Below are 110,295 nucleotides of genomic sequence, written 5' to 3' on the forward strand. Positions count from 1 at the left end.
AAACGCCCGGTTACATTCCGAACCCGGAAGCTAAGCCTCACAGCGCCGATGGTACTGCAGGGGGGACCCTGTGGGAGAGTAGGACGCCGCCGAACTCCTTTTAGAGCTCTGGCTCTTGGGCATCACAGCCCAAGAGCCAGAGCTTTTTTGCGTTGAGGTAGGGTCGGGGAGCATCGTTGGCTCGTTTCCTACTGGAGGCCCCCGGGTGGAGGTCCAGGAGACCCGTGTTCAGACCGACCGGGTCCTCACCATCCCCAACATCCTCAGCATGGCGCGTCTCGTCGGCGTGCCCCTCTTCCTGTGGCTGATTCTCAGGCCCGAGTTCGGAGGGCCGCAGAGCGACGGCTGGGCTCTCCTCGTGCTGGCCCTGAGCGGGGTGAGTGACTACCTGGACGGCAAGCTGGCGAGGCGCTGGAACCAGATCAGCAGCCTGGGCCGGCTGCTCGACCCGGCCGCCGACCGGCTCTACATTCTCTCCACCCTGGTCGGCCTCACCTGGCGGGAGATTCTGCCCCTCTGGTTGACCGCTGTACTTCTCGCCCGGGAACTGGTTCTGCTGGTGATGGTGGGCATCCTCAGACGGCACGGCTATCCGCCACCCCAGGTGAACTTCCTGGGGAAGGCCGCCACGTTCAACCTGATGTACGCGTTCCCGCTTCTCCTGCTCAGCGACGGAAGCGGATGGCTGGCTTCGCTGGCGGCTGTTTTCGGATGGGCGTTCGCAGGTTGGGGTACAACCCTGTACTGGTGGGCAGGAGTCCTCTACGTGGTACAAGTCCGCCGCCTGGTCCGTGCGGACGTCATGGCCGACTGAGCCCACCGATTGCCGGTCAAGAGCGGCTCGATGGCCCGCGGGGGAAAAGTGCGGGACAATCTGGACGGGTGAAGTCGGCCAGACCGTCTCTTCAAGGAGGACGCTTCCGACATGAAGGCCGTCGTGATGGCCGGAGGCGAGGGCACTCGCCTTCGCCCTATGACCTCGAGCATGCCCAAGCCGCTCCTGCCGGTGGCCAACCGGCCGATCATGGAGCATGTTCTCAGGCTGCTCAAAAGGCATGGGCTCAACGAGACCGTCGTCACCGTGCAGTTCCTGGCCTCACTGGTCAAGAACTACTTCGGTGACGGCGAGGAGCTCGGAATGGAGCTCACATATGCCAACGAGGAGAAGCCACTCGGTACCGCCGGAAGCGTCAAGAACGCCGAGGAGGCGTTGAAGGACGACGCCTTCCTCGTCATCTCCGGCGATGCCCTGACCGACTTCGACCTCACCGATCTCATCAACTTCCACAAGGAAAAGGGCGCTCTGGTCACGGTCTGCCTGACGCGCGTGCCCAATCCGCTTGAATTCGGTATCACCATCGTCGACGAGGAAGGCAAGGTCGAACGCTTCCTGGAGAAGCCGACCTGGGGCCAGGTCTTCTCGGACACCGTGAACACGGGCATCTACGTGATGGAGCCCGAGGTCTTCGACTACGTGGAAGCCGACGTCCCCGTCGACTGGTCCGGCGATGTCTTCCCCCAGCTGATGAAGGAAGGCAAGCCGATCTACGGCTATGTCGCCGAGGGCTACTGGGAGGACGTCGGCACGCACGAGAGCTATGTGAAGGCCCAGGCCGACGTCCTGGAAGGCAAGGTCGACGTCGAGCTCGACGGCTTCGAGATCTCGCCGGGCGTGTGGGTGGCCGAGGGTGCCGAAGTGCACCCGGACGCCGTTCTGCGCGGTCCCCTCTACATCGGGGACTACGCGAAGGTGGAGGCCGGCGCGGAAATCCGCGAGCACACCGTCGTCGGCTCCAACGTCGTCGTCAAGAGCGGGGCCTTCCTGCACAAGGCCGTGGTGCACGACAACGTGTACATCGGGCAGCACAGCAATCTGCGCGGCTGTGTCGTCGGAAAGAACACCGACATCATGCGGGCCGCCCGCATCGAGGACGGCGCGGTCATCGGCGACGAATGCCTGATCGGTGAAGAATCGATCGTGCAGGGCAACGTGCGGGTCTACCCGTTCAAGACCATCGAAGCCGGCGCGTTCGTCAACACCTCCGTGATCTGGGAGTCCCGCGGACAGGCGCATCTCTTCGGCGCCCGCGGTGTCTCCGGCATCCTGAACGTCGAGATCACGCCCGAGCTGGCCGTACGCCTCGCCGGCGCCTACGCGACCACCCTGAAGAAGGGCTCGACCGTCACCACGGCCCGTGACCACTCCCGTGGCGCGCGGGCGCTGAAGCGGGCGGTGATCTCCGCGCTCCAGGCCAGCGCCATCGACGTACGGGACCTGGAGAACGTGCCGCTGCCTGTGGCGCGGCAGCAGACCGCGCGGGGCAGCGCCGGCGGCATCATGATCCGGACCTCGCCCGGCGTGCCGGACTCCGTGGACATCATGTTCTTCGACGGGCGGGGCGCCGACCTGTCGCAGGGCAGCCAGCGCAAGCTGGACCGGGTGTTCGCGCGGCAGGAGTACCGGCGGGCGTTCCCGGGCGAGATCGGCGACCTGCACTTCCCGGCGAGCGTCTTCGACTCGTACACCGGGTCGCTGCTGCGCAACGTGGACACCACCGGGATCGCCGAGTCCGGTCTGAAGGTCGTCGTGGACGCCTCCAACGGCAGTGCCGGTCTCGTCCTGCCGAGTCTGCTCGGCAAGCTCGGGGTGGACTCGCTGACCATCAACCCGGGCCTGAACGAGGCCAGGCCGACGGAGTCCGCCGACCAGCGGCGGTCCGGGCTGGTGCGCCTCGGGGAGATCGTGGCGTCCTCGCGTGCCGCGTTCGGCGTGCGGTTCGACCCGGTGGGTGAACGGATCTCGCTGGTCGACGAGAAGGGCCGGATCATCGAGGACGACCGGGCGCTGCTCGTCCTGCTCGACCTGGTGGCCGCCGAGCGGCGCAGCGGGCGGGTGGCCCTGCCGGTGACCACGACGAGGATCGCGGAGCAGGTGGCGGCCTACCACGGCACTCAGGTCGAATGGACGACGACCTCGCCCGACGACCTGACCCGGGTCGGGCGTGACGAATCGACCATCTTCGGCGGTGACGGCCGGGGCGGCTTCATCGTCCCCGAGTTCAGCAGCGTCTTCGACGGCACGGCGGCCTTCGTGCGGCTGATCGGCCTCGTGGCCCGGACGCAGCTCACGCTGAGCCAGATCGACGCGCGGATTCCGCGGGCGCACGTCCTGAAGCGGGATCTGGCGACCCCGTGGGCCGTCAAGGGGCTCGTGATGCGGCGGGTCGTCGAGGCGGCCGGAGACCGCTTCGTGGACACCACGGACGGCGTCCGCGTGGTCGAGGCGGACGGACGCTGGGTGATGGTCCTGCCGGACCCGGCGGAGGCGGTCACCCATCTGTGGGCGGAAGGGCCGGACGACGCCTCCGCGCAGGCCCTGCTGGACGAGTGGTCGGCGGTCGTGGACAGCGCCGGTCGCTGACCCGCGCACCCACGCGCACATGCCGGACGGGCCTCCGCGAGGGGGCCCGTCCGGCACGCCGGTGGGGCCATTCGGAGGTATCGGCGGCGACGTGCGACGATGTGCGGCATGCCGCAGCAGCCCCCCGTTCGGAGCACACCCGCGCTTGGGTCGCGCCCGGACGCGTCCATGTCGCTGCTCACCAACGTCATGGACCACAGCCTCGACGAAGGCTATGCCGAGGCCGCCGCCCGCAAGCGGGCCGAAGGCTCGGGCGGGATGCCCAGAACGGTGCGGGCGAAGCTCGGCCTCGCCGCCGGGCTGGTGCTCGCCGCCCTCGTGGTGACGGTGGGCGGGGTGCAGGCGCGCGTCGCCGCCCCCGCCGTCGCCAAGGAGCGCGAGGAACTGATCGACCGCATCGACCACGAGACCGAGGCGGCCGACAAGCTGGAGGACGACGTCGACGAGCTGCGCGACGACGTGAGCGCGCGGCAGCGGGAGGCGCTCCGCGACAGCGGTGGCGGCAAGGCGGTGCTGGCGGGGATGCTCGCGGGCGCCGTCGGGGTGCACGGGCCCGGCGTCAAGCTGGTCGTGGACGACGCCGAGGAGGCGTCCTCGGGAGGCGGGAGCAACCCGCGCGAGACGACGGGGTTCTCCGACACCGGCCGCGTGCGCGACCGTGACATGCAGCGGGTCGTCAACGGGCTGTGGGCGTCGGGCGCGGAGGCCGTCTCCATCAACGGGCAGCGGCTGACGGCGCTGTCGGCCATCAGGGCGGCGGGCGACGCGATACTGGTCGACAACCGTCCGCTGGTGCCGCCGTACACCGTGCTCGCGGTGGGCGACGGGAAGAACCTCAGCAGCGCGTTCCAGGACAGCTCCGACGGGTTGTATCTGAGCGCCCTCCAGGAGAACTTCGGCATCCGCACCGCCATCTCGGTGGAGAGCGACCTCAAGCTGCCCGCGGCGCCGAGTGTGATCGTACGTACAGCACAGCCGAGCACCGAGAAAACCGGGAAGGGCACATCGTGATCGCCGTACTGGGCCTCGTCGTGGGAGTCGTGGCCGGCCTCTTGGTCCAGCCCGAGATCCCTGCGGCCGTCGTGCCTTATCTGCCGATCGCCGTCGTGGCGGCGCTGGACGCCGTGTTCGGTGGTCTGCGGGCCATGCTGGACGGGATCTTCGACGACAAGGTGTTCGTCGTGTCGTTCCTCTCGAACGTCGTCGTGGCCGCGCTGATCGTCTTCCTTGGCGACGAGTTGGGCGTCGGGTCGCAGCTGTCCACGGGTGTCGTGGTCGTGCTGGGCATCCGCATCTTCTCCAACGCCGCGGCCATCCGCCGGCACGTCTTCAGGGCGTGAGGCCGATGAGCGACCAGGACAGGACTCCGCGACCGGACGAGACGGCGCGCCGGGGCGAGGCCCCCCGCAAGGAGGCTGCGCCGGGCAGCCAGGCCCCTCGCCGAGAGGCCGTGCCGCACAGCCAGACCCCTCGCCAGGGGCAGGGTTCGCCCCGTGATCAGGCCGCTCGGCAGGACGAGACGCCCACGACCCAGCTGCTGCGCAAGGAGCTGCCCGCCGAGGTCCCGGCGCAGGACACGCGCCCCGGAGCCGCCGAGGCGCCGCCCGCTGCGGCCGGCCCCGCTGCGGCGGCGCCCGACGCGAAGTCCCCGGCGCCGGACGAGGAACCCCGCGGATGGGTGCCGGCCGAGGACGCCGAGCCGTCGCTGACCGGGCGGCAGCGGCTGGTGGAGGGGCTGTGGCCGCCGCGTGTCACCCGGGCCCAACTCATCGTCGCGCTGCTGCTGTTCGGGCTCGGCTTCGGTCTGGCCGTGCAGGTCGCCTCCAACAGCGAGAGCGGCAACGCCCTGCGCGGTGCGCGCCAGGAGGACCTCGTGCGCATCCTGGATGAACTGGATGACCGCAGTCAGCGTCTAGAGGACGAGAAGCAGGGTCTCGAGAAGCAGCGGCAGGAACTGGAGAACAGTTCCGACCAGGCCGAGGAGGCCCGTCGGCAGACGGTCGAGAAGGAGAAGCAACTCGGCATCCTGGCGGGCACGGTGGCCGCCGAGGGGCCCGGCATCACTGTGACCATCGACGACAAGAAGGGGACGGTCGAGGCGGACATGCTGCTCGACGCGATCCAGGAGCTGCGCGCGGCGGGGGCGGAGGCGATCCAGGTGAACGACGTGCGGGTGGTCGCCGGCACGTACCTCACCGATTCGGACAACTCCGTGAGCGTCGACGGGAACAAGATCAACGCGCCCTATCGTTTCAAGGTCATCGGCAAGCCGCAGGACCTCGAACCGGCGCTCAACATCCCTGGAGGCGTGGTGCAGACCCTGGAGAAGGAGCAGGCCACCGTGACCGTCGAGCGATCCACCAAGATCGTCGTGGACGCCTTGCGAGCGCCGAAGCAGCCTGACTACGCTCGGTCGTCCTCGCAGTGAACCGGCGGTGCATGGCGGTCGTCGGGCAGGGGCATGAGGTTGCGGGGGGTCGGCGCACCGATCGGGTGGTGCGTGGTGGAAACTGTCTGGTGGCTACGGACGTTGTGAAGATGTCCGGGTCGGCCGGTGTATTCAGTCAGGGTTCGTCCTGCCCCACGGGCGGGTCTGTTTCGGTCAAGGGGAATCGCCCGTGAAGTTGTTTGCGAAGTTGTTCGGCAAGAGCGCGCGAGAAGGCAGCGACAACGCGACCGCGCGCCATCGTGCGCAGCCGGACGCGGAAGGCCAGCGGCCGCTGTTCCGGGACCAGGTGGGTGGTCCGGGCAGCGACATTCCCGGTGGTCAGGGCGCGGCGTCTGTTGACCCCGCCCAGTCCGGCGGCATAGGTTTCGGGCAACCGTCAACCTCAACTACGGGTGGAGGGTTTTCCCCTATGTCGGCCCTGGTGTGTACGAGGTGCGGTAACCGCAACGCGGAGAACAGCCGCTTCTGCTCCAACTGCGGCGCGCCGCTGAGGCCGGGCGTGACGCCGGAGCGGCCGTCGGAGACGACGTCGACGATCTCCATCTCGGGTCTGGAGGCGTACGACTCCGAGGTCACCGGTCAGACGCAGTTGCCGGCGCTCTCGCCCGAAGCTCAGGCCGCGGTCGACGCGCTGCCGTTGGGTTCGGCGCTGCTGGTCGTGCGCCGTGGTCCCAACTCGGGCAGTCGCTTCCTGCTGGACGGCGATCTGACGACGGCGGGGCGCCACCCGCAGAGCGACATCTTCCTGGACGACGTGACGGTCTCGCGCCGCCATGTGGAGTTCCGGCGCGGCCAGGACGGTTCGTTCACGGTGGCCGACGTCGGCAGCCTGAACGGCACGTACGTCAACCGCGAGCGGATCGACGAGGTTCCCCTGTCGAACGGCGACGAGGTGCAGATCGGCAAGTACCGGCTGGTCTTCTACGCGAGCCAGCGAGGCTACTGACCCTCCCCCGGGAGCGTCCCGGGGGCACGCCCCAAGGGAAGGTCCATGCTTCGAACACCGAGGGGCGGTGCCGGGCACGGCGCCGCCACCGCGGACGGTGGTCTGATGAGCATCGGCACGGTGCTGAACGTGCTGCGCGACGAGTTCCCCGAGGTGACGATCTCCAAGATCCGTTTCCTGGAGGCCGAAGGGCTCGTCGAGCCGCAGCGGACCCCGTCCGGGTACCGCAAGTTCAGCGCCGGCGACGTCGAGCGCCTCGGCCATGTCCTGCGGATGCAGCGTGACCACTATCTGCCGCTCAAGGTGATCCGCGAGCATCTGGACGCCATGGAGCGCGGCGAGGCCTCGCCGCTTCCCACGGTGGGCCGGCAGCGGGACGGCGAGGCCGTCCAGGAGGCGCCCGAGGCTCCCACCGCCGCGCGGATCGGCCGGGCCGAGCTGCTGGCCGCCGCGGGCATCGACGAGCGCGATCTGGACGAGTGGGAGTCGTACGGGCTGGTGGTGCCGCTGGGTGACGGGGTCTACGACGCCGAGGCGGCCACCGTGGCGGCACTGGTGGCCGAACTGGGCCGGTTCGGCATCGAGCCCCGGCATCTGCGGGTGATGAAGGCGGCCGCCGACCGTGAGGCGGGGCTTGTCGACCAGGTGGTCGCCCCGCTCAAGCTGCACCGCAACCCGCAGACCAGGGCGCATGCGCAGGCCCGTACGAAGGAGCTGGCGGACCTCACGGTCCGGTTGCACTCGGCGCTGGTGCAGACCGCGCTCGGAGTGCGGCTGCCCTGAGAGCGCTCAGGGGCTGTCCGGGTGTGGTGCGGTGCGGCCGGATCGGTCACCCGTTCCCGGCCCGACTACCCAAACGTCCCGGGCACGGCCTAGGGTTGCTGTGTGAACGAGCTCGATGTCGTAGGTGTCCGGGTCGAGATGCCCTCCAACCAACCGATCGTGCTGCTGCGTGAAGTGGGAGGCGACCGTTACCTCCCGATCTGGATCGGGCCGGGGGAGGCGACGGCCATCGCCTTCGCCCAGCAGGGCATGGCTCCGGCGCGGCCGCTGACCCACGATCTGTTCAAGGACGTGCTGGAGGCCGTCGGCCAGGAGCTCACGGAAGTGCGCATCACGGATCTGCGTGAGGGCGTCTTCTACGCCGAGCTGGTCTTCGCCAGCGGGGTCGAGGTGAGCGCCCGTCCCTCCGACGCCATAGCGCTGGCCCTGCGCACCGGGACGCCCATCTTCGGCAGCGACACGGTGCTGGACGACGCGGGCATCGCCATCCCGGACGAGCAGGAGGACGAGGTGGAGAAGTTCCGCGAGTTCCTCGACCAGATCTCCCCGGAGGACTTCGGCACCAGCAACCAGTAGGTCTCGCGGGCGCCGCCGGCGCTCGCGACGTGCCGTTGCGGCAGGGCCGGTGCCCGGCGATTGCCGGGGGCGACTGAGTGCGTCCTACGGCTCCTTCTCAGCGCATTCGGCTAGCCTTTCCCCGCGGCGGGGTGCGGGAAACCACTCTTAGGGTGATTATCACTCGGCGTGGCGAGTGTGGCGATCGTTGACGCACCCCTGGTGACTGCCTACCGTCGAGAGGCAGGTCAAGGACGGAGGTCGGCGTGAGAAGCAGCGGCGACGGTACGGCTGGGGGTGCCCCCGGATTCGGTGTCGGGGGTGGCGGTCCGTACCTGCCCCCAGGCTCTCGGCTGCGTGCGAGCGGGGGTCACCCCGGTCACGGCAGCGCGGCCCCGCAGGCTTCGCAGCGGCCGGCGGCCGTGCCGAGCGGCGGAGGGACGGCGTCCATGGCGTCCGAACAGATCGGCTACCGCGGTCCGACGGCCTGCGCGGCCGCGGGCATCACCTACCGGCAACTGGACTACTGGGCCCGCACCGGTCTCGTGGAGCCGAGCGTGCGGTCCGCCCACGGGTCGGGCACCCAGCGTCTGTACAGCTTCCGGGACGTCGTCGTCCTGAAGATCGTCAAGCGGTTCCTGGACACGGGGGTGTCGCTGCAGAACATCCGCAGCGCCGTCCAGCACCTGCGTGAGCGCGGGTTCCGTGATCTGGAGCGGCTGACGCTGATGAGCGACGGGGCCACGGTCTACGAGTGCACGTCCCCCGACGAGGTCCACGAGCTGCTCCAGGGCGGCCAGGGCGTCTTCGGCATCGCGGTGGGCGTGGTCTGGCAGGACGTCGAGAGCGCGCTGTCGCAGCTGCACGGGGAACGCGTCGACACCGGGGAGACGCTCGTGGGGCACAACCCGGCCGACGAACTGGCGCGGCGGCGCAACCGGGCGGTCTGACCTTTCGGGGGAGTCTGTCCGACGGCCCCTCAGCCGGTGGAGACCGCCGTGTGAGGCCGTTGTCAGTGGTGTGGTGCAGCATCGTAGATGTGAGAAACGCGCCCACCATCCTGCATCTCGACATGGATGCCTTCTTCGCGCAGGCGGAGCAGGCGTCCAAGCCGAGCCTGCGCGGGAAGGCCGTGATCGTGGGGGGCCTCGGGCCGCGCGGGGTGGTGGCCACCGCCTCGTACGAGGCGCGAGTGTTCGGGGTGCACTCGGCGATGCCCACGGCGCAGGCGCGCCGGCTGGCTCCGAACGCCGCCTATCTGGCGCCGCGGTTCATGTTCTACCGCGCGATCAGCGAGCAGGTGATGGCGCTGCTGCGGGCCCTGTCCCCGCTGGTGGAGCCGCTCAGCCTGGACGAGGCGTTCGTCGATCTGGAGGCCGGGGGGGCGGCCTGGGACGGTGTGTCGGCGCAGGCGGCCGGGGTTCGGCTGCGTGCGGACATCCGCGCCGTCACGGGGCTCACCGGGTCGGTGGGGCTGGCCGCGTCCAAGATGCTCGCGAAGATCGCCTCGGAGCGGGCGAAGCCGGACGGGCTGGTGCTGATCGAGCCGGGCACCGAGCGGGCGCTGCTCGGCCCGATGCCGGTGCGGACTCTGCCGGGCGTGGGACCCGCGACGGGCGACCACCTCAGACGGGCGGGGATCACCACGGTCGACGAACTCGCCGAGGCGGGCGAGGACGAACTCGTACGGCTGCTGGGCAAGGCGCACGGGCACGCGCTGTACGGCATGGCGCTGGCGCGCGACGAGCGGCCGGTGGTGGCCGAGCGGGAGACGAAGTCGGTGTCCGTGGAGGACACCTACGACGTGGACATCCACGACCGGCTGCGGGTGGGTCTGGAGGTCGGGCGGCTGGCCGACCGGTGCGTGCGCAGGCTGCGCGAGGCCGGGCTGTCGGGGCGGACGATCGTGTTGAAGGTGCGGCGCTACGACTTCTCCACGCTCACCCGGTCGGAGACCCTGCGCGGGCCCACGGACGATCCCGCCGTGGTGCGGGAGGCGGCGGCGAGGCTGCTGGACTCCGTGGACACCACGGGCGGGGTGCGGCTGCTCGGCGTGGGAGTCAGCGGCCTGGCGGACTACACGCAGGAGGACCTGTTCGCGCAGGCCGCGGGGGAGCGGCTGTCGGCGGCACCCGAGGAGGAGCCGGCGCGTGAGCCCGCCGAGCGGGAGGAGACGCCCGTGGAACACCGGTGGCGTCCGGGCCTCGACATACGCCACGCCGAGTTGGGGCACGGCTGGGTGCAGGGCAGCGGCCTCGGCCGGGTCACCGTGCGTTTCGAGACGCCCTGGTCGGACGTGGGCCGGGTGCGTACGTTCCGGGTCGACGACCCCGCCCTGGAACCGGCGGACCCGCTGCCCCTGGTGCCCGGCGCGCCCCCGGGGATGCCCGGCGCCGGACCGCAGCCGCAGGCGGAGGCAGCCGCGCGTACGACCGCGCCTGGGCCCGGCCCCCGCACCGTCCCGACCCGGTGACCTGCGGCGCGGCTCAGGTGTCGTCCGAGCCGGCGAGTCTGCCGAAGTCGTGATCGGGCAGCGGGGGAGGGGCGGCCACGTCGAGCCCGTAGTGGTGGTAGAGCTGGAGCTCCTGCTCCGGGGAGAGATGGCGGCCCACGCCGAAGTCGGGGGCCTCCTTGATCAGGGTCCGCTCGAACGGGACGTGCAGCACGCCCTCCACCAGTTCGCTGGGCTCCAGGGGGACGAAGGCGTCACGGGAGAAGAGACCGGTGCGTATGGCGGCCCATTCCGGCACGCCGGTCGCGTCGTCGAGGTACACCTCGTCCACCGTGCCGATCTTGGCGCCGTTGCGGTCGAATGCCTTGCGGCCGATCAGGTTGCGCGGATCGATGTCGGTCTGCACGGGCCCTCCACATGGTCGCATCTCATCCGTAAGCACTACAAAAGAGCACAACGGGACGGGCGGCCACTCGAAAGGAGGGGCGTTGACCCCGCTGGTAGTCTGGCAACGGCTGCTGACCCCGTGCGGGAGAGTCCTCCGAGAAGCCGTCGGAGGCGCCGAAGGAGCAAATCCTCCCCGGAATCTCTCAGGCCCACGTACCGCACGGACGAGGTCACTCTGGAAAGCAGAGCGGTGGCGCGAGTCCCCGCTCTCACCGACGGTGAAAACCGGACGCCCACGGGCGGCCGGTGAAACTCTCAGGTTGAGATGACAGAGGGGGAGGCCGTCCGGGTACCCGCGCCAGTGGTGCCCCTCGAAGGTCGCGTCAGACCAGGAGGCCTCCGCAATGACCGCCCATCGCATTCCGCTCTCCGACCTCGAACAGGGAATCCCCTTCGAGCAGCGCCACATCGGCCCTGACCAGGAGGCGCGGGCCAAGATGCTCGCGCACGTCGGATACGGCTCGTTGGACGAGCTGACCGCCGCCTCCGTCCCGGATGTCATCAAGAACGCCGACGCGCTGGACCTGCCCGGCGCGCGCACCGAGGCCGAGGTGCTGGCCGAGCTGCGGTCGCTCGCCGACCGCAACGAGGTCCTCGCCCCCATGATCGGCCTCGGGTACCACGGCACGTTCACGCCGCCCGTCATCCTGCGCAACGTCATGGAGAACCCGGCCTGGTACACGGCCTACACGCCCTACCAGCCGGAGATCTCCCAGGGCCGGCTGGAGGCCCTGCTGAACTTCCAGACGATGGTCGCCGACCTGACCGGGCTGCCCACCTCCGGCGCCTCGCTGCTCGACGAGGGGACGGCCGCCGCCGAGGCGATGGCGCTGACCCGCCGCATGGGCAAGAACAAGAAGGGCCTCTTCCTGATCGACGCGGACGTGCTGCCGCAGACGATCGCCGTGATCGAGACCCGCGCCGAGCCTACCGGTGTCGAGGTCGTCGTCGCCGATCTCGGCGACGGCATCCCCGCCGAGATCGCCGGCCGTGAGATCAACGGCGTGCTGCTCCAGTACCCGGGCGCCTCCGGCGTCGTACGGGACATCAAGCCCGTCATCGACCAGGCCCACGAGCTGGGCGCGCTCGTCGTCGTCGCCGCCGACCTGCTCGCGCTGACGCTGCTGACCTCGCCCGGGGAACTGGGCGCGGACATCGCCGTCGGCACCACACAGCGGTTCGGTGTCCCGATGGGCTTCGGCGGGCCGCACGCCGGCTACATGGCTGTCCAGGAGAAGTTCGCGCGCAGCCTGCCCGGGCGGCTCGTGGGCGTCTCCGTCGACGCCGACGGCGACAAGGCGTACCGGCTGGCGCTGCAGACGCGGGAGCAGCACATCCGGCGGGAGAAGGCGACCAGCAACATCTGCACGGCGCAGGTGCTGCTCGCCGTCATGGCCGGGATGTACGCCGTGTACCACGGCCCCGAGGGGCTGCGGGCGATCGCCCGGCGCACGCACCGGTACGCGACGATCCTGGCCGCGGGGCTCACGGCCGGCGGGGCCGAGGTCGTGCACGGCTCCTACTTCGACACGCTGACCGTGCGTGTGCCGGGCCGGGCCGCGGACGTCGTCGCCGCCGCACGGGAGAACGGCGTCAACCTGCGCCTCGTCGACGCCGACCACGTGTCGATCGCCTGTGACGAGACCACCGGGCGGGCCCAGGTCACCGCCGTGTGGGCCGCGTTCGGGACCGAGGGCGACATCGCGGCGCTGGACGCGGTCACCGAGGACACCCTGCCCACGGGGCTGCTGCGCGCCGACGAGGTCCTCACCCACCCCGTCTTCCACCAGCACCGCTCCGAGACGGCGATGCTGCGCTACCTGCGGCGGCTGTCCGACCGGGACTACGCGCTGGACCGGGGCATGATCCCGCTGGGCTCGTGCACCATGAAGCTCAACGCCACCACCGAGATGGAGCCGGTCACCTGGCCCGAGTTCGGGCAGCTGCACCCCTTCGCGCCCGCCGAGCAGGCGCAGGGCTACCTCACCCTCATCCGGGAACTGGAGGAGCGGCTCGCCGAGGTCACCGGCTACGACAAGGTGTCCCTCCAGCCCAACGCGGGCTCGCAGGGCGAGCTGGCCGGGCTGCTCGCGGTGCGCGGCTACCACCGGGCAAACGGGGACGAGCAGCGCACGGTGTGCCTGATCCCGTCGTCCGCGCACGGGACGAACGCCGCCAGCGCCGTGATGGCCGGCATGAAGGTCGTCGTCGTCGCCACCGCCGGGGACGGCGAGATCGACGTCGAGGACCTCAGGGCGAAGATCGACAAGCACCGGGACGAGCTCGCCGTGCTGATGATCACCTACCCGTCGACGCACGGCGTGTTCGAGGAGCATGTCGCCGACATCTGCGCCCAGGTGCACGACGCCGGCGGCCAGGTGTACGTGGACGGCGCCAACCTCAACGCACTCGTGGGGCTCGCCAAGCCGGGGCACTTCGGCGGTGACGTCTCCCACCTGAACCTGCACAAGACGTTCTGCATCCCGCACGGCGGCGGCGGTCCCGGCGTCGGCCCGGTGGCCGTGCGCTCGCACCTCGCTCCGTACCTGCCGAACCACCCGCTGCAGCCCGCCGCCGGGCCCGAGACGGGCGTCGGTCCGATCTCGGCCGCGCCCTGGGGCTCCGCGGGGATCCTGCCGATCTCGTGGGCGTACGTGCGGCTCATGGGCGGGGAGGGGCTGAAGCGGGCCACCCAGGTGGCGGTGCTCAGCGCCAACTACATCGCCAAGCGCCTCGAACCGCACTACCCCGTGCTGTACACCGGGCCCGGCGGGCTCGTCGCGCACGAGTGCATCATCGATCTGCGTCCGCTGACCAAGGCGACCGGGGTGAGCGTCGACGACGTGGCCAAGCGGCTCATCGACTACGGCTTCCACGCGCCGACGATGTCGTTCCCGGTGGCCGGGACACTGATGATCGAGCCCACCGAGTCCGAGGACATCATCGAGCTGGACCGGTTCTGCGAGGCGATGATCGCCATCCGTGCGGAGATCGAGAAGGTCGCCTCGGGCGCGTGGCCGGCCGACGACAACCCGCTGCGCAACGCACCGCACACCGCCGCCGCGCTCGGCGGGAAGTGGGAGCACGCGTACTCGCGGGAGGAGGCCGTCTTCCCGGCCGGGGTGTCGGCCGCCGACAAGTACTGGCCGCCGGTGCGCCGGATCGACCAGGCCTTCGGCGACCGCAACCTGGTGTGCTCCTGCCCGCCGCTGGACGCCTACGAGGACTGACGCCGGGCGGCCCGCCGGTCACACCCCCCCGTAAGACCGGCCCCGCGACACCGGTACCGAGGGCTCCCGTCCCCTGTGGGCGGGAGCCCTCGGGCGTCTCATCCCGTCGCCAGGGACACCTCGGTCGCCTTGATCAGTGCGACGGCGTCGGAGCCGACGGTGAGACCGAGGTCGTCGACCGCCTCCCGGGTGACGACGGCGACCAGTTCGCCGTCCTCGACGGAGAGCCTGACCGAGGCCATCGCGCCGCCGACGGCGATGCCGGTGACCGTGCCGGGGAGCTGGTTGCGGATGCTCAGGGTCATGGGCACCCACCGTAGGGCCCGGCCGGAGCTATGCCGGGTACGCGTGTGTCTGTGCCGCTTTGAGCGTGGCCCAGACCGTGGCGCCGGGGTGCAGCTCCAGCTCGGCGGCCGCGACCGTGGTGAGGTCGGCGGCCAGCGGGAGTTCACCGCCGAGGTCAGCACGGATCTGGTCGCCGTGGGTTTCCAGACCGGCCACCTCGCAGCGCCACAGGTTGCGGGCGCTGGAGCCGGCGGGACGAGCGCGGTGGAGGGTGACCGCGCTCGGCGGGAAGGCGACGAACACGGGACCGGACAGCTCCTCCGCCGTGGTCAGCGAGGGCCCCGCGTCCAGACGGACCGTGTGCCCGTCGGCCCGGCCCCGGTAGAGGTTGAGGCCGACCAGCTGCGCGATGTACTCCGTGCGGGGATGACGGGCGATGTCGGACGGGGCGCCCTCCTGGACGACCTGGCCGTGCTCGACGACGACCAGACGGTCCGCGAGGACCATGGCGTCCAGCGGGTCGTGGGTGACCAGGACGGCGACGGCCTCGAACGCAGCCAGATGGCGGCGCAGCCCCGCGCGCACCTCCAGCCGGGTGCGGGCGTCGAGCGCGGCGAGCGGCTCGTCGAGCAGGAGCAGCCGGGGGTGGGTGGCGAGGGCCCGGGCCAGGGCGACGCGCTGGGCCTGGCCGCCGGACAGCCGGCGGGGCTTGGCGGCTGCGTGTTCGGTGAGACCCATGCGCTCCAGCCATACGGCGGCTCGGGCGCGTGCCTGCGCCTTGGTCGCGCCTCGGCAGCGCGGGCCGAACGCCACGTTGTCCAGTGCGCTCAGGTGCGGGAAGAGCAGATAGTCCTGGAAGACCACGCCGACCGGGCGGGACTCCGGCGCGGTGCGCTCCAGCGCCTCACCGTCCAGGCGCAGATGGCCCTCGGCCAGCGGGACGAGCCCGGCCAGGGCGCGCAGGGCCGTCGTCTTGCCGGCGCCGTTGGGGCCGAGCAGGGCCACCACGTCGCCGGGTGCGGCACAGAGTGTCACGTCGAGGCGGAAGGAGCCGCGGTCGACGACGAGACGGCAGTCCAGTCCCGCGGTGGCGGGTGCGCCGACCGCGGTCATGGCGTGGTCATCCAGCGGTCGCGCAGGCCCGCCAGGACGGCGACCGACACGGCCAGAAGGACCAGGCTGAGGGCGATGGCGGCCTCCGGGTCGCTCTGCAGGGCGAGGTAGACGGCGAGGGGCATGGTCTGGGTGCGGCCGGGGAAGTTGCCCGCGAAGGTGATCGTGGCGCCGAACTCGCCGAGCGCCCGCGCCCAGGCCAGCACCGCGCCGGCCGCGACGCCCGGGGCGACCATCGGCAGGGTGACGCGGCGGAACGCGGTGAAGCGGGAGGCGCCGAGGGTGGCGGCGGCCTCCTCGTAGCGGGGGTCGGCGGCGCGCAGGGTGCCCTCGACGCTGATGACCAGGAACGGCATCGCCACGAAGGTCTCCGCGACGACGACGCCCGCCGTGGTGAAGGGGAGCGTGACGCCGAACCAGGCGTCCAGCCACTGTCCGACCACGCCGTTGCGGCCGAGGGCCAGCAGCAGCGCCACACCGCCCACCACCGGGGGCAGCACCAGCGGCAGGGTGACCAGGGCGCGGACCAGGCCGCGGCCGGGGAAGTCCGCACGCGCCAGCAGCCAGGCCAGGGGCACGCCGACGACCAGGCTCACCGCGGTCGCGGCGGTGGCGCAGACGAGGGAGAGCCGCAGCGCCTGCCAGACCGCGTCGCCGGTCAGCTGCTCGGGCAGGCTGTGCCAGGGGGCGCGCACCACGAGGGCGACCAGCGGCAGCAGCAGGAAGGCCAGGCCGAGGAGGGCGGGCAGGAGGAGTGCGATGGGAACGCCCGGGCGGACCCCGTGTTTCACGGCTTCAGGAACCCGGCCTCGGACAGCACGCGGGCACCCTGCGGGGACCTCACGAGGTCGACGAAGGCGCGGGCCGCCGCCGGGTTCGGGGCGTCTTCGAGGAGGGCGATGGGGTAGTCGTTGACGGCACCGGCCGACTCGGGGAAGTCCACGCCCTCCACCTTGTCACCCGCCGCGTGCACATCGGTCTTGTACACCAGCGCGGCGTCGGCCTCCTTCAGCTCGACCTTGGTCAGGGCGCTCTTGACGTCCTGCTCGTAGGAGACCGGGGTGACCTTCAGACCGCCGGCCGTCAGGGCCTTCTGGGCGGCGGAGCCGCACGGGACGCCCTTGTCGCACAGGACGACCTTCAGACCCGGCCTGGTGAGGTCCTTCAGGGAGGCGATCCTCTCGGGGTTGCCCGGTGCGGTGGCTATCTCCAGCCGGTTGCGGGCGAAGGTGACGGGGGCGGAGGTGTTGGCCTTCTCGTCCGTCACGATCGCCATGGTCTTGGCGCTGGCGGCGGCGAACACGTCGGCAGGGGCGCCGCCGGTGATGCTCGCGGCGAGGGAGTCGCTGCCGCCGAAGCTGAAAGTGACCTCGGTGCCCGGGTGGGCCTTCTCGAACTCCTCGCCGAGCGCGGTGAAGCTCTCCTTGAGGGAGGCGGCCGCGAAGACGGTCACCGTGCCAGACGGCTTCGCCGGGGACGCGGAGGCGTCGGACGCCGTCCCGCCCGAGTCGGAACAGCCGGCCAGGGCCAGCAGCGCGACCGCCGAGGCGGCCACTGCCCGCGAGGCCCGGCGGGCCCGGCGGCTGGTTCGGGTCATCACGGCGGTCTCCTCGGTGTCGTCGGTCCCTCGAACGGGTCCTGCTGTGATGATACCGCCGCAAGTGCGAGGCGTATGGGTGTCATAAGACCGCACCAGCGCCCGGAAACACTGTCTGAGGCGCGCATGTGCGTGTCGTCTGATTCAGACGCGGTCGATGTGGACGTTGGTCGACTTCACGCGCGCGGTGGCCTCCATGCCGACCTCCAGGCCGAGTTCCTCCACGGCCTCCCGGGTGAGCAGGGAGACCAGGCGGTGCGGGCCGGCCTGGATCTCCACCTGGGCGGCGACGTCGCCGAGTTTGATCGCGGTGACGATGCCGGGGAAGGCGTTGCGGGCCGAGGTGTAGGAGGCGGCGCCCTCCTCCGGGCTGCCGGCCTGGGCGAGTTCGACGGAGAACGCGGCGAGGTCCGCGCCGTCGATGAGACGTCGCCCGGTGTCGTCGCGGTAGGTCGCCACCCGGCCCGCGTCGGCCCAGCGGCGCGCGGTGTCGGGGCTCACGCCGAGCAGACGCGCGGCCTGGCCGATGGTGTAGGACTGCATGCCGTCACGATAGGGGCACTGGTCTGCCTGGCCTGCCTGGCCTGCGTCAGCCGGCGTGGACGCGGGGGCGGCGGCTGCGGTCCGGCTCCGCCCCGCGCAGGACCTCCCGGGTCACCGGGGCGACCTCGCCCTGGCCGAAGAGGAAGAAGCGCAGGAAGTTGGCGAACGGATTGCCCTCGGTCCACTCGAAGTAGATGTGCGGCGTGCAGCCGGTCGCGTCGCGGACGTGGAGCAGCAGCGCGGCCAGGGCGTTGGGGATGGAGGAGGACTCCAGGGTCATGACCCGGTAGCGGTTGTGCAGGACCTCGCCGCGCACGGTCAGGCCCGCCTCGAACTCGGACGGGTCCAGGACGGTGACCTCGACGAAGACGAAGTCCTCCCCGGGGAGGTCGTTGTCCTGCCGGATCTGCTCGAGCTTGTCGCGGTACTCCGCCTTGTCGCGCTGGTCGGGCTCGTTGGCGATGAACCGGATCTTCCGGCTGGCCATGTCCCGGATGAAACGTTCCGCCATGGGGTCGAGCGTCACGCCGGTGACGCGGAGTTCGAAGGCGCGCGCCAGCCGGGACAGGAGCGAGACGAGGATGATGGCTGCGATGAAACAGGCGCCGATCTTCACGCCGTCGGGCCGCTCGATGACGTTGACGACCGTCGTGTAGAGGAACACCACCGCAATGACCGCGAAGGCGATCGTCCACTTGCGCTGGCCGGCCTTGCGGGCGGCGATGGTCACGGCGATCGCCGCCGAGCTGATCAGCACCAGAACGCCGGTGGCGTACGCGCCGCCCTGGGCGTCGACGTCGGCGTCGAAGATCCAGGTGACGAGGAAGGCGACGAGGGTGAAGACGATGACCATCGGGCGCACGGCGCGGGCCCAGTGCGGGGCCATGCCGTAGCGGGGGAGGTAGCGCGGCATCAGGTTGAGCAGGCCGGCCATCGCGGAGGCGCCGGCGAACCACAGGATGGCGATCGTCGAGACGTCGTAGACCGTGCCGAAGGCGTTGCCCAGGTAGTCGTGCGCCAGATAGGCGAGCGCGCGGCCGTTGGCGTCGCCGCCGGGCTCGAACTCCTTCTCCGGGATGAGCAGCGTGGTGATGAAGCTGGTGGTGATCAGGAAGCAGCTCATGATCAGGGCGGCGGTGGTGAGCAGCTTCTTGGTGTCCCGGATGCGCCCGGTCGGGCGTGCGTCGGTGTCGCCGGGGTCGCCCTGGACGTGCGGCATGACGGCGACGCCGGTCTCGAAGCCGGAGAGGCCGAGCGCGAGCTTGGGGAAGACGATCAGGGCCAAGCCGATCATGACGAAGACATTGCCGTGCTCGGCGGTCAGAGCGTTCGACCAGTCGGTGACGACGTGCTCCTGCGTGACCACGTGCCACAGTCCGACGACCACGACGACCGCGTTCAGCGTGAGGTAGACGCCCACCAGGACGACGGCGAACCCGATCGCCTCCAGGAAGCCCTTGAGGAAGACCGCGCCGAGCAGCGCCACGAGGACGAGCGTGATCAGCAGCTGCTTGTCGTGCAGAGCGCTGTTCAGGTGGGGGTTCTCCACGAGGTGGGTGGAGGCGTCCGCCGCGGACAGGGTGATGGTGATCAGGAAGTCGGTGGCGGCGAAGCCGAGCAGGGTCAGGACGAACAGCTTGCCCTTCCAGAACGACAGCAGCCGCTCCAGCATGGCGATCGAGCCCTCGCCGCGCGGGCTCTCCTCGGCGACCCGCCGGTAGACCGGCAGTGCCCCGGCGAGCGTGACGATCACCAGCACGATCGTCGCGATGGGCGACAGCAGTCCGGCCGCGAGGGCGGCGATACCCGGCTGGTAGCCGAGGGTGGAGAAGTAGTCGACGCCGGTCAGGCACATCACCCGGTACCAGCGCTGGCCCTGGTGGGCGGGTTTCGGCACCGCGTGCGGGCCCTGGTGGCCGCCCCCCTTGCCCATGTCGGACAGGCCCTCCAGCATCCAGGCGCGCAGGCGGCCGGGTGCGGGGTGCTCGGTGGTGGCCATCGGGGTGCTCCTGAGGTGCGGCCGGGCCCGTGGCACGGCGTGCTGTTTCCGGCCATCACGCGGACGGCCGCATCAGCGTAAGCGGAGAGTGACGTGTGGGCCCATGCGTGAAGGGGGTCCGCGGCGTCAAGCTTGCGTTAAGACTCGCCGGGCGGACCTGCGAAGAGGGTCCGGCGCCGCATTCGGGACGGGTCAGCGGGCGACTGCGCCGTACGGGGGAGGGGGCGCGGCTGACGGGGCCGTCAGGGGCCTGCGGACACCCAGCGTCACGTGCGTAAGGGCCCCGGCAAGGGCGGGTGGAGCGGCGTATGGGAGCCGTCTCGCTCCGGGCCGCCGGGGTTGTTTCCTCGACATCGACAGCGGCCTGCTGGTGGGCGCGATCCTGATCATCGCCGGTCTCACCTGCTTCCCGGCGCTGGCCCTGGGCCCGCTGGCCGAGGGGCTGGCGTCATGACCACCCGTACCGAGAGCCAAGAGGACTCGATGTCCGCAGCCGCCCCGACCCGGGTGCCGCACAGCGACGTGCCCACCGGGCACAGGAGCCCGGAGGGCCGCGTCGGCACGGGCCTGTTCGACCCCGGGCAGCTGGTCCGGTCGCTGCCGGACGCCGTGCGCAAGCTGGACCCGCGGGTGATGGTCAAGTCGCCCGTCATGTTCGTGGTCTGGATCGGCTCCCTGCTGACCACCGCGTTCTCCCTCAAGGACCCGGGCGACTGGTTCGGCTGGACCATCAGCGCCTGGCTGTGGCTGACCGTCGTCTTCGCCGACCTGGCGGAGGCGGTCGCCGAGGGCCGTGGCAAGGCGCAGGCCGACACCCTGCGCAAGGCCACGCGAACTCCGGGCGCCCCGGGTGGCCGTGCGCAACGGCCTTCCCGTCGCGCGGGTCGAGAAGCCGGTGAAGGGCCACACGCAGGGCCGCACCCTCGGCTTCATCGGCGAGCTCCGGGTCGACGTCCTCGAACTCGACGTCGCGCTCAGGGAGCTGACCGCAGGCCGCTGACGACACGGGGCGCTCCCCGCCGGCCAGGAAGGCACGGCATCCGTGCGTCGTGCGCGCCCGAGCCGGGCATCGGAAAGTTCGCCGCATAGAGCGAATGTTTCGCCCGTTTCACGCACCGCACTTCACGGCTCGAATCCCGTCCTCTGGAGGCGGGATCAGCGAGATGATCCGCCGTACGGTCACGACCGTGGGCGGATTCGCTGTGTTCAAGGGGTTGCCACCCGTCGGAGCCTGTCTCTAGGGTGCGGCAGCAGCGAACCTTTCTGGATCAGCTTCGAAACTTTCGATCTCGCTGGGCGGTCGTGGGGGCCGTCCCGTACCCAAGGAGCGCACCATGGGCGACCCGGCACTCTCCCGCCGAGGCTTCCTGGCGGCCTCCGCCGCGGCCGGTGTGGGCATGACGGCACTGAGCGCCTGCGGCGGCGGCTCGGACTCAGGGTCGTCGGGGACGACCACGATCGAGTGGTGGAACATCTCCACCACCCAGCCCGCCAAGGACGTCTGGGCCGGCCTCGCCCGGCAGTTCGAGAAGCAGAATCCCCAAGTTAAAGTCAAAATAGTCCAGTTGGAGAACGACGCCTACAAATCGAAGATGACGGCGCTGACCGCCTCGGGCAAGCTCCCCGACATCTTCCACACCTGGGGCGGCGGCGTCCTCAAGCAGCAGGTCGACGCCGGACTCGTCGAAGACCTGACCGACCGCACCAAGGACTGGTCGCAGGGGCTGCTCCCGGTGGCCACCAAGCCCTATCTGGTCGACGAGAAGGTCTACGGCATCCCGTTCGACATCGGCATGATCGGCTTCTGGTACAACAAGGCCCTCTTCCGGCGGGCCGGCATCGCGGCGCCCCCCACCACCTGGAGCGGATTCCTCGACGCCATACGGAAGTTGAAGGCCGCCGGCATCACTCCGCTCGCCCTGGCGGGCAAGGAGAAGTGGCCCGGCATGTACTACTGGGCCTACCTCGCGATGCGCACCGCCGGGATCGACGCCCTCCAGAAGGCCAACGACAGCAAGGACTTCACCGGGGAAGGGTTCGTCCAGGCCGGGCAGCACCTCCAGGAACTCGTCGACCTCCAGCCGTTCCAGAAGGGCTTCCTCGGCGCCGCCTACTCCACCCCCGCAGGCCAGGCCGCCGCCGTCGGCAACGGCAAGGCCGCGATGGAACTCATGGGTCAGTGGGCGCCCCAGGTGCAGGCCGACGCGGGCAAGGGACTCGGCGCCGACCTCGGCTTCTTCCCGTTCCCGGAGGTCGACGGAGGCAAGGGCGCGCTCACCGAGGTCTTCGGCGGGGGCGGCGGCCACGCCCTGCGCGCGGGCGCGCCGCAAGCGGCCGTCGACTTCCTGAAGTTCTTCGCCTCCGCCGCCACCGACACCGAACTGGTCAAGAAGACCGGCGCGCTGCCCGTCGTCCCCGCCGCTGAGAGCGCCCTCACCGACCCCAACCTCAAAGCCGTACAGGCCCAGTTGAAGGCAGCCACCGGTTTCCAGCTCTACCTGGACCAGGCGTACGCGCCCGCCGTCGGCCAGGAGGTCAACGACAGCGTCGCCGCCCTCATCGCGGGGTCCCGCTCAGCGCAGCAGGTCACGGAGTCGATCACCAAGGTCGCGAAGGAAGAGCAGTAGGCCGCGATGACCTCGACCTTCCTCCCGGACGAGCGCAAGGGCCCCGGCGAGCGCAACGGCCCCGACGGCGGCCCGGCGGCCGCCGCCTCCGATGCGGCGGCCCGGGGCCGGGCACGTCGGCGGACGTCGAACTGGCTGACGGCCGTCGGCCTCCAGGTTCCCGCTCTGGTGCTGTTCGGCGTGCTGGTGCTGCTGCCGATGCTGTTCGCGCTGTACGCCGCGTTCTTCCGCTGGGGCGGCTTCGGCATGCCCGAGGACTTCGTCGGCGCCGACAACTTCACCCGGCTCTTCAAGGACCCGGTGTTCCTGGGCGACCTGTGGCGCTGCCTGGTGCTGGTGCTGCTCTCCCTCGCCCTGCAACTGCCGTTCGCGCTCGCCCTGGCCGTCGCCCTCAACCAGCGCATCCGCGGCCGGGCCGTGTACCGGATGCTGTTCTTCGCGCCCTACATCCTCTCCGAGGCGATCACCGGTGTGCTGTTCGGCATGATCTTCGCCCCGGACGACGGCCTCGCCGACCAGGTGCTCGACGCGGTCGGCCTGGACGGCGCCGGCGGCCAGTGGTTCGCCGACCCGTCCACCGTCATGGCCACCCTGTTCCTCGTCATGACATGGAAGTACTTCGGCTTCCACATGATGCTCTACCTGGCCGGACTCCAGTCCATCCCGGCCGAGTTGACCGAGGCGGCCCTCATCGACGGGGCCGGGCCCTGGCAGCGGTTCCGGCACATCACCCTGCCGCTGCTCGGCCCGACCCTGCGCATCAGCGTCTTCCTGTCCGTCATCGGCGCGATCCAGCTGTTCGATCTGGTCTGGGTCACCACCGCGGGCGGCCCCGACCATCACTCCGAGACGATGGCCGTGACCATGTTCCAGTACGGCTTCAAGCGCTACCAGGTCGGCTACGCCAGCGCGATCAGCGTGGCGATGTTCGCCGTCTGCCTCGTCTTCGCCCTCGCCTATCAGCGGTTCGTGCTCCGCCGGGACCTCGAGGGCGCCACCACGACCCTGCGAGGAGGCGGCTCGTGAGCGCCCGCAAGTCCGGACGTACGCTTCCGCTGCACGTCGCCCTCGTCGCCGTCGCGGCGGTGATGGTCGTGCCCCTTCTCTACGCCGTCCTGTCCGGCTTCAAGTCCACCGACGAGCTCTCCCGCAACCCCGTCGGACTGCCCGACACCTGGGTCACCTCCAACTACACCGACATCCTGGGCGGCGGCGACTTCTGGCGGCTGCTCGGCAGCAGCACCCTGATCGCCGTCGGCACGACCCTCGTCGTGGTCGCGGTGTCCGCGCTCGCGGCGTTCTCCTTCGCCCGCTTCGCCTTCCGCGGCCGGGAGGCGCTGTTCACCCTGTTCACGATGGGGCTGATGTTCCCCTTCGCGGTCGCCGCGCTGCCCCTCTTCCTGCTTCTGCGCTCGCTGGACCTGCTCGACAACCCCCTCGGCGTGATCCTGCCGCAGGCCGCGTTCGGGCTGCCGATGACCATCGTCATCCTGCGCGGCTTCTTCCGGGAGATCCCGGCCGAGCTGGAGGAGGCGGCCACCATCGACGGCTGCGGCCCGCTCGGCTTCTTCTGGCGCATCCTGCTGCCCATGGCCCGCCCCGCCCTCGGCACGGTCTCCGTCCTCGCCGTGGTCGGCAGCTGGAACAACTTCCTCCTGCCGCTGCTGGTGTTCACCGACTCCACCTGGTGGACGATCCCGATCGGCGTCCAGCAGTTCCAGGGCCAGTACTCGGCGGAGTACGCCCGTGTCTTCGCCTATCTGGTCCTCGCCATGGTCCCGGCCCTGGCCCTCTACTCCGTCGCCGAGCGCCAGCTCGTCGGCGGGCTCACCGCCGGCGCCAGCAAGGGATGACGGCCGCCCGCGCACGCACGGCACCAGCACCGTCGTACGGCTCACCCACACCCCGCACCGTGAGGAGTCGCACCATGCCCGGCACCACCCGCCCCTCCCGTCTCCGGCTCGGATTCGCCGGAGCCCTCGCCGCTCTGCTCGTCGCCGCCGGAACCGCCGGCGGCCCCGCCGCCCAGGCGGGCGAGCAGCACCGCACGAAGACCCTCGGCGACCTGGCGCAGCGCCACGGCCGCTACTTCGGCAGCGCCACCGACAACCCCGTGCTCACCGACACCGCCTACACGAAGATCCTCGGCCACGAGTTCGGCATGATCACCCCCGGCAACAGCATGAAGTGGGACGCCATCGAACCCCGGCAGAGCGTCTTCGACTTCTCCAAGGGGGACGAGGTCGTGGAGTTCGCCCGCGCCAACCGGCAGAAGGTGCGCGGCCACACTCTCGTCTGGCACAACCAGCTGCCCGGCTGGCTGACGAGCCGGCAGTGGACGGCCGACGAGCTGCGGGCCGTGCTGAAGAACCACATCCAGACCGAGGTGCGTCACTACCGGGGCAAGGTCTACGCCTGGGACGTCGTGAACGAGGCCTTCAACGAGGACGGCACCTGGCGCGAGTCGCTCTTCTACAAGACGCTCGGCCCCGGTTACATCGCCGACGCGCTGCGCTGGGCCCACGAGGCCGACCCGAAGGCCAAGCTCTACGTCAACGACTACAACGTCGAGGCCGTCGGCCCGAAGAGCGACGCCTACTACGCCCTCGCCAAGCAGCTCAAGGCCCAGCGCATCCCGCTCCACGGCTTCGGCCTCCAGGCGCATCTGGCGCTCCAGTACGGCTATCCGACCACCCTGGAGGACAACCTCCGCCGCTTCGCCCGGCTCGGCCTGGACACCGCGCTCACCGAGGTCGACGTACGGATGCTGCTGCCCGCGACGGAGGAGAAGCTGACCCAACAGGCCGACTGGTACCGGGACTTGACGAATGGGTGCCTCGCGGTGCGGCGGTGCGTCGGCATCACCGTCTGGGACTGGACCGACAAGTACTCGTGGATCCCGGAGTTCTTCCCCGGTGAGGGGGCGGCCCTGCCGTGGGACGAGCAGTTCGCCCCGAAGCCGGCGTACCACGCGATCCGGGAGGCGTTGAAGCGGCGCTGAGGCCCCTTCAAAGGGTTTGCCCGAACCGGGCTTTCACTGTGTCGTAGCCGGCGGTGCGGTGCTGGAGCGCACCACCAGCTCCGTGCCCAGCTCCACCCGCGGCGAGTCCGGGTGCTCGCCGCGGGCCAGGCGCAGCACCGTGCGCACGGCCAGCGTGCCCATGTCGGCCAGGGGCTGCCGCACGGTGGTCAACGGCGGTGCGGACCAGCGCACTTCGGGCAGGTCGTCGAAACCGACCACGCTCATGTCCTCCGGCACCCGCAGTCCGCGCCGGCGCAGCGCTTCGATCGCGCCGAGGGCCATCTGGTCGCTGGCCGCGAACAGCGCCGTCGGCGGCTCGGGCAGGTCGAGCAGGGCCGTGCATCCGGTGCACCCCGACTCGGGGCGGAAGTCGCCCGGCACGACCAGGGACTCGTCGACGCCGAGTCCCGCCGCCTCCAGGGCCGCCCGGTAGCCGTCGAACCGGGCGCGGGAGCACAGCAGTCGGGGCGGACCGGCGATCAGGCCGATCCTGCGGTGGCCGAGGGAGAGCAGGTGCTCGGTCGCGGCCAGGCCGCCCGACCAGTTGGCGGCGCCGATGGTGGGGGTGTCGAAGGCCGGGGAGCCGGTCGGGTCGACCACGACGAGCGGCACCCCCAGGATGCGCAACTGCTCGTGCAGAGTGGGCTCCAGGGCCGAGGTGACGAGGATGACGCCGTCGGAGGCGCGGGCGCGCAGATTGCGCAGCCACTCCCGGGCGTCGCCCGAACGCCCGTGGATCGCCGACACCACGGTGCCCGCGCCGGCCGCGTGCGCGGCCTCCTCCACACCGCGGATGATCTCCACCGCCCAAGGGCTGTCGAGGTCGTTGAAGACCAGGTCGAGCAGTGTGGCGCGGGCCGGGGTGGAGGGGGCGGGACGCTTGCGGTGACCGTGCAGGCGCAGCAGGTCCTCGACCCGGGCCCGGGTCTCGGGTGCCACGTCGGAGCGGCCGTTGACCACTCGGGACACCGTCGGCACGGAGACGCCGGCCCGCCGGGCGATTTCCGTGATGGTGACCTTGCCCCGGGGCGCGGGCGCCGTCTCGTCCGTCGTCACTTCCCCCACCTCCGTCGCGCCGCTGCGGTCGCCGCCGCGAAACTTCCAGAAGTCTTCCGGAAAGTGGGCGGTCGGGGGAAGGCAGGCAGAAGGGGGAATCGGTCGGCTACGGCCCGTGACCGGCCCCGGACGCGCGTCGGGGCCGGTGCGCAGCGGCGGCTGCGGTCCGGCCCCTCAGTACACCGGCCGACGTCGCTCGACAGACGCCGCCCGGACAGGCTCCGGGGACCAGCCCCGGGGGTTCGTCCGCCTGACAGGCCTCAGGCGGCGGTGACCACGCGGGCGACGTCCAGCGGGCGGTGCGGCGCGATGATCCGGCCGTCGGGCAGGAGCTCACCGGTGTCCTCGAAGAGCAGGACGCCGTTGCACAGCAGGCTCCAGCCCTGCTCCGGGTGGTGCGCCAGGAGGCGGGCGGATTCCCGGTCGGCGGAGTCGGCTGGCGGGCACGGTGGCTTGTGCTGGCACATGGCGGAGATCTTTCGCTCTGTCGTGAGATGTGAGGTGTCTGTCGCGTGTATCGCGTCGGTCCAGTGTGTCGCGTCTGTCCCGCGGCGTGAAATGTCGTTCAAGGCCGCCCCCCGTTGTGATAAGTCGGTCGGAACCCAGTGTTGCCCCACGGGCGTCGATCCGCAGCTGTTTCGCTGCACCGCCTCTCACAGGTTCATGACGCATCACCCACGCGTGCGGTTCATCCCCACCGCACCGTCCTTTCGGGTGGTTTCCGGTGGCCTGATGGGGCTAGGTGCGTGATCACGAGCAGGGCAGTGCCCCGCCCCCCCCGGGGCGTGGGGGCGGGGCACGGCGAGGTGGTCGGGGTCAGGCCGGGGCGGGGGAGCCGAGCAGGGGGGTCGGCGGGGTCACCCGCAGGGTCAGCACCGGCAGCAACTCGGCGACCCGGTGCGGTCGGTGGGCGGCGATCCCGGGCGGCGCGGGGGCCAGCGGCACCAGCAGATCGGTCGCCGCGGGGTGCCCGGTTACGCCGTCGGAGGCGCAGTCGCCGTGCAGCCACAAGGTGAGCATGTACAGGCCGGGCACGGACAGCAGTCTCGCCTGGTACGGCTGGGGCGTCGACTCGGCCTGCCGCAGGGCCCGTTCCGTGGAGGCGATGTACGGGCCCTCGAAGAAGTGCGAGAACGCCCAGCCGTCCGCCGTGAGCCGGGTCTCGGCCGCGGCCACCGCCCGGTCGCCGCAGCGGATCAGGAACCGCCAGCCGGCCAGCCGGGTCGCTGACACGCCCTCGGGGGTGATCCGGTCCAGCACATGCAGGGGCAGGGGGAGTTCGGGAACGGCCGGCCCCTCGGCGTCGCGCAGGGAGGGGGTCCTCGCCTCACTGACCGCGGTGGGCGAGGCAAGGGCTGTGAGGACGGAGCGCAGGGCGGGCGCGGGAGCCGGGGGGACATGCAGCGGCATGGTGGGTCGCCTCTCATTCGACAGGCACGGTGGCGCGAGGGCGGGGGCGGACGGCGCTGTCAGCTCTCAGGGAAGGTCACAGAGGTGGTGGCCGGGGTGAGGGAACCGGAGACACGTGCGGCCTGCCGTCCGTCGCCACGACGGAACGACAGGCTCCTTCGACCGAGGGCGCCCACCTTCTCTGCCTTGTTCGCGGAGTTTATACGACACGTGTTCAGGCTGTGTTTCGACTAGCCGGTCCCGGGGCACCCGGCAAGGGTCTATTCGGTCGACGGTACGCGTGAATCATCCCGATTCAGAGCGGGGCGCAGGGCTGTGACCTCGGGATATGGCGACGGCGCGGTCGGCCTATTCGTGTCGTCGTTTTTCACGAGTTCTTCATCCGGGGGACCAGTGCTGAAACGGCGCTGAAACAGCGTTCTGCCGCATGCCCCGTGAATGTGCCTCCGGTCACCTCCGCTCAGGTTAGCGGTCGGCGCGGCCCGACGGGGACGTTATCGATCGGGAAGGCTGGGCATCATCCCACGTGACCCCGGGACATCCGGCGGGCCGGACCACCGGCCCGCCACGCGAGGAGGGAAGCTTCGATGGGGGAGAAGGTCGTGGCAGGCGGGTTCGACCTGTCCGATCGGCAGCGCTACCGCGACAAGCTGCGGCAGTGCCTCACGGGGCTGGAGCGGCTCCTGGCTCAGCAGCGCTTCGACCGCCCCAAGAACCTCATGGGGCTCGAGATCGAACTGAATCTCGCGGGTGCCGACGGGCTGCCGAAAATGCTGAATGGAGAAGTGCTGGAGAGGATCGCCAGCCGCGATTTCCAAACAGAGCTCGCCATGTTCAACCTGGAAGTGAACATAGCTCCACACCGGTTGGGCGGGCGGGTATTCGACCGGCTTGCCGAGGAACTCCGTACGTCGCTGGCATATGCCCACCGAAAGGCGGGAGAGGTCGACGCGGGAATCGTGATGATCGGCATTCTGCCGACTCTGGACCGTGACGACATCGTCACCTCCAATCTTTCCGACGTCGACCGCTACACGCTTCTCAACGACCAGATCGTCGCGGCCCGCGGTGAGGAGTTCGCCCTCGACATCGACGGCGTCGAGCGGTTGTCGTGCACGTCGAAGTCGATCGTCCCCGAGGCGGCCTGCACCTCCGTGCAGTTGCACCTCCAGGTGACGCCGTCCCGGTTCCCCGACGTGTGGAACGCGGCCCAGGCCGTCGCCGCCGTCCAGGTGGCCGTCGGCGCCAACTCACCGTTCCTCTTCGGCCGCGAACTGTGGCGCGAGTCCCGCCCGCCGGTCTTCCAGCAGGCCACCGACACCCGCCCGCCGGAGCTCCAGGCGCAGGGCGTGCGACCGCGGACCTGGTTCGGGGAGCGGTGGATCAGCTCGGCGTACGAACTGTTCGAGGAGAACCTGCGCTACTTCCCGGCGCTGCTGCCGATCTGCGACGACGAGGACCCGCTGGAGGTCCTGGACGCCGGCGGCGTACCCAAGCTCGCCGAGCTCGTCCTGCACAACGGCACCGTCTACCGCTGGAACCGGCCTGTCTACGGCGTCGCCGACGGCCACCCGCACCTGCGGGTGGAGAACCGGGTACTGCCCGCCGGGCCCACCGTCTCCGACGTCGTCGCCAACGCGGCCTTCTACTACGGCCTCGTCCGCGCCCTCGCCGAGGACTCCCGGCCGGTGTGGACGCGTATGCCGTTCGAGACCGCCGCCGCCAACTTCGACACCGCCTGCCGGTACGGCATCGACGCCCGGCTCCAGTGGCCGCGGCGCGGGCGGCTCGGCGGCACGGCCGAGGTCGACGTGGTGAGCCTCGTCCGCGAGGAGCTGCTGCCGCTGGCCGAGGCCGGACTGGACGCGTGGGGAGTGGAGCCCGCCGACCGCGACCACTACCTCGGCGTCATCGAGGAGCGGTGCCGACGGCGCACCAACGGGGCGAGCTGGCAGGTGGAGACGTTCCACCGGGCGCTCGAGGCCGGTATGTCCCGCGAGGCTGCCCTCGCGGCCACCACCTGCCGCTACGCCGAACTCTCCCACCAGGGCGAGCCGGCGCACACCTGGCCGGTGGGCTTGCCGGAGCCGGTGCCGGCGGGATGACGGGCTGACGTCCCCCGGGGCGGGGCCGTCGGGCGGGGTGCGGCTGCATGGAAGGCCGTCCGCGCCGTCCCCACGCCCCTGGGTGGAGCGCGGTCTCCGCGCGGCTGTGGGCTGCGGGGGCTCGCACGGTCGGCCTTCCGTCTCCGGCGGGGCGCGCCGCCCGGCGCCCCTGTGGTCCGCGTCGTCCGCGTGGGGCGACGGCGCGTCGAGCACGTCAGCGCCGGCAGCCCGCTCGTGTTGCGCGCCTGATGCGCCATGGCCGGCCGGGACCCGTCGTCCCGCGTCGCCGCGCTCGCCGACTCCACCCAGGTGTACGTCCTCGCCGGCCCGCCCGGCGCCTTCGCGACCGTGCGCGCGATACACGGGGGTCGCTGCCGCTCGCCCCGTGCTGATCGGGCAAGCTGTGACGTCCCATGGCGGTGGTGCCCCTCCCTGTCGACCTGAGCGCCGGTCCCATCCGGCGGCATGGCGTGCGAGGCGGTGATGCGCCCCCGTACGCAACTGGAGGCAGGTGTGCAGGTGGAGACGGGCGCGGTGGCCGGTTCCTTTCCCCAACAGCCGCTCACACGACGGATCCTCCGGGACGAGACGCTGCTCGTCCTGGGGCTTTCTCTCGGTGCGAGCGGAGTGTCCGCATTGATCAGCTTTGTCGGATCGGTCACGAAACCCGGAGGCCTGAAGGACCAGGCCGCGACCCTCAACGCCTCGGCCGCGCCCGGCCGTCCCTGGCTCGATCTCGCCTGGCAGCTCTTCGGGATCACCACGGCGCTGATCCCCGTGGCCCTCGTCGCGCACTTCCTGATGCGCGAGGGCCAGGGACTGCGCGCCCTCGGCTTCGACCGTACCCGGCCGTGGCCGGACCTCGGCCGGGGCGCCGCCGTCGCGGCAGGGATCGGCAGCACCGGCATCGCGTTCTACCTCGCGGCGCGGCAACTCGGCTTCAACCTCACGGTGGTGCCGGAGGCGCTGCCGGACGTGTGGTGGAAGTTCCCGGTGCTGATCCTTTCCGCCATGCAGAACGCCATCCTGGAAGAGGTCATCGTGGTCGGCTATCTGCTGCGCCGGCTCGACCAGTTGGGCTGGAGCCCGACGGGGTCGCTGGCGGCCAGTTCCGTACTGCGCGGCTCGTACCACCTCTACCAGGGCATCGGCGGCTTCGTCGGCAACATGGTGATGGGCGTGGTGTTCGTGTTCCTGTACCGGCGGTGGGGCCGCGTCGGCCCCCTGGTGGTGGCGCACTCACTGCTCGACATCGGTGCGTTCGTCGGCTACGCGCTGCTGGCGGGGAAGGTGTCGTGGCTGCCGGTGGCGTGAGGCGCGCCCGATGTCGTGCGGCGCCGCGGTGGGCGCGGGGCGCGGTCAGCGGGTGGGTTCGGGGGCCAGCAGGTCGCCCTCGATGACGGTGACCGCGCGGCCGCTCAGCAAGGTGCGCTCGCCGCGCAGGCTCGTGCGTACGAGTCCGGAGCGGCGTGAGGCCTGAAGGCCGGTGAGCTCCGGGCGGCCCAGCCGTTCGGACCAGTAGGGCGCCAGGGCGGTGTGGGCGCTGCCGGTGACCGGATCCTCGTCGATGCCGACGTTCGGGAAGAAGCAGCGGGAGACGAAGTCGTAACCGCGCTCGGGATCCTCGGCTCGGGCGGTGGCGATCACCCCGCGCGCGGAGTGTGCGCCGAGCGACCTGAGGTCGGGGGCGAGCGCGTGGACCGTCTTCTCGTCGGCGAGTTCGACCAGCAGGTCCCCTACGTTCGGCCCCGTGTCGAACGCGACGAGTGGTCGTGCGCCGAGAGCCTCGCTCACGCCGTCCGCGATCTCCACGCGCGTGAGCGGCGCGGTCGGGAAGTCCAGGATGATCGAGCCGTCCTCGGCGGGCGTCGCGGCGAGGACGCCGCTGCGCGTCGCGAACCGCACCGGGCCCTCGTGCGCGTGCGTGGAGTGCAGGACGTGCGCGGTGGCGAGCGTGGCGTGGCCGCACATCGCCACCTCGGCGACGGGCGTGAACCAGCGCAGCGCCCAGTCCGCCTCACCGCCTGCGGGTAGCGGATGTGCGAACGCCGTCTCGGCGTGGTTGACCTCCATGGCCACGTCCTGGAGCCAGTCGTCGCCCGGGAAGGCGTCGAGCAGGAGGACCCCGGCGGGGTTCCCGGTGAAGGGGCGGTCGGCGAAGGCGTCAACGATTCGAATGCGCATGCGGCTGACGGTAGGGGGCGGGACGAGCGGTGGACCAAGGCCAATCGGCGACGCCTGGACCGTTTTCACCCGATCGCATGACCCGGCTGCGGAACCATCCGGTTGAGCCGGGACGTTCGAGCGGAAGACGGCCGGAGATGGAGACGGCTGGAGACGGGGAACGGAGACGGGGCGGCACGAGCGTACGTCGGCGGTACGACCGTAACGGCGCCGGTACGACCGTACGGCGGGGTGGCGGGACGGCGAGGGGGAGCGGCATGGGGGCGGCAGTGAACGGCATGACGGGCGGGGACACCGGCGGGACAGCCGGAGCGGCCGGGACCGGGGCAGGCGGGACGGAGGCGGCCGGCGCCGCCGGAGGCGACGGCGGGGTCGGCACCGTCGTGCTGACCGGCGCGACCGGTTTCATCGGCTCGCACACGCTGCGGGCGCTGTCCGCGCTGCCGGCCGGCCCAGGTCGGCCCCGCGTGAGAGCGCTGGTGCGCCGGCTCCCCGAGGGCGGGGCGGCCCTGCCCGTCGACTGGTTCCACGGGGACGTGACCGACCCGGCCGGGCTGAGCGGGCTGTGCGAGGGAGTGCGGACGCTGGTCCACCTCGCCTCGTACATCGGCGGGGACGAGCGGCGGTGTGAGGCGGTCAACGTGGACGGCACCCGCGCCCTGATGGCGGAGGCCGCGCGCGCCGGCGTCCGCCGGACGGTGCACCTGTCGACGGCCGCGGTCTACGGCGCCGGCCCGCACCGGGGCGTCGCTGTGGACGAGGTGCCCGCCGAGCCGGTCTCCGCGGCGAGCAGGAGCAGACTGGCCGGGGAGGCCTACGCCCGGGCGGCGGGCGCCGTGGTGCTGCGGCCCGGGATCGTGCTGGGCGAGGGGGACCGCTGGGTCGTCCCCGGGCTGCGGGAACTCGTCGAGCGGGTGCCCGCCGAGTGGGACGGCGGGCGTGCGCTGCTGTCCGTGGTGGACGTCGGCGACCTCGCCCGGCTGATCGCCGCTATCGCCGTCGGCCCACACGAGGTGCCGCCCGGCGTGTACCACGTGGGCCACCCGGAGCCCGTCCGCACCGGCGACCTGCTGGCGCGGCTGGCCGCCTACGACGTCCTGCCGCCACGCCCGTCCGCCGACTGGCCGTGGCCCAGGTGCCTGGAACATCTGCGGACCACCCCCGGCCGCGCCTCGGAACGCCAGTTCGCGCTGGTCGGCCGGGACCACTGGTACTTGTCCGACGACATATGGAAGCTGACCCGGGAAACGCCGGGCCCCGGCCCGCTGGCCAGGCTCGCGGGGTCGGCGAGGTGGTACCGGGAGCATCTGACTGCCCTCGGGGTGGCACCCGCAGAATCCGGACCGGCCTGATCTCACCCGGTCTGACCTGCGCCGTTGCCCGCGGTAGCGCGGTGTCGGCCGGATGCTGGGATCCTGGGAGCACCGCTGCCCAAGACCTGACGACCAGGGGCGGTGAGCGCCATGGCTGAGCTGGAGGAGAGCGGTGAGAGCGGTACGCGGTCGACGCCGCCGTACGCCGACCCGCTGGGAGACCCCTATCTGCGCACACGTTTCGCCGTCCCGGCACGGCCGCTGACCTTCCTGCGGCGCGAGCGGCTGGTCAAGCATCTCGACCAGGCGCTGGACACACCGCTGACCATGGTCAACGGCGCCGCGGGGGCGGGCAAGACCCTGCTGGTCGCCGACTGGGCCGCGGCGCGGCCGGAGTGCCTCGCCTGGCTCACCACCGACGGGGCGGACCAGGGCCCGGGCATGTTCTGGGCGTACCTCCTCCAGGCGCTGCGCTCCTCCCTGCCGGAGATGCCCGCCGACGTCGGCTGCCCGGCGGACCCGAGCCGCGTGCCCCACACGCTGCTGACGCGGCTCGCCGCCGGACTCAGCGCCCGGGAGCGGCCGGTGACCGTGGTGCTCGACGAGTACGACCGGGTCACCGACCCGCAGATCGCGGAGCAACTGGAGTTCGTCCTGCACCACGCGGGGCGCGGCCTGCGGCTCGTCCTCGTCACGCGCAACGAACCACTGCTGCCGTTGCACCGCTACCGGGCGGCGGGCCAACTGACCGAGATCAGGGGCGGGGAGCTGGCGTTCACCCCGCAGGAGACGGCCGAGATGCTGGCCCTGCACGGGTTGCGGCTGCCGGAGCACGCGGCGCGCACGCTGGTGGAGCGGACCGGCGGCTGGGCGGCGGGGCTGAGACTGTGCGCCATGGCGGCGCTGGAGAGCCCGGATCCGCACACCTACCTCAAGGAGTTCGAGGCGGACCGCAGCCCCGTCGCGGACTTCCTGCTCGCGGAGGTGCTCAAGCGGCAGAGCGCCGAGACCCAGGACCTGCTGCTACGGGTGAGCGTGCTCGACCGTTTCGATCCGCAGCTCGCGAACGCGCTGACGAACCGCGGCGACGCCGAGCCCATCCTGAGCGCGCTGGAGCGGGAGAACGCGTTCGTGGAGCATCTCGGACACGCCTCGTACCGTCTCCACCCCCTGTTCGGGGAGATCCTCCGTGCCCATCTGCGGGTGCGCTCCCCAGGCCTGGAGCCCGTGCTCCATCAGCGGGCCGCGCGATGGCTCCGCCGCTCCGGACACCTCACCGAGACCCTCATCCACGGTGCGGCCGCGGGGGACTGGGAGTTCAGCGCGCGGGCCCTGGTCGACGACCTCGCCCTGGGCCAGTTCTTCACCGGCCTGCGCTCCGACGACCTGGCCGAGTTGTTCTCCCGGATGGACCCCGGGGTCAGGAGCACGGCCACCGACCTCGTCCGGGCGGCCCGCGAGCTCGCCCGCGGCGACCTCGACGCCGGCCTGCCCCCCCTCGACCGCGCCCGGCGCGGCCTCACGCGGGAGGCCCCGCCTGCGGAACACCGGGCCGCCGGAGCGCCGTACGAGGCGGAACACCCCGCGCTCGACCCGTCCGAGTCGGCGGCCGCTCGGCTCGGCTGCGCCCTGCTCGAAGCGCTGGCCGCCCGGCTGACCGGCTCGCCCGACAGGGCCGAGGCGGCCGGGGAGGAAGCAGGGGAACTGCGGACGAAGGTCCGCGGCCCGCACCTGGACAGGCACCCCGAACTCTTCGCGCTCCTGCTGACCCACCTGGGCTCGGCCCGGCTGTGGGCCGGCGACTACGACGCCGCCCGCGACGCCCTCGCCGCGGCGGCCGGCGCGCCCGGCGGCGCCTCGACGGCGCTCCCACGTGAGGACGCCCTCGGCCGCCTCGCCCTGATCGACCACCTGAACGGCTGGCCCGGCAGGGCCGAACGCAGGGCCAGGGCGGCACTGGCCGAGACGGAGCGCTTCGGCCTGCCCCAGCCGTCCGGCTCCGGCATGGGGCGACTGGTCCTCGCCGCCGTCGCCGTGGAGCGCGGCGAACCCGCCCGCGCTCAGGCCCTGCTCGACGCGACGGGCGAGGCGCACCCCGCACTGCGGGATCCCGTCATGACGTCCTGCCGCGCCGTCCTCACCGCCCGTCTGCGTCTCGCGCGCGGCGACGCCCGGGCCGCGCTCCAGGCGGTGGAGTCAGCCGTCCGGGCCGAAGCGGCATCCCCTTGGGCGGAAGCGCAGCGGGCGCTCGTCGTCGCCGCCGCGCACCTGGCCGAGGGCCGGCCGGACACCGCCGCCGAACTGCTGCTCGCGGTCTGCGACGACCAGCCGGCCTGCACGGTGCTGGCGGCACGGTCCCTGCTCGCCGCGGGTCGGCCCGCGGCCGCGGCGGACCTGCTCGACGGACTGCGCCCCGACGACGGCTTCGGCCCCGCCGTGACCGTACGGGCCACCCTGGTCAGAGCTCAGGCCGGCGACGCGGCCGGCGACCCCGCGAGAGCGTGCAAGCTCGTGGCCCAGGCCCTCCGCGAGGCCCGCCGTGAACTGCTGCGCCGCCCCTTCCTGGAGGCCGGGCCGTGGATCCGGCCCCATCTCAACTCGTCCACCCTGCGGCCGTACGCGGCGGGCTGGCTCCTCCCCGCGAGCGCGAGCACACCCCCGGACGACGCCGACCGGCCGCCCGTCGTGGAGGAACTCAGCGGCAGGGAACGCGACGTGCTGGCGCGGCTCGCGCAGATGATGTCCACGGAGGAGATCGCCGGCGACCTGTACGTCTCGGTGAACACGGTCAAGACCCACCTCAAGAGCGCCTACCGCAAGCTGTCGGTGAACCGCCGCAACGACGCCGTCCGCCGCGCCCGAGAACTGGGTCTCTTGTGACACGGGGCCTCTTGTGACCGGCCCGACCACGGGCCGTCGGCGGTGAGGACAGACTTCCTTGTGGCAGCCGAGGCGCCCGGCGGGACCGGACCACCGGACAGGCGTACGACTACCAGCCGTGGGCAGCTCGAGGGCAGGGTGCCCGCCGGCATCTTCGGGGCCTCACCCGTCCTGAGCCGTGCCGGGATGCGACGTGGCTCCCCCCGTTGGACAGTGGAGTCATGAACCATCACCACCAGTCCCAGCGGACGGTCGAGATCAACACCCGGCTCGTCACTACCGGTGTCGTGGTCACCGCAGCCGGTGCCGCGGTGGCGTGCGCCGGCATGGCCATCGCGGCCTCCGCCGTGATCGCAGCAGGTCGGCGCCTGATCCGCGACATGGACGTGCCCCCGGCCCAGCAGGCGGCCATGAAGTGGCGGCAGGCCAAGGAGGCGTCCCGAGCCGGCGTGCAGGCCTGGCAGTCCACGTCTGACGCCCGGGGCTGAAGCCCGACATGCCTCGGCGACCAGCCGGCTCCGCAGGCCGTTGGCCCCGTCGGCGCCGCGCAGCTCGAGAGCGTAGATCGTGGATCGGACGTTCTTGATGGCTCGTCGAGGCCGTCCAGGACCCGTTGCCGGGGCGGACCCTGTACGAGGTGCTCGGTCATGAGATCTGCGCAGTGGATGAGCCAGGGCCGGACAGCGCCGTCGGTGGTGTGCAGGACGGATCGACGCAGGGCCTGGACACACATGGCGAGTTCGGCGGGATCGTCGCCGTCCTGGAGGAAGGCGGTGACGATATCGGGTGGTCGGGGGTTGTGCACGGACCAGGTGGCGTCCCGGGGGCGTGCGGGTCGAGTTCGGTGACATCGAGCGGGGTCTGGTTTTCGGCGGGGCGGGGGTCGAGTCCGTGGAAGACGGTGTTGCTGTGCTGCTGGACGAGGCCGCTGAAGCGTGCTGGGCATGGCACTGCTCGCCTCGCGACTCGGGAACGTCGTCCGGTCCAGCGTCGGCGAAGCGGAACGCAGTGAGGTCGGCGGGCTGCAGTTCACCGCGCAGAACCTGGGCTCGGCCCTGGGCACCGCGCTCATCGGATCGATACTCATCGGCACCCTGGCCCACGCCTTCACCGCCCACGTGGAGGACGACCCGCGCCTGTCGGAGGAGGCCCGCCGGCAGACCGGCGTAGCCCTGGACGCGGCATCAGCTTCGTGCCGACCGAGCAGGTCCGCTCGGCCGCCGAGCGGGCCGGGCTGCCCCCGGCCGAGGTGGACGCCGTCGCCGACTCCTGCGCCGCCGCGCAGCTCGACGGCCTCAAGGCGGCGATCCTCGCGGCCGGCGGCATCACCTTGGCGAGCTTCCTCGTGACCTCGCACCCGCCGACCCGGGGGCCGGCCGCCCGTGACCGTTCCGCCGCGGCCGGTGACCGGGCCACCGATCAGGTGTTCCTGCTCCACCGACCCCAAGGAGGCCGGGATGTCCGAGGCCGGACCCGCCGCGGCGCGCACGCGCCGCGTCGAACGCCGGGCCCACGCCGACTACACGGGCGGCGTGTACGGATCCATGCTGGCCGCTTCGGTGATCGTCGGGGCCGGCAGCCTGGGATCGTTCCCCCGCCTGGAACTCGTGCTCCTGCTCCTGCTCACCGGTCTGTCCTTCTGGGTCGCGCACGTCCACGCCCAGCTGTTCGGGGCGCGCCTGGCCCAGCGGAACCCCGGACGGCACGTCGTGCTGCGGGTGTGCCGCGAGGAGTGGCCCATCGTCAAGGCCGCGGTGCCGCCGGCCGTCGCCGTGGCGGTCAGTCCGCTGCTGGGCCTCGGCCTGCCGGGCACGCTCTGGCTGGCGCTCTCCGTGGCCGTGGCCGGGCAGGTGGGCTGGTCGTCGGCGGCGGCGCGCCGAGCCGGAGCGCCGTGGCGCATGGTGGCTCTCTCCGCGTCGGTCAACCTGCTGCTGGGACTGCTGATCATCGCGTTCAAGCTGATCGTGACGCACTGAGGTGCCGAGCGCGGCGGCCAATCACCTGTACGGGGTGAGGTCCAGCCGGCCCACTTTGGCGGACCATCGCAGGGTAAGGGCGCAGTTCGCCTGTCCCAGGCCATCCGGGGGAGCAGCAGATGCGCTATGAGATCCGCGTCGAAGGGCATATGTCCGAGACGCTGACCAGGGCCTTCCCCGAGCTGGACCATGTGGTGATGTCCGGTCAGACGGTCCTGTTCGGTCACGTGATCGACGAAGCGCACCTTTACGGGCTGCTCGCCCGCTGCCAGTCGCTCGGTCTGAGGGTGCTGGAGATGAGGCAGCTGCCGGAGTCGGGGGCGTGAGGGTGCTGGAGATGAGACAGCTGCCGGAGTCGGGGGCGTGAGGGTCCCCTGCGGGGCGGGTGGGGGTGAGGGCTGGGGTAAAAAGGGGGCTTGCGGAGCTTCCGGAGCGGTCCGAGCGGCCGGGCGGGGCACGGGGACTCAAGCGGCGGCTCTGTGCGGACTGGCGGCGGGCTCGGCCTGCGCCTCGCGGCGGGGCCGGTGCGGCCAGGGGGGCCCGGTGGCCCTCGCGGGCGGGTGGGTTGCCCAGCGAGTCGGGGCGCGCGGCTGGTCGGCGTGCGCGTGCGCTCGGCGGCGTCGCGGCAGGGGCCTGCGCGCAGGGTCTTCCCTTACGCGAGCACGTGCGCGAGCAGGTCCCCGCCGGCGTCTCAGGTCTCTCAGAGGCTCTCGGCGCGTACCCTGCCGGCGCTGACAGCGGCCCCCAGTGCCTCGAAGTCCCGGTCGTTCTGGTCCGCGTAGGCCTGGCCGAACCCGGCGAGGGCCCGGTCGAAACGGTCGCTGCCGCCCAGGTAGGCGGCGATCGCGATCGGGTCGCCGGACCGGGCGTGGGCCCGTGCCAGACAGGACCCGCACAACCGCGCGAACAGCCGGAGCAGGCCCGGGTCCATCGTCTCCGGCCGGGCGATGCCCTTCCAGTCCCGCAGCTGCCGTACGTAGAAGTCCCGGTCGTGTCCGTCCAGGCCCGCGGCGCTGGTCCAGCCCAGGAATATGTCACTGGACGTCTGGATCAGCCGCTGCCCCGACACCACCCGGCGGCCCTGGTTGTCGTACCGCTCACCGCTCGTGTGGGCGGCGAGGACCGACTCCTGCGCTTCCTTCGCCTGCAGCAGCAGTGGGTCCTCCTCGTCGCGGCCGAGCATCAGCACGATCCAGCAGCGGGTGCCGACGCTGCCGACGCCGACCACCTTGCGGGCCACGTCGACCAGGCGGTAGCGGCGCAGCAGGTGGCGGCGCTCCGACGACAGCGTCCGCGCGTACCCGTCCAGCACGGCCAGCAGGTTCTTCTCCTCCTCGGCGGGGTCGCTCGTCAGATCCCGCAGCGGGGTGATCAGCGGCGGGTCCGGGGTGATGCGTCGGCCTTCGGCGGTCACCCGGGTGAGCTTCTCGTACGCCTGGAGATAGGTGCGCGTCCGGGCGCGCGCCGTCGCCTCGTCGGAGCGCTTCTTGGCCTTCCGGTCCATCGACGAGGCCAGCAGGTCGCGTATCCGGTCGGCGTCGTCCTGCGCGTACCAGATGTCCAGGGTGCGCATGCCGGCGAACTCCCGCATCCGCTGCCGGTACGCCTTCACGCACGTGTGTACCGCGGCGTTCTGCTCCGCCTCGGAGAAGCCGTTGGCCCTGGCGGCGATCACGAAGCTCGCCGCCAGCCGCTTGACGTCCCACTCGAAGGGGCCGCTGTGGGTCTCGTCGAAGTCGTTGATGTCGAAGACGAGATGCCGCTCGGGTGAGGCCAACAGCCGGAAGTTGAGCAGGTGGGCGTCTCCGCAGAGCTGCACGGTCAGTCCGGTGTTCGGCACCGGTCCCAGGTCCGTCGCCATGATCGCCGCGGCGCCGCGGTAGAAGCGGAACGGGGACTCGAGCATGCGGCCGTAGCGCACCGGGACCAACTCCGGTACCCGAGAGGCAGACTGACGCTCCAGCACCTCCACGGGGTCGGGTCGGTCCGGTTGCGCCTCGAACCAGCCGTGGCACGAGCGCGGCGCCCGCGCGCGGGCGTTCCTGCCGTACGCGGCTCGCTCGTCCGGTGACAGAGAGGTGGTGAACACACTCGGTAGGGCCATGACCGCAACCTCCTGGACGCGTCCCCGGGCCTCCACCTCACCGCCGCCGGGCCGCGCGCGGATCACCCGCGGCGGGTGACCCGGCGGCGAACGGCGGGCGGGACGCTGGCGAGGCACAGGTCACCGCCGCACAGCGCCCCGCCGGGGTGCATGAACGCTCACCGCCCACGCGAGGAGGAGCCATGACCGAGCCGCGTGAACCGGCCCCGCAGTACCCGACCGGCGGGGTGCCCGTCGGAGGGTCGCAAGGGGCGACGCCGCCGGGGGCAGCGGGGACCGGTGCGATGGGGGCGGGCGGTGAGGCGTGGGATGCCGGGGGAGGGGCGGCGGGGGATCCCGCTCAGTTTCTGGCCGTCCTCGGGCGCTCGTGGCTGTGGGTCCTCGGTTCCGCGATCGCCACGCTCGTGCCGGGCGTCATCGTCCTCGTCTGGCCGGAAGAGACCCTCCACGTCCTGGCCGTCCTCATCGGGCTCTACCTTCTGGCCGCGGGGGTGTTCCGGTTCGTCGGGGCCTTCGCGCGGGACGATCACGGCGAACGGCTGCCGGGGCTCCTCCTCGCCGTGCTGTACGTGCTCGGCGGGGTGCTGTGTCTGCGCAATCCGTTGCAGACCATCGCCGCGCTGTCGCTGATCGTCGGCGCGGTCTGGCTGGTGTCGGGCATCGTCACCCTCTTCACGGCCGTCGGCGCCAAGAACCTGCCCCACCGCGGCATCGTCATCGGCGCCGCCGCGCTCGCCGTCGTCGCGGGCGTCGTCGTACTGGCGCTGCCCACCGAGTCGGCCCGGGCACTGACCCGGCTGCTCGGCCTGTGGCTCGTCCTGCTGGGGCTGGTCGAGGTCGTGATCGCCTTCGCGTGGCGCGCTGCCGTACGCCGGTCGGGTGCCACGGGGTGACACGGTTCGCCGGGGCCGGCGTGAGCGCGCGTCGCGTGCTCGACCTGCCTGCGCTCTGCCCGTCCGGAGCCCGATCTGTTCGCTGTGCGGCACGCTGTTGCACGGCCGAGCCGCGGACTGCCTGTTCCTGCCGGGAGCGCCTCCGTCCGGGCACCAGCGCCGCGGGCTTCCTGGGGCTGGCTTTGACCGTGACGGTCCCGTCCCCCGGCCACTGGATACGGCCCACCGTCCGATCTGCCCTCGCAGGGCTGCACCGCCTCACCTCCGGCCCAAAGGCGTCGGCTGCCAGGCACCGGTCGGCATGCCGCCGCTCGTGTAGGTGCTGCCCTGGGGAACCGCCGTCCGGCATGCTGTCCGCGCCGACCGGCGGTCGCGAACCGCCCGCCTGCCGGGCCGCCGGCCGACTCGGCATGTACCTCCCGCCGACTCAGGTACCCGACCGGGCTCGACGGTCGGAGCGCCGTGCCCTGCCGTGTCGCACCGGGGCGAGCGGCACCGAACCGCACCGCGCCCGGGCGAGCGGCACCGCATCGCGCCCCCACCCGGTGCACCGCAGGCGGGTGCATCATCACCCGTCCCGGGTGAGGCGGCCGTCGCTTGCCGTGCGCACGCTGAGAACCAGACGCACCCCGCACGGGGCCCCGCCCGCGTACGGGCCGAGGCCCGGAACGGAGAACGGACATGAGTGCGCAGACGTACCTCGCCTACGACTATCCACTGCTGAGCGCCTTCTGGACCATGCTGGTGTTCTTCCTGTGGATCATGTGGTTCGTGCTGCTCTTCCGGGTCGTCATGGACATCTTCCGCGACGACAATCTGAGCGGCGGCGCCAAGGCCGGCTGGCTGATCTTCACGATCCTCCTGCCGTTCCTCGGCGTGTTCGTCTACGTGATCGTCCGCGGCAAGAACATGGGCCGCCGTGAGGCGGAGCAGGCCCGCGCCCAGCAGCAGGCGTTCGACAGCTACATCCGCGAGACCGCCAAGGGCACCGACGCAGGTACGAGCAGCGTCGACGAACTCGCCCGGCTCTCCGAGATCCGCGCGCGCGGCGACATCACGGACGAGGAGTTCCGCAAGGCCAAGCAACTGGTCCTGAGCGGCTCACACAACTGACCGAAGACCCACCGGCACCGAACCGACCTGCACCGATCCAGACCGATCACCGATCGAGACCGACCACCGGTCGAGACCGACCTGCACCGATCCGCACGACCGTCACCGAATCGAGGCACCGGCATGACCACACACACCCGTCACACGACGTCGGCCAAGCACCAGTGGGCCCAGGGCATGACGATGTTCGCCGCCGTCCTGCTCATGCTCGCGGGAGTCCTGAACATCTTCCGCGGCATCATGGGGATCGCCGAGGACGACGTCTTCGTCACGACAGGGAACTACGTCTTCCAGTTCGACCTCACCGGCTGGGGCTGGACCCACCTGATCCTGGGCGCGATCGCGGTCGTCGTCAGCATGGGCCTCTTCCAGGGAACCATGTGGGCCCGAGTCGCCGGCATCACCATCGCCGGGCTCATCGTCATCGCCAACTTCCTGTCCCTGCCGTACTACCCGGTCTGGTCCGTCGTGATGATCGCGTTCTCCGGGTTCATCATCTGGGCGCTGTGCGTGGGCGGCCGCGACGAGTCGGATGCGTTCGATCGCGCGCCGGGCAACGGGTGACGGACCATGTGCCGGTGGCTCGCCTACTCGGGCACCCCCGTCCTGCTCGACACCATCCTCTACAAACCCCACCACTCGCTGATCGACCAGAGCCTGCACGCCCGCATGGGCGTCGAGACGACCAACGGCGACGGCTTCGGCATCGGCTGGTACGAGCGACACGTCGACACCCCCGCGATCGTCCGGGAGGTCGGTCCGGCCTGGAACAACCGGAACCTGCGGGAGATCTCGGGGCACGTCAGCTCGCCGCTCTTCTTCGCCCACATCCGCGCCTCCACGGGCACCGCGGTGCAGGAGACCAACTGTCACCCGTTCCGCCACGGCCGCTGGATGTGGATGCACAACGGAGCGATCGCCGAGTTCCACCGGATGCGGCGCGAACTGGCCCTGGCCGTCGACCCTGGCCTGTTCCTCGACATCGAGGGCTCGACCGACTCCGAGATGATGTTCTTCCTGGCGCTCACCTTCGGCCTGGAGGAGGATCCACCGGCCGGGGTCGCCCGGATGGCGGACTTCGTCGAGCGGATCGGCCATGACCACGGGGTGGAGTTCCCGCTGCAGATGACGGTCGCCGTGACCGACGGGGAGCGGCTGTGGGCCTTCCGCTACTCCAGCCAGAAGGCGTCACGCTCCCTCTTCTACAGCACCCGGGTGGACACGCTGCGCGCCCTCCACCCGGACGTGGAGTTCCTCCGCGAAGTATCCGACGAGACCCGTCTGATCGTGTCGGAGCCCCTGGGCGGTCTGCCCGGGGCCTGGCAGGAGGTGCCCGAGAGCACCTACGGCGTGGTGCAGGCGGGGGGTGACGAGATCCAGCCGTTCGTCCCGCAGGCGGCGTAGGCCACGACCCGTGCGGCCTGCACGCCTGCACCCGCCCGGGCGCTTGCGGCGACCGGCACCGGGCAGCCGACGGACGTCACCGGGACGGCCGGCTCAGTGGACCGAGAAGCCGCCGTCCACGAAGACCGACTGCCCGGTGACGTACGCGGAGCCCGGGCCGGCCAGGAACACGGCCGCTCCGGCGAAGTCCTCCGCCAGCCCGTTGCGCCCCACCAGCGTGCGCGCGGCGAGCGCCGCGACCCGCTCCGGGTCGGACGACAACCGCGCGTTCAACGGGGTCATGACGAAGCCCGGCACCAGGGTGTTGCAGGTGACTCCGTACGGCGACCAGGCCTCGGCCTGCGACCGGGCCAGCGACTCCAGCGCCCCCTTGGACACCCCGTAGGCGCCGCTCTGGACGAAGGCCCGGTGCGCCTGCTGGGACGAGACGTGGATGATCCGACCGTAACCGCGCTCGGCCATGCCGGGCCCGAAGCGCCGGCCCAGCAGAAAGGGCGCCTCCAGGTTCACGGCCATGGTGGCGTCCCACACCTCGTCGTCGAGTTCGCCCATCGGCGGCCGCAAGTTGATGCCGGCGGAGTTGACGAGGATGTCGGGCTCGCCGAACGGCTTCACCGCACGATCCGCCGCCGCGCGCACCCCGTCGCGGTCGGCGAGATCACCGCTCACCCAGGCTGCCCGGCAGCCCTCGGCTGTCAACTCGTCCACGGTGGCGACGAGTTCTGACTCCCGGCGGGCCACGACCACCACGCTCGCGCCCGCCCGCGCGAGGGCGCCGGCGATGGCCCGGCCGATGCCGGAACTGCCTCCGGTCACTACGGCGACCCGCCCGTCCAGCGAGAACAGTTCGGTGAGATAGCTGTGGGAGATCATTCCCGAACCCTAAAGGTCCCGGCCGCGCGGACGGCGGCTAGGCTCCCCACATGGACAGCCGCTTGGACATCCGTGTGGACATCGTCAGGCAGGCGAGTCCCGAACTCGTCGCCGCCTTCGGCCGGTTGCTGCCGCAGCTGTCCTCGACGGCGAAGCCGCTCGACGGTGAGGCGGTCGAGCGGACGGTGATGTGCGATGCCAACACGGTGCTCGTGGCCCGGGTGTCCGGGACCATCGTCGGCACCTTGACGTTGGTACTGCTGCCACTGCCGTCCGGTGTGCGGGCACGCGTCGAGGACGTGATCGTCGACGCCGAGGCGCGAGGCCGGGGAGTCGCGGCCCTCCTGACCCAGGAGGCCCTGCGCATCGCCCGTGAAGCGGGCGCCAGAACGGTCGACCTCACCTCCCGCCCCGACCGCCCGGCGGCGAACCGCCTCTACGAACGCCTCGGCTTCCGCCCCAGGAACTCCACGGTCTACCGCGTCCCGCTCGACGGATGAACCCACCCTCCGGGTGAGACGCCGGGGCGAGGATGCGAGCATCCTCGGATGCGAGAGATCGACGAACTGGTCCACGTGGACGACCCGGCGTGGCCGGAACTCGAGGAAGCGCTCGGTGCGAGCATCGTGCCGGTTCGCACACTGCCCGCCGATGGCGAAGACGGCCGGCGGGGCATCCTGCAGATGCAGGTCACCGCACGCTCGGTGCTGGGAGCTCTGGCGCTGCACACCGGCGGAGTGCTCTTGGACGACGGGTGGGTGCGCGTGTTCGGCGGCGGCTCGGCCCGAGAGGGAGGACTCCCGAGTCTGGCGCAGGTCAACCGTTTCCCCGCCGACTTCGATCCGGCGTGGCATCCCGGGACCGGTCTCGTCGTCGGTCATGACGCCGTGGGCGGGGTCTTCGCGCTGAACGGCAGCGATCCCGCGGCTGCGGGCCGGCCGGGAGCACCCGGACAGATGACGTACTTCGCTCCCGACACCCTGGCGTGGGAAGCGATGGAGACGGGCTACTCGGGCTGGTTCCTCTGGCTGCTCTCAGGCCGGTTGGAGACGTTCTACGACGGCCTGCGCTGGCCAGGCTGGCGCGAGGAAGCCGCGGCTCTTTCCTTCGCGGAGGGCATCTCGGTCTACCCGTTCCTGTGGACCAAGGAGGCGCACGCCGACCTCACGGCGACAATCCGACGGCCCGTACCGATGCGCGAGATCCTGGGAGTCGCCGCGGACTTCGCCCGTAGCATGGGGCCGGCTGACCCGGGGTTCCTGGGCGACGTGTGACACCACGAGGCGCCACACCCTCTCATCGGTGTCCAACTCGAAGCAGAACCAGACGGTTTCCTCGTCCCAGAGGCAGCGCAGCCGGTGTGTCACCGGTTCACCGCGTCGACTCCACTATGCGGTCCAGTGTCCGACGGCCCATGCTGCTCATCGTCGGGTTGCTCTCGGTGTAGTACCAGACGGCACCCATCGCCTGTTCGAACGCCCAGGCCTTGCCGCGCTCCCACTCCAGGTCGTCACAGGCCAGTGTCCGTCGGAATACCTCCCGCGGGCCCGGCTGCAACAGGTGCCAGGCGCTGATCAGATCCAGCGCGGGGTCGGCGGGGCCGAAGCCGCCGGTGTCGAGTACGCCGGCGAGCCGGCCTTCCGCGACCAGCACATTGCCGGGGATCAGGTCACCATGGCTCATCACGTCGGCACCTGTTCGCGGCAACTCCCGGAAACGGCTCCACAACTGGCGGAGCCGGGGCACGTCCAGCAGCCCTTCGCTCTCCTCGAAGCACTGCGCCATCCAGTCGTCGTGGTGGGCGAGTACGCCGCCCCGGTTGTCGCCGTCGAAAAGCCGCCCACGAGTCTCGGTGTGCCGCAGGGCCGCGATGAAGGCCGCGAGGTCCTCGGCGAAAGCATTCGACCCACTCGGGTCGGCATCGAAAGCGACCGTTCCCGGCAGCCAGGTCTGGACCGACCACGGCATGGGGTATCCCGCTCCGGGCTTTCCCAGGGCGACGGGTTCCGGGACGGGGAACCGGGACACCTGAGCCAGCTCCGCACTCGCCTCGGCTTCCCGCTCCAGAACCGCCAGCGCCTCGGCGGCATCGACCGGACGCAGTGGGAAACGCGCGGAAAGGTTTTGGCCGATACGGAAGATGGCGTTGACCGTCCCGCTCGACGGCACGAGTCGGACGTCCTCGCCGCTCCACTGAGGGAACTGTTCTCGGATCAAGGCCGCAACGATGTCGAGGGTGACGTCCACCTGGTCATCGTGCATGGTCATGCGCGCAGGCCCTTCCGCCGGTTCGGTCCGAAACGCAGGAAGCAGACCTGAACAACTGAGATGACAGTCAGTATTCACACGCCAGGGTCCGGATCAACTGGGATTTCCGCCCACTCACGGCGCTCTGACGGCGTGGTTGATCGCGGAGGCGACGTCCTCAGGGATGTGGTTGGGCATGCCGCAGTAGAACGCGGCGTGGTTACGGGCCTTCGCGGCCGGCTGCTCCGGATTGCGCGGCGGCCGCCGCCTCCAGTAGGAGCCAGCCGTCGACCTCCACCGCCCGCCGCTCCTCCGGTCGCCACCCACGGGCCAGCGCCACGTCGAGCAGCGCCCGGACGGCGCCCGGCTCGTGCAGGTTCAGGCCTGCGCCCTGGACGAAGCCCACGTCCCCGGAGCCCAAGGGGGCCCCGCCCGGGACGTACCGGCCGGTCCCCTCGGCGAAGACGATGCGCAGCGGCCCGCCGGTGCCGGCAGGCTGAGGGGAGAGGGTGAGGGTCTGGCGGCAGTCCACGGACCGCCCGTCGTGGCCCCTTCGGTGGCTGTGGCGCATCGTCCACATGTACACGCGCCCCTCGGCGACCAGCCGGCGGGGCTTCTTCGCATGGCGAGGCACACAGGCGATGCTACGCGGCCAGATCCACAGGACACCCCGTGACCTGTGACAGTGATCGTTGATCGATTGCCAGTGAAGGATGATCAACGCTAGTTTGCGCCACCGCAGATTGATCATTCGGCGTACAGGTGGGCGGGGGACGTGGTGGGGGCACCTCTTGGCGTGTTCGAAGAGGCTGCCCTCGCGTCCTTTGACCTGGCCTTTCCGTCAATGGGACGCTCGTACGTCGATCGCTTGGGTCTAGCTGGGATACGCCGTTCGAGGCTGTGGACCCGGTGCGGGAGTTCAGCTGGCACAAAGGCGGTCACGGGTTCGCCGGCTGGTACTACTCGGCGACGCTACGGGATCACGTGGGCTACGAGTCGTGGCTGGAGCGGGACCGGCTGATCTTGCTGGACCGTGATCCGCAGGTAGTTGCGATCGCCTCGCAGCCGTTCTGGCTGCACTGGCACGACGGCACACGCAAGCGCCGGCATGCCCCTGACTACTTCGTCCGGCTGTCCGACGGACGCGCTCGTGTCGTTGACGTCCGTGCTGCGGACGATATGGACGGGGCGACGCGAGAGGCGTTCGAGGCGACCGAGCATGCCTGCAGGGCCGTGGGATGGGAGTTCGAATGGGTCGGGCGGCCCGAGCCGGTGTTCATGGCGAACATCCGCTGGCTGTCCCGATACCGGCGGGCCCGCTGCGGCCGACCGGTGGCGGTGAGGAACGGCACCCGCGAGAGTGGTGTGACCACGAGTGGCCGGAATGGGAGGAGCTCGACTATGTGGCCCAGGAGGTATTCGACGAGCTGACGGGCCAGGAGGGCGACTGCGAGGAGGCGTTCTACGAGGCCCTGGCAGCCGTTCAGGAGACATTGGCGAAGCCAGAAGAAGAGATCGACACCGTAGAGGCCACGGTGAGAACTGGGACACCCCGGCTCGACGCCCTCTTCCCCGCAAGCGCCAGCTCTAACCAGTGACGCGACGCTGGCGTCCATGACCGTGGGTGGAGAGTGAGTCTGGGATTTGACGTACCAGAGCGGCGCAGGGCTCTGCCCTACTCGTAGAGGGTGGCGGCGCGGAGGGCTCGGGCCATGAAGGTCCAATCGCCATCGGGCGGGATCTGCTCACCTGCGTTCTTGTACGCGCCCGGGGAGTCGTGCACCCATGCGGCAAGCGCTTCCAGGAAGTCGTCCAGCGTGCTGTTCTCCCACTCGTGGCCCCGGGCACGGAACTCCTTGTGCAGGTCACGCAGCAAGGCGAACAGCTCTTCACGGCTACGCGGTTCGGGAGACATGAACGACAACGTACCCCGTACGACCGCGCGGGGATCTACCCCGGTCGCAGGAGCAGCGACAGAGCCGGTTCACCCCTACAGGCCTGGTCACCGCAGTGAGATACGTCCATGCCGCCCATCCCGAGCGCACCGGGAAGTCGTTGCGTTGAGCAGCGGCTCTGTGTCGCCGCGGTCAGGTGATCAGTCCCAGTCTGACGCCGGCTGGTCGACGTTGCCGCCCGTGTGCGGGAACTGCACGTAGCCCTCGGCTCCTTGGGGAAGGGCGTCTACACAGGTCGCCGAGCAGGCGTTGACCAGGAGGGGTAGCACATCGGTGGCTACCCTCAGGGAGATCCACACTTGGTGGAGGCCGTGCTGCTTGATCGGCCGGTCGCAGACGCTGCAGCTGCGGATGGCCGTTGTCCCCCAGCGGCTGGCATCGAGCGCCGTCAGGTCGAGGTCCGCGACAGAGTCCTGAGGCGGCCGGAGACGGGGAAAGGGGGGACGGAGCTTGTAGTTCCCGAACAGCGCGCGTGTGCTCACCGTGCTTCGGGCCAGCTTGGAGCACCTGGTGATCTCGTAGGGGAACCAGTGCAGTCGGTAGGAGGTGTACGGGGTGAACTCCTCCAGGCTGGTCATCGCCCCGATTTCGGGCGGGATCCGGACCAGGTTGCTGCCGTAGAGCACGAAACGCTTGACCGCAGTCAGCTTGGCGATGCTCGGAGGCAAGGTCACGATCTGCCGCCGTTCAACCGGGCTGAGCTCAACCAAGGGACGGAACTCCTCCCGTCCGTCGGCCGCGGCCTCGTCAACGAGCTGCAGCAGTCGTTTCCACCCAGGGGCCGAAGTGTCCTGAGATTTGGCGTGGAAGCCAACGCGCGCTCGCGAATGCGGCCTGGCCTGGTCGAAGCATCTGCACTCATGCCGATAGGACTCGCCGCCGACCGACGCCGGGTCCGATGTGTCGCCCCACCGGTTCACAAAGAGTCTCGGCTCTCCCTCATTCGCCATGGGGTCAAGATACGGATCTTCATCGGAACGACCCAGCGGTTAATCCCGGTCGAACCCGTCTGCAAGGCAGCTTTCGACGGAGGCCGATACACGGGTTCACCGGCTCACGGCTCCCGGAATCCACGAGCCTGCGCGCTTCACCATCAGTAGGGCAACACCACACAACGGTCGGCCTCTGCTGACACAGACGGCCAAGTGGTCACTCTTAGCTGACACAAAGCAGCTTTGATCAACCATGCCTGTCAATCGATCAACGATCACTGTCACAGGTCACCCCGCGCGTGCGTCAAGACCTTGTCATGCGAACGTTATCGATATATCGTCGAAGCATCACGACAGATCAACGATGGAATGAATGGAGTGGTGGCGATGCGTTCGCACGGGTTCGAGCGAGGTCATGGGCGGGACGAAGGCTTTCGGCGGGGGCGCGGTGGGTTCGAGGGGCGGCGTGCGGCGTTCGGGCCGTTCGGGCCTGGGGGGCCCGGGGGTTTCGGGCCCGGGTTCGGGCCGGGCCCCTGGGGCGGGCGCGGGCGTGGTGGGCCCAGGGGCAGGGCGCGGCGGGGGGATGTGCGGGCCTCGATCCTGGCGTTGCTCAAGGAGCGGGCCATGCACGGCTACGAGATGATCCAGGAGATCGCCGAGCGCAGCGGCGGCGCCTGGAAGCCGAGCCCCGGCTCGGTGTACCCCACCCTGCAACTGCTGGAGGACGAGGGGTTGATCAGCAGTGAGTCGGAGGGTGGCAAGAAGCTGTTCTCGCTCACCGACGCCGGCCGCGCGGCGGCGGAGGAAGGGCCCGACGCACCCTGGGAGGAAGCCTCCCGCGGGGTCGACTGGGAGGCGCTCGGTGAGATCCGGCAGGCCGGCTTCGGGCTGATGGAGGCCTTCGGGCAGGTCTGGAAGACCGGCAGCAAGGAACAGCGCGACAAGGCGCTCGCCGTCGTCAACGAGGCCCGCAAGAAGCTGTATCTCATCCTCGCCGACGAGGATTGACGGGGGGTCGGGACGCGGGTTGAGGGCGCCCCGCGCGGCACCCTGTGCGACACGCCGCGGGGCGCCCTCGTGCGCCCGGCCTCAGCGGGCCGGCTCAGGTCACCAGACCGCCGAGCTTGCGCAGGGACTCGTTCAGCGCCGCCGTCCCCGAGTCCTTGAGTCTGCCCGCCATGATCGACACGGCGGCGCCCGTGAACTCGCCGTCGATGCGGACGGTCGTCGCGTCGCCGTCGGGAGTGAGGGTGTAACGCGTGGCGACGTTCACCGCCATCGGGCCCTTGCCGCGAATGGCCAGCACCCGGGCCGGCGTCAGCTCCGCCACCGTCCACTCCACCTCGGCCGGGAAGCCCATCAGCTTCATGTTCTCCTGGAAGATCGCGCCCACCTCCAGGGTGCGCGGGCCGCCCCCGGGGAAGCTGGTGTGGGTCGCGTTCCACTCCCCGTATCCCGACCAGTCCGTGAGCCGGGCCCACACCCTCTCGGCCGGCGCCTCGATACGGGCCTCCGCGCTGACTTCGGCCATGCGACCACCTCTTCGTGTCCGGCGACTCGGGCTTGGCTGCTGCGGTGTCGCGGAACGTAGCCGCCGCACCGCCAACATTCAATACTGACGAACCGTCAGGAAGTGCGGCGTACAGGCGACGCGCCTCCACGGTGACAAAGCGGCTGAATCTCATCCCTGAGGAGGAGATGCCGCGCGCTCTGATCCGCTCAGCGCGGCACCCGAAAATGCTTCCCTCAGAGGATGCCCGGCTCCGCCGGGACTGGTGAGGTGGACAGGTGCCATCCCGTACTCCCCGGCAGCCGTCCCCCGACCGGACGGCGCGCGCCATGGACGACGACGCCGGGTTCAGCGCGGAGCTGACGTCGGCTCTGGACGGCGCGCGCCGCCGCGCGGTCCGTGACGGCGACCGGCAGATCGACACCGCGCACCTCCTGCACTCCCTGCTGGAACACGACCCCCAGGTCCGCGCCGCGTTCGTCGAGGGCTCCCAGCTCGCCCGGATCCTCGGCTACCTCGTCCAGCGCAGCATCGGCTACGGCCTGCGCTGGCAGAGCGGCATTGAGGACTCCGGGGCCCTGCCCGTCGTCACCGCCGCAGTCACCGACCCCCGACCCGCGCCCGATGCCCCGGCCACCGCCGCTCAGGTCCCGGCCACTGCTGCCGATGCCCCGGCCACCGCCGCTCAGGTCCCGGCCGCCGCGCGCCCCCTCGCCGAGGGGTTCTCCCCTCTCGCCTCCGCCGCGCTCGACCACGCGCGCGAACGGGCCGCCGCCCGGCGTGCCGAGGGTCGCGCGCGCCCGGGGGAGCCGGCGCGCGGCGTGGACCTCCTCGCGGCGATCGTCGCCGATCCCGGGGCTCGCGCCGTGGAGGTCCTCACCCGCGCCGGCGTCGACACGCTCGCCCTGTGCGCCCGCGTCGAGGCCGGTCTCGACGTTCGGCTCCCCGGCGGCGGAAGCACCTGCTGAGGAGGCGCGCACACGACGAGGCGTCCGGCCGGTGAGACAGGTGTCAACGGGGGTGACGCTCATGTCGTCGCCTGTCATCATGTGCCGGTGCATACCTCTGTGAGCAGTCAGGGCAATCGCGGAAAGGGCCTCGGGCTCGGTCTGGCGATCGGGTCGGCCATCGCGTTCGGCGGTTCCGGGGTCGCGGCCAAGCCGCTGATCGAGGCGGGACTCGACCCGCTGCACGTGGTGTGGCTGCGCGTGGCCGGCGCGGCCCTGGTGATGCTGCCGCTCGCCGTCCGCCACCGCGCGCTCGTGCGCCGTCGCCCCGCGCTGCTCGCCGGGTTCGGACTGCTCGGCGTGGCCGGCGTCCAGGCCTTCTACTTCGCGGCGCTCTCCCGCATCCCCGTCGGTGTGGCGCTGCTCGTCGAGTACCTCGCGCCCGCGCTCGTGCTCGGCTGGGTGCGGTTCGTGCAGCGGCGGCCCGTCACGCGTGCCGCCGCGTTCGGCGTGGTGCTCGCGGTGGGCGGGCTCGCCTGCGTCGTGGAAGTGTGGGCGGGGCTGAGCTTCGACGCCCTCGGCCTCCTCCTCGCGCTCGGCGCCGCCGGTTGCCAGGTCGGCTACTTCGTCCTCTCCGACCAGGGCAGCGACTCCGCCGACGGCGCCCCGGACCCGCTCGGCGTCATCGCCTACGGCCTCCTGGTCGGCGCCGCCGTGCTGACGGTCGTCGCCCGCCCCTGGGGCATGGACTGGTCGGTGCTCGCGCACTCCGCCGCCATGGACGGCACCCACGTCCCGGCCTGGCTCCTGCTCGCGTGGATCGTGCTGATCGCCACGGTCGTCGCCTACGTCACCGGTGTGGTCTCCGTGCGTCGGCTGTCCCCGCAGATCGCGGGCGTCGTGGCCTGCCTGGAGGCGGTCATCGCGACCGTCCTGGCCTGGGTCCTGCTCGGCGAGCACCTCTCGGCGCCGCAGATCGCGGGCGGCGCGGTGGTCCTGCTGGGCGCGTTCATCGCCCAGTCGTCCGCCCCGGCCAAGAACTCCGGCGAACCCGTGACCGGCGGCAGCCCCGAACGGCAGCTGGCCGCCCGGGGGACGGCAGCCTAGGGCCCGTCGTCACAGCCGGCTCAGGTAGCCGGGCAGTTCCGTGTCCGGGTGGAGGCCGGCGTCGGGCAGGGGGGTGTCGTAGCCCTTGCGGAGGGGCAGTACGCCTGCCCAGTGGGGGAGGGCGAGGTCCTCGGGCTCGTCGTTCACGCCGCCGGTGCGGATCTTGGCCGAGACCTCGGCGAGGTCGATGCGGATCACCGCCGTCGCGGCCAGTTCCTTCTTGTCGGCCGGCCGGGAGTCGGCGGCCCGGCCGGGGACGATGTGGTCGACCAGGGCGTCGAGCGCGGTCCGCTTCTCCTCCGGGTCGGTGACGTCGTGCGCCACGCCGTGCACCACCACGCTGCGGTAGTTGATCGAGTGGTGGAAGGCGGAACGGGCCAGGACCAGGCCGTCCACATGCGTCACCGTGAGACACACGGGCAGCCCCGTGTCGGCCCGCCCCGTCATCCGCAGCGGGCGCGAGCCCGTCGAACCGTGCACATAGAGGGTCTCGCCGACCCGCCCGTACAGCGTCGGCAGCACCACCGGTGCGCCGTCGCGGACGAATCCGAGGTGGCAGACGTAGCCCTCGTCGAGCAGCGCGTGGACCAAGTCCTTGTCGTACGACGCCCGCTGCGGGGCCCGGGTGGGGACCGTGCGGTCGGTCGGGGCGTAGGCGGCGGGCTCGGACGTCGCGCTCGTCGCCCCCGTCGGCTGAGTGGACCCCTGCATGGTGCTCTCCTTGCGATCCGTATTGCACTAGTACATAATGTGGTTTGTGCTAGGAGAGTATCGGTTCGCCGGGCGTCGCGCAGCGGAGATTTCCGCGAACATCGAGCAGGCGGTCGGGACGGGTGAACTGGAGCCAGGTCAACTGCTGCCTCCCATGCGGGAGTTGGCGGATCTGCTCGGGGTGAACCCGAACACCGTCGCGGCCGCCTATCGCACGCTGCGCGAACGCGGCGTGATCGAGACCGACGGCCGGCGGGGCAGTCGGGTGCGCTCGAAGCCGGCGACGACCGGACGTGAGTTCATCCGCGTCGAGGTGCCCGAGGGCGTGCGGGACCTGTCCACCGGCAACCCCGACCCGGCCCTGCTGCCGGCGCTCGCACCGGCCTTCGCGTGGGCCGCCGAGCGGGGCGACCGGGAGCCGGTCCTGTACGGGGGCGAGCCCGTGGATCCCGAACTGGCCGGCCTGGCCCGGGCCGACTGGGCGGCGGACGGTGTGCCGACGGGTCCCGTCGCCGTCACCTCCGGGTCGCTCGACGCCATCGAGCGCGTCCTCGCCGCCCACCTCAGGCCCGGTGACACGGTCGCCGTCGAGGACCCCGGCTGGGGCTCGCTGCTCGACCTCGTCCCGGCGCTCGGGCTGCGCACGGCGCCCGTCGGTGTCGACGACGAAGGGCCGCTGCCCGAGGACGTGGCCCGCGCGCTGGCGGGCGGCGCCCGCGCCCTGATCGTCACCGACCGGGCGCAGAACCCGACCGGCGCCGCGGTGAGCGCCGCACGCGCGCGTGCGCTGCGCGAGGTGCTGCGGGGGCATCCGGGGACCCTGCTCGTCGAGGACGACCACGGTCACCGGATCGTCGACCTGCCCCTGTATCCCCTCGCCGGCGCCACCCGGCACTGGGCCTTCGTCCGGTCCGCCGCCAAGGCCTACGGTCCTGACCTGCGGCTCGCCGTCCTCACCGGGGACGAGGTCACCCTCGACCGCGTCCGTGGACGCCAGCGGCTCGGGCCCGGCTGGGTCAGCCGGATCACCCAGCGGGCGGTGGCGCGGCTGTGGGCGGACGGCGCGGTGGACGCGGGGGAGGTCGCGGCGGCGTACGGGCGGCGGCGTGACGCGCTGATCGCGGCGCTGGCCGAGCGGGGGGTGGCCGCACGGGGCCGCAGCGGGATGAACGTGTGGGTCCCCGTGCCGGACGAGACGGGGGCGGTGGCCCGGTTGTTGCAGGCCGGGTGGGCTGTCGCACCGGGCGCGCGGTTTCGGCTGGCGTCACCCGCGGGGGTGCGGGTGACCGTGTCCGCGGTGGGGGAGGGGGAGGTGGGGGAGTTGGCGGACGCGGTGGCGTCCGTGGTGCGCGTGTCACCGGGGCGGGGGTATGTGTAGGGCGGGGCGCGTCGTCCGATGCGGGGCGCGAATCACAGCGGGGCGCATCGAGGGTGCGTCGTGGCCGGGGCGCGCAGTTTCCCGCGCCCCTTCACGCCGGACCGTTCGCCCCCGTTCCCCCGGCCGGCCCCGCGCGGGCGCCTGCCCCCCGGCCCACACCCGGCGATACCGGGTGTGGGCCCGGTGGCGTTACCTGTCGGCCAGCTTGCGGAAGTCCCAGGAGACGATCTTCTCCGGGCGCAGCCGAACCCACGCGTGCCGTCCGTCGTGGGGCATCGCGTCCAGGCCGAAGTTCTTGCGGGCGAACAGCGTCTCCACGGCGTCGAGTTCGGCGCACAGCTCACCGGTGCGCGGGACCTCGCCCACGAACTCTGCGGTGCCGGACAGCTCCACGCCCCGCAGCGAGTCGTACTCCTCGCCGGAGTCGATCACGATCGCGACCCGGGGGTCACGGCGCAGGTCGGCCCACCGCTTGCTGCGCACCACCGAGTACAGCCACAGTGCCGAGCCGTCCCACAGGAACCACAGGGCACTCACGTGCGGGGCGCCGTCGGCGGAGACGGTCGCGACCCGGCAGGTGCGCTGGAACGTGAGGAACGCGTCCAGCTCTCCCGGGGTCATCATGATCTTTCGGCCCCGGCGCTGAGTCACGGTCATCCGGCCCTCTTTTCTGTTCTCTTCTCTCACGTCGCGCCAGAGCCGGGCTCTGACGGCACGTCAAAAAAGGATGCTTCCCCAAAGGATGAGTCTTCTTCCCTGCTCACGCAACGGTGGCTATTCTCACCCGACTTCACCCGCCGGCCGCCCCGGAGGAGCCATGCCGTCGTACGGATCACTCGGTGACCTCCTCGTCCCCGAGCACACCGTCCTGCTGACCGTCGAGTGCCAGCAGGGCGTCGTCGGCCCCACCGCCGCGCTGCCCGAACTCGCCCGCCACGCACGGGAGTCGGGCGCGCTCGCCAACGTCGCCCGGCTCGTGGCCGGGGCGCACGCGAGCGGCGTCCAGGTGCTGCACGCCGTCGCCGAACGCCGCCCGGACGGCCGGGGATCCAACCGCAACGCCCGGCTGTTCCGCGCAGCCGAACGCCTCCCCGTGCGGCAACTCCCCGGTACGGACGCGGTCCGCGTGGCGCCCCCCATCGAGGTCGCCGCACAGGATCTCGTCGTACGGCGTCTGCACGGGCTGTCGCCGATCCAGGGCACCGACGTCGACGCCCTGCTGCGCAACCTGGGCTGCCGCACCCTGGTCGTCGCCGGCGTCTCGGCCAACGTGGCGGTCCCCAACGCCGTCTTCGACGCCGTCAACCGGGGCTACACCGCCGTCGTGCCGGCCGACGCCATCGCGGGGGTGCCTTCGGAGTACACCCCCGCGATGATCCGCCACACCCTCGCGTTGGTCGCCACGGTCGCGACCACGGACGAGGTGCTGGCCTGCTTCGAGCGGGCGGACGGCGGCGTCAGGCCAGGGTGATGGAGTCCCCGCTGACCTTGATCTGCACCTCGGGCAGCGGCTTCGTCGCCGGACCGCTCTTCACGCTGCCGTCCGTGATCGAGAAGTTGCTGTTGTGGCAGGGGCAGTTGATGACGCCGTCGGCGATGCTCTTCACCGCGCAGCCCTGGTGGGTGCACACGGACGAGAACGCCTTGAACTGACCCGCCGACGGCTGCACGACGACGACCTTCTTGTCCTCGAAGACCTTTCCGCCGCCCTGCGGGATCTCGGCGGTCGTCGTGAGCGCCGCGCCGCCCGCGGCGCCGCCGGTGTTCGCCGACGAATCGCCGGTCGAACCGGCGGAGCCCGCCGCTCCGGCGGTGCCCGCGCCGGCCGACGAGTTCGACGAGCCCGACGCGTCGTCGTAGGAGCCACCGCACGCGGTCAGCGCGACGGCGAGCCCGGCGGCTCCGGCGGCGGCCACCACGGCACGACGGGCGGGTCCGGACGCGGGATTCAGGGATGCGCTGGTCATGCTGGGGTTTCCCTTCGGGGGACGATCGGTGATCTGCCGAGATGTACGGGCCACGGACGCTCCGTGTTCAGCGCCCGCGCAACTGCGGACCGTGCCAAGAGACTGACCCCGTCGAGGTCAGCGGGGCGTAAGCCGGAGCTGTCACCGGTGCGAGGGCGACCGCGGGGGATGCGGACAGCGGCCCCCGCGTCCACGGTCCTACCGCCCCACGCCCCCTCGTGCGGTCATCCTGCGGACAGCATGTCCGCCACCGTGGACGCCGCCGTACGGTGCCAGGTCCCGCTGTGGCGGAGCATGGCGTGGTCCCCATCCGGCATCACTACGGCGTCGGCCCTGGCCCCCGCCGCACGGGCCCGCTCGACGAACGCCAGGGACGCGCCGGGGTCGGTGACCCGGTCCCGGTCCCCGTGGAGCACGACGATCCGCTTGCCGCCGAGATGCTCCACGGGCTCCCCCGGCGGGCACCACGGAGCCAGGGCCAGCACGCCCCGCACCTGGGCCGCTGCCGCGGCGCGCAGGGCAGCGCGCCCGCCCATCGAGTGCCCCACCAGCACCACCGGAACGTCCCCCGCGAGCCGGGTCAGTTCGCTCAGCGCCCTGTGGACGTCCTTCAGCGTGTCGGCCGCGGAGCCGTTCCACCCCCGCAGCCGGTAGCGCACCTCGCCCAGCAGGACGTCGTCGGGCACCTCCCGGGCGACGGAGCGCACGAAGGGCCTCATGCGGACCGCGGCGAGTTGCCAGGGCCGGGAGCGGGCACGGCTGTCGGCCCGGCCACCGTGCAGGAACAGCACGGCCGCACGCGCCGCGGGCGTGGCCCGGCGCGTCACCAGCGCGGACGCCGGGTCCTGCACCGTGCCCTCCCCGGCCTGCCGGGTCCGCTCGTGCTCGGTCATCCGTCCTCCTTGCAGGTCGTCCCGCCCCCCGCCGTCCGGTGATCCCGACCGGGGCCCGGCGCGCGGCCGCCCGAGCAGTCTGACGTCGTTCCGTATTTCATGGGAGAGGGACCAATCCGCGACCGCCCCGGTACCGGAATACGTTCGGAGATGTCCCGAGCTCGGAGGACCACGTGAGACACGCCGTACACATCGGCACGGACCCATCGGCGTCACCGGACCTTCGGAGGCTGACGAACCGGGTGGCCCTCGGGGCGACGGCGTGACGTCCGCCGATCTTCACATGCTGACGGGCGCATACGCCCTGCACGCCCTGTCCGACGACGAACGCGAGGAGTTCGAGCGGCACCTCGCCGAGTGCGCGAGCTGCGCGCGGGAGACCGCCGAGCTGACGGCCATCGCGGCCCGGCTGGGGATGGCGGTGTCCCGGACGCCACGCCCGGCGCTGCGCGAGGAGGTGCTGCGCCGGGTCGCCGCCGTACGGCAGCAGACGCCCGGTCCGCCGCCCTGAGCCCGGGGTGCGCACCGGCTCAGCGGCGCGCACCGGTCCTCGGACGGGACACCGTCCTCTTGGGCGGCCGCGGGAAGAACCCACTCGTCCGGGCCGCGTACTCGGCGAAGCCCGGACGGTCCGCCATCCGGCGTTCCAGCAGCCGCTGCCCGCTGCCCTTGGTCAGCAGCAGGCTCATCACCACCGGGGAGACCAGGGAGACGGCGGCCGCCGCGCCCGAGTCGCAGGTGATCAGGTACAGCCCCCACCACACGCAGAAGTCGCCGAAGTAGTTGGGATGGCGCGTGTAGCGCCACAGGCCCCGGTCCATGATCCGGCCCTTGTGCGCCGGATCCGCCTTGAAACGGGCGAGCTGGGCGTCCCCCACCGCCTCGAAGAACACACCGACCGCCCACAGCAGCGTCCCGGCGACGGCCCACGCCGACATGGGCCCGGTGACGTACTGCGCGGCCTGCACGGGGAGCGACACGAGCCACACCAGCGCGCCCTGGAGCAGGTACACCTTCCGCAGGGCGTACAGGTTCCGGTCGCCGGGCGCCTTGGCGAGCAGGTCGTCGTAGCGGGGGTCCTCGCCGTGCCCGCGTCCCCGCCGGGCGATGTGCACCGCCAGCCGCACCCCCCACACCGCGGTCAGCGCGGTCACCAGGAGCCGCCGGCCCGGGTCGCCGTGGTCGGCGGACGCCACGAAGGTCACCAGCGCCACCGCCGTGAAGGCGAGACCCCAGGCGCAGTCGACGATCCGGTGGACGCCCTTGCGCACGGCGACGGCGAAGGTGACCAGCATGACGGCGAGAGCCGCGCCCGCCGCCCAGGCCAGGTTGACGGCGAACGCCGCCCAGGGGAAGGTCATCGGAGGGCCTCCTTGGTCAACAGGTACTGCTGCACGTCGAGGTATCCGGAGCGGAAACCCGCCTCGGAGTAGGCCAGGTAGAAGGTCCACATACGGCGGAACGTGGTGTCGAAGCCGAGCGCGGCCACCTCGTCCGCCCGCTCGGCGAACCGCTCCCGCCACAGCCGCAGCGTCTCGGCGTAGTGCTCGCCGTAGGCGTCGCGGCGGGCCACGCGCAGCGCGGTGTGGTCGCGGACCGTCTCGGCCACCGCCTCCACGGAGGGCAGCAGCCCGCCGGGGAAGACGTACTTCTGGATCCAGGTGAAGGTGTCGCGGGAGGCCAGCATGCGGTCGTGCGGCATGGTGATGGCCTGGAGGGCGACCTTGCCGCCGGGGACCAGCAGGTCGTCCAGCGCGCGGAAGTAGACCGGCCAGAACTCCGCGCCCACGGCCTCCACCATCTCGACGCTCACGACGGCGTCGTACGCGCCGCGCGCCTCCCGGTAGTCGCGCAGTTCGACGCCGACCCGGTCGCTGAGACCCGCCGCGGCGACGCGCTCCAGCGCCAGGTCGCGCTGTTCCCGGGACAGGGTGAGCGAGGTGACGTGCGCGCCGCGCGCGGCGGCGCGGATCGCCAGTTCCCCCCAGCCGGTGCCGATCTCCAGCAGCCGTGTCCCCTCGCGCACGCCCGCCAGGTCGAGCAGCCGGTCGATCTTGCGGTGCTGGGCGGCGGGCAGCAGGTCCCAGGCGGCGGGGAAGCCGTCGAAGAGGGCCGCCGAGTAGGTGAGCGTGCCGTCCAGGAAGAGGGCGAAGAGGTCGTTGGACAGGTCGTAGTGGCGGCTGATGTTGTCGCGGGCCCCACCGGGGGTGTTGCGCTCGGAGTCCGGCCGGCGCAGCGCCCACAGACCGCGCAGCCGTTGCAGCGGGCGGGGGATCAGCCGGGCCGCGTTCCCGGCGAGCACCGTGAGGACGGCGACGAGGTCGGGCGTGTCCCACTCGCCGGCCATGTACGACTCGCCGAAGCCGACCAGGCCCTGGCTGCCGATCCGGGCGTGGAAGGCCTTCGGGTCGCGGACGTCCATCACCGGGCCGCCCGCGCCGACCGAGGAGCCGTCCGGGAAGCGCACGTGCAGGGGCAGATCGCGCAGGGCACGGCGTACGACGGCCGCGGTGACCGCGGTCCGGGCCCACGAGGCGTCCGGCGGCACGGCCACGTCGGGCCAGCGCGTCCGGTCGACGGCGAAGTCGCGCGGGCGCGTGGTCACGGTCCGCCCCGCGTGGGCGGGTCGGGGGTCGGCGGTCCTCATGCGGCGTTCTCCGGGTTCTCGCGGCGGTCTCGCTGGTCGGGATCGGTGTCTTCGAGTGCGGATACGGGAGCGGGGCGGGGCTGCACCGGCAGTCCCCGCAGGTACAGGCGGACGCCGTGCAGCCGGATGGCGGCCGACACGGCGAGCGTCGACCAGGGCCGGCGCACCGCCAGACGCAGCACGGCGCCCGCGGACACCTCGCGCCGCACCCCGCGCACGGTGGCCGTGAAGGGTCTGCCGCCCTCCCGCTCCAGGTGCACGGTCAGGTCGAGCCGGTCCTGCGGGCGGGGCAGACGCATGCGGTAGCGGCCGTCGACCGGGAAGAAGGGGGAGACGTAGAACTCCTTGTCGGCGAGGGCCGTCCCCGACGCGTCCGGGCGCAGCAGATAACAGTGGCGCCCGCCGTAGGTGTTGTGGACCTCGGCGACCACACAGCGCGCGGAGCCGTCGGGGCCGTGGCACCAGTACAGGGTGAGCGGGTTGAAGACATGGCCGAGCACGCGCGCGTGGGTGAGCATGACGACCGGGCCGCCGTCGAGGCGCACCCCGCGGGAAGCGAGGAACGCGTCCAGCCCCGCGCGCAGGGAGGGTTGGTCGCCGGTGAAGTGGTCGCGCGGGTCGAAGCGCGCCAACGGCCTGATCAGGCGGGGGAGTCGAGGCGGGTGGTCGGGGTCGATCAGCCACATGTAGGTGCGGTGCCGCAGCGCGTACCGCAGGGGCGCGGAGCGCACGTGGGTGATCGTGCACGGGTACAGGGCGGACGCGAAGCTCACCACCGCACCCCCAGTGCCGCGGCGGCCGTCACACCGGAGCGGCAGCCGTCCTCGTGGAAGCCCCAGCCGTGGTAGGCGCCCGCGAACGCGGTGACGGAGCTGTTCAGTTCGGGCAGCCGCTGCTGTGCGGTGACCGACTCGGGCGTGTAGACGGGGTGTTCGTACACCATGCGGGCGAGCACCCGCTGCGGGTCCACCCGGTCCTGCGCGCCCAGGGAGACCACGTAGCGTTCGGGCGCGTCGAGCCGTTGCAGGCGGTTCATGTCGTAGCTGACCCGCACCCGGTCGGCGCCCGCCTCGCACGACGGCATCAGGTAGTTCCACGAGGCGCGGGCGCCCCGGGAGCGGGGCAGCACAGCGGTGTCGGTGTGCAGGAGCGTCGTGTTGCGCGAGTAGCGGAACGCGCCGAGCACGTCCTTCTCCAGCGGGGTGGCGTCGGCCAGCAGGCTCAGCGCCTGGTCGGGGTGGGTGGCGACCACCACGGCGTCGTACGACTCCGTGACGCCGGCGTGGGTCGTGACGTCGACGCCGTCGGGGCGCCGCCGTACCGCCCGGACCGGCGTCGCCGTGCGCACCGCGTCCAGCCGGTCCGCCACCCGCTCGACATAGGCGCGCGAACCGCCTGTGACGGTGCGCCAGGTCGGGGAGCCGCTCACGGAGAGCATCCCGTGGTGCTCCAGGAAGCGGAACAGATAGGCGGCCGGGTAGCGTTGGGCGGTGGCGGCGTCGCAGGACCAGACCGCCGACACGACCGGAGTCATGAAGTGGGCGCGGAAGTAAGGCGAGAAGCCGTGCCGGTCGAGGAACTCGCCCAGTGTCGTGGCGCTTTCGTCCGGCCGGGCGAGGTGCCGACGGGCCGCCCGGTGGAAGGCGGGGACCTCGGCGAGCATCCGCAGATACGCGCCGCGCAGGGCGTTGCCCGGACGGGCGAACAGACCCGCGGGGCCGCGGGCGCCGGCGTACTCCAGACCGCACCCCTCACACCGCACCGACATGCTCATCTCCGACTCCTGGGTGGCGACGCCGAGCTCGCCGAACAGGCGCAGGAGCTTGGGATAGGTGCGGCGGTTGTGCACGATGAAGCCGGAGTCGACGTGCCGCCGTGTGCCGTCCCGTGAGGTCAGCTCGTGCGTGTGGGCGTGACCGCCGAGCCGGCCGTCGGCCTCGTACAGAGTGACGTGGTGGGCGCGGGCGAGGACGTATGCGGCGATCAGGCCGGCGACCCCGCTGCCGACGACGGCCGTACGCCGCCGCCCCCGCCGGACGTCACCGTCCGACGCGTCCCGTGACACCCCTGACATCGCTGCTCCCTCCGGCCGGCCGCACACTCCCTCTCGGGTGTATTCCGGACCTGGGGGGCGTTCGGATTCAGCAGGTCGCCGAACTCAGCCGGTCCAGTTCGCCGCCGATCGCCTCGCGCAGCACGTCCTGCCGCGGGCCGAGCCTGAACCGCTCGTCACTCCACCGCTCACGCGGGTAGAGCCACACCGGAGCACCCACGAGACCGTCCGGCTCCCAGTCGAACCGCGGCCAGACATGCGCGTGCAGGAACGGGTCCGTGTTCCCGAGAATCTCCAGATTGACCCGCCTGAAAGCCGGATCCAGCCGCCGGCAGGCGAGCTCCACGGCCTCACCGAGCCGCTCCATGTCCGACAGGAACGACAGCCGCTTCGGCCTCGGCAGGTCCGAGAGCCGCTGCGCTCCCGGTTCGTCCACGAGCAGAACCGAGTAGCCCGGCAGGAACTGGACGTCCCCGATCACCGCGAACCCCGCCGACAGCCGCCGCAGCACGGTCGGATTCTCCCCGCGCAGCGCGGCCCCGATCCGGTCCTCGCGCCAGTCGCCGTTCATGGCGGGAAACCTACATCGCGGTCCGCGACGCCCCTCCGGCCGGTCACGCTCGGTTACTATGCTCATTCGACTCCGGACGCCGGAGGCCACATGGGTGGGGAGCCTGAGGGACATGCTGAGAGAGGTCACCGCGACCCGCTACATCACGCCGTTGCGTGAGGGCGGCTCGCTTCCGGGGCTCGTCGAGACCGACGACCACGGGACCTACGTCATCAAGTTCCGCGGAGCCGGCCAGGGCCGCAAGACGCTCGTCGCGGAGGTCGTCTGCGGCGAACTCGCCCGCCGGCTGGGCCTGCGCGTCCCCCCGCTGGCCGCCGTCACCCTCGACCCCGTGCTCGGACTCGGCGAACCCGACCAGCAGGTACAGGAGTTGCTGCGCTCCAGCGGCGGCGCCAACCTCGGCATGGAGTTCCTCTCCGGGGCCCTCGGCTTCGATCCGCTCGCCTTCCCGGTGAGCCGCGAGGAGGCGGGCCGGATCGTCTGGTTCGACGCGCTGACCAACAACGTCGACCGCTCATGGCGCAACCCCAACCTGCTGTTCCACCGCGGCGAGCTGTGGCTCATCGACCACGGCGCCACCATGATCTGGCACCACAACTGGCCCTCCGCCGAGGCGTCCGCGGCCCGCCCCTACGACGCCTCCGACCACGCGCTCACCGCCTTCCGGCCGGATGTCGCCGCCGCGGCCGCCGAACTCGCCCCGCGCGTCACCGCCGGACTGCTCGCCGAGGTCACCGCCGAGATCCCCGACGCCTGGCTCGCCGACGAGCCCGGCTTCGACTCCCCGGACGCGCTCCGCGACGCCTATGCGGCGCCCCTGCTCGCGCGCGCCGCCGTCATCCACGAACGCATCAAGGGGACCGAGTGAGCGACGACCGCCACTTCATCAGGCCCGGACAGGCGAGCGACCGGGACGTCTACGAGTACGCCCTGCTGCGCGTCGTCCCCCGTGTGGAGCGCGGCGAGTGCATCAACGCCGGGGTGCTCCTCTACTGCCGCGCCCGGTCCTACGTCGGCGCGCTCACCCACCTCGACGAGGCGCGGCTGCTGGCCCTCGACCCGGACGCCGACGTAGCCGGCGTCCGGGCTGCGCTGCGCGCCGTGGAAGGCGTCTGCGCCGGCGGCGAGGCGGCGGGGCAGGCGGCGGGCGACGACGCGGGACGGCGCTTCCGCTGGCTGATCGCGCCCCGCTCGACGGTCGTCCAGCCGGGCCCCGTGCACACCGGGCTCACCGCCGACCCGGCGGCCGAGACCGAACGGTTGCTGAATCTGCTCGTCAGGTAATGGATCACACGCACGCGGATGCCGTTGACACCGCGTGCCAGGGCTTCTAGCGTCACGTCGTACTGAAGGTACTAAGCGGTCGCTCACCCGAGGAGTAGCAGCAATGTCCACCACTGAGCAGCGGGTCGCAGTAGTCACCGGCGCGGCGCGCGGCATCGGCGCGGCCACCGCCGTCCGACTGGCCGCCGAGGGCCGCGCCGTCGCGGTGATCGACCTCGACGAAGCCGCCTGCAAGGACACCGTCGAGAAGATCACCGCCGCGGGCGGCAAGGCCGTCGCGATCGGCGCCGACGTCTCCGACGAGGCCCAGGTCGAGGCCGCCGTCGCCCGCGTGGTCGAGGAGCTCGGCGCGCCGACGATCCTCGTCAACAACGCGGGCGTGCTCCGCGACAACCTGCTGTTCAAGATGAGCGTCTCCGACTGGGACACCGTCCTCGGAGTGCACCTGCGCGGCTCGTTCCTGATGACCAAGGCCGTCCAGAAGCACATGGTCGACGCCGGCTTCGGCCGGGTCGTCAACCTGTCCTCCTCCTCGGCGCTCGGCAACCGCGGCCAGGCCAACTACTCCGCCGCCAAGGCCGGTCTGCAGGGCTTCACCAAGACCCTCGCCATCGAGCTGGGCAAGTTCGGCATCACCGCGAACGCCGTCGCCCCCGGCTTCATCGCCACCGACATGACCGCGGCGACCGCCGCCCGCGTCGGCATGGGCTTCGAGGAGTTCAAGGCCGCCGCCGCCACCCAGATCCCCGTGGCCCGCGTCGGCGAGCCCGACGACATCGCCAACGCGATCGCCTTCTTCACGAACGAGGCCGCGGGCTTCGTCTCCGGCCAGGTGCTGTACGTCGCCGGCGGACCGCTCGACTAAGAGGGCCACCGAGGCCACCAGGGAGCACCAGAAAGCACTGGGGATCACGAAATGACTGAACTGCCCGCACTCTCCGGCCAGGTCGCCCTCGTCACGGGCGCCAGCCGCGGCATCGGCTACGGCGTCGCCGAGGCCCTCGTCGCCCGCGGCGACCGCGTCTGCATCACCGGACGCAACGAGGAGGCGCTCAAGGAAGCCGTCGACAAGCTCGGCGCGGACCGGGTCATCGGCGTCGCCGGCAAGGCCCACGACCTGGAGCACCAGGCCGCCGCCGTCGAACGCACCATGGAGGCCTTCGGCCGCGTCGACCATCTCGTCAACAACGCCGGCACCAACCCGGTCTTCGGCCCGATCGCCGACCTCGACCTGGACGTGGCGCGCAAGGTCTTCGAGACCAACGTGGTCTCCGCCCTCGGCTTCGCCCAGCGCACGTGGCACGCCTGGCAGAAGGACAACGGCGGCACGATCGTCAACATCGCCTCCGTGGCCGGTCTTTCGGCCTCGCCCTTCATCGGCGCGTACGGCGTCAGCAAGGCCGCGATGATCAACCTGACCGTGCAGCTGGCGCACGAGTTCGCGCCGAAGGTACGGGTCAACGCGATCGCCCCGGCCGTCGTGAAGACCAAGTTCGCCCAGGCCCTGTACGAGGGCCGGGAGGCGGAGGCGGCCGCCGCCTACCCGCTGGCCCGGCTCGGCGTGCCCTCCGACATCGGAGGCACCACCGCGTTCCTGACCTCCGAGCAGTCCGCCTGGATCACCGGCCAGACCCTCGTCGTCGACGGAGGCATCTTCCTCAACGCCGGCGTCGGCTGACCCGCACCGCGCGTCCGGGCGCCCTCGCGGCGCCCGGACCGCCGCGCGCACCCTGACAACGTCGTCATCGTCGGCCTCAGCAGTACCGCCCCACCTCCGCCGCCCACGCGGCGGAGGCCTGCGGTATGGTCTGCCAACCCTTGGCATGGCAGATCGAGGAGCGTGCGCGTGTTCAACCGGAACCGATCCTTGCAGCGATTCGCGGCGATCGTGTCCATATCCCTGGTGGCCGGATGCAGTCTCCTGGGAGAGGAAAGCTCCGACGACGCAGGACCGATCGTCGTGGGCACCACCAGTGCCCCCAGCACACTGGACCCCGCCGCCGCCTGGGACGGCTCCTGGGAGCTGTTCCGCAACGTCTACCAGACGCTGCTCGCCTACCCCTACGGCTCGACCACGCCGCAGCCCGACGCCGCCAAGAGCTGCAGCTTCACCGACGCCTCCAGCCGCACCTACCGCTGCGAACTGCGCGAAGGCCTCACCTTCTCCAACGGCGACAAGCTCGACGCCAAGGCCGTCAAGCACTCGATCGACCGGATCAAGGCCATCAACGCCCCCACCGGCCCCGCCGGTCTGCTGGGCAGCCTCGACCGGATCACCGTCAGCGGCGACAACGTGATCGTCTTCGAGCTCAACAAGGCCGACGCCACCTTCCCGTTCGTGCTCGCCACCCCGGCCGGCTCGATCGTCGACCCCGACGACTACCCCGCGAACGCCCTGCGCAAGGAGAACGGCATCGTCGGCTCCGGGCCGTACCGGCTGGAGGGTTACGAGGGCGGAAGACAGGCCGAACTCGTCCGCAACGACAGCTACAAGGGCTACGCCGAGCTCAAGAACGACGCGGTGAACATCCGCTACTTCCAGGACTCCGGCGACATGGTGGCGGCTCTGCGCAAGAAGCAGATCGACATCACCTACCAGGGGCTCGCCGCCGACGACATCGTCGCCCTGGAGGGCGAGGGCGACAAGGGCGACCTCCAGCTCGTCGAGGGCGCCGCCAGCAACATCAACTACCTGGTGTTCAACCCCAAGGACGAGTGGGCCGACCGGCTGCCGGTGCGCCGGGCCGTCGCCCAGCTCATCGACCGGCCCGCCATCGCCCACAAGGTCTACAAGGACACCGTGGACCCGCTGTACTCCATGGTCCCCAAGGGCCTGACCGGGCACACCACCGGCTTCTTCGACGACTTCGGCAAACCCGACGCGGCCAAGGCCCGGAGGATCCTGGCGGACGCCGACATCAGCACGCCCGTCCCGCTCACCCTCTGGTACACCACCGACCGCTACGGCTCCGACACCGCCCTGGAGTTCAAGGAGATCAAGGCGCAGCTGGAGGCCTCCGGACTGTTCCGCATCACCCTCAAGAGCCGCCCCTGGAACACCTACGTCCTCGGCTACCAGAACGGCGAGTACCCCGTCTTCGGCCGCGGCTGGTCCCCGGACTTCCCCGACGCGGACAACTTCATCGCCCCGTTCGTCGGCGAGCAGAACGCCCTCGGCACGCCGTACCCGGAGAAGGAGATCACCCAGGTGCTGCTGCCGCGGTCCCGCCAGTCCAGCGACCGCGCCAACGTGGTCAAGGACTTCGAGAGGGCGCAGCAGATCCTCGTCGACGAGGCCCGGCTGCTCCCGCTCTGGCAGGGCAAGCAGTACCTCGCGGCGAACGAGGACATCTCCGGCGGCGAACGGTCCCTGGACCCGTCGACGATCATGATGGTGGGCGAGCTGTACCGCAAGACCAGCTGGTGAGCGCACCGGGCAGCCGCCTTGTCAGTGGTCGCCTGTAGGTTCTGAGGCCTGGAAGCGACCGCACAACGGAGGACGTTGACGTGACCGACATCGCCATGCTGCCCGAGTCCTGGCGCGGAGTGCTGGGCGACGAGCTTCAGCAGCCCTACTTCAAGGAGCTGACGGAGTTCGTCGAGGAGGAGCGAGCGAAGGGCCCCGTCTACCCTCCGCGCGAGGAGGTCTTCGCCGCGCTCGACGCGACGCCGTACGACCGGGTGAAGGTGCTGGTCCTCGGTCAGGACCCCTACCACGGCGAGGGCCAGGGGCACGGCCTGTGCTTCTCGGTGCGGCCGGGCGTCAAGATTCCCCCGTCGCTGCGCAACATCTACAAGGAGATGCACGAGGAGCTGGGCACGCCGATCCCCGACAACGGCTACCTGATGCCGTGGGCGGAGCAGGGCGTGCTGCTGCTCAACGCGGTGCTCACCGTCCGCTCCGGCGAGGCGAACTCCCACAAGGGCAAGGGGTGGGAGAAGTTCACCGACGCGGTGATCCGCGCCGTGGCCGGCCGGCCCGACCCGGCCGTCTTCGTCCTGTGGGGCAACTACGCGCAGAAGAAGCTGCCGTTGATCGACGAGAGCCGGCACATCGTGGTCAAGGGCGCGCACCCCTCCCCGCTGTCGGCGAAGAAGTTCTTCGGCTCCCGCCCGTTCACCCAGATCAACGAGGCGGTGGCCCGGCAGGGTCACGAGCCGATCGACTGGACCGTCCCGAACCTGGGCTGACCGCCGCCGGGCCGGTTCCACCCGGGCCGGCCCGGTGCCGCCTGACCGGTATTGCCGCCGCAGGCGGCTAGATTCGTCGCGTCGTGGAGCAGGCGGACGGTCGCACCGGCCCCGACGTCCTCGCAACAGGTCCAGGGAGGCGCGGTGGCGGAGCATCGACAGGGGCAGGCGACGCCGGACGCCGTGCTCACACGGATCGGCCAGGTCGTGATGCTGCACCACGGCGGAGACCGCGAGGAGGCCCGGCGCCGCCTCCTCGACCTGTGGACCGAGCTCGGCGACGGCGGCGACCCGCTGCACCGCTGCACCCTCGCCCACTACCTGGCCGACACCCAGGACGACCCCTTCGACGAACTCGCCTGGGACCTACGGGCGCTGTCGGCGGCGGAGGACCAGGACGCCTCGGTGGAGGTGCGGGCGCTGTTCCCCTCCCTGCACCTCAACCTGGCGGCGGACTACGCCAGGCTGGGCCGCTCCGAGGCCGCCCGCAGCCACCTCCGCCGGGCCCGCCGCACGGCCGGCGTCCTCGGCGACGACAGCTACGGCGACGGCGTGCGCGCGGCGATCAGCCGCATGGAACTGCGCCTGGGCGAGGGCGCCTCGGACGACCTTCTCTAGAGCGTGTCGGGAAAGGCCCTCGGTCAGTCGCCGGTCGCGCCGTCGATGCGCTCGCGCAGCAGGTCGGCGTGACCGTTGTGCCGGGCGTACTCCTCGATCATGTGCGTGTAGATCCAGCGCAGGTTGAACGGCTCGCCGCTGTGCCGGCTCTTGCCGTGGGAGAGGTCGTCCAGCTCGAAGCCGGCCGCGTTGCGCCGGGCGATCTCGATCTCGGCCTGCCAGGTGGCGTGGGCCTCCTCCCAGCCGTCCGCGTCGGTGAGATGGAACTCGCCGTCGCGGTCCTCGTCGCTGAAGTAGATCGGCTCGGCGTCCTCACCCACGAGCACCTCGCGGAACCAGCCGCGCTCCACCTCCGCCATGTGCCGCACCAGCCCCAGCAGGGACAGCTCGGACGGCGGCGCGGAAGCGGTGCGCAACTGGGCGTCGGTGAGCCCCTCGCACTTCCAGGCCAGGGTCTGCCGGTGGTACTCCAACCAGCCTTCCAGCATGGTGCGTTCATCGGCGTTCTGGGCGGGTTCGGTGCGCTGCGTCGTCGTCATGACCGCATGATCGCGCAGTCGGCCCCCGACCACCACGCCTTTTCAGCCCCCGCACTCACCCTCGCGCCCTCCCCTCAGTCGCCCAGCATCCCCGCCAGCAGCTCCGAAAGCCCCGCCCGCACCTCCTCCGGGCTCGGGGTCCGCGCCCCGAACGACCCGGCCACGCAGGAGAACATCAGCCCGTCCGCCCAAGCGACCAGCGAGAGCACATGCCGCTCGGGGGACGTCGATCCCAGCGCCGTGACGAGGGCGGCGAGCTGCTCGCGGAAGCGGGCCCCCGCCGCGTCGAAATGGACCCGCAGCTCAGGGCGGCGCGTGGCCTCCAAGGCCAGTTCGTAGCGGGCCAGCGTCAGCTCGCGGTCGCGGGTGAGCGCCCGGTGGGTCGCCAGCGCGAGCGCGTCCACCACGGGGCGCCGGCCGGCCCGCGGATCCGGCAGCTCGTGCAGGGCGAGCGTCCGGGCCTCACGGTCGGCGAGCCGGCGTACCGCCAGCTCCAGCAACGCCTGGCGGGTGCGGGCGACGTTGGAGGTGGAGCCCTGGGGGAGCCCGGCCGCCTCGTCGACGGCCCGATGGGTGAGGCCGCGCGTGCCGCGCTCGGCGAGCAGAGCGAGGGCGGTGTCGGCGACGAGTTCGGCGCGCGAGGCGTCTGGGGCGGGACGTACGGACATGAAGCCAACCTACCCCGCTCACTACACCCGTAGTACAGTCGAGGCGTGGGCGCACTACGGATGTAGTGTGCAGGGGTCGAGCCCAGGAGGAGTCATGGCGCACAGCCAGGAGCGGCCGAGGCGGGCGGTCGTCATAGGAGGCGGCATCGGCGGGCTCACCGCCGCCGCGGCCCTGCACAGCGGCGGCTGGCGGGTCACGGTCCTGGAGAGGGCCTCCTCCCTCGCCCCCGTCGGCGCCGCCATCTCCCTCGCGCCCAACGCCCTGCGCGCCCTCGACGTCATCGGTGTCGGCGACCGGATCCGCGACCTCGCCGCCTGGCAGGGCGACGGAGGGCTGCGCGCCCCGAGCGGGCGCTGGCTGTCCCGCTCCGACGCGGACGCGGCGGCCGCCCGCTTCGGCGGCCCCCTGGTCCTGCTGCACCGCGCCACGCTCATCGACACCCTCGCCGCCCTGCTCCCGACGGACGCCGTCCGCACCGGCACGCCCGGCGCCCTCGCCGATCCCGGCGATATGGGCCCCTCCGGCCGCCCCGCCCGCGTGACCACTCCCGACGGCGATCTGGAAGCCGACCTGGTGGTCGCCGCCGACGGCATCCACTCCGCCGTACGCCGCGCCCTCTTCCCCGGCCACCCCGGCCCCGTCTACTCCGGATTCACCACCTGGCGGGTGGTGATCCCCGTGCCCGGCGCACGGTTCGCCTCGCACGAGACCTGGGGGAGGGGCCGCATCTGGGGCACCCACCCCCTCAAGGACGGCCGCGTCTACGCCTACGCCGCCGCCATGACACCCGCCGGCGGACACGCGCCCGACGACGAGAAGGCCGAACTCCTGCGCCTCTTCGGCGACTGGCACCACCCGGTGCCCGCCGTCCTGGCGGCCGCCCGACCCGAGGACGTCCTGCGCCACGACGTCCACCACCTGGCGCGACCGCTGCCCGCCCACCACCGCGGCCGGGTCGCCCTCCTCGGCGACGCCGCCCACGCCATGCCGCCGACGCTCGGCCAGGGCGGCAACCAGGCCGTCGAGGACGCGATCGTCCTCGCCCATCACGGCGACGACCTCGCCGCCTACACGGCCGCCCGGCTGCCCCGGACGACGTCGATCAGCCGCCAGGCCGTGCGGATCGCCCGCCTCAACATGGCGCGCGGCCGCGCGGTGACGGCCGTCCGCGACGGCGTGCTCGCCGTGGCGTCGAAGGCCGCCCCCGGCCTCGTCCTGCGAGGCTTCGACGGGATCGCCGACTGGCGGCCCCCGCAGGCCCCGTATGCTGCCGTGGAGGCAGGCACGCCAGGACACGCAGGGCGCGGACGAGCAGTGAAGGAGTCCCCGTGAAGGTCGGCTGCATCGGACTCGGTGACATCGCGCGCAAGGCCTACCTGCCGGTGCTCGGCACGCTGCCGGGGATCGAACTCCACCTCCAGACCCGCACCCCGGCCACCCTGGCGCAGGTCGCCGACACCCTGCGACTCCCCGCCGGACAACGGCACCGGGACCTCGACGCGCTCCTCGCCCAGGGCCTCGACGCCGCCTTCGTGCACGCGCCGACCGCGGTCCACCCCGAGATCGTCGCCCGGTTGCTGGACGCGGGCGTCCCCACTTACGTCGACAAGCCGCTGGCGTACGGACTGGCCGACTCCGAGCGGCTCGTGACCCTCGCGGAAGAGCGCGGCACGAGCCTCGCCGTCGGCTTCAACCGGCGCTACGCCCCCGGCTACGCGCAGTGCGCCGACCACCCGCGCGAGCTGATCATCCTGCAGAAGAACCGGGCCGGACTGCCCGAGGAACCGCGCACGATGATCCTCGACGACTTCATCCACGTCGTCGACACGCTCCGCTTCCTCGTGCCGGGGCCGGTCGACGACGTGACCGTGCGGGCCCGCGTCCGGGACGGCCTGCTGCACCACGTCGTCCTCCAGCTCGCCGGCGACGGCTTCACCGCGCTCGGGGTGATGAACCGGCTCAGCGGGTCCAACGAGGAGATCCTGGAGGTGTCCGGGCAGGACACCAAGCGGCAGGTCGTCAACCTCGCCGAGGTGATCGACCACAAGGGCCAGCCGACCCTGCGCCGGCGCGGCGACTGGGTGCCCGTCGCCCGGCAGCGCGGCATCGAACAGGCCGCGCTGGCCTTCCTCGACGCCGTCCGCGCCGGCAAGCTGCTCAGCGCCCGGGACGCACTGGCGACTCACGAACTGTGCGAGCGGGTGGTGCGAGCGGTGCGGGAGACTTCCGGCGCCGCCTGACCGCCCGGGTCCCCTCCCAGGCGGCCGCTGCCGCGAGGATCAGCAGCGCCGCGTGGGCCGGCCAGTCGCCGAAGCGGACGTACGGGGTGACACCGTCGGTGAGCGGCACCTCGTGGACGGCCGTCGAACTCGCGTCCGTCCCCAGCCACGACCCCACCGGTCGGCCGCTCGCGTCGTACACGGCGGACACGCCCGTCAGCGTCGCGTGCACGAACGGCCGCCCCGTCTCCGCGGCGCGCAGGGCGCCCAGCGAAGCGTGCTGCGCGGGCGCCCAGCTCTCCTGGAACGTCGACGTCGACGACTGGGCGACCAGCACGTCCGAGCCGTCCCCGGCCAGATGCCGGCTCATGTCGGGGAACGCCGTCTCGAAGCACACCATCGGCCCGATCCGCAGCCCCCGCCCCGCGTCCATCACGACCTGCTTCGAGCCCCGCCTACGGTCCTCACCGGCCGCCTTGCCCACCGAGGAAGCCCAGCCGAGCAGCGAACGGGCCGGGATGTACTCCCCGAAGGGAACCAGCCGCATCTTGTCGTACCGGTCGCCGGTCGGGCCGTCCGGGCCGATCAGGAGCGAACTCTTGTAGATGCCGGGCACGTCCGAGCGGCGGGCGTCCACGTTGACCAGGATGTCGGCGCCGGTAGCACGGGACAGCTCCGCCAGCCGGCGCGCCAGGTCGGGCCGGTCGTCGAGGTCGTAGCCGACGCTGCTCTCACCCCAGACCACCAGGTCCACGTCCTGCCCGGCGAGCCCCCGCGTCAGCTGTTCCTCCCGGTCGAAACGGCGGTCCGGGCCGTCGATCACACCCGGCTGCACCACGGCGATCCGGGCCACCCGCCCGGTGGGGTCCGGCCTCGGCGACCACACCCACGCGGCGGACGCCGCGGCGGCCGTCGCCGCGAGCCCCGCCACGGCGGGCAGCCGGTGCGCCGGCACCGCGACGAGCACGGCCACCGCCACGTTCACGGCCACCACCAGGAAGCTGAGCAGCCACACCCCGCCCACGGACGCCAGCCGCAACGCGGGCTCCACCTGCCACTGACTCGACCCGAGCACGCCCCACGGCCCGCCCAGCGCCTGCCAGGACCGGACCAGCTCCACGGCGAGCCAGCCCGAGGGCAGCACGGCGAGCGCGGCCGCAGCCCGCCCCCGCGAGGGCGCACCGCCGAGGAACCGGCGCACCAGCCAGCCCCACGGCGCCCACAACGCACCGAGCAGCGCGGCCAGCACGAAGATGAAGACGTGCAGGAACGGCAGCAGCCACAGATGCATGGCCAGCATGAACCCGAACCCGGCGCACCAGCCGTCGTACGCCGCCCGTTTGCCCGTCGGGGCCGACCGGACGAGCAGCAGCAGCGGGACCAGCGCGAACCACGCCCACCACCACAGGGCGGGCGCCGGGAACGCCGGCACGGGCAGCGCGCCGGCCAGCGCCGCGAGAGCGGAACGCCGCCAGGGGGAGGTGAGCCAGGGACCGAACGTCTTCATACGGCACCTCCCTACCCACTGACGGCTCCAGTGTGCGCGCCCCGGACGATCTCCGACCAGATGGCGTCGGTCACTCCCGGGGCATCGGGCCCGGCCGGCTCCCGGACGGCCGCGGAGTGCGGCGCCACTTCTCCGCCACGACCACCTCGCGCAGCCGCCAGCCGTCGTCAGTCCGCAGCAGGGCGAAGGAGTAGCGGCCGCCGCAGACGAAGTCGGGCGGCCCGGCCGAAGCACCGGAACCCGTGTCGTCGAAGCGGGCGGCGTCCCCCGCCAGCCGCATCGGGTTGAGGTAGTCGGCCAGGACGTGCGCCGTGTCGCCCCGGTCCCGCTCCAGGACCCCGAAGCGGAGACGGCGGTTCACGATCAGGTGCTGCCGCATGGAGAACGGCCGCATGCTCTCGGCGAGCCACGCGGCCACCTTCCCGGCGTCCCCCTCGATCCCGCCGGCGGAACGGTAGTCCGCCCGGCCGTCCGAGGTGAACAACTCCCGGTACGCTGCCCAGTCACCGTCGTCGACCGCGACCGCGTACTCCGTGATCAATCCGTCGACGGCCAGCCGGTCCATCACGGTGGCGAGCTCCACACGCTGCGTCATGACCCGAGTGTTGGGCATGGACCTCGCGGAGCCAAGGGCCGTGCGGGGATGGCCCTCGGCAAGGCCGCACACGGCTGCACAATAGGGTGACCCCATGCCTGCCACCCTGAGCCCCACGAAGACGCGCGCCGCGCTCCGCGCGTCCGCGCGCATATCCGTCGACCTGCTGCTGGTCCTCGTGATGCTCGCGGTCGCCCTGTGGCTGCTCGGACGGACCTGGTCCGTGGTGTGGCCGCTCGTCGTCGGCCTGCTCCTGACGACGCTGACCTGGCCGCCGACCCGCTTCCTGCGCCGGCGCGGCTGGCCGCCCGCCCTGGCCGCGGCCACCGTGACGGTGCTGTTCCTGCTGGTCGCCATGGGCGTCGTGGCGCTGATCGCGGTGCCGGTGGCGTCGCAGTCCGGCGACCTGACCGACGGCGTGGTGGAAGGCATGCAGAGGCTGCGCGAGTGGGCGGCCGGACCGCCGTTGAAGATCGACGACGCCCAGATCACCAAGGGTCTCGACAGCGCGGTCGCCCGGGCCCAGGACGGAATGGGCAGCGCGGTCACCGCCGTCGTCACCGGGGTGAGCACCGTCGTCAACGGGGTCATCACGGCCGTGCTGGCGCTGTTCCTGATGTTCTTCTTCCTCAAGGACGGCCCGCGCTTCCTGCCGTGGCTGGCCCGTCAGCTCCCCGGCCGGCTCGCCACCGACGTCCCGACCGTGGCCGAACGCGGTTGGGACACCCTGGGCGCGTTCGTGCGCTCCCAGGCGGTCGTCGGGCTGCTGGACGCCGTCCTCATCGGCCTCGGCCTGTGGATCCTCAAGGTGCCGCTGGTGCTGCCGCTGGCAGTGCTGACCTTCGTCTCGGCGTTCGTGCCCATCGTGGGCGCCCTGTTCGCCGGCTTCGTCGCGGTGCTCATCGCTCTGGTCTCCAACGGCCTGACGGACGCGCTGATCGTGCTGGCGATCATCGTCGTGGTGCAGCAGCTGGAGGGCAACGTCTTCCAGCCCATGATCCAGAGCCGTGGCCTCGGCCTCCACGCCGCGGTGGTCCTCCTCGCGGTGACGCTGGGCGGCAGCCTGGCCGGCATTGTGGGCAGCTTCCTCGCGGTACCGGTCGCCGCACTGGTCGCGGTGGCCTGGAACTACGTCCGCGAACAGCTCACGGATCCCCCGCAGGAACCGGAGCCGGACGCCTCGCCCGAGGGCGCGGTCGTCCCGTCGTGACGTCCGCCGGCGACCGTGCGGGTGCCGTGCGGGTGCCGTGCGTGCCGCTCAGGGCCGCAGGTGGGCGAGCAGTTCGTCACCGGCGGGGTAGGGCCGCTCCCGGGGAAGCAGCTCCCGCGCGGCATCCTGATCGCCGCGGCCGACGAGTGCGCGGATCTCCCGGGCGAGCGGGGTCACATCGCTGATGGACACGGTCCACTCGTCGGCGTAGCGCGCTGACGCCTCGCCGGAAAGCCCGAGTTGCAGCGAACGGTACGGCAGGGGACGTGAGTTCAGGTCGCGTTCGGGATCCCACTGGACACGGGCCGGCGCCCGCTTGAGTTCCCGCTGCCAGGCGCCGCGATCGGGGTACAGGGAGCGAACGTGGCTCGACAGACAGGCATGGCGCAGCGCCCAGTCGAAACCGGCGCGAGTGATCTCGACGGCGAGAACGGTCTCCTGCCCGGCACTGGCGCCCCAGTCGGAGCGGTACATCATCCACAGGAAGCTGGGCTTGATCCACGTCATGCGGTTCCGCCGCCACGTGGACGGGAAGCGGCCGTGGCGGGCGGCGGGCACTCCGATCGCGGGGTCGTAGGCCTGGTAGACGGTGATCGTGGACGCCGTGTGGAGCGCGCGGATCTCGCGGATCTCTTGGTTCGGGTGTTCCATGGCGCACAGTTTTCGGCCCCGACGGATCGGCGGGCCAGCGATTTTCGATCACCGTGCGGCCCGTGCGGCCCGTGCGGCCCGTGCGGCCCGTGCGGCTCGAACGAACGCTCGCCTCGCTCTTCGAAAAGAACCACAAGCGCGGCCTGCCCGCCCTACGATCGCTCGCATGCTGATTCGCCGGACATTACGGATGATCGTCATGCTCGCGGTGGCCCTCTCCGGAGCGATCGGGGGCGGCGTGGGGACGGCACAGGCCGAGGAACAAAGCCCCTCGTACGAACGTCAGTTGTTGTTCTACAACCACTCCTACGGGGTCCTCGACCGGGAGACCGCCGACGCCATCGAACACTCCGCGTACCTGCGGGACTTCGCTCACTTCCAGGTCCGCACCACGAGCGGCACGGACGGACAGACCTGGACCGGCCGCTACCTGATGGGCCGTGAGACCTACCTGGAGTTGTTCGGAGTCGGTGACATCGCCGGCCAGGACGGCACCCTCGGCTCCGCAGGGCTCGGCCTGTCGACCGAGCGGGCGGGAGACATGGCGACGGTCACCCAGCGGCTGAAGGGCGAGGGGGGCCCCGAACCCGTCACCTTCCTCCAGACCCGGGACTTCGGTGACGGTGTGCCCGTGCCATGGTTCGACGCCGTCCTCACCACCACCGCGTACGACGCCTTCGGGGCCTGGGCGATGGAGTACCGGCCGGAGTACTTCGCCGACCCCCGCGGCAACACCGAGCCGGCGAGCTTCCCCGGTGACGTCGGCAGGGAGCGCTACCTCTCGGACGACTACCGCACCCATCTGATGCGTGACGTGACCGCCGTGCACCTCGCGGTCACCGAGGGCGACCTGGCCGACACCGTGCCGCTGCTGCGGGCAGGCGGGTTCGCCGTCCGGACCCTGCCGGACGGGGGCGTCGTCGCGGAGCACGGCGGTACCACGATCCGCCTCGACGTCGTCCCGCGCGAACAAGCGGGACTGCGGCGGGTCGACATGTCCCTCAACGGCCCCGCGAAGACCCGGCACGTGCAGCAGCTCGGCCACTCCACCCTGACCGTCGGCCCCGGCAGCCACGCCGTCTGGACGTTCGCCCCCAACGGCGTTCGCTAGAGCTGGGGTGGGCCGGGGACGCCGTTCGGATCAGCCGAGGCGGCCCTTCAGGTGATTGCCGCGCGCCTCCTGGGCGGGCCGGCCGTCGCAGGGGTACGGCGTCTCAGCAGAGGACGAACGCTGATTGCCGTGAGGAGCGTGGAAATGTACGCAGCAGTGCGGCGGTACGAAGGGGTGACCGATGCCGCCGAGGCGGCTCGGCTCGTGAACGAGGGGTTCGTGCCGCTCATGCAGCAGGTCTCCGGATTCGTGGCCTACTACTGGATCGACGCCGGTGACGGGGTGATGGTCTCCACCAGTGTCTTCCGGGACCGGGCCGGCGCCGAGGAATCGATCACCAAGGCCGCGGACTTCGTACGGGAGAACCTCACGGCGCTGCTCCCCAACCCGCCGCAGGTCGTGGCCGGCGAGGTGGTGGCCTCCGCGTGACGGCCGCCCCGGCCGAATCCACTGGGGCGAAACCCTCGTGAGCTGGGATCGTGGCTGTGTGTCGAAGTGGATGAAGAGGAAAGCCCCGGCCGGTCCGCAGGACCCTGAGCCGGGGCTTTCCTCGTACCAGCGGGAGATACGGGACCGGCTCCTCGCGGCCCCTGTGCTGCCGGCGCCCGAGCCGTGGCGCCGGGTCGTGTGCCCGCCGGTGGGCGGACTTCTCGGGATCGGGTTCGCCTCGCACCCCGGCACCGGCCACGACATGGTGATGGTCGTCTCGCACGACGGCCACGGTCTGTTCGACGCCGCCACGGGGGAGAGGATCGCCCGGGACCGGAACCCCGCCCCCGAGGACAGCACCCCTGACGCGGCGCCCGACCTGTCGTGCCCTGGCCTGGGCCCCGTAGCCGGAAGCAGGGTGCACATCGCCGGGCTCTACGGGGGCGGGCTGCACACCACGACCGCGGACGGCTGGACCGTAGAGGCCGTCGTCCCGGCCTGGCCGCACGAACGTGTCCTGCTCTCCCGCGACGGCGGCCTGCCGCACGCCGGCCGGCACGGCGGCGACTGGTGGCACGTCCACCACTGCAACCACTCCGAGCTGCGAGCCGTCGGCTTCTCACCGACGGGGCAGACCCTCGCCGTCGCGACGAGCAGCGGCCTCTCGCTGTGGACCCGCAGGACGGACCGCGGTCTCTGAGGCGAGGGAATTCACTCCACCTCGACGCCGAAGTCCCGCACGAGTTCCTCCAAGCCGCCCGGGTAGCCCTTGCCGCCCAGGACGAAGTCCCAGTCGCCGTTCGCCCTGCGGCGGAAGGAGCCGAGGACCAGGGCCGTTTCGCCTGGCCGGCCGTCGGAGACCTCCAACTGCCCCAGTTCCGTCAGAGCGGGGTCGAGGAGGCGGATGCGCGCGTCGGTGAAGCCGGAGAGGTCGGCGTCCGGGTTGACCTCCGGGTCGACGGCGGCCACGAGCACGAACCGGTCGGCCTCGGCCGGCAACCCCTCGAAGGAGACGCAGATCGCGGCCTTGTCGGGCGCCGTGGCCGGCAGGGCGCGCACCGAACCGTCCGGTGTCGCCGGGTTGTTGAAGAAGACGAAGTGATCGTCGCTGAGAACGCTGTTGCCGCGGCAGACGAGGGCGCACACGTCCAGGGCGACGCGTCCGGTCCACGACATGCCCAGGACGTTGTAGTCCGGCGGCAGTTGGGCGTCCGGCGGCGAAGGGAGCGGCTGCACGTCGGCCTGCCGGCCCCCGTCGCCCAGCCGCCCGCTCAGTCCATGACGATGCAGCAGGTCGACGAGCTCCGCTCCCGAGACCAGTTCCAGCGGCTTGCCGTTGGCGAAGGTGTGCGAGCCGGGGCCGAAACCCGAAGTCGTCACCAGGACACCCTTGTTGGCGCCGGTGTCCTGCACCGTCCCGTACAGGTCGCGCACGGCGGTTGGCGGCACCGTGTTGCGGTAGCGCTTCACCTGGACGATGATCTTGCCGCCCCGTATCGGCGCCGGATCCAGCGCGTCGACGTCCACGCCGCCGTCGTTGGAGCGCTGGGTGGTCACCGCCTGCATGCCCATCGCTCGGAAGAGGTCGGCCACCAGGCCCTCGAAGGCGACCGGATCCATCGCGAACAGGTCCGGTTCCTCGCCGCCGCCGTGGGCGACGACGGGGTTGCCGACCTCCTGCGGCCGACGGCCCGGCCGCACGGGCGTGAGCTGGTCCGGCCGGGCCGACAGCTGCCCGCGCAGCGCGTCGGCCAGGCAGCTGCCGGCGTCCACCTGGGCCAGATGCAGGTCGCGGAAGGAGGAGCGCGCGGCCATGACGGTCGCGACGAAGATGTGGCCCGGGCGGCCAGTCGTCGGATCGTGTCCGTCGACGAACCCGTTCAGGGCCACCGACTCGAGCGCGCCCTGGTCGTCGGCCGCGAACAGCTCGTGCAGGACGAGCAGCACGCACTGCGCCAGCACCTCCCGGTACAGAGCGCGCCGCTGGCTCACCGGGCGGGGCGTCTCCTTGTACTGGTCGGTCGCGGCCGTCCACCTCACGGACTTGGTCTCGGGGACGACCGTGTACGGGGGCAGCTCCCAGTCGAGCACCAGCTGCCGGGCCGCCGGATCGTAGGCCGCCGCGACCTGGCGCGGAAAGGCCTCGGGCCACGCGGTCGAGGCGTACAGCGCGGCGGAGAAGTACTCGACGACGGACTCGGGGTCCCCGCGCCGCACCCCGTCGGTGACGGCGGTGACGCCGGCGTTGTGCCGTCGCACCTCGGCCAGCCGGGCATCGGCCCACTGCTGGTACTCCCGCTGGTAGGAGGCCAGTTGACGCTGCCGTTCGGCCTCCGCGGCCTGGGCGGCGCGCCAGTCGTGCTCGAAGCGGGACTGCGCTTCGGCCTGGGCCTGCGCCCGGCGACTCGCGCTCCAGCCGCCCTGCGCCTGGTAGTGGTGGAATTCCGGCATGGGCACGGGGTGCGCCAACGGACCCGGGGCGAAGGGCTGTACGTCCTCCGCTCGCAGAAGGGTGGAGGCCCGGAAGGGAGGGGCCTGGCAGCCCGCGACGAGAAGGCTTTGCAGGGAGGCGACCTGTGCGTCCAGTTCCTCCGTGCGCCGCACTGCCTCCGCCTGCCTGTACTCGCGGTGGCTCTGCACGGCCCGCCGCTCGTAGGCGCGCGTCTGCTGCTCCTGAAGTCGTCGCCGTCTGGCTTCGGCGTCCAGTTGGCGTTGCTGCTGCCGCTGCATCTCGGCCCAGACGCCGACGAAACCAGTAGAGCGACGACTCATGTGCTGCGGGCCCTCCCCGTACTCGACAGCCGAAGCCAATTGGTTGTCCCCACAACCACTCACGGCGAAACGACTCCGACCAGCGATCAGGGCCTCTCGCACCCGCCCGGCGGGACTGCCCCGGCAGGCCGAACGCTCTCGCGCGGGCACGCGCATGACGGGGAGCAGCCTGCTACGCCGCCCTGACCACGTCGTCCCGCACGGCCGTCGCCCACTCGACGACCAGCAGTTCGTACTCGGACCGGTCCTGGTCCGACAGACTGCCGCCCGTGCGCTGCCACAGCGCACGGATCTGCTCGTTCACCTCGGAGGCGGAGCGCACGGAACCACGGACCACGGAACTGGGGGACATGGCGACAGCCTAGGGGCAAGCGCTGACAGTGCGCTGCCGAACGGCTACGCAGGCCGTATGTCCTCGGTCACGGCCCACCCGCTTCCTGAGGCGTCCTGCCGGGGACTCAGCCCGCGGACTCAGCCGCGTGCGGACTGAGCGCGCCCATGGCGACCAGGACGATGATGACTATGCCGAGCACCACCCGGTAGTACACGAACGGCATGAAGGACTTCGTGCTGATGAACTTCATGAACCAGGCGATCACCGCATATCCGGACGCGAAGGCGATCACCGTTGCGAACGCCGTCGGACCCCACGCCACATGGCCGCCCTCCATCGCGTCCTTGAGCTCGAACGTGCCCGAGGCCAGCACCGCCGGGATGGCGAGCAGGAAGGAGTAGCGGGCCGCCGCCTCGCGCTTGTAGCCCATGAACAGGCCGCCGCTGATGGTGGCGCCGGAGCGGGACACGCCGGGGATGAGCGCGCAGGCCTGGCAGAGGCCGAAGATCAGGCCGTCCTTCACGCCCAGGTTCTCCAGCCCCTTGCGCTGCTTCGGCGCGCGGTGGCGGCCGCCCTTCTCGTCGCGTGCCGCGAGCCGGTCCGCGACGGCGATGACTATGCCGACGACGACGAGCATCGTCGCGGTGATCCGCAGATCGCGGAACGGCCCCTCGATCGCGTCCTTGAGGGTGATGCCGAGCACGCCGATGGGGATCGATCCGACGATCACCAGCCAGCCCATCTGGGCGTCGTGGTCCTTGCGCATCTCCTTGTCGAAGAGTGACCGGGACCACGCGGACAGGATCCGGCCGATGTCCTTGCGGAAGTAGATCAGCACCGCGGCCTCGGTGCCGATCTGCGTGATCGCGGTGAAGGCGGCGCCGGGGTCCTCCCAGCCCGAGAAGGCCGCGGTCAGCCGCAGGTGCGCGCTGGAGGAGACGGGGAGGAACTCGGTCAGCCCCTGGACGAGTCCGAGGATGAGGGATTCAAACCAAGACATGAGGTTACGGAGTCCAAGTGCCGATCGGGGGGCGGCGGACACGGCGGGCCGCCGCGCGCGCGGTGATCAAGGGGGTGCGTCAAGGGCAGCGTAGCGCCCTCGGGTGACAGACCCGGCACAGGGGTTTCGGAGCGGGCGGCGCGGGGGATAGGCGCGGCGCGGTTGAGCAGGGCGGACGTGTTGACCGGCCAGGGGGCCGACGCATAGTTTGCTGGCTGAATGAAAGCGCTTGCTGTGTGAGTGGGGCGACCCGTTCGCCCAGTGGGTCGACCCGTTCGCCCGTTCGCCCGGTCGCTCGGTTGTTCGGTCGTTCGTCTGAGGAGTGCTGATCACGCACATGTCCCCATCCGCTCCGCTCGCCGGCCGCCGCATCCGCGCCGCCGTCATCGGCACCGGCGCCATCGCCCGCGGCTCCCATCTGCCCGCGCTCGCCCAGCTCGCCGCGGAGGGGGAGACCGAGGTGGTCGCGGCCGTCGACATCGATGCCGCCGCCGTCGAGGCCTTCTGCACGGAGGGCGGGATCCCGCACGCCTACACCGACCTGGAGCGCATGCTCGCCGAGCAGCGACCCGACCTCGTCACCATCTGCACCCCGCCGACCCTGCACCGCGCGCAGAGCGTGGCCGCGCTGCGCGCCGGGGCCTGGGTGTGGTGCGAGAAGCCCCCGGTGCCGACCCTCGCCGACTACGACGCCGTGGCGGCCGAGGAGGGGACGAAGGGCGGTCCGTACGCCTCGATCGTCTTCCAGCACCGGTTCGGGTCCGGCTCCCGGCACGTACGGCGGCTGCTCGCCGAGCAGGCCCTCGGCCGGCCGCTCGTGGCGCACTGCCAGACCACCTGGTACCGCGACGCCGCCTACTACGCCGTCCCCTGGCGCGGCCGTTGGCACACCGAGGGCGGCGGCCCCGCCATGGGCCACGGCATCCACCAGATGGACCTGCTCCTGGACCTGCTCGGCCCGTGGAGCGAGGTGCGCGCCATGGCCGGGCGGCTCGTCCACGACGTGGAGACCGAGGACGTCTCCACCGCCCTGGTCCGCTTCGAGAACGGGGCCATGGCGACGATCGTCAACAGCGTCCTCAGCCCCGACGAGGTCAGCCGCATCCGCATCGACTGCGAACTGGCCACCGTGGAGCTCACCCACCTCTACGGCCACTCCAACGCCGACTGGCGCGTCACCCCCGCCCGGGACGTCCCCGGCGACCGCGCCGCCGCCTGGCAGGACTTCGGCGCTGACGTGCCCAGCTCGCACCTGGCGCAGCTGCGTGAGCTCGTCGCGAGCATGCGCGCCGGGGAACGGCCGCGCAGCAGCGGCGCCGACGGGCGCACCAGCCTGGAGCTGATCAGCGCGCTCTACAAGGCAGCGTTCACGGACGTGACGGTGAAGCGGGGCGAGATCGGCCCCGGCGACCCCTTCTACACGGCTCTGCACGGCGGCGCCCCCGGCTGGGCGCCCGCAGCCGTCCACGCCGCCGCCGAGGAGGTCTCCGCATGACCGGCCTGCGTCTGGTCCACGCGCACGGCGACCGCGTCACCGTGACGGACCCGGTCGGCGGCGTCGAACTGCTCGCCTACGTCTACCGGCCCGAGGCGGCCTGGGAGGCGCCGAAGCCGTACATCCATCCCCTGCGCACCCTCGCCGGCGACGTCGTCACCGACTACCGGCCCAACGACCACCGCTGGCACAAGGGCCTGTCGCTCACCGCGTCGCACCTCTCGGGCGCCAACCTGTGGGGCGGGAACTCCTACGTCCACGGTGAGGGGTATCTCGAGCTCCCCGAGCGGGTCGGCTCCATGGCGCACGTCGCCTTCGACGAGATCTCGGCCGACGCCGGCCGGGCGGTCATCTCCGAGCGGCTGACCTGGCATCCGCACAGCGGCGAACTGTGGGCCGACGAACACCGCCGGATCGAGGTGCACGACGTCGACCGGGCCTCCGGCTCCTGGGCGCTGACCTGGACGAGCGCCGTCACCAACCGCCGTGACGAGCCGCTGCGGTTCGGCAGCCCGACCACCGAGGGACGCGAACTGGCCGGATACACCGGACTGTTCTGGCGCGGGCCGCGCGCCTTCCGTGACGGCCGCATCATCGGGCCCGACGGCGAGGGGCCGGAACTGATGGCCTCCCAGAGCCCCTGGCTCGCGCTGTCCGGCGAGCACGACGGAGCAGACGGCCACGCCACCGTCGTCTTCGCCCACGCTCCCGAGAACGACCACACCGGCGAGCGGGGCGCCCACCCGGCCCACTGGTTCGTCCGCAACGACCCCTTCGCGGGGATCGCCCCGTCCTGGGCGTACTTCGACGAGCTGGAGCTCGCCCCCGGCGACACCCTCACCCGCCGCTATCGCGTCGTCGTGGCCCACGGGGCCTGGGAGCGGCAGGAGATCACCGACTATCTCAAGACCCACCCGTGGTGAGCGCCTACGACGGCCTGCCCGGCGGCGTCGCCGTCTCGCACCTGTGCGTCTACGACTGGCCCGCCGCCGACGGGGTGCACGGCGGCACGCCCCATCTGCATCTGGCCTGCTCGGAGGGGTACGTCGTCACCGGCGGGCGCGGGGCCGTGCAGACGCTCACCGCCTCCGGGTTCGAGGAAACGCCCCTCGCGCCCGGCACGGTGGCCTGGTTCACGCCGGGCACCATCCACCGGCTCGTCAACGAGGACGATCTGCGCATCACGGTCCTGATGCAGAACAGCGGGCTGCCCGAGGCGGGCGACGCGGTCCTCACGCTGCCCCCGGAGTACCTGACGGACCCGGAGACGTACGCCGCCGCCACCACGGTCCCCGCCGACGCCCCCGAGGAGGAGCAGGCCCGGATCGCCCGCGCCCGCCGCGACCTGGCCGTGGAGGGCTACCGCATCCTGCGCGAGGCGGACGGCCCCGAACCGCTGACCGCCTTCCACCGCGCCGCCGCCGCCCTCGTACGGCCCCGGCTCGCCGAGTGGCGCGAGCGCTGGCAGCGCGGTGCGGCGGCCGCGGCGGCGGCGACGGGGGACCAGCTCGACCGGCTGGCGGACGGCGACGTCACCCACCTCGCCGACGCCGCCGTGCACGCCGAACAGCCCTCGGCGTACGGCAAGTTCGGGATGTGCGGGCGGTTGGACGTGTACCGGCCGCGGTGATGACGCGCGGTCAGCGCGAACGCAGGTGGTGGCGCTTGCGCCAGGCCAGCGCGGCGCCGGCCAGCGCGGGCACGGCGATGACGGCCATCGAGATCAGGAACAGCGGCGAGGTCGGGGAGGCGGCACTGGACCCGGCGACGACGTACGCGGCCGTGTTGGGCACCGAGCCGAGCGCGGTCGCGAGCAGGAACGGCACCCAGCCCATCCGGGAGACGGAGGCACAGTAGTTCGCCGCCCAGAACGGCACGCCCGGGAACAGCCGGGTCGCCAGCATCGAACGCAGGCCGTGCCGGCTCAGCTGGTCGTCCGCGGCCTTCAGAAGCCGGCCCCGCAGCAGCGGCCGCAGCGCGTCCTGGCCGAGGAACCGGCCCAGTCCGAAGGCGAGTCCCGCGCCCAGCACCGTACCGGCCAGGGCCGCGCCGAAGCCCAGCTGTGAGCCGAACACCGCGCCTGCGGCCAGGTTCAGCAGCGGCCTCGGCACGAACGCCACCGTGCACAGTCCGTACGCGGCGGCGAAGACGAGCGCCGCCGTGACGCCGCCCAGCTGGGGCGGCCACCCGTCCGCGAGCAGCCTCTGCGGCTCGAACAGCAGCACGCTCGCCGCGGCCGCCGCGAGCAGCACCACCAGCAGGGCGAACCGGGCCCACGGCGAGAGCAGCGCTCTTGAGCAGCGCGCCGCCAGGCCGGCGGGCGCCGGCGCGGAAGCGGCGGCGAGGGGAACGGGCAGGGGCACGGGAACGACGAGCTCCGTGGCGGCGGCCCGGGGAGAGGCCGTGGCGGTGCCCCCAGAGCGGGTGGTGGCATCGAGCATCAAGCGACAGTAACTGACGAACAGGTGTGATCGCCGTATGGTCCGTTTCATGATGGTCACAGGTGGACGAACGATCGGTGTACCGCACAGCGTTCTCGCCGACACCGTCCTGGAACGGCTCACCGCCGCGTACGCCGCCGCGGCCGATTCCGGCCGGGCGGCGGCCATGCGGGCGTACATGAAGGACGTGGCCCCTTTCCTGGGCCTGCCCACCCCCGAGCGCCGGGCCCTGTCCCGCACGGTCCTGGCGGGCACGCCCCGCCCCGACGAGACGGACTGCACGGCGATCGCCCTGCGCTGCTGGGGGCTGCCGGAGCGCGAGTACCACTACTTCGCCGTCGACTACCTGCGCCGCCACGTCGGGCGCTGCACCTCGGGCTTCCTGCCGGTGGCCCGTCACCTCGTCACCACCGTCCCCTGGTGGGACACCGTCGACCTGCTCGCCGCCCACGTCGTCGGCGCGCTCGTCGCCGCCGACCCGCGGCTGAGAGCCGAGATGGACGCCTGGATCGCCGACGACGACCTGTGGCTCGTCCGCACCGCCCTGCTCCACCAGCTCCGCCACAAGGAGCGCACCGACGCCGACCGCCTCTTCGCCTACTGCCTGCGCCAGGCCGGCCACCCCGACTTCTTCATCCGCAAGGCGATCGGCTGGGCCCTGCGCGAGTACGCCAAGTCGGCCCCCGAGGCGGTCCGTACCTTCCTCGACCACGAGGGCCGCCGGCTCTCCCCTCTGTCCCTCCGCGAGGCGACGAGGAACCTCCTCTGAACTCCCGGATCCACCTCGGGAAAATCGTTCGACAGGCGCCGGGCGGTCGGCGAGGATCTGACACATGTTCCGGTACGCCTTCCTCCTCGCAGCTTCCGCCGTCGCGGATGCGCCGAAGGCTGCCGTCGCTGTTCTCACGGCCGTCGTCGACGGCGCCCGAAGCTGACCCTCTCCGGATCGTCCGGCGGACCCCGCAGGGGGAGGGTCGGCGCATCACTCGGGGTCCCCGTCCCGGCCGGCGCTTCGCCGCCGCCGGGGCCGTCACGCAGCATCCTTTTCCGAGAGGCTCCGGTTTCGCCATGCCCAAGACGGCATACGTGCGCACCAAACCCCACCTGAACATCGGCACCATGGGCCACGTCGACCACGGCAAGACCACCCTGACCGCCGCCATCACCAAGGTGCTGGCCGAGCGCGGCGGCGGCACCTTCGTGCCGTTCGACCGCATCGACCGCGCCCCCGAGGAGGCGGCGCGCGGCATCACCATCAACATCGCGCACGTCGAGTACGAGACCGACACCCGCCACTACGCGCACGTCGACATGCCCGGCCACGCCGACTACGTCAAGAACATGGTCACCGGCGCCGCGCAGCTCGACGGAGCGATCCTCGTCGTCTCCGCGCTCGACGGGATCATGCCGCAGACCGCCGAACACGTGCTGCTCGCCCGGCAGGTGGGCGTCGACCACATCGTGGTCGCGCTCAACAAGGCCGACGCCGGGGACGAAGAGCTGACCGACCTCGTGGAGTTGGAGGTGCGCGAGCTGCTCTCCGCGCACGGCTACGCCGGCGACGCCGCTCCCGTCGTACGCGTCTCCGGGCTCAAGGCCCTGGAGGGCGACCCGCGTTGGACGGCGTCGATCTCCGCGCTGCTCGACGCGGTGGACACCTACGTGCCGATGCCCGAGCGGTACGTGGACGCGCCCTTCCTGCTGCCGGTGGAGAACGTGCTCACCATCACCGGCCGGGGCACGGTCGTCACCGGCGCGGTCGAGCGCGGCACGGTACGGGTCGGCGACCGCGTCGAGGTGCTCGGCGCGGGCGTCGAGTCCGTCGTGACCGGGGTGGAGACCTTCGGCAAGCCGATGGACGAGGCGCAGGCCGGGGACAACGTGGCGCTGCTCCTGCGCGGGGTGGCGCGGGACGCCGTCCGGCGGGGGCATGTGGTGGCCGCGCCGGGGAGCGTCGCGCCGCGGCGGCGGTTCACGGCGCAGGTGTACGTGCTGTCGGCGCGCGAGGGCGGGCGCACGCCGCCCGTCTCCACCGGCTACCGGCCGCAGTTCTACATCCGCACGGCGGACGTCGTCGGGGACGTGGACCTGGGGGAGACGGCGGTCGCCCGGCCCGGGGACACGGTCAGCATGACCGTGGAACTGGGGCGTGAGGTGCCGCTGGAGCCCGGTCTCGGCTTCGCCGTCCGCGAGGGCGGGCGGACCGTGGGCGCCGGGACGGTGACAGCCGTGGTGTGAGAACGGCTGGGACGGTGGACGGGTGGGGGGCCGCGGGGCCGGTCATGGCCGGTCCCGCGGCCCCCCACCCGCGCTTACGAGTACGGGTGCTGTACCCCCGCGGTCCTTCGAAGCGCCGTTCCGCGGGCAGAATGAGGGCGTGAACGACGAGCCCATACCCGTCGCCCGGGTCACCGACCAGGGGACTGTCAAGCTGATGCCCGACATCGACCGGGAGCGTGCCTGGCTGCTCACCGTCGACGGGGCGCCGCAGTCGTACGTCGACCTCGACGACCCGACGCACCTCGAGTTCGAGTACGCGCGGCGGCTGGGCCACGCGCTCGACGTCGTGGCGGAGCCGGGCCGGCCGCTGGACGTGCTGCATCTGGGCGGGGGAGCCCTCACCCTTCCCCGCTATGTGGCCGCCACCCGGCCCGGCTCCCGGCAGCACGTCGTCGAGGCCGACCACGGGCTGCTGGACCTCGTCGCCGAGCATCTGCCACTGCCCGCCGGCGCCGGCGTCACACTGCACGCCGACGACGCGCGGGCCTGGCTGGAGGCGGCGCCGGCGAGCTCAGCCGACGTGCTCGTCGCCGACGTCTTCGGCGGCTCCCGCGTCCCCGCCCACCTCACGTCCCTGGCCTACGCCCGTGAGGCCGGACGGGTCCTGCGTGCCGACGGCGTCTGTCTGGCGAACCTCGCGGACGCGGCGCCGTTCGCCTTTCTGCGTTCCCAACTCGCCACGTTCGCCGAGGTGTTCGAGGAGCTCGCGCTCATCGCGGAACCGGCGGTGCTGCGCGGCCGCCGCTTCGGCAACGCGGTCCTCGTCGCCGCCCACCGCCCGCTCGACGTGAGCCGCCTGGCCCGCCGCACCGCCTCCGACGCCTTCCCGGCCCGGGTCGAACACGGCCCAGCCCTGCGGGACTTCATCGGCGGGGCCCGCCCCGTGCCGGACGCGGAGGCGGTCCCGTCGCCGGTCCCGCCGGCCGGGGCGTTCGGCGTCGGGTGACATCGACGCCCGGCGTCCGCCCTCCGCCGGTCAGCCCTCCGTCGGATCCCCGTGCAGCCGTACGGTGTTGAGGATCTGCATGATGGTCGTCCTCGGGAGTTCGCCCTTCACGCCCTTGGCCGTGTACAGGTTCCAGGACACGTAGTCGCCCTTGGAGTTCTTGAAGCCGAAGGTGATCGCCTGGCCGTCGCTCGCGCACTTGCCCTTGTCGGGCGTGTTCGTCGACTGGGCCCAGGCGTAACTGCCCTTGACGCCCGAGGCGGTGGTGTAGGGCGTCGCCTTCTTGTCGAAGCTGATGCTCTTCTTGTCGGGCTCGGTGTAGCCGCCGAAGACCCACCACGCGGGGGTGTTGATGGCGATCTCGTCGGTGTTCTTGGCGCCCTCCGCGCCCTTCGTGCCGACGACCGCGAGCGCGGAGTCCTCGGTCTTGCCGTCCTTGTCGTCGTCGGACGTGCACCACTTGGACTTGTACTCGGCGGTGCCCGACTGGATGATCGAGTCGTAGCCGTTCGGCTTGCTCTTGTCCTCCCACTCGAAGCCCTGACTGAGCGTCGGCGACTGGATCTCCCAGTCCGCGGGGACGTCGAAGGCGGTGCCCCGCTTGGGGTTCACGACGACCTTCCAGCCCGGGACGGTCGGCTGGAGCGTCTCGGTGCCACGCGGGTTGTCGCCCCCGGCGGCGGAGGCCGAGGCGGACGCCGACGGCGAGCCGCTCGTCCCGGCGGTCGCGGCCGGGCTCTTGCCGCCCTTGCCGGCTGCCTCGTCCGACCCGTCGTCCTTGCCGCCCAGCACCAGGAATCCGGTGACGCCGGCCGCCACCACGACGGCCGTGGCCGCCACGATCGCGACGAGTTTCGTACGGTCGTCTCCTCCCCCTCCGCCGGGCTGCTGCGGGCCGGCCGGGGTCGGGACGTTCCACTGCGGCTGTGTGCCGTAGGGGTCCGGCTGCTGGTAGCCGGGCTGCTGATAGGGATTCGGCTGCTGGTATCCCGGCTGCTGGTATCCCGGCTGCTGGTACGGGTTGTTCTGCGCCTGCGGGTTCTGCTCTCCCCCGGGCGGCTGCTGTCCTGGCCACATGGCCAGAAACCCTAGTGCCGTTCCTGACCTGAATGGGTCACCACCCCTTGTCAGGTACGTACCGATTCGGTGGACGGGGCTGGTGGGCGTAGGCTACTCATGGGTAACATCACGGTATGAGCGCAGACCAGATGTCCGTCGGCGAGATGCTCGCCGCCACCGTTCCCATGGCCCGGACCCTCAAGCTGGAGTTCCAGGAGACGAGCCCGGACAAGGCCGTGGTCGCCCTGCCCGACCAGAGCGACTACCACAACCACGTGGGCGGCCCGCACGCCGGCGCGATGTTCACGCTCGCGGAGTCGGCCAGCGGGGCCATCGTCCTCGCCGCGTTCGGCGACCAGCTCTCCCGGGCCGTGCCGCTCGCCGTCAGCGCGGAGATCCACTACAAGAAGCTCGCGATGGGCCCCGTCACGGCCACCGCCACGCTGGGTCGCCCGGCCGCCGAGGTCGTCGCCGAACTCGACGCGGGCGGCCGCCCCGAGTTCCCGGTCGCCATCGAGATCCGCCGCGCCGACGGGGCGGTCACGGGCGAGATGACGGTGGTGTGGACGCTGCGGCCGAACGGCTGAGGGCGTCCCCGACGGGCGGGCGGGGGCATCGGCCGCCGTAGGCCGGTGAACGCCGACCCGCTCGCCGGTCGCCGTGGGGCTTCGGTCACGGCATGCCGGTGACCGCCGCCCCGCTCGCCGGTGGCCTGGCGAGGCGCGGGGGTTCACCGCCGCGGGCACCGGTTCCGGATGATCCGGTTACCCTTCCGCGTCACCTTCATCGACCGCACCCCGCGGATCACGCCGCCCTCCGCGCCCCCTCCGCGGACGCGTTCTCCAGGGTCGTCACGAAACTCTTCAGCCAGGCGATGAACTCCGGGCCCAGGTCCGGGCGGTCGCAGGCCAGGCGGACCACCGTGCGGAGGTAGTCGGCCTTGTCTCCGGTGTCGTAGCGGCGGCCCGAGAAGAGCACGCCGTGGACCGTGCCGGCGGCGGCCAACTCCTGGAGCGCGTCGGTCAGCTGGATCTCGCCGCCCCGGCCGGGCGCGGTGCGCTCCAGGACGCCGAAGACGGCCGGGTCGAGGACGTAGCGCCCGATGACCGCGTACCGGCTCGGCGCGTCCTCGCGGGTCGGCTTCTCCACGAGACCGGTGACGCGTACGACGTCGTCCTCACCGGAGGCCTCCACCGCCGCGCAGCCGTAGAGGTGCACCTGCTCCGGCGGCACCTCCATCAGTGCGACCACGCTGCCGGTGTACCGCTCCCGAACCTCCAGCATCCGGCTGAGCAGCGTCTCGCGCGGGTCGATGAGGTCGTCGCCGAGGAGCACGGCGAACGGCTGGTCACCGACGTGATGGCGGGCGCACAGCACCGCGTGCCCGAGGCCGAGCGGATCGCCCTGCCGGATGTGGTGGATGTCCGCGAGGCGGGCCGGATCGCGCACCGCGTCCAGCCGGACGGTGTCGCCCTTGGCGGCGAGGGCCTGCTCCAGCTCGAAGGCCTGGTCGAAGTGGTCCTCGATGGCCCGCTTGTGTCGGCCGGTGACCATCAGCACATCGTCCAGCCCCGCCGCGGCGGCCTCCTCGACGACGTACTGGATGGCCGGCTTGTCGACGACCGGGAGCATCTCCTTGGGGGTCGCCTTCGTCGCGGGCAGGAAGCGCGTGCCCAGCCCGGCGGCGGGGACGACCGCCTTGCGCACGGCACGGCCGGCACGACCGGGTGCGGGCCCGGCGGACGGCGCGGACGAGGCCGGCGGCGCTGACGGTTCGGACGGCGCGGACGAGGCCGTGGGGGAGCGGTGGGGGACGTTCATGCCGATCATGCTGGCCCGCGCCGATGAGAGTTCCCCCGGAGCCACATCAGAGGTTCCTGTGGGACGGGGTGCGCGCCGCCCGACTCTCGGCGGGAACGAGCTGACCTGGCGAGTCGGCCTCCGCGGTCCGAACCAATTTGGAGAACCGATATGGATACCGCCGGTAACTTATCGGAAAAGCATGCACTTTGAACTCGCGTCACTCGAACTTCTTGTTTCCTGCGATGCCTGTGTGCGAAGGTGAGCCTCCCCCGCGGGCCGGTCCGTTCGGCGTACCACAACTCGATCGGGTGGGAGAGCAATTCACGTGCCGCTCGTCGGCCAGGAAGGAAAAGCGTCGCGTGCCGTCCGCCAACCCCCCACGTCCGCCCTTTCCGCCCCGCCCCGGGCACACCCCCGGGGATTCCGACCGGGATCTCGCCGAGCGACTGGGCACCGCGGGCAACGCGCGCGCCGTCGCCCTGCTCCTCATCCGGCACTGGCAGGCGGCCCATGACTACGCCACCGTCTGCCTGGCCGGCCATGAAGACTCGGCGCGACTCGTGGCCGCCGCCGCGTTCCACGAGGTGTTCGGCATGGCGGCGGGCCGCCGCCCGGGCGGCGCGCTGCGCCCCCGACTCCTCGTCGCCGTACGGAACACGGTGCGCGACTGGGCCGGCAAGGACGCGATGGTCGCCATGCTGCCGGAGTTGTGCAAACCCGTCGGCGCTCGCGGACTGCGGGCCGCGCGGCCCGGGACACCCGAAAGGCGACAACTCGCCGAGCACGCTTTCCGGTCCCTTCCCACCGCATCCCAATACCTCTTGTGGCATACGGAAGTTGAGGCCGAACCCATAACCATACCGGCTGGTCTGCTGGGCGTCGACGCCGCCACCGCGCAGATCGGTCTGGAGCGGGCACGCGTGCAATTCCGGGCCGCCTGCGTACGCGCCCACCGGGAACTCGCGCCGTCGGCCGAATGCCACTTCCACGGCCGGCTCCTCGACGTTCCGCCGCACGGCGGCGGCACCCTGCTCCCCGATGTCCGCGAGCACCTTGCCGATTGCCGTCACTGCCGGCACACCGCCGAGCAACTCAGCCATTTCGAGGACGCGTTGGACGTCCTGCTGGCCGAGACCGTCCTCGGCTGGGGCGCCCGCCGCTACCTCGAATCCCGTCCGGGACGAGCCACCGACGCCGAGACGCCGGACCGGCCCGCACCGGTACGCCCCGCCGACGGGGGACGCCGCCACCGCACTACGTCGGACGGCGTGCTCGTCCTGCCGGGCAGGCGTCGCCGCGCTGCCGCCCTTGCCAGCGTCGGCCTGACCGCCGTCGCGCTGCTCGCGACCTTGGTCATGACCAAGGGTCCGGCCGGTGACGGCGACGGCGCTCCCGGCCCCCGCGTCACCTGGGGCGCGCCCGCCGGCGGGCCCGGTGTCCGCGAGTTCGCCGCCGAGGCCGACGGCGGCAGGGGGTCCGCGGCCGAGGCCGACGGCGGCCGGGAGTTCCCGGGCGTCGCCCACCAGCCAGACGGCTCCTCGTCGACCGACTCGCCGGCTTCCTCCGTCCCTCGCGTCGCCGCGGCCGCCCACGGCAGGCTGCGCAGCGCGGCCACCGGCCTGTGCCTGGACACCGAGGGCGGCCTGACCACGGCCGGCATGCCGGCCGTCCTCGCGGCCTGCTCGTCCGCCGCCTCCCAACGGTGGTCCTACGGGGCCGACGGACTGCTGCGCAGCGCCGTCGCCCCAGCCCTCTGCCTCACCGCCGACCCCGGTCGGGGTACGGCCGCGCTGTCCGGCTGTGCGGCCGGCCCCGGGGAGGTCCTGTTCGACCTGACCGGCCGCGGAGAGCTTCTGCTGCGGCGCGACGGCGGCGTCCTGGCGACCGGTGCGGGCACCGGCGCGAGAGGCGCGAGGACGTACGTCGTCGTCATGAGGCGGGACGGCTCCGTGGGGCAGCGGTGGGTCTTCGACGCCGGCGAAGCGCAGACGACGCCGGTCCCGGACGGCGGGACCACGGCGCGGCCACCCTCGACGGCCGCCCCGCAACGACAGGAGCCCCCTGCACGCCTGTCGTCCCCCGACGACGCCCCGGCGGCACCCGTCTCGCCCGACCCCGACGCCACCTCCGGCCACGGTGGGCGGTTCGCCCAGGTGGGCTGCTGCCGGACGCCCGACCCGAAGCCGACCCCGGCCCCCCGCTCCGAGCCGGCCCCGCCGGGCGCCGTACCGGGCGGCGTCGTCGTGGACCGCGTTCCACGCGTCGGCGCGCTCGGCCTTGTGCCGCCGGACGCCCCGGGGAGCGCGCGGCTCACGAGGGCGACCTCGGCTTTCGGCCACTGACGCGTCACACCGCACACAAGGACGGGTGGGTACGGCCGGGTGACCCGGTAGGCTTCCCGGCGTGCGCCGCTCAGGCGCGCGCCGGGAATGCGGGGTCGTCAGTCGTGGATCACGCAGGGTGGTAGGTCACAGATGGGGAGGAACCGGCGGTGCACGTCCAGGAGTGGCTAGAGGCCGTACCCCCGGTCGCCATCTACGCGCTGGTGGGCCTGGTCATCGGGCTGGAGAGCCTCGGCATCCCGTTGCCGGGCGAGATCATCCTCGTCTCCTCCGCGCTGCTCGCCTCCCAGCACGGCGAGATCAACCCGGTGATCCTGGGTGCCTGCGCCGTCGCCGGGGCCGTGATCGGCGACTCCGTCGGCTACGCGATCGGCCGCAGGGGCGGCCGCCCGTTGCTGGCCTGGCTCGGCGGGAAGTTCCCCCGCCACTTCGGCGAGGCGCACATCGCCACAGCGGAACGGTCCTTCGAGAAGTGGGGCATGTGGGCTGTCTTCTTCGGCCGCTTCATCGCCCTGCTGCGCATCTTCGCGGGACCGCTCGCGGGCGTGCTGCGGATGCCGTACTGGAAGTTCCTCATCGCCAACGTCCTCGGTGGGATCGTCTGGGCGGGCGGCACGACGGCCGTCATCTACTACGTCGGCGTCGTCGCCGAGGCGTGGCTGAAGCGGTTCTCCTGGCTGGGACTGGTCGCGGCCGTCCTCATCGGCCTGACCTCCATGCTCGTGCTCAAGCGCAAGGCCAAGAAGATGCAGGGCGCCACCGCGGAGGAAGAAGGGGCGCAGGCGGCACCGGTCGGGGCCACCGAGTAGCCGACAGCCCGGCCCCGCCCCCGGGGCGTGTCTACTCGTGCACCTTCCGGTGCGCGCCCGCCAACTCCGCGTACAGGGTCCCGTTGAGGGTGACCCCCTGCCGTTCCTCCTCCGTGAGTTCCCGCTTGACCTTCGCGGGCACTCCCGCCACCAGGGAGCCCGGCGGCACCTCCATCCCCTGCGGGACCAGCGCCTGCGCGGCGACCAGCGACCCGGCCCCGATCACCGCGCCGTTCAGCACGGTCGCGCCCATGCCGATGAGGCAGTCGTCGCCGACGGTCGCCCCGTGGACCACCGCGTTGTGCCCGACGGACACCCGCTCGCCGATCGTGACGGGGAACCCCGGGTCCGCGTGCAGCGTGCAGTTGTCCTGGATGTTGCTCTGTGCGCCGACGGAGATCGACTCGACGTCCCCGCGCACCACCGCGCCGTACCAGACGCTCGCCCCCGCCTCCAGCGTCACGCCGCCGATCACCGAGGCCGTCGGCGCCACGAACGCCTCCCCGTGGATCTCCGGTTCCCTGCCGCCGATGCCCGTGATCAGCGCCTTGTGCGTCATCACCGTCTCCTGTCCGTCCGCGGTACACCGGCACCGTACGCCACCCGGTGGGGTGAAGATCACAGGCCCGGGGCGTCACCGCCTCGTCGCGCGCTGAGTACGGTGTCCGGGTGCCGAAGCGCAAGAACACGTTCTCATCCTGGCGGCGCCGCCTGGGGCAGCGGGCCGTCCACGCGGGCTGGGCCTGGGTGCAGCGCACCGGCTCCGTCACCGCCGAGCACCCCGGCCGCCTCCGCTTCGGCGCGATCGGCGCGGCCACCCGGCTCGCCTTCCCGCTGGGCACGGTCTTCGGCGAGCCGTGGATCCACCTCGGCTCGCACTGCATCGTCGGCGAGCAGGTCACGCTGACGGCCGGTCTGATGCCCGACCTGGACCTCGGCCCCGACCCGATCCTGCGCATCGGCGACGGTGTGGTGCTCGGCCGCGGCAGCCACGTCATCGCCGACACCACGGTCACCATCGGCAGCGACTGCTACTTCGGCCCCTACGTCTACGTCACCTCCACCAACCACTCCTACGACGATCCGCACGAGCCCATCGGCAAGCAGTGGCCCCGGATGGAGTCCGTGGAGATAGGCCCCGGTTGCTGGATCGGCACCGGGGCGGTGATCCTGCCCGGCGCGCGGATCGGGCGGAACGTCGTCGTGGCGGCCGGCGCGGTGGTACGCGGCACGGTGCCCGACCACGCCGTGGTCGCGGGCGCGCCCGCGCGGGTCGTACGGCGCTGGACTCCCGCCGAGGGCTGGCAGCCTCCGCTGCGCACCCCGGCGCCGGTGCCGATCCCGGACGGAGTGACGTCCGAGCAGCTGGTCGCGCTGTCCGGGCTGGACGAGGAGTCGGCGGCGCGGCTGGCGGAACTGGAGCCGGAGCGCTGACCCGCCCCCGGTCGCGGCGCCGCGACCCGGCGCACCCGGCCGCCGCCCGGGTCGTCACGCAGTACAGTTCCTTGCACGAGCGAGTGCGACGCACAGCCGGGCGGCCGGTGAACCCCGCCCGTGGGTCCCGTGAGCGGGACCCCGTAAGTGGAACCCCGAGCATGGACGGAACGTGTCGGACCTCGACCTGCTGACCCAGTCCCTGGCGCGCAACGTCAAGCGCTGGCGCGCCGAGCGCGGCTTCACCCTCGACACGCTCGCCGCCCGCGCGGGTGTCAGCCGGGGCATGCTGATCCAGATCGAGCAGGCCCGCACCAACCCCAGCCTCGGCACCGTCGTCAAGATCGGCGACGCGCTCGGCGTCAGCATCACCACCCTGCTCGACTACGAACAGGGCCCGAAGGTGCGCGTCGTCCCCGCCGACCAGGTCGTCCGGCTGTGGCACACCGACGCGGGCAGCTACAGCCGCCTGCTCGCCGGCACCGAGGCGCCCGGCCCGCTGGAGATGTGGGAGTGGCGGCTGATGCCGGGCGAGAGCAGCGGTTCCGACCCGCATCCGACGGGCACGGTGGAGATCGTCCACGTGACGGCGGGCGAGCTGACCCTCACGGTCGAGGGTGACGAGTACCGCGTCCCGGCCGGCGCGAGCGCCACCTTCGACGCCGACGCGCCCCACACGTACGGCAATCGGGGCGAGACCCCGACGGAGCTGGTGCTGACCGTGTCCGTGCCGCCGGTGCGCTGAGCGACTGCACGCCGCACGCAGGCACGTGGTGACAGAGCGTCAGGGACTCGCGTGGTGGGCCAGTTCGAGGTGGGGGTCCGCCTCGCCGGGCGCAGCCGCCGGGTCGGCGTGGACCAGGGCGGCCGTCAGGCGGGGCACGGCGTGCAGCAACGCGTGCTCGGCGTCCACGGCGATCGCGTGCGCCTGACGTACCGTCACCTCACCGTCCACGACCACCGTCACCTCCGCGCGCAACCGGTGCCCGATCCAGCGCAGCCGCAGCTCGCCCACCTCGCGCACCCCCGCGACCTCACGCAGCGCCCCCTCGGCCCGGTCCACCAACGCCGGGTCGACGGCGTCCATCATCCGCCGGAACACCTCCCGCGCCGCATCCCGCAGGACCAGCGTGATGGCCGCGGTGATCGCCAGACCGACGACGGGGTCCGCGAATCGCCACCCCAGCGCCGAGCCTCCGGCGCCCAGCAGCACGGCCAGCGAGGTGAAGCCGTCGGCGCGCGCGTGCAGGCCGTCCGCGACCAGCGCCGCCGAGCCGATCGCCCGGCCGACGCGGATGCGGTAGCGGGCCACCCACTCATTGCCCGCGAACCCGGCCAGCGCGGCGACCGCCACCGCCGGCAGGTGCTCGACGGGCCGGGGGGCCAGCAGCCGCTCGACGGCCGTCCAGCCGGCGAAGACCGCCGAGGCCGCGATGACCAGCACGATCACGAGGCCCGCCAGGTCCTCCGCCCGACCGTAGCCGTAGGTGAACCGTCGCGTGGCCGCCCGGCGTCCCAGTACGAACGCGATCCCGAGCGGGACCGCGGTGAGGGCGTCGGCGGCGTTGTGCACCGTGTCGCCGAGCAGCGCGACCGACCCCGAGACCGCGACGACGACCGCCTGCGCGAGCGCGGTCGCGCCGAGCACCGCCAGCGAGACCCACAGTGCGCGCAGGCCCCGGGAGGAGGTCTCCAGTGCCGTGTCCAGCTTGTCGGCGCTCTCGTGGGAGTGCCGGTGCCAGGGTGTGTGGGGGTGGGCGTGCTTGAGCGTGTGGCCGGGGTCGTGCGAATGCCCGTGCCCGTGCTCATACGAATGCTGGTGTCCGTGTCCATGGCCGTGTCCATGGCCGGTTGTGTGCCGCTCGCTCACCTCGGTCCCCTTCCGGTGCTCGGGGTGGACTCATGCCCATCCGCAGCGCCATTATGTGCGTATGAGCGCACGCATGCACCTGTCAGCTGCACACCATGCGCATCCGCGCACCCTCGGCGAGGAGCAGTTCGCCCTCGCCGCCGAACTCCTCGCGCTGCTCGGCGACCGCACCCGGCTCGCTCTGCTGCACGCCCTGACCTCGGGCGAGGCGGACGTGACGACGCTGACCGAGGCGTGCGGGGCGGCCCGTCCGGCGGTCAGTCAGCATCTGGCGCGGCTGCGGCTGGCGGGGCTGGTGGCCACCCGCAAGGAGGGGCGGAGGGTGGTCTACTCGCTGCGCGACGGCCACCTGCGCCGCCTGGTGGACGAGGCGCTGAACGTCGCCGACCACCGACTCGGCGGGGAGCCGGTGCACGACTGAGCGACGACTGCTTGACGCGCGCCGACGTCGAGGGGCTCGTCTGATGCCGCCGGAGGAGGAGCACCGGGTCCAGGTTCACCTGGACCGCCTGCTGGCTGAGCGCGGCATGACCCTGTCCGAACTGGCGACCAGGGTCGGGGTGACGGTGGCCAACCTCTCCGTCCTGAAGAACGACCGGGCAAAGGCGATCCGCTTCTCCACCCTCACCGCGATCTGTCACGAACTCCACTGCCAGCCCGGCGACTTGCTCAGCGTCCGCGAGGCCTGACGCCCTGTTGGCCGTGGCAGGGATCGTTGAGCTACTGGTGCCGGACGAGTTGTGGGAGTCGTTCCAACGGGTGGTGCCGGAGCCGCCCGGGCGACGCCAGGGCGGGGGCCTCGCATCGCCCGCAAGGGCGTCGGGACCTCGCATCGACCCGGATGCCTCGGTGCTGCCGCCGGCTCACCAGGTGAGGCAATCCAAGCAACGTCAAAGCCTGCGCAAGCCCGCGCCCCGCAGAGCGGAATCCTGCATGACCTCGGCGCTCCGGCCGTCTCAGTCACTGTCGATCGCGTGGGCTTCCTTTATCACCCGATCACGGACTTCACCGATTTGCGGCAGCTGACGGAGGGGCTCGCCATCCTGCTGCCCACACTTGTCGAGCTGGCCGGCACGACACCGGGCGCCAGCGAGGCAGAAGCGTGAGCCTGACAGTCCCCGAATCGCTGCGAGGAGGGGACGCGGTCCACTTGGTGCTCACCGATATCGACCTCACCAACTCCGATTCGCCGGGACCACCCACCCGGACCAGTTGCGGCTGGAAGGGCGGTGCCCGCTGGTCACCCCCGTCCGGTCCACCGGGTGAACCGGCCGCGGGTGGTCAGCATCCCGATAGGGGAGCACGCCGCCCCGCTAAGGGCGCAGAGCGGCCGGCCGCGGCCCGGGGCGTCCTCGTCAGTGGTTCGTCCAGATGAGGTAGCCGACCAGGACCAGGAACGCCAGCGTGGTGAACGGCCCCCACCTTCCGGCACGACTCCACCGACCACCAGGTCGTCATCGACGCCACACCCGCTCGGTCGTCGTGGACGGCCGGCCGCTCGCCGGTAGCCGCAACGACTGCAGGGCGTGGGAGGGATCCGGTAGCCAAGGCTGCCGTCGGCGGCGGCAAGGTCACCACGATCGCCGACTGCGGCTATCTGGGCACCGGTCTGCTCGTCCCACACCGCGAGCGTGGCCAGACGCATCTCAGCCCGCAGCAGGAGGCGGATGCCTGAGACCCCCGGGCCTCGAGTGGCGGCGGCCCGTGAACTCGACGCCGAGCCGGGCATCAAGGGCGGGGCAAGCGGGGGATCTCGATCGCCGGGCAGCGGTCCATCACCATCTCCAGGCCCGCCGCGCGCGTGCGGGCGTAGGCGGACTCGTCCACGACGCCCAACTGGAACCACACCGCCTTCGCGCCCTTGGCGACCGCCTCGTCCGCGACCGCTCCCGCGAGGTCGCTGTTGACGAACACGTCGACGACGTCCACCTCGAAGGGTATGTCCGCGAGGGAGGCGTAGCCCTGCTCGCCGTGCACCGTCTCCGCCTTGGGGTGCACCGGGACGACCCGCTTGCCGAAGCGCTGGAGCACCTCGGCGACCCCGTAGGCCGCGCGCCGGGAGTTCGAGGACAGGCCCACCACCGCCCAGGTGTCGCCCAGTTCGGTGAGGATCTTGCGGACGGTTGCCTCGTCGCCGTACACGGGCGGCCTCCTGAAGCTGGTGTGTGCTTGCGCTGTCTGCCGATGAAGGTGCTCGCCTGGACAACAGCGGACACGCGGCACTCATTCCGCGCCGTCGGCCTGCGGGCGAGCCGTCCGCCGCCTACGCTCGGCCCGTGCTGCGCATCATCGACGCCCGAACCGGCGAGTACGTCACCGCCGCCCCCGCCCGCCGTGGACTGACCCGTGTCGAGGCCCACGCCTCGGGCGACGACACGGGCGCGTTGCGTGTCCTGCTCGTCGCCGACGTGCTCGTCCGCGCCCTGGAACTCGGAGGCACGCCCGTGCTGGCCACGCTCACCGCCGGCGAAGAGCCGGCGAAGCTGCGGGCGGCCGCCGCGGCCCTCGGCATCCGGCCCTTCGAGGAGGGGCGGGGCGCCGGGGACGGCGTGGGCGGGGCGCAGGCCCTGCACGTGGTGAGAGCGGGCGCCGAGACGCCCGACGGCGTCAGGATCGGCGTGGGGCCGGTGCTCACCCCCGCCTCGGCGTCGCGGGACACCGACCCCGCCGTCCTCCGCCTCGCCCTGCTCTCCCACCGCCACGGCGAGCCGGTCGCCCTCGACGAGACGGCTCTCGTCGCGGCCCGTGACACCCTTGTCCGCTGGCGCGGGGCGGTCGCCGACTGGGCGCGGCGGCCCTCGCGCCCGGTCCCCGAAGAGGTGCGCGGACGGCTGAGGGCCGCGTGGGAGGACGACCTCGACGTGCCCGAGGTGCTGCGCACACTGCGTCGCGTGGAGGAGGCGGGACCCCAACTCCCGGACGGGGCCCGCTTCGAGACCTACGCCTACGCCGACCGCCTCCTGGGCCTGGAGCTCACCCGCGACCTGGGATCGCCGTCATGAACGCGAGGGCGGAGGGGACCGGCGCGGAGCCTCGTCCCGAGAGCCCGGCCGTGGCCGGTGTCGTGCCGTTGCGGCGGCTGGTGGTGATGCGGCACGCCAAGTCGGCCTGGCCGGAGGGGACGCCCGACCACGAGAGGCCGCTGGCGCCGCGCGGACTCCGGGACGCGCCGGCCGCCGGCCGCGCGCTCGCCAGGGCGGGCCGGATCCCGGACCTCGCGGTGTGCTCCACCGCCGAGCGCGCCCGCCGCACCTGGGAACTGGCCTCGGCCGAGTGGCAGGCAGCGACGCCGGTCCGCCACGAGCCCCGGCTGTACGCGGCCGACGCCGCCGACCTGCTGGAGGTCGCCCAAGAGACGCCGCCCGACGTGGGCACCCTGCTGCTGGTGGGGCACAACCCCGGGCTGGAGGAGCTGATCCTCGCCCTGGCCGCCGAGGGCGTCGAGGACACCCTCACCGGGGTCCGCACGAAGTTCCCGACCTCCGCGATCGCAGTCCTGGACTGGCACGGCCTCACCTGGCAGACCTTGTCCCCCAGCACAGCTCTCCTCTCCGCGTTCACCATCCCCAGAGGACGCGACCGTGCCTGAGCTCGACCACCGCGCCGCGGTCACGAACGACGGCGCCGGAGGCGCTTCGGCCTGACACTGTGACGCGCGAAACATCCCCTGCGTGCCGCCGCCGGCCCATGCGCACAGCGCATCGCGCCGACAGCACGTCCCCCGCCACCGTCTACGCTGGCCGGATGCAGGACGAGTACCGCACCGTCGCCCGTGCCGGTGTGCATGAGATCGAGGTCAATCGGTCCCGGTTTCTCTGTGCGCTCGGGGCGGTGGCCGACGAGCGGGAGGCTCAGGACTTCGTCGCGGCCGTTCGCAAGGAGCACGCCGACGCCAGTCACAACTGCTGGGCCTACGTGATCGGCGCCGACGCCGGGATCCAGAAGGCGAGCGACGACGGCGAACCCGGCGGCACCGCCGGTGTGCCCATGCTCCAGATGCTGCTGCGCCGCGACATGCGGTACGTCGTCGCCGTCGTCACCCGCTACTACGGCGGCGTCAAGCTCGGCGCCGGCGGACTCATCCGCGCGTACGGCGGCGCCGTAGGCGAGGCCCTGGACGTCCTCGGCACCCGCACCCGCCGCCGCTTCCGCCTCGCCACCGTCACCGTTGACCACCAGCGCGCCGGCAAGCTCCAGAACGACCTGCACGCCACGCGTCGCGAGGTCCGCGACGTCCGCTACGGCGAGGCGGTCACGATCGAGATCGGTCTGCCGGACGCCGACGTGGACGCCTTCCGCCACTGGCTCGCCGACGCGACGGCGGGGACGGCCGGGTTCGAGCTGGGCGGGGAGGCGTACGGGGACGTCTGACGATTCCGTGTGGCCGATATGATGATGCGATACGGGAGTGACCGCCCGTGATGTCACACCCGGCCGTTAGTCTCGAGGATCATGAGGTTCCTGCACACGTCCGACTGGCACCTCGGCCGGGCCTTCCACCGGGTGAACATGCTCGGCGCCCAAGCCGAGTTCATCGCCCACCTCGTCGGCACAGCGCGTGAGCGCGAGGTCGACGCGGTGGTCGTCTCGGGTGATGTGTACGACAGGGCGGTCCCGCCGCTGGCCGCCGTCGAGCTGTTCGACGACGCCCTGCACCGGCTCGCCGAGCTGGGCGTGCCCACGGTGATGATCTCCGGCAACCACGACTCCGCGCGACGCCTCGGAGTGGGCGCCGGTCTCATCGGCCGCGCCGGCATACACCTGCGCACCGACCCGGCCGCCGCCGGCACACCGGTCGTGCTGGCGGACGCCTTCGGCGACGTGGCCTTCTACGGCCTGCCCTACCTCGAACCCGCCCTGGTGAAGGACGAGTTCGGGGTGGAGAAGGCCGGCCACGAGACCGTTCTCGCCGCCGCCATGGACCGTGTGCGCGCCGACCTCGCCACCCGCGCGCCGGGCACCCGCTCGGTCGTCCTCGCGCACGCCTTCGTCACCGGCGGCGAACCCAGCGACAGTGAGCGGGACATCACCGTCGGCGGTGTCGCCTCCGTGCCCGCCGGCGTCTTCGACGGCGTCGACTACACCGCCCTCGGGCACCTGCACGGCTGCCAGACCCTCACCGAGCGCGTCCGCTACTCCGGCTCCCCGCTGCCGTACTCCTTCTCGGAGGCCGCGCACCGCAAGACGATGTGGCTGGTCGACCTCGGCGCCGACGGATCGCTCGCCGCCGAGCGGATCGACTGCCCCGTGCCCCGCCCGCTGGCCCGGATCCGGGGCACGCTGGAGGAACTCCTCGACGACCCCGGGCTCACCCCGCACGAGGAGGCGTGGGTCGAGGCCACCCTCACCGACGCCGTGCGCCCCGCCGACCCCATGGCCCGGCTCGCCGAGCGCTTCCCGCACACCCTCAGCCTGGTCTTCGACCCCGAGCGGACCCCCGACGACCCGGACGTCTCCTACGCCCGCCGCCTGGCCGGACGCAGCGACCAGGAGATAGCCGAGGACTTCGTCACACACGTGCGCGGAGCCGGACCCGACGCCCACGAGCAGGGCGTGCTGCGGGACGCCTTCGACGCCGTGCGCGCCGACGACGCGGTGCGGGAGGTCGCCCGGTGAGGCTGCACCGGCTCCGGCTCACCGCCTTCGGCCCCTTCGGCGGCGCCCAGAGCGTCGACTTCGACGAGCTGTCCGCCGCCGGACTCTTCCTCCTGCACGGCCCGACGGGCGCCGGCAAGACCTCCGTCCTGGACGCCGTCTGCTACGCGCTCTACGGCGCCGTCCCCGGCGCCCGCCAGAGCGGCCAGGGCCAGACCCTGCGCAGCGACCACGCCGCCCCCGCCACCCGCACCGAGGTCACCCTCGAACTGACCGTCGCCGGACGCCGGTTGGAAGTCACCCGGCAGCCACCCTGGGAGCGCCCCAAGAAACGCGGCACGGGCACCACGGTCGAGAAGGCCCAGAGCTGGCTGCGCGAGTACGACGCCGGCGCCGGCGCCTGGAAGGACCTCAGCCGCTCCCACCAGGAGATCGGCGAGGAGATCGGCCAGCTGCTCGGGATGAGCCGCGAGCAGTTCTGCCAGGTCGTGCTGCTGCCGCAGGGCGACTTCGCCCGCTTCCTGCGCGCCGACGCCGAGGCGCGCGGCCGGCTGCTCGGGCGGCTCTTCGACACCCGCCGCTTCGCCGACGTTGAGAAGCGCCTCGCCGAGCGCCGACGCACCGCCGAGGCACGCGTGCGCGAGGCCGACGCCGCGCTGCTCGCCGACGCGCACCGCATGCAGCAGGCCGCCGGCGACGCCATGGAGCTGCCCGAGCTGACCCCGGGCGAACCGGGGCTCGCCGAGGCCGTGCTGAGCGCCGCCGCCGTCGCCCGCAGCACCGCCCGCGAGCAGCTCGCCATCGCCCGCCACGGCCGCCTCGCCGCCGGGGCGGCCCAGGCCGCCGCTGACCGCGACCTGTCCGACGTCCGCGAACTCGCCCGGCTCCAGCGGCGGTTCGAGGAAGCACGCGAACGGGCCGCGGTGCTCGAGGAGCGGGCCGGGGAGCACCGCGAGGCGCAGGCACGGATGGAGCGGGCGCGCAAGGCGGAGGCGGTGGCGCCGGCGCTGGAGCTGCGGGAGTCCGCCGACGCCGAGCACCGCGCCGCCGTCGACGCCGAGGCGCGCGCGCGGGCGCTGCTGCCGGAGCGGTTCGCGGACGACGGCGCCGCCGCACTCGCCGCCGCCGCCCGCCGGGCTGCCGAGGAGCTCGGCGGCCTTGAGTCCGCCCGCCGCGGCGAACGCCGGCTGGCCGAACTGGCCGCCGAACGGGCCGACCTGGACCGGCAGGAGCGCGCCGACGACGACGTCCTCACGGAGACGGAGGGCTGGCTCGCCGACTGGGACGCCACCCGTGCGGAGCTCCAGCGCCGGATCGACTCCGCCCAGGAGGCCGCCGCCCACGCCGAACAGCTCGCCGTGCGACGCGAGCCCGCCGGACGCCGGCTGGACGCCGCCCGGCAGCGCGACCGGCTGGCCCGCGACACCGAGGAGGCCAGGCGCCGCGCCCTCGCCGCGGCCGACCGCGCCCTCCAGGCGCGCACCCACTGGCTCGACCTCAAGGAGCAGCGGCTCGACGGCATCGCCGCCGAACTCGCCGCCACCCTCAAGGACGGCGCGCCCTGCGCCGTCTGCGGCGCCACCGAGCACCCCGCGCCCGCCCGCAAGGACGCCGGGCACATCGACCGCGAGGCCGAGGAACAGGCCCTCGCCGCCCTGCAGAGCGCCGAACAGCGCCGCGCGGACGCCGAACGCCACCTCGGCGCCGTCCGGGAGGCGCTCGCCGGGGCCGTCGCCGAAGCCGGCGACACCCCCACCGAGCAGCTCGCCGCGGAGGCCGAGGAACTGGACCTCGAACACGCCCGGGCCCGCCGGGACGCCTCCGCGCTGCACCCCGCGCGTGAGGAACTGCGCCGCGCCGAGCAGGAACACCGGCGGCGCACCGCCGCCCAGCGTGAGGCGCAGATCAGGGCCGCCTCCCGGGTCGGCCACCGGGACCGCCTGGAGCGTGAACGGGCCTCCCTGGACGAGGAGTTGAGGCATGCCAGAGGCGGCGCGCAGAGCGTCGCCGCGCGGATCGGGCACCTGGAGCGCCAGGCCGCCCTGCTCACCGAGGCCGCCGACGCCGTCCGCGCTGCCGAGGACGCGGCCGCCCGTCTCAAGACCGCCGACGGACGCCTCGACCAGGCCGCGTTCAAAGCCGGGTTCGACACCCCGCAGGCCGCCGCCGACGCCCTCCTCGACGACGCCGCGCACCGCGAGCTGCAACGCCGTCTGGACGCCCGGCAGACCGAGGAGACCGCCGTACGGGCCGTCCTCGCCGAACCGGAGACCGCGGCCGCCGCCCAGCGGCCGCCCGCCGACCTCCCCGCCGCCCGGGAGGCCGCCGACCGGGCCGCCGACCGACTGCGCCGGGCCGCCTCCGCCGAGGACGCCGCCGCCCGCCGCTGCGAGGAACTCGACCGCCTCTCCGCGCGCGCCGCCGACGGCGTACGGCGGCTCGGGCCGCTGCGCGAGGAGTACGACCGCGTCGCCCGCATGGCCGGCCTCACCGCCGGCACCTCCGCCGACAACGAGCGCAAGATGCGCCTGGAGTCCTACGTTCTGGCCGCCCGCCTGGAACAGGTGGCCGCCGCCGCGACCGCGCGGCTGCAGCGCATGTCCTCCGGGCGCTACACCCTCGTCCACTCCGACGACCGGACCGGACGCGGGCGCAGCGGTCTCGGGCTGCACGTCGTGGACGCCTGGACCGGCCGCGAGCGGGACACGGCCACGCTGTCCGGCGGCGAGACCTTCTTCGCCTCCCTCGCCCTCGCCCTCGGTCTCGCCGACGTCGTCACCGACGAGGCGGGCGGGGTCCGCCTGGACACGCTCTTCATCGACGAGGGCTTCGGCAGCCTCGACGACCAGACGCTGGACGAGGTCCTCGACGTCCTCGACTCGCTGCGCGAACGCGACCGCAGCGTCGGCATCGTCAGCCATGTGGCCGATCTGCGCCGCCGGATCCACGCCCGGCTGGAGGTCGTCAAGGACCGCACGGGCTCCAGCGTGCGCCAGCGCGTCCACTGACCACCGGCCGCTGATGCCGCCCGAGCACGGCGGGGACCCTGAGGCCCCCGCCTCGACATCCGCTCAGAGCTGCGACAGCTCGTCCACCAGATCGTCCAGGCCCAGCGAGCCCTGCGAAAGGGCCGCCATGTGCCAGGACTTGAGGTCGAAGGCGTCGCCGTGCCGTTCGCGGGCCTTCTCCCGGCCCAGCAGCCAGGCCCGCTCACCCAGCTTGTAGCCGATCGCCTGACCCGGGATGGTCAGATAGCGGGTCAGCTCGCTCTCCACGAACTCCTCGGAGCGGCTGCTGTGCGCGTTGAAGAACTCCTCGGCCAGCTCCGGCGTCCAGCGCTCACCCGGGTGGAAGGGCGAGTCCCCGGGGATCTCCAGCTCCAGGTGCATGCCGATGTCCACGATGACCCGCACGGCCCGCATCATCTGCGCGTCCAGGTAGCCGAGCCGCTGCTCGGCGTCCGTGAGGAAGCCCAGCTCGTCCATGAGCCGCTCCGCGTACAGCGCCCAGCCCTCGGCGTTGGCGCTGACCATGCCGACGGTGGCCTGGTAGCGGGAGAGGTTCTCCGCCACGTGCACCCACTGCGCGAGCTGGAGGTGATGGCCGGGGACGCCCTCGTGGTACCAGGTGGAGACGAGGTCGTAGACCGGGAAACGGTTCAGGCCCATCGTCGGCAGCCAGGTGCGGCCGGGACGGGAGAAGTCCTCCGACGGGGGCGTGTAGTACGGGGCGGCCGCGCTGCCCGCCGGGGCGATCCGAGACTCCACCTTCCGTACCCGCTCGGCGAGTTCGAAGTGGGTGCCGTCCAGAGCGTCGATCGCCTGGTCCATCAGGCCCTGCAGCCAGTCGCGGACCTCGTCGACGCCCTCGATGTGCTTGCCGTGCTCGTCGAGGTGCGCGAGGGCCGCCCACGGCGACGCGGCGCCCGGGAGGACCTTCTCCGCCTCCCGCCTCATCTCCGCGAGCAGCCGGTGGTACTCGGCCCAGCCGTACGCGTACGCCTCGTCCAGGTCGAGGTCGGTGCCGTTGTAGTAGCGCGACCAGCGGGCGTACCGCTCACGGCCGACGGTCTGCGGCGCACCCTCCACCGCGGGCGCGTACACGTCGCGCATGAAGTCCCGCAGCTCCACGACCGCCGCGGTCGCCGTCCGGGCCGCCTCGTCCAGCTCGGCGCGCAGCGACTCGGGTCCCGCGGCGGCGAACTCCTCGAACCAGCCGCGGCCCGAGCCGTCGGTGTCGGCCCACTCCGTGAGCTGTGCGACGAAGGCCGCGGTCGGCCGCGGAGCCGCGTACAGCTTGCGCTCCAGGCCGAGTTCCAGCGACTCCCGGTAGCCGGCCAGCGCCGCCGGGACCGCGCGCAGCCGCCGGCCGATCGCGGCCCAGTCGTCGTCGGTCCCCGTCGGCGTCACGGTGAACACCTCGCGCACGTTGTGCACCGGCATCCCCATGTTGCCGACCGCGCGCAGCCCTTCCTCGGCCTCGTGGACGGCGAGCTGGGCGGTGAGCCGCTCACGCAGCAGGCGCGCGCACCGGCGCTCGACGTCCCGTTCCGCGCCGGGCCGCCGCTCCGCCTCGGCGAGCCGCGTCAGGGTGTCCCGCGAGAGGCGCGCGAGGGCCTCCTGACCGGCGGGCGAGAGGTCGGGCAGTCGGCTCGAACTCTCCGGCGCGCCGAGGTAGGTGCCGGTGACCGGATCGAGGGCGATGAGCTCGTCGACGTAGGCGTCGGCGACCTCTCGGGGCAGCGGGCTGGTGATCTCTGACATGCGGCCATCCTCGTACGCGTACCGGCGCCGCGTCAGCCCCGTTTCCCCGGACGGCGCGCCGAGTCAGCCTGATCGCGCCGGTTCAGTCCTGCGAAGACGGCGGCGACGGTGGGACCGGCGGGCCGGGCGGGAGCAGCGGGCCGCAGTCCCACCGCTGGAAGATCAGCCGGGTCTCCACCCGGGCCACCTCCCGCCGGGCCGTGAACTCGTCCAGGACGAGCCGCTGCAGATCGGCCATGTCCGCGACCGCGACGTGCACGAGATAGTCGTCGGGCCCGGTCAGGTGGAACACCGTGAGCGCCTCCGGAAGCGCCCGCACCCGCTCCACGAACGGCCCGACCAGCTCCCGCCGGTGCGGCCGGACCTGCACCGACAGCAACGCCTGCAGCCCCCGCCCGAGTCTGGCCGGATCGAGCCGCAGCTGGTGCCCGAGGATCACACCCGAGCGGCGCAGCCGCGTCACTCGGTCCAGGCACGTCGACGGCGCGAGCCCGACCTGCACCGCGAGATCGCGGTAGGTGGTCCGGGCGTCGTTCTGCAGCAGCCGCAGCAGCTGGAGGTCCACCGGGTCGAGTACGACGGATTCGGCCATCGGCCGAACGTAGCACGGCCGATTCCCCGCCGAACCCGT

At 72.1% G+C, this 110,295-nt stretch carries 109 protein-coding genes, 1 rRNA gene, 6 pseudogenes and 1 riboswitch; of the genes and pseudogenes, 73 read left to right on the top strand and 43 right to left on the bottom strand.

Translation table 11 applies throughout. From position 1 onward, the window contains the following. The 11 genes from rrf to ACIOC0_RS00055 all read left to right on the top strand — a co-directional run. Nucleotides 1-95, top strand: a 5S ribosomal RNA gene (gene rrf / locus ACIOC0_RS00005); the annotation flags it as partial. A gap of 110 nt (nt 96-205) precedes the next feature. Continuing rightward, nucleotides 206-814: a CDP-alcohol phosphatidyltransferase family protein gene (locus tag ACIOC0_RS00010; protein WP_351098115.1), complete on the top strand. Its 609-nt coding sequence runs from the start codon at nt 206-208 to the stop codon at nt 812-814. A gap of 111 nt (nt 815-925) precedes the next feature. Next, a complete protein-coding gene (locus tag ACIOC0_RS00015; RefSeq protein ID WP_402150264.1) occupies nt 926-3,421 on the top strand; it encodes a sugar phosphate nucleotidyltransferase in 2,496 nt (831 codons plus the stop codon). Nucleotides 3,422-3,520: 99 nt separating this feature from the next. Further along, nucleotides 3,521-4,432, top strand: coding sequence for a DUF881 domain-containing protein (locus ACIOC0_RS00020; RefSeq protein WP_402150267.1), 912 nt, complete (start codon nt 3,521-3,523; stop codon nt 4,430-4,432). After that, nucleotides 4,429-4,761 carry a small basic family protein gene (locus ACIOC0_RS00025; protein WP_030798533.1) on the top strand — a complete coding sequence of 111 codons (333 nt, stop codon included), beginning with the start codon at nt 4,429-4,431 and terminating at the stop codon, nt 4,759-4,761. The genes ACIOC0_RS00020 and ACIOC0_RS00025 overlap by 4 nt, the downstream gene beginning before the upstream one ends. Nucleotides 4,762-4,766: 5 nt before the next feature. Further along, nucleotides 4,767-5,849 carry a DUF881 domain-containing protein gene (locus ACIOC0_RS00030; protein WP_402150270.1) on the top strand — a complete coding sequence of 361 codons (1,083 nt, stop codon included), beginning with the start codon at nt 4,767-4,769 and terminating at the stop codon, nt 5,847-5,849. A gap of 82 nt (nt 5,850-5,931) precedes the next feature. Then, entirely contained in the window at nt 5,932-6,816 is an 885-nt protein-coding gene (locus ACIOC0_RS00035; protein ID WP_351098123.1) for an FHA domain-containing protein, read from the top strand. Between the two features lie 45 nt (nt 6,817-6,861). Continuing rightward, nucleotides 6,862-7,599, top strand: a complete 738-nt coding sequence (locus ACIOC0_RS00040) for a MerR family transcriptional regulator (protein ID WP_402150273.1) — start codon at nt 6,862-6,864, stop codon at nt 7,597-7,599. 102 nt (nt 7,600-7,701) lie between these two features. Beyond that, nucleotides 7,702-8,175, top strand: coding sequence for a bifunctional nuclease family protein (locus ACIOC0_RS00045; protein WP_055634823.1), 474 nt, complete (start codon nt 7,702-7,704; stop codon nt 8,173-8,175). Between the two features lie 245 nt (nt 8,176-8,420). Next, a complete protein-coding gene (locus tag ACIOC0_RS00050; protein ID WP_402150276.1) occupies nt 8,421-9,104 on the top strand; it encodes a MerR family transcriptional regulator in 684 nt (227 codons plus the stop codon). Between the two features lie 89 nt (nt 9,105-9,193). Next, nucleotides 9,194-10,627 (top strand): DNA polymerase IV, encoded by a 1,434-nt coding sequence (locus ACIOC0_RS00055; protein WP_402150279.1) that lies wholly within the window; start codon nt 9,194-9,196, stop codon nt 10,625-10,627. A 13-nt stretch (nt 10,628-10,640) separates the two neighbouring features. Here the strand turns inward: ACIOC0_RS00055 and ACIOC0_RS00060 are convergent, their stop codons facing one another. After that, nucleotides 10,641-11,012 carry a PRC-barrel domain-containing protein gene (locus ACIOC0_RS00060; protein ID WP_402150281.1) on the bottom strand — a complete coding sequence of 124 codons (372 nt, stop codon included), beginning with the start codon at nt 11,010-11,012 and terminating at the stop codon, nt 10,641-10,643. Between the two features lie 113 nt (nt 11,013-11,125). Next, nucleotides 11,126-11,222: riboswitch (glycine riboswitch) on the top strand. A gap of 175 nt (nt 11,223-11,397) precedes the next feature. Here ACIOC0_RS00060 and gcvP point away from each other — a divergent pair. Further along, nucleotides 11,398-14,283, top strand: coding sequence for an aminomethyl-transferring glycine dehydrogenase (gcvP, locus tag ACIOC0_RS00065; RefSeq protein ID WP_402150284.1), 2,886 nt, complete (start codon nt 11,398-11,400; stop codon nt 14,281-14,283). Nucleotides 14,284-14,381: 98 nt separating this feature from the next. Here the strand turns inward: gcvP and ACIOC0_RS00070 are convergent, their stop codons facing one another. From ACIOC0_RS00070 to ACIOC0_RS00095, 6 genes are all read right to left on the bottom strand, one after another. Further along, the gene (locus ACIOC0_RS00070) at nt 14,382-14,588 is read right to left on the bottom strand and encodes a molybdopterin-binding protein (protein ID WP_402150286.1); all 207 of its coding nucleotides are present in this window, start codon (nt 14,586-14,588) and stop codon (nt 14,382-14,384) included. A 28-nt stretch (nt 14,589-14,616) separates the two neighbouring features. Next, nucleotides 14,617-15,681: an ABC transporter ATP-binding protein gene (locus ACIOC0_RS00075; protein WP_402150288.1), complete on the bottom strand. Its 1,065-nt coding sequence runs from the start codon at nt 15,679-15,681 to the stop codon at nt 14,617-14,619. Next, entirely contained in the window at nt 15,678-16,472 is a 795-nt protein-coding gene (locus ACIOC0_RS00080) for an ABC transporter permease (RefSeq protein ID WP_402150290.1), read from the bottom strand. The genes ACIOC0_RS00075 and ACIOC0_RS00080 overlap by 4 nt, the downstream gene beginning before the upstream one ends. Beyond that, nucleotides 16,469-17,278 carry a molybdate ABC transporter substrate-binding protein gene (gene modA / locus ACIOC0_RS00085; RefSeq protein WP_402150293.1) on the bottom strand — a complete coding sequence of 270 codons (810 nt, stop codon included), beginning with the start codon at nt 17,276-17,278 and terminating at the stop codon, nt 16,469-16,471. The genes ACIOC0_RS00080 and modA overlap by 4 nt, the downstream gene beginning before the upstream one ends. Nucleotides 17,279-17,422: 144 nt before the next feature. After that, nucleotides 17,423-17,821, bottom strand: a complete 399-nt coding sequence (locus tag ACIOC0_RS00090; RefSeq protein WP_402150296.1) for a molybdopterin-binding protein — start codon at nt 17,819-17,821, stop codon at nt 17,423-17,425. Nucleotides 17,822-17,867: 46 nt separating this feature from the next. Next, nucleotides 17,868-19,820, bottom strand: a complete 1,953-nt coding sequence (locus tag ACIOC0_RS00095; protein ID WP_402150299.1) for an amino acid transporter — start codon at nt 19,818-19,820, stop codon at nt 17,868-17,870. Nucleotides 19,821-20,270: 450 nt separating this feature from the next. Here ACIOC0_RS00095 and ACIOC0_RS00100 point away from each other — a divergent pair. The 6 genes and pseudogenes from ACIOC0_RS00100 to ACIOC0_RS00125 form a co-directional block, all read left to right on the top strand. Further along, nucleotides 20,271-20,648 (top strand): annotated as a pseudogene (locus ACIOC0_RS00100) (potassium-transporting ATPase subunit B); the annotation flags it as partial. A gap of 4 nt (nt 20,649-20,652) precedes the next feature. Then, nucleotides 20,653-20,820, top strand: a pseudogene (locus tag ACIOC0_RS00105) (potassium-transporting ATPase subunit C); the annotation flags it as partial. A 334-nt stretch (nt 20,821-21,154) separates the two neighbouring features. Beyond that, the gene (locus ACIOC0_RS00110; RefSeq protein WP_402150302.1) at nt 21,155-22,447 is read left to right on the top strand and encodes an extracellular solute-binding protein; all 1,293 of its coding nucleotides are present in this window, start codon (nt 21,155-21,157) and stop codon (nt 22,445-22,447) included. Nucleotides 22,448-22,453: 6 nt separating this feature from the next. Then, on the top strand, nt 22,454-23,473 hold the full coding sequence (locus tag ACIOC0_RS00115) for a carbohydrate ABC transporter permease (RefSeq protein ID WP_402150305.1): 1,020 nt from the start codon (nt 22,454-22,456) through the stop codon (nt 23,471-23,473). A gap of 62 nt (nt 23,474-23,535) precedes the next feature. Continuing rightward, nucleotides 23,536-24,300, top strand: coding sequence for a carbohydrate ABC transporter permease (locus tag ACIOC0_RS00120; protein ID WP_402153095.1), 765 nt, complete (start codon nt 23,536-23,538; stop codon nt 24,298-24,300). Nucleotides 24,301-24,374: 74 nt separating this feature from the next. Then, the gene (locus ACIOC0_RS00125) at nt 24,375-25,448 is read left to right on the top strand and encodes an endo-1,4-beta-xylanase (protein WP_402150308.1); all 1,074 of its coding nucleotides are present in this window, start codon (nt 24,375-24,377) and stop codon (nt 25,446-25,448) included. A 33-nt stretch (nt 25,449-25,481) separates the two neighbouring features. On the opposite strand, the gene ACIOC0_RS00130 is transcribed toward ACIOC0_RS00125, so the two are convergent. The 3 genes from ACIOC0_RS00130 to ACIOC0_RS00140 all read right to left on the bottom strand — a co-directional run bounded on the left by ACIOC0_RS00130 (nt 25,482) and on the right by ACIOC0_RS00140 (nt 27,935). Next, nucleotides 25,482-26,525, bottom strand: a complete 1,044-nt coding sequence (locus tag ACIOC0_RS00130) for a LacI family DNA-binding transcriptional regulator (RefSeq protein WP_402150311.1) — start codon at nt 26,523-26,525, stop codon at nt 25,482-25,484. A gap of 260 nt (nt 26,526-26,785) precedes the next feature. Beyond that, complete coding sequence (locus ACIOC0_RS00135; protein ID WP_402150313.1) at nt 26,786-26,992, bottom strand: DUF5999 family protein; 207 nt, start codon at nt 26,990-26,992, stop codon at nt 26,786-26,788. Between the two features lie 349 nt (nt 26,993-27,341). Beyond that, complete coding sequence (locus ACIOC0_RS00140; RefSeq protein ID WP_352252081.1) at nt 27,342-27,935, bottom strand: hypothetical protein; 594 nt, start codon at nt 27,933-27,935, stop codon at nt 27,342-27,344. A 587-nt stretch (nt 27,936-28,522) separates the two neighbouring features. Between ACIOC0_RS00140 and ACIOC0_RS00145 the strand changes: the two genes are divergently transcribed. Further along, nucleotides 28,523-30,040 carry a glutamate-cysteine ligase family protein gene (locus tag ACIOC0_RS00145; protein ID WP_402150317.1) on the top strand — a complete coding sequence of 506 codons (1,518 nt, stop codon included), beginning with the start codon at nt 28,523-28,525 and terminating at the stop codon, nt 30,038-30,040. Nucleotides 30,041-30,553: 513 nt separating this feature from the next. Continuing rightward, nucleotides 30,554-31,354 (top strand): CPBP family intramembrane glutamic endopeptidase, encoded by an 801-nt coding sequence (locus ACIOC0_RS00150; protein WP_402153097.1) that lies wholly within the window; start codon nt 30,554-30,556, stop codon nt 31,352-31,354. A gap of 45 nt (nt 31,355-31,399) precedes the next feature. Here the strand turns inward: ACIOC0_RS00150 and ACIOC0_RS00155 are convergent, their stop codons facing one another. Beyond that, nucleotides 31,400-32,224: a PhzF family phenazine biosynthesis protein gene (locus ACIOC0_RS00155; protein WP_402150320.1), complete on the bottom strand. Its 825-nt coding sequence runs from the start codon at nt 32,222-32,224 to the stop codon at nt 31,400-31,402. Nucleotides 32,225-32,481: 257 nt separating this feature from the next. On the opposite strand from ACIOC0_RS00155, the gene ACIOC0_RS00160 reads away from it, so the two are divergent. From ACIOC0_RS00160 to ACIOC0_RS00185, 6 genes and pseudogenes are all read left to right on the top strand, one after another. Then, the gene (locus tag ACIOC0_RS00160; RefSeq protein WP_402150323.1) at nt 32,482-33,576 is read left to right on the top strand and encodes an NAD-dependent epimerase/dehydratase family protein; all 1,095 of its coding nucleotides are present in this window, start codon (nt 32,482-32,484) and stop codon (nt 33,574-33,576) included. A 111-nt stretch (nt 33,577-33,687) separates the two neighbouring features. Further along, nucleotides 33,688-36,417, top strand: coding sequence for a LuxR C-terminal-related transcriptional regulator (locus tag ACIOC0_RS00165; protein WP_402150326.1), 2,730 nt, complete (start codon nt 33,688-33,690; stop codon nt 36,415-36,417). Nucleotides 36,418-36,638: 221 nt separating this feature from the next. Continuing rightward, nucleotides 36,639-36,905, top strand: a complete 267-nt coding sequence (locus ACIOC0_RS00170) for a hypothetical protein (RefSeq protein ID WP_402150329.1) — start codon at nt 36,639-36,641, stop codon at nt 36,903-36,905. Between the two features lie 450 nt (nt 36,906-37,355). Continuing rightward, a pseudogene (locus ACIOC0_RS00175) lies at nt 37,356-37,822 on the top strand (MFS transporter); the annotation flags it as partial. Between the two features lie 52 nt (nt 37,823-37,874). Further along, the gene (locus tag ACIOC0_RS00180) at nt 37,875-38,393 is read left to right on the top strand and encodes a hypothetical protein (protein ID WP_402150331.1); all 519 of its coding nucleotides are present in this window, start codon (nt 37,875-37,877) and stop codon (nt 38,391-38,393) included. A gap of 119 nt (nt 38,394-38,512) precedes the next feature. Continuing rightward, nucleotides 38,513-38,719, top strand: a complete 207-nt coding sequence (locus ACIOC0_RS00185; protein WP_351098081.1) for a hypothetical protein — start codon at nt 38,513-38,515, stop codon at nt 38,717-38,719. A 374-nt stretch (nt 38,720-39,093) separates the two neighbouring features. Here the strand turns inward: ACIOC0_RS00185 and ACIOC0_RS00190 are convergent, their stop codons facing one another. Further along, nucleotides 39,094-40,497: a DUF2252 domain-containing protein gene (locus tag ACIOC0_RS00190; RefSeq protein WP_402150334.1), complete on the bottom strand. Its 1,404-nt coding sequence runs from the start codon at nt 40,495-40,497 to the stop codon at nt 39,094-39,096. A gap of 182 nt (nt 40,498-40,679) precedes the next feature. Between ACIOC0_RS00190 and ACIOC0_RS00195 the strand changes: the two genes are divergently transcribed. The 4 genes from ACIOC0_RS00195 to ACIOC0_RS00210 all read left to right on the top strand — a co-directional run bounded on the left by ACIOC0_RS00195 (nt 40,680) and on the right by ACIOC0_RS00210 (nt 43,907). Then, nucleotides 40,680-41,390, top strand: a complete 711-nt coding sequence (locus tag ACIOC0_RS00195) for an HdeD family acid-resistance protein (protein ID WP_402150336.1) — start codon at nt 40,680-40,682, stop codon at nt 41,388-41,390. Nucleotides 41,391-42,071: 681 nt separating this feature from the next. Further along, the gene (locus ACIOC0_RS00200) at nt 42,072-42,503 is read left to right on the top strand and encodes an SHOCT domain-containing protein (RefSeq protein ID WP_402150339.1); all 432 of its coding nucleotides are present in this window, start codon (nt 42,072-42,074) and stop codon (nt 42,501-42,503) included. Nucleotides 42,504-42,626: 123 nt separating this feature from the next. Beyond that, a complete protein-coding gene (locus ACIOC0_RS00205) occupies nt 42,627-43,067 on the top strand; it encodes a hypothetical protein (RefSeq protein ID WP_402150342.1) in 441 nt (146 codons plus the stop codon). Between the two features lie 6 nt (nt 43,068-43,073). Next, entirely contained in the window at nt 43,074-43,907 is an 834-nt protein-coding gene (locus ACIOC0_RS00210) for a class II glutamine amidotransferase (protein WP_402150344.1), read from the top strand. Between the two features lie 93 nt (nt 43,908-44,000). Here the strand turns inward: ACIOC0_RS00210 and ACIOC0_RS00215 are convergent, their stop codons facing one another. Continuing rightward, a complete protein-coding gene (locus ACIOC0_RS00215; RefSeq protein WP_402150347.1) occupies nt 44,001-44,780 on the bottom strand; it encodes an SDR family NAD(P)-dependent oxidoreductase in 780 nt (259 codons plus the stop codon). A 50-nt stretch (nt 44,781-44,830) separates the two neighbouring features. On the opposite strand from ACIOC0_RS00215, the gene ACIOC0_RS00220 reads away from it, so the two are divergent. Then, a complete protein-coding gene (locus ACIOC0_RS00220; protein ID WP_402150349.1) occupies nt 44,831-45,280 on the top strand; it encodes a GNAT family N-acetyltransferase in 450 nt (149 codons plus the stop codon). A gap of 48 nt (nt 45,281-45,328) precedes the next feature. Then, nucleotides 45,329-46,054 carry a DUF2625 domain-containing protein gene (locus ACIOC0_RS00225; RefSeq protein WP_402150352.1) on the top strand — a complete coding sequence of 242 codons (726 nt, stop codon included), beginning with the start codon at nt 45,329-45,331 and terminating at the stop codon, nt 46,052-46,054. A gap of 97 nt (nt 46,055-46,151) precedes the next feature. Here the strand turns inward: ACIOC0_RS00225 and ACIOC0_RS00230 are convergent, their stop codons facing one another. Next, nucleotides 46,152-47,048, bottom strand: a complete 897-nt coding sequence (locus ACIOC0_RS00230; RefSeq protein ID WP_402150355.1) for an aminoglycoside phosphotransferase family protein — start codon at nt 47,046-47,048, stop codon at nt 46,152-46,154. A gap of 199 nt (nt 47,049-47,247) precedes the next feature. Next, nucleotides 47,248-47,661 (bottom strand): hypothetical protein, encoded by a 414-nt coding sequence (locus tag ACIOC0_RS00235; RefSeq protein WP_402150358.1) that lies wholly within the window; start codon nt 47,659-47,661, stop codon nt 47,248-47,250. Between the two features lie 141 nt (nt 47,662-47,802). Here ACIOC0_RS00235 and ACIOC0_RS00240 point away from each other — a divergent pair. Both ACIOC0_RS00240 and ACIOC0_RS00245 read left to right on the top strand, forming a co-directional pair. Then, nucleotides 47,803-48,368 (top strand): annotated as a pseudogene (locus ACIOC0_RS00240) (TnsA-like heteromeric transposase endonuclease subunit); the annotation flags it as partial. A 62-nt stretch (nt 48,369-48,430) separates the two neighbouring features. Next, nucleotides 48,431-48,625: a hypothetical protein gene (locus ACIOC0_RS00245; protein ID WP_402150361.1), complete on the top strand. Its 195-nt coding sequence runs from the start codon at nt 48,431-48,433 to the stop codon at nt 48,623-48,625. Nucleotides 48,626-48,702: 77 nt separating this feature from the next. Here the strand turns inward: ACIOC0_RS00245 and ACIOC0_RS00250 are convergent, their stop codons facing one another. Further along, nucleotides 48,703-48,942, bottom strand: coding sequence for a hypothetical protein (locus ACIOC0_RS00250; RefSeq protein ID WP_402150364.1), 240 nt, complete (start codon nt 48,940-48,942; stop codon nt 48,703-48,705). A 180-nt stretch (nt 48,943-49,122) separates the two neighbouring features. Further along, nucleotides 49,123-49,692, bottom strand: a complete 570-nt coding sequence (locus ACIOC0_RS00255; RefSeq protein ID WP_402150367.1) for a leucine-rich repeat domain-containing protein — start codon at nt 49,690-49,692, stop codon at nt 49,123-49,125. A 609-nt stretch (nt 49,693-50,301) separates the two neighbouring features. Between ACIOC0_RS00255 and ACIOC0_RS00260 the strand changes: the two genes are divergently transcribed. Next, nucleotides 50,302-50,922, top strand: coding sequence for a PadR family transcriptional regulator (locus tag ACIOC0_RS00260; RefSeq protein ID WP_351338775.1), 621 nt, complete (start codon nt 50,302-50,304; stop codon nt 50,920-50,922). A 94-nt stretch (nt 50,923-51,016) separates the two neighbouring features. Here ACIOC0_RS00260 and ACIOC0_RS00265 read toward each other — a convergent pair whose 3' ends face one another. Next, nucleotides 51,017-51,445, bottom strand: coding sequence for an SRPBCC family protein (locus ACIOC0_RS00265; protein WP_402150371.1), 429 nt, complete (start codon nt 51,443-51,445; stop codon nt 51,017-51,019). A 257-nt stretch (nt 51,446-51,702) separates the two neighbouring features. Here ACIOC0_RS00265 and ACIOC0_RS00270 point away from each other — a divergent pair, with 257 nt between their 5' ends. Together ACIOC0_RS00270 and ACIOC0_RS00275 are read left to right on the top strand one after the other, a co-directional pair. After that, nucleotides 51,703-52,392, top strand: a complete 690-nt coding sequence (locus ACIOC0_RS00270; RefSeq protein WP_402150374.1) for a Clp protease N-terminal domain-containing protein — start codon at nt 51,703-51,705, stop codon at nt 52,390-52,392. Nucleotides 52,393-52,473: 81 nt separating this feature from the next. Next, on the top strand, nt 52,474-53,478 hold the full coding sequence (locus ACIOC0_RS00275) for an EamA family transporter (RefSeq protein WP_402150377.1): 1,005 nt from the start codon (nt 52,474-52,476) through the stop codon (nt 53,476-53,478). A 9-nt stretch (nt 53,479-53,487) separates the two neighbouring features. Here the strand turns inward: ACIOC0_RS00275 and ACIOC0_RS00280 are convergent, their stop codons facing one another. Next, complete coding sequence (locus ACIOC0_RS00280; RefSeq protein WP_402150380.1) at nt 53,488-54,189, bottom strand: pyridoxamine 5'-phosphate oxidase family protein; 702 nt, start codon at nt 54,187-54,189, stop codon at nt 53,488-53,490. 46 nt (nt 54,190-54,235) lie between these two features. Between ACIOC0_RS00280 and ACIOC0_RS00285 the strand changes: the two genes are divergently transcribed. Continuing rightward, a complete protein-coding gene (locus tag ACIOC0_RS00285; RefSeq protein WP_402150382.1) occupies nt 54,236-55,567 on the top strand; it encodes an aminotransferase class I/II-fold pyridoxal phosphate-dependent enzyme in 1,332 nt (443 codons plus the stop codon). 189 nt (nt 55,568-55,756) lie between these two features. Here the strand turns inward: ACIOC0_RS00285 and ACIOC0_RS00290 are convergent, their stop codons facing one another. After that, on the bottom strand, nt 55,757-56,224 hold the full coding sequence (locus ACIOC0_RS00290; RefSeq protein WP_351098064.1) for a pyridoxamine 5'-phosphate oxidase family protein: 468 nt from the start codon (nt 56,222-56,224) through the stop codon (nt 55,757-55,759). A gap of 160 nt (nt 56,225-56,384) precedes the next feature. Here ACIOC0_RS00290 and ACIOC0_RS00295 point away from each other — a divergent pair, with 160 nt between their 5' ends. Then, the gene (locus tag ACIOC0_RS00295) at nt 56,385-57,038 is read left to right on the top strand and encodes a cysteine hydrolase (protein WP_402150384.1); all 654 of its coding nucleotides are present in this window, start codon (nt 56,385-56,387) and stop codon (nt 57,036-57,038) included. On the opposite strand, the gene ACIOC0_RS00300 is transcribed toward ACIOC0_RS00295, so the two are convergent. Both ACIOC0_RS00300 and ACIOC0_RS00305 read right to left on the bottom strand, forming a co-directional pair. Then, nucleotides 57,025-57,534, bottom strand: coding sequence for a Rieske (2Fe-2S) protein (locus ACIOC0_RS00300; protein WP_402150386.1), 510 nt, complete (start codon nt 57,532-57,534; stop codon nt 57,025-57,027). The two genes, ACIOC0_RS00295 and ACIOC0_RS00300, sit on opposite strands and share 14 nt — an antisense overlap. Before the next feature lie 224 nt (nt 57,535-57,758). Then, complete coding sequence (locus tag ACIOC0_RS00305) at nt 57,759-58,427, bottom strand: alpha/beta fold hydrolase (protein WP_402150389.1); 669 nt, start codon at nt 58,425-58,427, stop codon at nt 57,759-57,761. 262 nt (nt 58,428-58,689) lie between these two features. Between ACIOC0_RS00305 and ACIOC0_RS00310 the strand changes: the two are divergent. Further along, nucleotides 58,690-58,926: pseudogene (locus tag ACIOC0_RS00310) on the top strand (zf-HC2 domain-containing protein); the annotation flags it as partial. A gap of 31 nt (nt 58,927-58,957) precedes the next feature. On the opposite strand, the gene ACIOC0_RS00315 reads toward ACIOC0_RS00310, so the two are convergent. The 5 genes from ACIOC0_RS00315 to ACIOC0_RS00335 form a co-directional block, all read right to left on the bottom strand. Further along, a complete protein-coding gene (locus ACIOC0_RS00315; protein ID WP_352252557.1) occupies nt 58,958-59,788 on the bottom strand; it encodes a DUF1295 domain-containing protein in 831 nt (276 codons plus the stop codon). Then, on the bottom strand, nt 59,785-61,074 hold the full coding sequence (locus ACIOC0_RS00320; protein WP_402150393.1) for a class I SAM-dependent methyltransferase: 1,290 nt from the start codon (nt 61,072-61,074) through the stop codon (nt 59,785-59,787). Before ACIOC0_RS00320 ends, ACIOC0_RS00315 begins: the two co-directional genes overlap by 4 nt. Continuing rightward, complete coding sequence (locus ACIOC0_RS00325; protein ID WP_402150396.1) at nt 61,071-61,847, bottom strand: DUF1365 domain-containing protein; 777 nt, start codon at nt 61,845-61,847, stop codon at nt 61,071-61,073. The genes ACIOC0_RS00320 and ACIOC0_RS00325 overlap by 4 nt, the downstream gene beginning before the upstream one ends. Continuing rightward, complete coding sequence (locus ACIOC0_RS00330; RefSeq protein ID WP_402150399.1) at nt 61,844-63,148, bottom strand: NAD(P)/FAD-dependent oxidoreductase; 1,305 nt, start codon at nt 63,146-63,148, stop codon at nt 61,844-61,846. Before ACIOC0_RS00330 ends, ACIOC0_RS00325 begins: the two co-directional genes overlap by 4 nt. Before the next feature lie 67 nt (nt 63,149-63,215). Further along, nucleotides 63,216-63,698, bottom strand: a complete 483-nt coding sequence (locus tag ACIOC0_RS00335) for a diadenosine tetraphosphate hydrolase (protein WP_402150402.1) — start codon at nt 63,696-63,698, stop codon at nt 63,216-63,218. Nucleotides 63,699-63,810: 112 nt separating this feature from the next. Between ACIOC0_RS00335 and ACIOC0_RS00340 the strand changes: the two genes are divergently transcribed. The 7 genes from ACIOC0_RS00340 to ACIOC0_RS00370 all read left to right on the top strand — a co-directional run bounded on the left by ACIOC0_RS00340 (nt 63,811) and on the right by ACIOC0_RS00370 (nt 69,791). Next, on the top strand, nt 63,811-64,566 hold the full coding sequence (locus ACIOC0_RS00340; RefSeq protein ID WP_351098055.1) for a HipA family kinase: 756 nt from the start codon (nt 63,811-63,813) through the stop codon (nt 64,564-64,566). Beyond that, nucleotides 64,563-64,982 carry a DUF3037 domain-containing protein gene (locus ACIOC0_RS00345; RefSeq protein WP_402150406.1) on the top strand — a complete coding sequence of 140 codons (420 nt, stop codon included), beginning with the start codon at nt 64,563-64,565 and terminating at the stop codon, nt 64,980-64,982. Before ACIOC0_RS00340 ends, ACIOC0_RS00345 begins: the two co-directional genes overlap by 4 nt. A 103-nt stretch (nt 64,983-65,085) precedes the next feature. Next, nucleotides 65,086-65,847: a 3-oxoacyl-ACP reductase FabG gene (gene fabG / locus ACIOC0_RS00350; protein ID WP_130439745.1), complete on the top strand. Its 762-nt coding sequence runs from the start codon at nt 65,086-65,088 to the stop codon at nt 65,845-65,847. A gap of 51 nt (nt 65,848-65,898) precedes the next feature. After that, nucleotides 65,899-66,660, top strand: coding sequence for an SDR family oxidoreductase (locus ACIOC0_RS00355; RefSeq protein WP_402150409.1), 762 nt, complete (start codon nt 65,899-65,901; stop codon nt 66,658-66,660). Between the two features lie 168 nt (nt 66,661-66,828). Further along, a complete protein-coding gene (locus ACIOC0_RS00360; protein ID WP_402150412.1) occupies nt 66,829-68,409 on the top strand; it encodes an ABC transporter substrate-binding protein in 1,581 nt (526 codons plus the stop codon). Nucleotides 68,410-68,489: 80 nt separating this feature from the next. Beyond that, nucleotides 68,490-69,173, top strand: coding sequence for a uracil-DNA glycosylase (gene ung / locus ACIOC0_RS00365; RefSeq protein WP_402150415.1), 684 nt, complete (start codon nt 68,490-68,492; stop codon nt 69,171-69,173). A gap of 210 nt (nt 69,174-69,383) precedes the next feature. Then, entirely contained in the window at nt 69,384-69,791 is a 408-nt protein-coding gene (locus ACIOC0_RS00370; protein WP_402153099.1) for a hypothetical protein, read from the top strand. A 23-nt stretch (nt 69,792-69,814) separates the two neighbouring features. Here ACIOC0_RS00370 and ACIOC0_RS00375 read toward each other — a convergent pair whose 3' ends face one another. Then, complete coding sequence (locus ACIOC0_RS00375) at nt 69,815-70,330, bottom strand: DinB family protein (RefSeq protein WP_402150418.1); 516 nt, start codon at nt 70,328-70,330, stop codon at nt 69,815-69,817. Between the two features lie 74 nt (nt 70,331-70,404). Continuing rightward, nucleotides 70,405-70,998: a TetR/AcrR family transcriptional regulator gene (locus ACIOC0_RS00380; RefSeq protein ID WP_402150421.1), complete on the bottom strand. Its 594-nt coding sequence runs from the start codon at nt 70,996-70,998 to the stop codon at nt 70,405-70,407. Between the two features lie 94 nt (nt 70,999-71,092). On the opposite strand from ACIOC0_RS00380, the gene ACIOC0_RS00385 reads away from it, so the two are divergent. Further along, nucleotides 71,093-72,331 carry an FAD-dependent monooxygenase gene (locus tag ACIOC0_RS00385; protein WP_402150424.1) on the top strand — a complete coding sequence of 413 codons (1,239 nt, stop codon included), beginning with the start codon at nt 71,093-71,095 and terminating at the stop codon, nt 72,329-72,331. Then, nucleotides 72,328-73,239, top strand: coding sequence for a Gfo/Idh/MocA family protein (locus ACIOC0_RS00390; RefSeq protein WP_402150427.1), 912 nt, complete (start codon nt 72,328-72,330; stop codon nt 73,237-73,239). The genes ACIOC0_RS00385 and ACIOC0_RS00390 overlap by 4 nt, the downstream gene beginning before the upstream one ends. Here ACIOC0_RS00390 and lnt read toward each other — a convergent pair. Next, entirely contained in the window at nt 73,157-74,725 is a 1,569-nt protein-coding gene (gene lnt / locus ACIOC0_RS00395; protein ID WP_402150430.1) for an apolipoprotein N-acyltransferase, read from the bottom strand. The genes ACIOC0_RS00390 and lnt overlap by 83 nt on opposite strands. A gap of 70 nt (nt 74,726-74,795) precedes the next feature. Further along, nucleotides 74,796-75,320, bottom strand: a complete 525-nt coding sequence (locus ACIOC0_RS00400) for a nuclear transport factor 2 family protein (protein ID WP_402150433.1) — start codon at nt 75,318-75,320, stop codon at nt 74,796-74,798. A 94-nt stretch (nt 75,321-75,414) separates the two neighbouring features. Here ACIOC0_RS00400 and ACIOC0_RS00405 point away from each other — a divergent pair, with 94 nt between their 5' ends. Beyond that, entirely contained in the window at nt 75,415-76,530 is a 1,116-nt protein-coding gene (locus ACIOC0_RS00405) for an AI-2E family transporter (RefSeq protein ID WP_402150436.1), read from the top strand. 48 nt (nt 76,531-76,578) lie between these two features. Here the strand turns inward: ACIOC0_RS00405 and ACIOC0_RS00410 are convergent, their stop codons facing one another. Then, a complete protein-coding gene (locus tag ACIOC0_RS00410; RefSeq protein WP_402150439.1) occupies nt 76,579-77,181 on the bottom strand; it encodes a DUF4291 domain-containing protein in 603 nt (200 codons plus the stop codon). Between the two features lie 190 nt (nt 77,182-77,371). Here ACIOC0_RS00410 and ACIOC0_RS00415 point away from each other — a divergent pair, with 190 nt between their 5' ends. From ACIOC0_RS00415 to ACIOC0_RS00425, 3 genes are all read left to right on the top strand, one after another. Next, entirely contained in the window at nt 77,372-78,292 is a 921-nt protein-coding gene (locus ACIOC0_RS00415) for a DUF5829 family protein (RefSeq protein ID WP_402153101.1), read from the top strand. A gap of 144 nt (nt 78,293-78,436) precedes the next feature. Beyond that, entirely contained in the window at nt 78,437-78,721 is a 285-nt protein-coding gene (locus tag ACIOC0_RS00420) for a hypothetical protein (protein ID WP_402150442.1), read from the top strand. Between the two features lie 70 nt (nt 78,722-78,791). Beyond that, nucleotides 78,792-79,421, top strand: a complete 630-nt coding sequence (locus ACIOC0_RS00425) for a hypothetical protein (protein WP_402153103.1) — start codon at nt 78,792-78,794, stop codon at nt 79,419-79,421. An 11-nt stretch (nt 79,422-79,432) separates the two neighbouring features. Here the strand turns inward: ACIOC0_RS00425 and ACIOC0_RS00430 are convergent, their stop codons facing one another. From ACIOC0_RS00430 to ACIOC0_RS00440, 3 genes are all read right to left on the bottom strand, one after another. Beyond that, nucleotides 79,433-81,493 (bottom strand): restriction endonuclease, encoded by a 2,061-nt coding sequence (locus tag ACIOC0_RS00430; protein WP_402150445.1) that lies wholly within the window; start codon nt 81,491-81,493, stop codon nt 79,433-79,435. 172 nt (nt 81,494-81,665) lie between these two features. Next, nucleotides 81,666-81,845, bottom strand: a complete 180-nt coding sequence (locus ACIOC0_RS00435; protein WP_402150448.1) for a hypothetical protein — start codon at nt 81,843-81,845, stop codon at nt 81,666-81,668. A 106-nt stretch (nt 81,846-81,951) separates the two neighbouring features. Continuing rightward, on the bottom strand, nt 81,952-82,827 hold the full coding sequence (locus ACIOC0_RS00440) for an undecaprenyl-diphosphate phosphatase (RefSeq protein WP_402150451.1): 876 nt from the start codon (nt 82,825-82,827) through the stop codon (nt 81,952-81,954). A gap of 337 nt (nt 82,828-83,164) precedes the next feature. On the opposite strand from ACIOC0_RS00440, the gene ACIOC0_RS00445 reads away from it, so the two are divergent. From ACIOC0_RS00445 to ACIOC0_RS00455, 3 genes are read left to right on the top strand one after another with little or no spacing between them, the layout of a single operon-like run. Further along, nucleotides 83,165-84,322, top strand: coding sequence for a Gfo/Idh/MocA family protein (locus tag ACIOC0_RS00445; RefSeq protein WP_402150454.1), 1,158 nt, complete (start codon nt 83,165-83,167; stop codon nt 84,320-84,322). After that, on the top strand, nt 84,319-85,245 hold the full coding sequence (locus ACIOC0_RS00450; RefSeq protein ID WP_402150457.1) for a PmoA family protein: 927 nt from the start codon (nt 84,319-84,321) through the stop codon (nt 85,243-85,245). Before ACIOC0_RS00445 ends, ACIOC0_RS00450 begins: the two co-directional genes overlap by 4 nt. Next, a complete protein-coding gene (locus tag ACIOC0_RS00455; protein WP_402150460.1) occupies nt 85,239-85,952 on the top strand; it encodes a cupin domain-containing protein in 714 nt (237 codons plus the stop codon). The genes ACIOC0_RS00450 and ACIOC0_RS00455 overlap by 7 nt, the downstream gene beginning before the upstream one ends. A gap of 10 nt (nt 85,953-85,962) precedes the next feature. On the opposite strand, the gene ACIOC0_RS00460 is transcribed toward ACIOC0_RS00455, so the two are convergent. After that, entirely contained in the window at nt 85,963-86,763 is an 801-nt protein-coding gene (locus ACIOC0_RS00460; RefSeq protein ID WP_402150463.1) for a TVP38/TMEM64 family protein, read from the bottom strand. A 49-nt stretch (nt 86,764-86,812) separates the two neighbouring features. Here ACIOC0_RS00460 and ACIOC0_RS00465 point away from each other — a divergent pair, with 49 nt between their 5' ends. The 3 genes from ACIOC0_RS00465 to ACIOC0_RS00475 all read left to right on the top strand — a co-directional run bounded on the left by ACIOC0_RS00465 (nt 86,813) and on the right by ACIOC0_RS00475 (nt 89,989). After that, a complete protein-coding gene (locus ACIOC0_RS00465) occupies nt 86,813-87,532 on the top strand; it encodes a DNA alkylation repair protein (protein ID WP_402150465.1) in 720 nt (239 codons plus the stop codon). A 299-nt stretch (nt 87,533-87,831) separates the two neighbouring features. Next, a complete protein-coding gene (tuf, locus tag ACIOC0_RS00470; protein ID WP_402150468.1) occupies nt 87,832-89,001 on the top strand; it encodes an elongation factor Tu in 1,170 nt (389 codons plus the stop codon). A gap of 196 nt (nt 89,002-89,197) precedes the next feature. Then, nucleotides 89,198-89,989, top strand: coding sequence for a spermidine synthase (locus ACIOC0_RS00475; protein WP_402153105.1), 792 nt, complete (start codon nt 89,198-89,200; stop codon nt 89,987-89,989). 30 nt (nt 89,990-90,019) lie between these two features. Here ACIOC0_RS00475 and ACIOC0_RS00480 read toward each other — a convergent pair whose 3' ends face one another. Further along, nucleotides 90,020-91,066: a hypothetical protein gene (locus ACIOC0_RS00480; RefSeq protein ID WP_402150471.1), complete on the bottom strand. Its 1,047-nt coding sequence runs from the start codon at nt 91,064-91,066 to the stop codon at nt 90,020-90,022. 131 nt (nt 91,067-91,197) lie between these two features. Here ACIOC0_RS00480 and ACIOC0_RS00485 point away from each other — a divergent pair, with 131 nt between their 5' ends. Next, the gene (locus ACIOC0_RS00485) at nt 91,198-91,635 is read left to right on the top strand and encodes a DUF4442 domain-containing protein (protein ID WP_351098117.1); all 438 of its coding nucleotides are present in this window, start codon (nt 91,198-91,200) and stop codon (nt 91,633-91,635) included. A 217-nt stretch (nt 91,636-91,852) separates the two neighbouring features. Here ACIOC0_RS00485 and galU read toward each other — a convergent pair whose 3' ends face one another. Beyond that, nucleotides 91,853-92,869, bottom strand: coding sequence for a UTP--glucose-1-phosphate uridylyltransferase GalU (galU, locus tag ACIOC0_RS00490; RefSeq protein ID WP_402150474.1), 1,017 nt, complete (start codon nt 92,867-92,869; stop codon nt 91,853-91,855). 341 nt (nt 92,870-93,210) lie between these two features. On the opposite strand from galU, the gene ACIOC0_RS00495 reads away from it, so the two are divergent. Together ACIOC0_RS00495 and ACIOC0_RS00500 are read left to right on the top strand one after the other, a co-directional pair. After that, nucleotides 93,211-95,193: a ricin-type beta-trefoil lectin domain protein gene (locus ACIOC0_RS00495; protein ID WP_402150477.1), complete on the top strand. Its 1,983-nt coding sequence runs from the start codon at nt 93,211-93,213 to the stop codon at nt 95,191-95,193. A gap of 149 nt (nt 95,194-95,342) precedes the next feature. Next, nucleotides 95,343-96,002 carry a DedA family protein gene (locus tag ACIOC0_RS00500; protein ID WP_402150479.1) on the top strand — a complete coding sequence of 220 codons (660 nt, stop codon included), beginning with the start codon at nt 95,343-95,345 and terminating at the stop codon, nt 96,000-96,002. A 31-nt stretch (nt 96,003-96,033) separates the two neighbouring features. Here ACIOC0_RS00500 and ACIOC0_RS00505 read toward each other — a convergent pair whose 3' ends face one another. Further along, complete coding sequence (locus ACIOC0_RS00505; protein ID WP_130439799.1) at nt 96,034-96,561, bottom strand: gamma carbonic anhydrase family protein; 528 nt, start codon at nt 96,559-96,561, stop codon at nt 96,034-96,036. Nucleotides 96,562-96,671: 110 nt separating this feature from the next. Here ACIOC0_RS00505 and ACIOC0_RS00510 point away from each other — a divergent pair, with 110 nt between their 5' ends. Then, nucleotides 96,672-97,436 carry an acyltransferase gene (locus ACIOC0_RS00510; RefSeq protein ID WP_402150482.1) on the top strand — a complete coding sequence of 255 codons (765 nt, stop codon included), beginning with the start codon at nt 96,672-96,674 and terminating at the stop codon, nt 97,434-97,436. Between the two features lie 172 nt (nt 97,437-97,608). After that, on the top strand, nt 97,609-98,181 hold the full coding sequence (locus tag ACIOC0_RS00515) for a helix-turn-helix domain-containing protein (protein ID WP_130439803.1): 573 nt from the start codon (nt 97,609-97,611) through the stop codon (nt 98,179-98,181). Between the two features lie 39 nt (nt 98,182-98,220). Here the strand turns inward: ACIOC0_RS00515 and ACIOC0_RS00520 are convergent, their stop codons facing one another. Next, a complete protein-coding gene (locus ACIOC0_RS00520) occupies nt 98,221-99,306 on the bottom strand; it encodes a cation diffusion facilitator family transporter (protein ID WP_402150486.1) in 1,086 nt (361 codons plus the stop codon). A gap of 61 nt (nt 99,307-99,367) precedes the next feature. Between ACIOC0_RS00520 and ACIOC0_RS00525 the strand changes: the two genes are divergently transcribed. The 4 genes and pseudogenes from ACIOC0_RS00525 to ACIOC0_RS00540 all read left to right on the top strand — a co-directional run. Continuing rightward, nucleotides 99,368-99,727 (top strand): ArsR/SmtB family transcription factor, encoded by a 360-nt coding sequence (locus ACIOC0_RS00525; RefSeq protein ID WP_402150489.1) that lies wholly within the window; start codon nt 99,368-99,370, stop codon nt 99,725-99,727. Between the two features lie 43 nt (nt 99,728-99,770). Continuing rightward, nucleotides 99,771-99,995: a helix-turn-helix domain-containing protein gene (locus ACIOC0_RS00530; RefSeq protein ID WP_402150492.1), complete on the top strand. Its 225-nt coding sequence runs from the start codon at nt 99,771-99,773 to the stop codon at nt 99,993-99,995. 285 nt (nt 99,996-100,280) lie between these two features. Then, a complete protein-coding gene (locus ACIOC0_RS00535; RefSeq protein WP_402150495.1) occupies nt 100,281-100,412 on the top strand; it encodes a hypothetical protein in 132 nt (43 codons plus the stop codon). Nucleotides 100,413-100,741: 329 nt separating this feature from the next. After that, nucleotides 100,742-100,969: pseudogene (locus ACIOC0_RS00540) on the top strand (IS5/IS1182 family transposase); the annotation flags it as partial. A gap of 65 nt (nt 100,970-101,034) precedes the next feature. Here ACIOC0_RS00540 and ACIOC0_RS00545 read toward each other — a convergent pair. Continuing rightward, nucleotides 101,035-101,448, bottom strand: coding sequence for a CoA-binding protein (locus ACIOC0_RS00545; RefSeq protein ID WP_402150498.1), 414 nt, complete (start codon nt 101,446-101,448; stop codon nt 101,035-101,037). Nucleotides 101,449-101,582: 134 nt separating this feature from the next. Here ACIOC0_RS00545 and ACIOC0_RS00550 point away from each other — a divergent pair, with 134 nt between their 5' ends. From ACIOC0_RS00550 to ACIOC0_RS00570, 5 genes are all read left to right on the top strand, one after another. Beyond that, nucleotides 101,583-102,308, top strand: coding sequence for a hypothetical protein (locus ACIOC0_RS00550; RefSeq protein WP_402150500.1), 726 nt, complete (start codon nt 101,583-101,585; stop codon nt 102,306-102,308). Beyond that, nucleotides 102,305-102,895 (top strand): SixA phosphatase family protein, encoded by a 591-nt coding sequence (locus tag ACIOC0_RS00555; protein ID WP_402150503.1) that lies wholly within the window; start codon nt 102,305-102,307, stop codon nt 102,893-102,895. The genes ACIOC0_RS00550 and ACIOC0_RS00555 overlap by 4 nt, the downstream gene beginning before the upstream one ends. Before the next feature lie 155 nt (nt 102,896-103,050). Continuing rightward, nucleotides 103,051-103,677 carry a YigZ family protein gene (locus tag ACIOC0_RS00560; protein WP_402150506.1) on the top strand — a complete coding sequence of 209 codons (627 nt, stop codon included), beginning with the start codon at nt 103,051-103,053 and terminating at the stop codon, nt 103,675-103,677. Between the two features lie 81 nt (nt 103,678-103,758). Beyond that, nucleotides 103,759-104,922: an exonuclease SbcCD subunit D gene (locus ACIOC0_RS00565; RefSeq protein WP_402150509.1), complete on the top strand. Its 1,164-nt coding sequence runs from the start codon at nt 103,759-103,761 to the stop codon at nt 104,920-104,922. Further along, complete coding sequence (locus ACIOC0_RS00570; protein ID WP_402150512.1) at nt 104,919-107,909, top strand: AAA family ATPase; 2,991 nt, start codon at nt 104,919-104,921, stop codon at nt 107,907-107,909. The genes ACIOC0_RS00565 and ACIOC0_RS00570 overlap by 4 nt, the downstream gene beginning before the upstream one ends. A 63-nt stretch (nt 107,910-107,972) precedes the next feature. On the opposite strand, the gene ACIOC0_RS00575 is transcribed toward ACIOC0_RS00570, so the two are convergent. Both ACIOC0_RS00575 and ACIOC0_RS00580 read right to left on the bottom strand, forming a co-directional pair. Further along, nucleotides 107,973-109,664, bottom strand: coding sequence for a DUF885 domain-containing protein (locus tag ACIOC0_RS00575; RefSeq protein ID WP_402150515.1), 1,692 nt, complete (start codon nt 109,662-109,664; stop codon nt 107,973-107,975). An 82-nt stretch (nt 109,665-109,746) separates the two neighbouring features. Next, a complete protein-coding gene (locus tag ACIOC0_RS00580; RefSeq protein WP_402150517.1) occupies nt 109,747-110,256 on the bottom strand; it encodes an Lrp/AsnC family transcriptional regulator in 510 nt (169 codons plus the stop codon). Nucleotides 110,257-110,295 lie beyond the last annotated feature (39 nt).

The organism is Streptomyces sp. NPDC088254 (genome assembly GCF_044740925.1).
Lineage (GTDB): Bacteria > Actinomycetota > Actinomycetes > Streptomycetales > Streptomycetaceae > Streptomyces.

Excerpts from the sequence above, each read along its gene's own strand:
- ACIOC0_RS00015 (WP_402150264.1), top strand. The coding sequence starts at position 926 with ATGAAGGCCGTCGTGATGGCCGGAGGCGAGGGCACTCGCCTTCGCCCT.
- ACIOC0_RS00020 (WP_402150267.1), top strand. The coding sequence starts at position 3,521 with ATGTGCGGCATGCCGCAGCAGCCCCCCGTTCGGAGCACACCCGCGCTT.
- ACIOC0_RS00030 (WP_402150270.1), top strand. The coding sequence starts at position 4,767 with ATGAGCGACCAGGACAGGACTCCGCGACCGGACGAGACGGCGCGCCGG.
- ACIOC0_RS00040 (WP_402150273.1), top strand. The coding sequence starts at position 6,862 with ATGCTTCGAACACCGAGGGGCGGTGCCGGGCACGGCGCCGCCACCGCG.
- gcvP (WP_402150284.1), top strand. The coding sequence starts at position 11,398 with ATGACCGCCCATCGCATTCCGCTCTCCGACCTCGAACAGGGAATCCCC.
- ACIOC0_RS00070 (WP_402150286.1), bottom strand. The coding sequence starts at position 14,588 with ATGACCCTGAGCATCCGCAACCAGCTCCCCGGCACGGTCACCGGCATC.
- ACIOC0_RS00075 (WP_402150288.1), bottom strand. The coding sequence starts at position 15,681 with ATGACCGCGGTCGGCGCACCCGCCACCGCGGGACTGGACTGCCGTCTC.
- modA (WP_402150293.1), bottom strand. The coding sequence starts at position 17,278 with ATGACCCGAACCAGCCGCCGGGCCCGCCGGGCCTCGCGGGCAGTGGCC.
- ACIOC0_RS00090 (WP_402150296.1), bottom strand. The coding sequence starts at position 17,821 with ATGCAGTCCTACACCATCGGCCAGGCCGCGCGTCTGCTCGGCGTGAGC.
- ACIOC0_RS00095 (WP_402150299.1), bottom strand. The coding sequence starts at position 19,820 with ATGGCCACCACCGAGCACCCCGCACCCGGCCGCCTGCGCGCCTGGATG.
- ACIOC0_RS00110 (WP_402150302.1), top strand. The coding sequence starts at position 21,155 with ATGGGCGACCCGGCACTCTCCCGCCGAGGCTTCCTGGCGGCCTCCGCC.
- ACIOC0_RS00115 (WP_402150305.1), top strand. The coding sequence starts at position 22,454 with ATGACCTCGACCTTCCTCCCGGACGAGCGCAAGGGCCCCGGCGAGCGC.
- ACIOC0_RS00120 (WP_402153095.1), top strand. The coding sequence starts at position 23,536 with ATGGTCGTGCCCCTTCTCTACGCCGTCCTGTCCGGCTTCAAGTCCACC.
- ACIOC0_RS00125 (WP_402150308.1), top strand. The coding sequence starts at position 24,375 with ATGCCCGGCACCACCCGCCCCTCCCGTCTCCGGCTCGGATTCGCCGGA.
- ACIOC0_RS00135 (WP_402150313.1), bottom strand. The coding sequence starts at position 26,992 with ATGTGCCAGCACAAGCCACCGTGCCCGCCAGCCGACTCCGCCGACCGG.
- ACIOC0_RS00140 (WP_352252081.1), bottom strand. The coding sequence starts at position 27,935 with ATGCCGCTGCATGTCCCCCCGGCTCCCGCGCCCGCCCTGCGCTCCGTC.
- ACIOC0_RS00145 (WP_402150317.1), top strand. The coding sequence starts at position 28,523 with ATGGGGGAGAAGGTCGTGGCAGGCGGGTTCGACCTGTCCGATCGGCAG.
- ACIOC0_RS00155 (WP_402150320.1), bottom strand. The coding sequence starts at position 32,224 with ATGCGCATTCGAATCGTTGACGCCTTCGCCGACCGCCCCTTCACCGGG.
- ACIOC0_RS00160 (WP_402150323.1), top strand. The coding sequence starts at position 32,482 with ATGGGGGCGGCAGTGAACGGCATGACGGGCGGGGACACCGGCGGGACA.
- ACIOC0_RS00165 (WP_402150326.1), top strand. The coding sequence starts at position 33,688 with ATGGCTGAGCTGGAGGAGAGCGGTGAGAGCGGTACGCGGTCGACGCCG.
- ACIOC0_RS00170 (WP_402150329.1), top strand. The coding sequence starts at position 36,639 with ATGAACCATCACCACCAGTCCCAGCGGACGGTCGAGATCAACACCCGG.
- ACIOC0_RS00180 (WP_402150331.1), top strand. The coding sequence starts at position 37,875 with ATGTCCGAGGCCGGACCCGCCGCGGCGCGCACGCGCCGCGTCGAACGC.
- ACIOC0_RS00185 (WP_351098081.1), top strand. The coding sequence starts at position 38,513 with ATGCGCTATGAGATCCGCGTCGAAGGGCATATGTCCGAGACGCTGACC.
- ACIOC0_RS00190 (WP_402150334.1), bottom strand. The coding sequence starts at position 40,497 with ATGGCCCTACCGAGTGTGTTCACCACCTCTCTGTCACCGGACGAGCGA.
- ACIOC0_RS00195 (WP_402150336.1), top strand. The coding sequence starts at position 40,680 with ATGACCGAGCCGCGTGAACCGGCCCCGCAGTACCCGACCGGCGGGGTG.
- ACIOC0_RS00200 (WP_402150339.1), top strand. The coding sequence starts at position 42,072 with ATGAGTGCGCAGACGTACCTCGCCTACGACTATCCACTGCTGAGCGCC.
- ACIOC0_RS00205 (WP_402150342.1), top strand. The coding sequence starts at position 42,627 with ATGACCACACACACCCGTCACACGACGTCGGCCAAGCACCAGTGGGCC.
- ACIOC0_RS00210 (WP_402150344.1), top strand. The coding sequence starts at position 43,074 with ATGTGCCGGTGGCTCGCCTACTCGGGCACCCCCGTCCTGCTCGACACC.
- ACIOC0_RS00215 (WP_402150347.1), bottom strand. The coding sequence starts at position 44,780 with ATGATCTCCCACAGCTATCTCACCGAACTGTTCTCGCTGGACGGGCGG.
- ACIOC0_RS00220 (WP_402150349.1), top strand. The coding sequence starts at position 44,831 with ATGGACAGCCGCTTGGACATCCGTGTGGACATCGTCAGGCAGGCGAGT.
- ACIOC0_RS00225 (WP_402150352.1), top strand. The coding sequence starts at position 45,329 with ATGCGAGAGATCGACGAACTGGTCCACGTGGACGACCCGGCGTGGCCG.
- ACIOC0_RS00230 (WP_402150355.1), bottom strand. The coding sequence starts at position 47,048 with ATGACCATGCACGATGACCAGGTGGACGTCACCCTCGACATCGTTGCG.
- ACIOC0_RS00250 (WP_402150364.1), bottom strand. The coding sequence starts at position 48,942 with ATGTCTCCCGAACCGCGTAGCCGTGAAGAGCTGTTCGCCTTGCTGCGT.
- ACIOC0_RS00260 (WP_351338775.1), top strand. The coding sequence starts at position 50,302 with ATGCGTTCGCACGGGTTCGAGCGAGGTCATGGGCGGGACGAAGGCTTT.
- ACIOC0_RS00265 (WP_402150371.1), bottom strand. The coding sequence starts at position 51,445 with ATGGCCGAAGTCAGCGCGGAGGCCCGTATCGAGGCGCCGGCCGAGAGG.
- ACIOC0_RS00280 (WP_402150380.1), bottom strand. The coding sequence starts at position 54,189 with ATGCAGGGGTCCACTCAGCCGACGGGGGCGACGAGCGCGACGTCCGAG.
- ACIOC0_RS00290 (WP_351098064.1), bottom strand. The coding sequence starts at position 56,224 with ATGACCGTGACTCAGCGCCGGGGCCGAAAGATCATGATGACCCCGGGA.
- ACIOC0_RS00295 (WP_402150384.1), top strand. The coding sequence starts at position 56,385 with ATGCCGTCGTACGGATCACTCGGTGACCTCCTCGTCCCCGAGCACACC.
- ACIOC0_RS00300 (WP_402150386.1), bottom strand. The coding sequence starts at position 57,534 with ATGACCAGCGCATCCCTGAATCCCGCGTCCGGACCCGCCCGTCGTGCC.
- ACIOC0_RS00305 (WP_402150389.1), bottom strand. The coding sequence starts at position 58,427 with ATGACCGAGCACGAGCGGACCCGGCAGGCCGGGGAGGGCACGGTGCAG.
- ACIOC0_RS00315 (WP_352252557.1), bottom strand. The coding sequence starts at position 59,788 with ATGACCTTCCCCTGGGCGGCGTTCGCCGTCAACCTGGCCTGGGCGGCG.
- ACIOC0_RS00320 (WP_402150393.1), bottom strand. The coding sequence starts at position 61,074 with ATGAGGACCGCCGACCCCCGACCCGCCCACGCGGGGCGGACCGTGACC.
- ACIOC0_RS00330 (WP_402150399.1), bottom strand. The coding sequence starts at position 63,148 with ATGTCAGGGGTGTCACGGGACGCGTCGGACGGTGACGTCCGGCGGGGG.
- ACIOC0_RS00335 (WP_402150402.1), bottom strand. The coding sequence starts at position 63,698 with ATGAACGGCGACTGGCGCGAGGACCGGATCGGGGCCGCGCTGCGCGGG.
- ACIOC0_RS00340 (WP_351098055.1), top strand. The coding sequence starts at position 63,811 with ATGCTGAGAGAGGTCACCGCGACCCGCTACATCACGCCGTTGCGTGAG.
- fabG (WP_130439745.1), top strand. The coding sequence starts at position 65,086 with ATGTCCACCACTGAGCAGCGGGTCGCAGTAGTCACCGGCGCGGCGCGC.
- ACIOC0_RS00355 (WP_402150409.1), top strand. The coding sequence starts at position 65,899 with ATGACTGAACTGCCCGCACTCTCCGGCCAGGTCGCCCTCGTCACGGGC.
- ACIOC0_RS00370 (WP_402153099.1), top strand. The coding sequence starts at position 69,384 with ATGCTGCACCACGGCGGAGACCGCGAGGAGGCCCGGCGCCGCCTCCTC.
- ACIOC0_RS00375 (WP_402150418.1), bottom strand. The coding sequence starts at position 70,330 with ATGACGACGACGCAGCGCACCGAACCCGCCCAGAACGCCGATGAACGC.
- ACIOC0_RS00380 (WP_402150421.1), bottom strand. The coding sequence starts at position 70,998 with ATGTCCGTACGTCCCGCCCCAGACGCCTCGCGCGCCGAACTCGTCGCC.
- ACIOC0_RS00385 (WP_402150424.1), top strand. The coding sequence starts at position 71,093 with ATGGCGCACAGCCAGGAGCGGCCGAGGCGGGCGGTCGTCATAGGAGGC.
- lnt (WP_402150430.1), bottom strand. The coding sequence starts at position 74,725 with ATGAAGACGTTCGGTCCCTGGCTCACCTCCCCCTGGCGGCGTTCCGCT.
- ACIOC0_RS00400 (WP_402150433.1), bottom strand. The coding sequence starts at position 75,320 with ATGACGCAGCGTGTGGAGCTCGCCACCGTGATGGACCGGCTGGCCGTC.
- ACIOC0_RS00405 (WP_402150436.1), top strand. The coding sequence starts at position 75,415 with ATGCCTGCCACCCTGAGCCCCACGAAGACGCGCGCCGCGCTCCGCGCG.
- ACIOC0_RS00410 (WP_402150439.1), bottom strand. The coding sequence starts at position 77,181 with ATGGAACACCCGAACCAAGAGATCCGCGAGATCCGCGCGCTCCACACG.
- ACIOC0_RS00415 (WP_402153101.1), top strand. The coding sequence starts at position 77,372 with ATGATCGTCATGCTCGCGGTGGCCCTCTCCGGAGCGATCGGGGGCGGC.
- ACIOC0_RS00420 (WP_402150442.1), top strand. The coding sequence starts at position 78,437 with ATGTACGCAGCAGTGCGGCGGTACGAAGGGGTGACCGATGCCGCCGAG.
- ACIOC0_RS00425 (WP_402153103.1), top strand. The coding sequence starts at position 78,792 with ATGAAGAGGAAAGCCCCGGCCGGTCCGCAGGACCCTGAGCCGGGGCTT.
- ACIOC0_RS00430 (WP_402150445.1), bottom strand. The coding sequence starts at position 81,493 with ATGAGTCGTCGCTCTACTGGTTTCGTCGGCGTCTGGGCCGAGATGCAG.
- ACIOC0_RS00435 (WP_402150448.1), bottom strand. The coding sequence starts at position 81,845 with ATGTCCCCCAGTTCCGTGGTCCGTGGTTCCGTGCGCTCCGCCTCCGAG.
- ACIOC0_RS00440 (WP_402150451.1), bottom strand. The coding sequence starts at position 82,827 with ATGTCTTGGTTTGAATCCCTCATCCTCGGACTCGTCCAGGGGCTGACC.
- ACIOC0_RS00445 (WP_402150454.1), top strand. The coding sequence starts at position 83,165 with ATGTCCCCATCCGCTCCGCTCGCCGGCCGCCGCATCCGCGCCGCCGTC.
- ACIOC0_RS00450 (WP_402150457.1), top strand. The coding sequence starts at position 84,319 with ATGACCGGCCTGCGTCTGGTCCACGCGCACGGCGACCGCGTCACCGTG.
- ACIOC0_RS00460 (WP_402150463.1), bottom strand. The coding sequence starts at position 86,763 with ATGCTCGATGCCACCACCCGCTCTGGGGGCACCGCCACGGCCTCTCCC.
- ACIOC0_RS00465 (WP_402150465.1), top strand. The coding sequence starts at position 86,813 with ATGATGGTCACAGGTGGACGAACGATCGGTGTACCGCACAGCGTTCTC.
- tuf (WP_402150468.1), top strand. The coding sequence starts at position 87,832 with ATGCCCAAGACGGCATACGTGCGCACCAAACCCCACCTGAACATCGGC.
- ACIOC0_RS00475 (WP_402153105.1), top strand. The coding sequence starts at position 89,198 with ATGCCCGACATCGACCGGGAGCGTGCCTGGCTGCTCACCGTCGACGGG.
- ACIOC0_RS00480 (WP_402150471.1), bottom strand. The coding sequence starts at position 91,066 with ATGTGGCCAGGACAGCAGCCGCCCGGGGGAGAGCAGAACCCGCAGGCG.
- ACIOC0_RS00485 (WP_351098117.1), top strand. The coding sequence starts at position 91,198 with ATGTCCGTCGGCGAGATGCTCGCCGCCACCGTTCCCATGGCCCGGACC.
- galU (WP_402150474.1), bottom strand. The coding sequence starts at position 92,869 with ATGAACGTCCCCCACCGCTCCCCCACGGCCTCGTCCGCGCCGTCCGAA.
- ACIOC0_RS00505 (WP_130439799.1), bottom strand. The coding sequence starts at position 96,561 with ATGACGCACAAGGCGCTGATCACGGGCATCGGCGGCAGGGAACCGGAG.
- ACIOC0_RS00525 (WP_402150489.1), top strand. The coding sequence starts at position 99,368 with ATGAGCGCACGCATGCACCTGTCAGCTGCACACCATGCGCATCCGCGC.
- ACIOC0_RS00530 (WP_402150492.1), top strand. The coding sequence starts at position 99,771 with ATGCCGCCGGAGGAGGAGCACCGGGTCCAGGTTCACCTGGACCGCCTG.
- ACIOC0_RS00555 (WP_402150503.1), top strand. The coding sequence starts at position 102,305 with ATGAACGCGAGGGCGGAGGGGACCGGCGCGGAGCCTCGTCCCGAGAGC.
- ACIOC0_RS00560 (WP_402150506.1), top strand. The coding sequence starts at position 103,051 with ATGCAGGACGAGTACCGCACCGTCGCCCGTGCCGGTGTGCATGAGATC.
- ACIOC0_RS00565 (WP_402150509.1), top strand. The coding sequence starts at position 103,759 with ATGAGGTTCCTGCACACGTCCGACTGGCACCTCGGCCGGGCCTTCCAC.
- ACIOC0_RS00575 (WP_402150515.1), bottom strand. The coding sequence starts at position 109,664 with ATGTCAGAGATCACCAGCCCGCTGCCCCGAGAGGTCGCCGACGCCTAC.
- ACIOC0_RS00580 (WP_402150517.1), bottom strand. The coding sequence starts at position 110,256 with ATGGCCGAATCCGTCGTACTCGACCCGGTGGACCTCCAGCTGCTGCGG.